The organism is Rathayibacter sp. AY2B5 (assembly GCF_002931645.1).
Taxonomy (GTDB): Bacteria; Actinomycetota; Actinomycetes; order Actinomycetales; family Microbacteriaceae; genus Rathayibacter.
Genome location: NZ_PSUE01000008.1, coordinates 1 through 110,709, shown reverse-complemented (window position 1 = coordinate 110,709; position 110,709 = coordinate 1). Strand labels below are relative to the sequence as shown.

The window sequence follows — 110,709 nt, the reverse complement described above, 5'->3', positions numbered from 1 at the left end:
TCGGGGACCCGGCCGAGCGGGCTCACGACCGGCCCCGAGGGCGGCGACCCGCGAGGAGGCCGGCCGTGATCCCGCTCGGCCGGGTCCCCGACGCGCACGCCTGCTCCCGAGCGGGCTGCCCGCGGACGGCGACGTTCGCGATCGCGTGGCGGAACCCGAGGATCCACGCGGAGGACCGTCGGAAGACCTGGCTGGCCTGCGGCGAGCACCTGGAGTTCCTGCGCGAGTTCCTCCTCGCCCGCGACTTCCCGCTCGAGGTGAAGCCGCTCTACACGGTCGATCGCGGAGCGGAACGATGAGCGGCGACGCGCCCCGTCCCTCCTGGCGCTTCGTCTTCTCGCGACGCTGGTTCGGCTACCTCGCTCTCGCGATCGTCTTCGCCGTCGCCTGCGTGCTGCTCTCGCGCTGGCAGGTCGCGCGGCTCGACCAGGCCGCCTCGACCAACCGGCTGGTCACCGCGAACTGGACCGCCGACCCGGTGGCGCTCGACGGGCTGCTCCCCGCCGACTCCACGTGGGACGACGCCCTCGAGTACCGCCCGGTCGAGATCACCGGCGTCTACGAGACGCAGGGGCAGACCCTCGTCCGCAACCGGCCCTACAACGGCAACCCCGGCTTCGAGATCCTGACGCCGCTGCGGCTCGACGACGGCAGCGTGTTCGTCGTCGACCGCGGCTGGGTCCCCGTCGGCTCGACCCAGGACTCCCCCGACGCGATCCCCGCGCCGCCCGAGGGAGAGGTGACCGTCGTCGCCCGCCTGAAGCCCGCGGAGGGACGGATCGACGGACGCTCCGCACCGGCCGGCCAGATCGCCACGATCCAGCTCGATGACCTGTCGACGCAGCTGGACGAGCCCCTGCGGACCTCGGCGTACGGCCTGCTGGTCGCCGAGGCGCCGGCGCCGGTCGACGCTCCCCCGCTGGCCGCGATCAAGCCAGTCTCCGACGAGGGCCTGCACATCAGCTACGCGATCCAGTGGGTGCTGTTCGCCGTCATGGGCTTCGGCGGGCTCGGCTGGGCGATCCGACACGAGTACCGCATCCGCAACGCCGACGACCCCGAGGTCGTGGCGGCCGAGGAGCGGCGCGAGGAGCGCCGCCGACGCCGCGGCCGCAGCGACTCCGAGGTCGAGGACGAGCTGCTCGACGCCCGCTAGGCGAGCGTGATCAGGTCGAGGTAGTCGGCCGCCCAGTGGTCCTCGGTGCCCTCCGGCATGATCAGGACGCGCTCGGGGTTCAGTGCCTCGACGGCTCCCTCGTCGTGGCTGACCAGGACGACCGCGCCCTCGTAGTGCGCGAGCGCGTCGAGGATCTCCTCGCGGCTCGCGGGATCGAGGTTGTTGGTGGGCTCGTCGAGCAGGAGAACGTTCGCGCCCGAGACCACGATCATCGCCAGGGCGAGACGGGTCTTCTCCCCGCCGGAGAGGACCCCGGCCGGCTTGTGCGAGTCGTCGCCGGTGAACAGGAACGAGCCCAGGACCCGGCGGGCCTCGGTCTCGGTGAGGTTCGGGCTGGAGGAGACCATGTTCTCGAGCACCGAGCGCTTGACGTCGATCGTCTCGTGCTCCTGCGCGTAGTAGCCGATCCGGAGGCCGTGCCCGGCCTCGATCACTCCGGTGTCGGGCTGGTCGACGCCGCCCAGGATGCGCAGGAGCGTCGTCTTGCCCGCTCCGTTGAGCCCCAGGATGACGACCTTGGAGCCGCGGTCGATCGCGAGGTCGACGGCGGTGAAGATCTCGAGCGAGCCGTAGCTCTTCGACAGGTTCTGAGCCTGCAGAGGGGTGCGACCGCAGGCGGACGGGGTCGGGAACCGGAGCTTCGCGACGCGGTCGACCGCACGGACCTCCTCGAGCCCGCTGAGCATGCGCTCGGCACGCGCGACCATCTGGTGCGCCGCTGCGGCCTTCGAGGCCTTCGCGCCGAACTTGGCGGCCTGCAGCTGGAGGGCGCCGGCCTTCTTCTCGACGTTGACCCGCTCCTTCTTGCGGCGCTCCTCGTCGGCGGCGCGCTGGCGCTGGTAGTTCTTCCAGTTCATGTTGTAGACGTCGATGACCTGGCGGTTGGCGTCGAGGTAGAAGACGCGGTTCACGGTCTCGCCGACCAGCTCGATGTCGTGGCTGATCACGATGAAGCCGCCGCGGTAGTTCTTGAGGAACTCGCGGAGCCAGACGACGGAGTCGGCGTCGAGGTGGTTCGTCGGCTCGTCGAGGATCAGCGTGCTCGCGTCGGAGAAGAGGATGCGCGCGAGCTCGATGCGGCGCCGCTGGCCACCGGAGAGCGTCTTGAGCGGCTGGTCGAGGATCCGGTCGGGGAGGTTGAGGTTGCTCGCGATCGACGCGGCCTCCGCCTCAGCCGCGTATCCGCCCAGGGAGAGGAAGCGATCCGTGAGGTTGCCGTACTTCTTCATGCCGGCCTCGCTCACGGAGGTGTCGCTGCTCGACATCGCGACCGTCGCCTCCTGCATGCCGAGCACCAGCTGCCCCAGCCCGCGGGCGTCGAGGATGCGGGTGCGCGCGAGCTCCTCCGGGTCGCCGGAGCGCGGGTCCTGAGGGAGGTAGCCGATCTCGCCGCCGCGGTCGACCGTGCCCTTCGAGGCGATGAGGTCGCCCGCGAGGACCTTGGTCAGCGTCGTCTTCCCCGCCCCGTTGCGGCCGACGAGGCCGACCTTGTCGCCGTCGCCCACCCGGAAGGAGACGTTCTCCATCAGGAGTCGGGCGCCGACTCGGAGTTCGAGGTCGTGCACGCTGAGCACAGTGCTGTCCGTTCCCGCCAAGAAATGGCGTTCGGTTCGGGAGGAGTGGGGCAAGGGGCCGCGATGCGGCAGCCCCCTAGTATATTTCCTGAGCCGCGGGGCGGATCCACGTCCGCTCACCGCGGACGCGCTCGCTCCTCGCTCTCGGGCGACCAGGACTCTCGGAGATCACCCATGTCCCCTTCCTCTTCCGCCCTCCCGCGCCCGGTCCTCGCCGACCGGCTCGTCACCCGCTCCGTCGCGACCGACGCCCTGCTGGTGCTCGCGGGTGCGGGTCTCACCGCGGCGATGGCGCAGCTGTTCATCCCGATGTGGCCGGTCCCCTTCACGGGCCAGACCTTCGCGGTCCTTCTGGTCGGCACGACGCTCGGCGCACTCCGCGGCGCGCTCTCCATGCTCGTGTACGCGCTCGTCGGCGCTCTCGGCGCCCCGGTCTTCACCGAGGGCTCGCACGGCTGGGCGGTCCTCGCGGGTCCCACCGGCGGCTACATCGTCGGCTTCGTCCTCGCGTCGATCGTCACCGGGTGGCTCGCCCAGCGGCAGTGGGACCGTCGCGTCCTCGGCACGCTGGTGACCTTCCTCGCCGGCACCGCCACCATTTACCTCGTCGGCCTGCCCTGGCTGGCCGCCGCCCTCGCCTCGCTGGGGCTGCCAGCCGACCTCGGCTCCGTCCTCTCCGCGGGACTCGTGCCCTTCCTGGTCGGCGACGCGCTCAAGGCGCTGGTCGCCGCCGCGCTGCTCCCCACCACCTGGGCGATGCTCTCGCGACGCTCGCGCTGAGCGGTCGCACGGACGCCGAAGGGCCGGGAGGACGATTCCTCCCGGCCCTTCGGGCGTCCGGCAGAGGTCGAGCCGCCCGGTCCTCCTGCTCGACCTCGGTGGGCACCTCCACCGACTCGACCGGCGGGGACGACGACGGCCCCGGACTCCGGAGCCGTCCCGCCCGGCCGTTCCGACTCCACGACGGACTGCGACAGGCTGAAGACGACAGGAACGCCGAAGGGCCGGGAGGACGACTCCTCCCGGCCCTTCGGCGTCGGTGTGCAGCGGCTAGATCGAGAAGCCGAGTGCGCGCATCATGTCGCGCCCGTCCTCGGTGATCCGGTCGGGACCCCACGGCGGCATCCAGACCCAGTTGATCCGGAACGCCTCGACGATGCCGTCGAGCGACTCGGCGGTCTGCTCCTCGAGCACGTCGGTCAGCGGGCAGCCCGCCGAGGTGAGGGTCATGTGGATGACGAGGGCGTCGTTCTCGTCGTCCCAGCCCAGGTCGTAGATGAGTCCCAGGTCGACCACGTTGACCCCGAGCTCGGGGTCCATGACGTCCTTGAGGGCCTCCTCGACCTGGTCGAAGAGCTTCGGCTCGAGAGTGGTGACCGCCATGATCAGACCGTCGCCGAGGTCAGGAAGCGGTCGTAGCCCTCGTCCTCGAGCCGGGTGGCGAGCTCCTTGCCGCCCTGCTCGGCGACGCGGCCGGCGACGAAGACGTGGACGAAGTCGGGCTGGATGTAGCGGAGGATCCGCGTGTAGTGCGTGATCAGCAGCACGCCGAGACCGGTGCTCTGGTGGGCGCGGTTGACGCCCTCCGACACGATCTTGAGCGCGTCGACGTCGAGGCCGGAGTCGGTCTCGTCGAGGACGGCGAACTGCGGGGCGAGCAGCTCGAGCTGGAGGATCTCGTTGCGCTTCTTCTCGCCGCCCGAGAAGCCCTCGTTGACGTTGCGCGCCGCGAAGGACGAGTCCATGCGGAGGTTCGCCATCGCCGACTTGACGTCCTTCGTCCACGTGCGGATGGCGGGCGCCTCGCCGGCGATCGCGGTCTTGGCGGTGCGGAGGAAGTTGGTGTTGGTCACACCGGGGATCTCGACCGGGTACTGCATGGCGAGGAAGAGGCCCGCGCGGGCGCGCTCGTCGACGGACATGTCGAGGACCTCGACGCCGTCGAGGGTGATCGAGCCGCCGTCGACGTGGTACTTGGGGTGTCCCGCGATCGTGTACGCGAGGGTGGACTTGCCGGACCCGTTGGGGCCCATGATCGCGTGGATCTCACCCTGGTTGATGGTGAGATCGACACCGCGGAGGATCTGCTTGGTCCCCTGCTCGGTCTCGACACTGACGTGGAGATCGCTGATCTGGAGAACGGACATTCAGACTTCCTTCGTGACGGTCGGGTCGATGTAGACGTCGCCGTCGATGATCTCGACGACGAAGACGGGGACCGGCTCGTAGGCCGGGAGGTTCAGCGGGGTGCCGGTGCGGAGGGAGAACTGGGAGCCGTGCGCCCAGCACTCGAGGCTGTCGCCCTCGACGAAGCCCTCGGAGAGCGAGATCTCGCCGTGGGTGCAGGTGTCGCCGATGGCGTGGATCTCGCCGGCGGAGTCCTGCACGACCGCGATCGCGACTCCGTCGACCTCGACCCGCATGGCCTGGTTGGGGATCAGCTCGGAGACCGAGCAGATCATCGCGGCGTTGCTCATGCGGGGACCGCCGCTCCGCGGGAGGAGCCGGTCTGGCCGGCGCTGCCGGCGAGCTCCGCCTCGATCGCGAGCTGCAGGCGGTCCTCGAGCTCGGCGACCTTGATCTGCTGCACGATCTCGCTGAGGAACCCGCGCACGACCAGGCGTCGCGCCTCGTCCTCGCGGATCCCGCGGGACTGCAGGTAGAAGAGCTGCTCGTCGTCGAAGCGGCCGGTCGCCGAGGCGTGCCCCGCTCCGGCGATGTCACCGGTCTCGATCTCGAGGTTCGGGATGGAGTCGGCGCGCGTGCCGTCCGAGAGGACGAGGTTGCGGTTCTGCTCGTAGCTGTCGGTGCCGGTGGCGCTGTTGCGGATCAGGACGTCGCCGATCCAGACGGTGCGCGCGCCCTCGCCCTGCAGCGCGCCCTTGTAGGTCACGCGGCTGCGGGTGTCGGGGGCGTCGTGGTCGACGTACACCTGCTGCTCGAGGTGCTGGCCGCCGTCGGCGAAGTACAGGCCGAAGAGCTCGCCGTCCGCTCCACGCTCGACGAGGTGCGCCGAGGGGTTCACCCGGACGATGGAGCCGCCGAGGGTGACCACGATGTGCTTCACCTTCGCGTCGCGTCCGACCCGCACGAAGTGGTTGGCCAGGTGCCGGGCGTCGTCCGCCCACTCCTGCACGGTGACGACGGTGAGCTGCGCGCCCTCGCCGACGAGGATCTCCACGTTCTCCGCGAGGGAGGCCTCCCCCTCGTTCTGCAGCACGACGACGGCGCGGGCGTAGGGCGCCGCCTCGATGATCGTGTGCGCGGCGCGGGGTGCGGAGCCGAGGCCCGAGCGGACGAGGGTGGCGACCTTCTCGTCCTCTCCCGTCACGCGGACGGCGAGAGCCTTCTCGAAGCTCGACCAGGCGTTCGCGGCGGCACGGTCCTCGGGGAGGCCGGCAGTGCCGATCCGCTGGTCGTCGCGGCCGACCCACGAGACGTCCACACCGTCCACCGCCGCGTGCTCGAGGGGGACGGGCGAGCCGTCGAGCGCGCCGTCGATGAGATCGCCGAGGCGGGCGACGGGGGTCAGCTTCCAGGCGATCTCGCGGCCGGTGACGGCCTCGAAGGCCTCGACGTCGGCCGACGCGAAGCGCTCGGAGCGCGTCTGCACGGGCGTGAACGCCCCGTCGGAGTGGGCGCTGATGCCCAGGCGCTCAGCGGTGGCCGCGCCGTCGATCTCGGGGGTCGCGGCGCTCGTGGGGACCGTCATCTGGCGGTGGTTCCTTTCGATGGGTGCGGGGCGCCCCGTCCGGGCGCCCCTTCGAGGGGGGAGGCGGGCGTCAACCGACGCTGCCCTCCATCCCCATCTCGATGAGCTTGTTCAGCTCGAGGGCGTACTCCATGGGCAGCTCGCGCGCGATCGGCTCGATGAAGCCGCGGACGATCATGGCCATCGCCTCGTCCTCCGGCAGGCCGCGCGACATCAGGTAGAAGAGCTGCTCCTCGCTGACCTTCGACACCGTCGCCTCGTGGCCGAGCTGCACGTCGTCGACACGGATGTCGATCGCCGGGTAGGTGTCGGAGCGCGAGATGGTGTCGACCAGGAGGGCGTCGCAGCGCACGGTGTTCGCTGAGTGGTGCGCGTTCGCGTCCACCCGGACCTCGCCGCGGTATCCGGCGCGACCGCCGCCGCGGGCGATCGACTTCGAGACGATCGACGACTGCGTGTACGGCGCCATGTGGACCATCTTCGCGCCGGCGTCCTGGTGCTGGCCGGGGCCCGCGAACGCAACGGAGAGGGTCTCGCCCTTGGCGTGCTCGCCGACCAGGAAGATCGACGGGTACTTCATCGTGACCTTGGAGCCGATGTTGCCGTCGATCCACTCCATCGTCGCGCCCTCGTGCGCGATCGCGCGCTTGGTGACGAGGTTGTAGACGTTGTTCGACCAGTTCTGGATCGTCGTGTAGCGCACGCGGGCGTTCTTCTTCACGATGATCTCGACCACGGCCGAGTGCAGCGAGTCCGACTTGTAGATCGGAGCCGTGCAGCCCTCGATGTAGTGGACGTAGCTGTCCTCGTCCGCGATGATCAGGGTCCGCTCGAACTGGCCCATGTTCTCGGTGTTGATCCGGAAGTAGGCCTGCAGCGGGATGTCCACGTGGACGCCCTTGGGGACGTACACGAAGGAGCCGCCGGACCAGACCGCGGTGTTCAGCGCCGCGAACTTGTTGTCGCCCGCGGGGATGACGGTGCCGAAGTACTCCTCGAAGATCTCGGGGTGCTCGCGCAGCGCCGTGTCGGTGTCCATGAAGATGACGCCCTGCTCCTCCAGGTCCTCGCGGATCTGGTGGTAGACGACCTCGGACTCGTACTGGGCCGCGACGCCGCCGACGAGGCGCTGGCGCTCCGCCTCCGGGATGCCGAGCTTCTCGTACGTGTTCTTGATGTCGTCCGGGAGGTCGTCCCAGGTCTGCGCCTGCTTCTCGGTGGAGCGGACGAAGTACTTGATGTTGTCGAAGTCGATGTCCGACAGGTCGGCGCCCCACGTCGGCATGGGCTTGCGCTCGAAGAGCTTCAGGGCCTTCATGCGGCGGTCGCGCATCCAGGCGGGCTCGTTCTTGAGCGCGGAGATGTCGGAGACGACCTCGGGCGAGATGCCGCGTCGCGCGGAGGCTCCGGCGGAGTCCGAGTCGGACCAGCCGAACTCGTAGACGCCCAGGCTCTCGAGCTCGGGGCGGTCGATCAGGATGTCTGACATGTGTACCTCGTTTCCTACCCACTGCTAACCGGTCGGGTCCCGGAGTCATTCCCCCGGGGGTGGCCCGCGGGTGCTCTCCGGCCGGTCGCGCGATCGATCTGATGCGCGGAGCGGATGATGTGCGTCCCTGGATTCCGGAGGTGTGCGTCGGCGCTCCATCGGGCCGTGTGCGGATCACGTGCGCAGGGTACGTCGAACCGTGACCAGCTTCTCATTCTACCGGCGTCCGCCGTTCAGCGGAACCTCCGCACCTGGGTGTCGGCCGGGCACCGGTGACGTGCCTCCAGACGCGCATGGCCATACCAGTGTCGGTGGTCCGTGATTCGGTTCCGCCATGACGAACGACGCATCGACCCCGATCCCCGCACGACTCGTGACCGCACTGGTGGGCGCCGGCCTGCCGACCGGACCCGCACGGGCGTTCGGCCCTCTCGCCCGCGCGATCGCGGCCGACCTCCCGCTGCGGGCGCTCCCCCGCGTGCTCCTGCGCCTCCGGCGGCACCTGCTCTCCGCCGAGCCGGAGCCCGCGGTCAGGCGGCGGGCTGGAGCTCCTGGGCGGCGTCCCGGCGCTGGGCGCGCACGGTGAACAGCCTCGGGTTGACGTCGAGCAGCACGCGGACCGCGCCGACCCAGATGAGCGCCGAGCCGAGCAGGTGCACCGCGACGAGCGTCTCGGGCAGCGCGGTGAGCGACTGCGCGACCCCGACCAGCGCCTGCAGCACGACGACCACGAGGAAGGCGACCACGCGCCGCCGGGCGAGCTCCGAGCCCGCCGCCCGCGACAGGCGCAGGAGCAGCGCGGCGCCCACGACGAGCACCGCCGTGCCGAGCACGCCGTGGACGACGGTCACGCTCGCCCAGTGGAACTGCATGCGGGGCACCTCCGCGGAGTCGCCGGCGTGCGGGCCGGTCCCCGTCACGAGGGTCCCCACGAGGATCACGAGGAGCGTCAGGCCGACGAGCCCGATGCTGAGCGCCCGCGTCGGGCGGTCAGGCTCGAAGGCCACGGACTGCGAGCGGTGGGCGCGGTGCCACGTCAGTGCGGTGGTGGTGAGGAGGGCGATGGCGAGAACGAAGTGCCCGGCCACGATGTACGGGTTGAGGCCCGAGTGGACGGTCGCGCCGCCCGCGAGGGCGTTCGCGACGACGAGCCAGAACTGCGACCAGGCGAGCCGGGTCATGGTGCGGTCGCGCGGCTTCTGCAGGCGCGCGGCCGTGATCGCCCAGCCCACCGCGACCACGAGGACGCCGGTGAACGCGCGGTTCGTGAACTCGATGAAGCCGTGGATCCCGAGCTCGGGTGTCGAGGTGAGCGAGCCCGGCTCGCACGCCGGCCAGGTGGGGCAGCCGAGGCCCGAGCCGGTCAGCCGGACGACGCCCCCGAAGAAGATGATCAGGATGCTCGCGACGAGCGCCGCGGTGGTCCCCCAGCGCAGTGCGCGCGGACCGAGGGTCACCCGCTCGGCGAGCAAGGAGAACGGCGTCACCATCAGAAGGGCAGCAGCGGGTCGATGCCGACGGCGAGGAAGAGCAGGGTGAGGTATCCGATGGACCCGTGGAACACCCGCATCGGCGAGACGTGCTCGTGACGGATCGCGAGGCTGTAGAGGCGGTGCGTCTCGGCGATGAACCAGACTCCGCTGCCGAGCGCGACCACCGTGTAGAGCACCCCCATGCTGGCGACGGGGATCAGCAGGAGCGAGCAGGCGACGGTGGCCCAGGCGTAGAGGATGACCTGGAGCCCGACGATCGTGCGTCCGCGCACGACGGCCAGCATCGGCACGCCGGCGGCCTGGTAGTCGTCCCGGTACTTCATCGACAGCGGCCAGTAGTGCGGCGGCGTCCAGAGGAAGATGACGGAGAAGAGGATGACGGGGGCCCAGTCGAGCGAGCCGGTGACCGCCGCCCAGCCGATCAGCACCGGCATGCAGCCCGCGATGCCGCCCCACACGATGTTCTGCGGCGTCCGGCGCTTGAGGAAGAGCGTGTAGAACACGACGTAGATCAGGATCGCGGCGAGCGAGAGGCCCGCGGAGAGCCAGTTGGCCGTGAGGCCGAGCCAGACGATCGACAGGACGCCGATCGTGGTCGCGAAGACGAGCGCGGACCGGTCCGAGATCTCCCCGGTCACGAGCGGCCGGTTCTTCGTCCGGTTCATGATCCGGTCGATGTCGCGGTCGAAGTAGCAGTTGAACGCGCCCGCCGAACCGGCGCTCAGGGCGCCGCCGATCAGGACGTTGAGGACCAGCAGCAGGTTCGGGATCCCGCCCTGCGCCAGGATCATCGTCGGAGCGGTCACCACGAGGAGCAGCTCGATCACGCGCGGCTTCGTCAGAGCGACGAAGGCCTTCACCTTGCGCGAGAGGGTCGTCGGCGACGCCCCGTCCCGCTCGACGGCGGTGGTCTCCACGACTGCGTCCATTGCTCCTCTAACGATTCGATGATCCCGAACGAGTGTAATGCGCCCGTCCGGGAGCCGGGCCCGGCGTGCACGCTTGTCCAATCGGACGCAGACATATGCGACCACGCAACCCCCGGTCAGCGGCGCACCCCCCTCCGTATACTCGGGACTGCTCGCCAGAGCGCCCGGCACGCACCCGAGCCCGCCCGACGATCGTCGGCACGGGGCCGAGAGGGCCGTCGCCGGAGCATCGTGTCGAAGTCGTCATGCGGCGTGCTCCACCATGCGAGAGGGCGGACGGTCCCCGTCTGCCCCACGTCTCGAGAAGGGTCAGTACCAAGTGTCAGAACTGCAATGGGAATCCATTGACGAGAAGGCAGTCGACACGGCGAGGGTTCTCGCCGCGGATGCGGTCGAGAAGGTCGGCAACGGCCATCCCGGAACCGCCATGAGCCTCGCGCCCGCCGCCTACCTCCTGTTCCAGAAGGTCATGCGCCGCGATCCGTCCGACGCGACCTGGATCGGCCGCGACCGGTTCATCCTGTCGGTCGGCCACTCGTCGCTGACCCAGTACGTCCAGTTCTACCTGGGCGGCTACGGACTCGAGCTCGACGACCTCAAGGCGCTGCGCACCTGGGGCTCGAAGACCCCGGGCCACCCGGAGTACGGCCACACCGACGGCGTCGAGATCACCACAGGGCCGCTCGGCCAGGGCCTCGCCTCCGCCGTGGGCTTCGCCTACGCCTCGCGCTTCGAGCGCGACCTGTTCGACCCGGAGGCCGCCGCGGGCACCTCCCCGTTCGACCACTTCGTCTACGTGATCGCCGGCGACGGCGACCTGCAGGAGGGCGTCACCAGCGAGGCCTCCTCGCTGGCCGGCCACCAGAAGCTCGGCAACCTGGTCGTCATCTACGACTCCAACCAGATCTCGATCGAGGACGACACCAACATCGCCTTCACCGAGGACGTCAAGGCGCGCTACGAGGCCTACGACTGGCAGGTCCAGGTCGTCGACTGGAAGAAGACGGGCGAGTACCACGAGGACGTCGCCGAGCTGCACGCCGCGATCGAGGCCGCGAAGGGCGAGACCGACAAGCCGTCGCTCATCATCCTGCGCACCATCATCGGCTGGCCGTCGCCGAAGAAGCAGAACACCGGCAAGATCCACGGCTCCGCCCTGGGCGCCGACGAGCTCCGCGGACTCAAGGAGGTGCTCGGCTTCGACCCCGAGAAGACCTTCGACGTCGCCGACGAGGTCATCGAGCACACCCGCAAGGCCGTCGAGCGCGGCCAGGCCCAGCACGCCGAGTGGGACGAGCAGCTCGCCGCCTGGGCGTCCGCGAACCCCGAGAAGAAGGAGCTGCTCGACCGGGTCCTCTCGGGCGAGCTGCCCGAGGGCGTCCAGGAGGCGCTCCCCGTCTTCGAGCCCGGCAAGGAGGTCTCGACCCGCGCTGCATCCGGCAAGGTCATCAACGCCCTCGCCGGCGTGATCCCCGAGCTGTGGGGCGGCTCCGCCGACCTCGCCGAGTCGAACAACACGACGATCGAGGGAGCCGGCTCCTTCGTCCCGACGGAGTTCTCGACCCACGAGTGGACCGGGAAGAAGGGCGGCCGCGTGCTGCACTTCGGCATCCGCGAGCACGCCATGGGCGCGATCCTCAACGGGATCGTCCTGCACGGCAACACCCGCCCCTTCGGCGGCACCTTCCTGATCTTCTCCGACTACATGCGCCCGGCGGTCCGTCTCGCCGCGCTCATGAAGGCGCCGGCCATCTACGTCTGGACCCACGACTCCGTGGCGCTCGGCGAGGACGGCCCGACGCACCAGCCGGTCGAGCAGCTGTCGACCCTCCGCGCGATCCCGGGCCTGGACATCGTCCGCCCCGGCGACGCGAACGAGGTCGCCTACGCCTGGAAGACCATCCTCGAGCGCCGCGAGGGCCCCGCCGGCCTCGCGCTCACCCGTCAGAACATCCCGGTGTTCGAGCGCGGCGAGGGCGACGCGGAGGGCGAGACCTTCGCCTCCGCCGCGAACGTCGCCCGTGGTGCCTACATCCTGGCCGAGGCGCCGGGCGGCACCCCGGACGTGATCTTCATCGCGACCGGCTCCGAGGTCCAGATCGCCGTCGAGGCGCGCGAGGCCCTGAGGAGCGAAGGCGTCAACGCCCGCGTCGTCTCGGCTCCGTCCCTCGAGTGGTTCGAGGAGCAGGACGCCGAGTACCGCGAGAAGGTCCTGCCCTCCTCGGTGAAGGCGCGCGTCTCGATCGAGGCCGGCCTGAGCCTGGGCTGGCAGAAGTACGTCGGCGACGCCGGCCGCTCCGTCTCGATCGAGCACTTCGGCGCCTCGGCCGACTACAAGACCCTGTTCCGCGAGTTCGGGATCACCACCGAGGCGGCACTGTCCGCCGCCAAGGAGTCGCTCGCAGCCTCCTGACCCGAAGGCCGCGTCCACCACGGACGCGGCCTTCGCCGTCGGAGCAGCGGCTCCCCCTCACACCACGCACCACCTACGCAGAAGAAGAAGAGACATGACCGAGAACACCCCCACCGCAGAGCTCTCCGCCGCCGGCGTCAGCATCTGGCTCGACGACCTCTCCCGCTCGCGCATCTCCACCGGAGGGCTGCAGAAGCTCATCGAGGAGAAGAACGTCGTCGGAGTCACCACGAACCCCACGATCTTCGCCGCGGCCCTGACCAACGGCGAGTCCTACGACGCCCAGGTGCGCGAGCTCGCCTCCGCCGGCACCTCGGTGACCGACGCCGTCTTCGAGATCACCACCGACGACGTCGCCGCGGCGTCCGACATCTTCCGCCCGATCTACGACGCGACCAACGGCTACGACGGCCGCGTGTCGATCGAGGTCGAGCCCGGCCTGGCGCACGACGCCCAGGGCACCATCGAGCAGGCCAAGGCCCTCTGGGCCAAGGTCGACCGCCCCAACGCGATGATCAAGATCCCCGCGACCGTCGAGGGCCTCGAGGCCATCACGGAGGTCATCGGCTCCGGCATCTCGGTGAACGTCACCCTGATCTTCTCGCTCGCCCGCTACCGCGCCGTCATCAACGCGTACCTGGCCGGCCTCGAGAAGGCCAAGGACGCCGGCATCGACCTGTCGACCATCCACTCCGTCGCCTCGTTCTTCGTCTCGCGCGTCGACACCGAGATCGACAAGCGCCTCGAGGCCGTCGGCACCGACGAGGCCCGCGCCCTCAAGAGCAAGTCCGGCGTCGCCAACGCGCAGCTGGCCTACGAGGTCTTCGTCGAGGCGTTCGCCACCGAGCGCGCCCTGCTGCTCCAGGAGTCCGGCGCCAACCGCCAGCGCCCCCTCTGGGCCTCGACCGGCGTCAAGTCGACCGACCTCCCCGACACCCTCTACGTGACCGAGCTCGTCGCGGCCGGCGTGGTCAACACGATGCCCGAGAAGACCCTCGAGGCGACCTTCGACCACGGCGTCATCACCGGCGACACCGTCACCGGCTCGTACGCCGACGCGAACGCCGTCCTCGACGCCGTCGCGGCGCAGGGCGTCTCGTACGCCGACGTCACCGAGCTGCTCGAGAAGGAGGGCGTGGAGAAGTTCATCGTCTCCTGGAACGAGCTGCTCGACACCGTCACCGCGGCGCTCGAGGGCGCGAAGGCGCAGGCCTGATCATGGCCATCCAGATCCACGTCAGCGGAGACGCCGAGAAGGCCGTCGACCGCGTCGTCCCGGAGCTCGTCGCCGACGAGGTCGCGTCCGGCATCACCGCCCAGGCCCCCACCCTGTGGGGCGCCGCGGCGGAGGAGGAGGCGGCCAAGCGCCTCGGGTGGACCGAGTCGACCACCGTCTCCCGCCCCCTGATCCCCCAGATCCTCGCCCTGCGCGAGGAGTTCCAGGCCAAGGGCGTCGACCACATCGTCCTCGGCGGCATGGGCGGCTCCTCGCTCGCGCCCGAGGTCATCACCCGCACCGCCGGCGTCGAGCTCACCGTGCTCGACTCGACGGCGCCCGGCCAGGTGCTCGCGGCCCTGAACGACCGGCTCGCGTCGACCGCGGTCGTCATCTCCTCGAAGTCCGGCTCGACCGTAGAGACCGCGAGCCAGAAGAAGGCCTACGAGAAGGCGTTCACGGAGGCGGGCATCGATCCGCTCGACCGCATCGTCATCGTGACCGACCCGGGCTCGCCCCTGGACACCTCCTCCCGCGAGGCCGGCTACCGCGTGTTCAACGCCGACCCGAACATCGGCGGGCGCTTCTCGGCGCTCTCCGCGTTCGGCCTCGTGCCGTCCGGGCTCGCCGGCGCCGACATCGAGGCCCTCCTCGACGAGGCGGCCGAGGCCTCCCTCGGGCTCGCCGTGGACTCCCCCGAGAACCCGGGCCTGATCCTCGGAGCGGCGATCGCCGCGACCAGCCCGCGCCGCGACAAGCTCGCGATCGTCGCCGACGGGACCGACATCGTCGGCTTCGCCGACTGGGCGGAGCAGCTCATCGCCGAGTCCACCGGCAAGGACGGCACGGGCATCCTCCCCGTCGTCCTCGGCACGCTGGCCCCCGAGCTCTCGGAGGACCTGCCCGACGTGCAGGTCGTCCGCCTGGTCGAGGACGCCACGGCGCTGCACCTGTTCCCGCGCGACCGCCACGAGGGCGAGATCCTCCTCTCCGGCTCGCTCGGCGCTCAGATGCTGACGTGGGAGTACGCCGTCGCCGTCGCGGGTCGCCTCCTGGGCATCAACCCGTTCGACCAGCCCGACGTCGAGTCGGCGAAGGTCGCGACCCGGGCCCTGCTCGAGAAGCGGCCCGAGCCCGAGGCGCCCGCGTTCACCGACGCGGGCATCGAGGTCACCGGCAGCAGCAGCGTCACCGAGGGCGTCTCGACCGTCGCCGCCGCTGTCGACCGCCTCCTCGCGCAGCTGGGCGACGGCGGCTACGTCTCGATCCAGGCGTACGTCGACCGCCTCGCGCTCCCGCAGCTCGAGGGCGTGCGCGACCTACTCGCCGCGCAGGCCCAGCGCCCCGTCACCTTCGGGTGGGGCCCGCGCTTCCTGCACTCGACCGGGCAGTACCACAAGGGAGGGGCGCCGACCGGCGTGTTCCTCCAGATCACCGAGCGCTCCGACGTGGACCTCGAGATCCCGGACAGCCCGTTCACCTTCGGCCAGCTCATCCTGGCGCAGGCCGCCGGCGACGCGAGCGTGCTCGCCGAGCACGGCCGGCCGGTGCTGACCCTCACGCTGACCGACCCCGAGGCCGACCTCGAGGCGCTCTTCGAGGCCCTCAACACCTGATCCGACGGGCACGCCGCCGCTGCGCTCTCGAGCGCGCGGCGGCGTGCCCGCGGTCGTCCCGCGACCACTTCCCGGGGCAGCAGCCGGGCCCGCCCGCTCCTCCCCCTCCCTCACCGATAGCAGTGCGCCGGTCCCACCGGCACACAGAAGGACACTGCACATGTCTGTGGACATCACCCCCGAGTTCAATCCGCTGAGGTTGAGCTTCGACCGCCGGTTGAACCGGATCGCCGGGCCCAGCGGCCTCGTCATCTTCGGCGTGACCGGCGACCTCTCCCGCAAGAAGCTCATGCCCGCGGTCTACGATCTCGCCAACCGCGGCCTCCTGCCTCCCGGCTTCGCCCTCGTCGGATTCGCCCGGCGCGACTGGGACGACCAGGACTTCGAGCAGGTCGTCCACGACTCCGTGAAGAAGCACGCCCGCACCGAGTTCCACGAGGAGGTCTGGGCGCAGCTCGCGCAGGGCATCCGGTTCGTGCAGGGCGAGTTCGACGACCCCGAGGCGTTCGCCCGCCTGAAGACGACCGTCGACGACCTCGACCGCGAGCGCGGCACGAACGGCAACTTCGCCTTCTACCTCTCGATCCCCCCGAAGTCCTTCCCGCAGGTCACCGAGCAGCTGCGCAGCTCCGGCCTCGCCGAGCAGAAGGACGGCCAGTGGCGCCGCGTCGTCATCGAGAAGCCGTTCGGCAGCGACCTGAAGACGGCTCGCGAGCTGAACGACGTCGTCGAGTCGGTCTTCCCGCCCGACTCCGTCTTCCGGATCGACCACTACCTCGGCAAGGAGACGGTCCAGAACATCCTGGCCCTCCGCTTCGCCAACATGATGTACGAGCCGCTCTGGAACTCGAACTACGTCGACCACGTGCAGATCACCATGGCCGAGGACATCGGCGTGGGCGGGCGCGCGGGCTACTACGACGGCATCGGAGCGGCGCGCGACGTCATCCAGAACCACCTGCTGCAGCTGCTCGCCCTGACCGCCATGGAGGAGCCGATCTCGTTCGACGCGGCCGACCTCCGTGCGGAGAAGGAGAAGGTCCTCGCGGCCGTCCGCCTCCCCGCCGACCTCTCCACCGCGACCGCCCGCGGGCAGTACGCCGGCGGCTGGCAGGGCGGCGAGAAGGTGCTCGGCTTCCTCGAGGAGGACGGCATGAGCCCCACCTCGACCACCGAGACCTACGCCGCCATGCGCCTGGACATCGGCACCCGACGCTGGGCCGGCGTGCCGTTCTACCTGCGGGCCGGCAAGCGCCTCGGCCGCCGCGTCACCGAGATCGCGGTCGTGTTCAAGCGGGCACCGAAGCAGCTCTTCGCCGAGAGCCAGACCACGTCGCTGGGCCAGAACGCGCTCGTCATCCGGGTCCAGCCCGACGAGGGCGTCACCATGCGCTTCGGCTCGAAGGTGCCCGGCGCCGGCATGCAGGTGCGCGACGTGACGATGGACTTCGGCTACGGCCACGCGTTCACCGAGGCGAGTCCCGAGGCCTACGAGCGTCTCATCCTCGACGTCCTCCTGGGCGAGCCGCCGCTCTTCCCCCGGCACGAGGAGGTCGAGCTGTCCTGGAAGATCCTCGACCCGATCGAGGAGTTCTGGGCCACGCAGGGCCAGCCCGAGCAGTACCGCCCCGGAACCTGGGGCCCCGATTCCGCCGACGAGCTCCTCGCCCGCGACGGCCGCACCTGGAGGCGTCCATGATCGTCGATCTGCCCGACACCACGACGAGCGAGGTCTCGAAGACCCTCGTCAAGATCCGCGAGGAGGGCGGCGCCGTCGCCCTCGGCCGCGTCCTCACCCTCATCATCGCGACCTCCCGGGGTCACGAGGAGGAGGCCATCGAAGCCGCGAACGACGCGTCCCGCGAGCACCCGATGCGCGTCATCGTGGTCTCGAAAGACGACGGCACCACCACGGTCCCGGTCGACGCGACGGCGCGGGTCGACGCGCAGATCCGGGTCGGAGGCGACGCCGGCGCGAGCGAGGTCGTCGTGCTCCGTCCCTACGGGGACGCGGCCGAGGACGAGGAGAGCCTGGTCACGGGCCTGCTCCTCCCCGACGCCCCCGTCGTGGCCTGGTGGCCGAACAGCGCTCCGGACAACGCCTCCGCGTCCCCGATCGGCCGGATCGCCACCCGGCGGATCACCGACGCGTCGGCCCAGTCGAACCCGGCGGAGGCGCTGCACCACCTCGCCTCCACCTATGCCCCCGGCGACACCGACTTCGCCTGGACCCGCCTCACCCTCTGGCGCGCGCAGCTCGCAGCCGTGCTCGACCAGCCGCCCTACGAGCCGATCACGGCCGTCGAGGTCTCGGGCGCGCCCGACTCCCCCTCGACGATCCTGCTCGCCGCCTGGCTGCAGCTCGAGCTCGACATCCCCGTCGACCACGAGCTCACGATCAGCGCCACCGGGTCCAGCGGGATCCACGGCGTGCGGCTCATCCGCGACTCCGGAGTGATCGAGCTCGAGCGCTCGGTGCCCAACGTCGCGACGCTCACGCAGCCCGATCAGCCGGTCCACGACATCTCGCTCCCCCGCCGCAGCCTCCGGGACTGCCTGGCGGAGGAGCTGCGCCGGCTCGACCCGGATGACCTGTACGGTGAAGTGATCTCGCGCGGGGTCGACATGCTCACTGAGAAGGCCGAGGCCCGCAGCGCCTCCTGAGGCGTGGGCGCCCGTCCAGGGCGCCCACGCCTCAGAGCTTCCCGACACGGAGCCGAACCCCGCCGATCGGCACCCGAACCCGAAGGAGTCCCCTGAGATGACCACCGAACGCCGCGTGCTGGTCCACCGCGACAAGCAGACCCTCGCCGGCTCGGTCGCCGCCCGGTTCCTCACCAAGACGATCGACGTCCTCGACGACCTGGGTTCGGCGAACGTCGTGCTCACCGGAGGGACGATGGGAGCCGCCACGCTCAAGGAGATCGGCTCCTCCTCCGCCGCCGGCAACGTGGACTGGTCGCGCGTGCACTTCTGGTGGGGCGACGAGCGCTGGGTGCCCCGCGGCCACGAGGACCGCAACGACGTCCAGGCCGGGGACCTCTTCAGCGTCCTCGATGTGCCGGCGGCGAACGTGCACTCTTACCCGGCCTCGGACGAGGGTCTGGACCTCGACGGCGCCGCCGCTGCCTACGACGCGGAGCTGCGCGAGCACGCCTCCGAGGGGCGCGACTACCCGCGCTTCGACATCACCTTCCTCGGTGTCGGGCCGGACGGGCACATCGCGTCGCTGTTCCCCGAGCGCTCCGCGATCCGCTCCACGACTCCCGGCGTCCTCGCCGTCCGCAACTCGCCGAAGCCGCCGCCGGAGCGCCTCACCCTCACGCTGCCGCTGATCAACCAGTCGGACCGCATCTGGATGGTGCTCGCCGGCGCCGACAAGGCCTCGGCCCTGGGCCTCGCGCTCGCGGGTGCCAGCACGAACGAGGTGCCCGCGTCGGGCGCGTTCGGTCGCAAGCGCACGGTGTTCTTCGTCGACCAGGAGGCAGCGGCCGAGGTCCCCGAGTCGCTCATCGCTCCGAGCTACTGAGCCCGGTCCGGAAACGACGGAAGGCCCGTCCCCCGAGGGGGCGGGCCTTCCGTCGTTCGTCGTCCGGTGAGGATCAGGACGGGGTCGCGGTGCCTCGTCGGGCGCGCAACTGCTGCAGCGCCTCCTCGAGGAGCTGAGCCGCCTCGGCCTCGGTGCGGCGCTCCTTCACGTAGGCGAGGTGCGTCTTGTAGGGCTCGGTCTTCGCGACCTGCGGCGGGTTCGCCCGGTCGCGGCCCGCGGGGAGACCGGACTGCGGCGAGTCGATCACCTCGGGGATCTCGTCCTCGGGGAGGGCCGCCGAGAAGTGGCGCACCGTCTCGTTGCCGAGAGCGTCCCAGTAGGAGACCGCGACGCGCTCCGCGTGGAAGCCCCGGTCCTGCTCGCCCATGGGTCCTGCGCCGACGCGCGAACCGCGGATTGCACTGCCGCCTGATGCCATTGCGAGTACCCCTATGCTCCGGTGGTGAACTTGGTGATGAGTCCGAGCACCACGATGCAGGCCAGCCAGACGACGCCCAGGATCACGGTGATGCGGTTCAGGTTGCGCTCGGCGACGCCCGACGCGCCGAGGTTGGAGGTGACTCCGCCCCCGAACATGTCGGACAGTCCGCCGCCGCGCCCCTTGTGGAGCAGGATCAGCATGGTGAGCAGGAGGCTCGTGATGCCCAGGATGACCTGGAGCACGACCTGGAGGATGTCCACGCGGTACCTTTCGAAGTTCTGGCGCGTTGCGCGCCCCGACGAGTATAACGGCGCCTGCGAATCCGCGAGGAATGCGTCGTCCCGTGTTCGGAGCGATGTATACGAGTGTCCGTCGAGGGGCGGAGCGGGTGGCCTCGTCGCGGCGCCCTCGACAACCTCTCCAGTCGCCGGACCGCGAGCCTGTGATCCACGTACTTTCGGATCGATCGAGCCGAACGCGCCACGCTCTCGGAGGGCACCCCGCGAGGAGCTGACGGCACCGGACCGGCCAACGCGTGATGCCAGTGTGGGATCTCCGAGGCGAACCGGCGATCCGCGTCCCAGCGGATCGACGTAGCCGGACGCATCCCGCTCTCGGAACCGCGCCCCGTCGCGAAGCCGACCGCGCCACGCCGCGCAGGGAGCGGCGTGGACGACGAGAGGGCGGGCCCGATGGGCCCGCCCTCTCGTCGCAGCAGCTCAGACCCCGACGTGGTTCCGGAATCGCGCGATCGCCGCGAACTCGTCGACCTGGAGGCTGGCCCCTCCGACGAGTGCTCCGTCGACGTCGGGCTCGCGCATGAAGCCGGCGATGTTGCCGGACTTCACGGAGCCGCCGTAGAGGATGCGGGTCTTCGCGGCGGTGCCGGCTCCGAGGACGTCGGCGACGACTCCGCGGAGCGCCTTGCAGACCTGCTGGGCCTGCTCGGGCGTCGCGGCCTGTCCGGAGCCGATGGCCCAGACCGGCTCGTAGGCGACGACGAGGTCGGCGTCCGCGGGGAGGCCGGTGAGGGCCTCCTTCAGCTGGGCCACCGGCACGGCCGACGGGCCGTGCTTCTCGAGGTCCTCCGCGGTCTCGCCGACGCAGATGATCGGAGCGACGCCGTGATTGACGGCCGCGGCCGACTTGGCGGCGATGTCCGCGTCCGTCTCGCCGTGGAGCGTGCGACGCTCCGAGTGGCCGACGATCACGTAGTCGCAGTCGAGCTGCTTCAGGAACTGGCCCGAAATCTCACCGGTGTAGGCGCCGCTGTCGAACTTCGAGACGTCCTGCGCGCCGTACTTGAGCGGCAGCTTGTCCGAGTCGACGAGGATCTGCACGGGCCGGAGGTCCGTGAAGGGCGGGAACACCGCGACCTCGACACCGTCGAAGTCGTGGTCGGCGTCCTTGAGGCTCCACGCCAGCTTCTGCACGAAGGCGATGGCCTGGAGGTGGTCCAGGTTCATCTTCCAGTTGCCGGCGATGAGCGGGGTGCGGGCGGCGGTGTCTACCATCCGAGGACCTCCAGTCCGGGGAGGCGCTTGCCCTCGAGGAATTCGAGGCTCGCTCCGCCTCCCGTCGAGATGTGGCCGAACTGGTCGTCGCGGAACCCGAGGGCGCGGACGGCCGCGGCGGAGTCGCCTCCGCCGACGACGCTGAGACCGTCGACCTCGGTGAGCGCCTGCGCGACGGTCTTGGTGCCCGCCGCGAACGGCTCGAGCTCGAAGACGCCCATGGGGCCGTTCCAGAACACCGTCTCGGACGCCGCGATGATCTCGGCGAAGTGCGCGGCGGTGTCCGGTCCGATGTCCAGGCCGAGGCCCTTCTCGCCGAAGGGCGTGCCCTCGATCGCGTCGGCCGAGGCGACCTGGTGCTCGGCGTCGGGGCCGAACTCCGACGCCACGACGACGTCCGTCGGCAGGACGATCTCCACGCCCAGCTCCTTCGCCTTCGCGAGGTAGCCGAGCACGGTGTCGACCTGGTCCGCCTCCAGCAGGCTGGCGCCGACCTCGTGGCCCTGGGCCTTGAGGAAGGTGAACAGCATTCCGCCGCCGATGAGGATCGAGTCGACCTTCGGCAGCAGGTGCTCGATCACGCCGAGCTTGTCCGAGACCTTCGAGCCGCCGAGGACGACCGCGTAGGGGCGCTCGGGCTTCTCGGTGAGCCGCTCCAGCACCTCGAGCTCGGCCGCGATCAGCGTGCCGGCGGCGCTGGGGAGAAGCTCGGCGAGCTCGTAAACGCTCGCCTGCTTGCGGTGCACGACGCCGAACCCGTCGGAGACGAAGGCGTCGCCGTAGGCGGCCAGCTTCTCGGCGAAGGTGCGGCGCTCGGCTTCGTCCTTGCTCGTCTCGCCGGCGTTGAACCGGAGGTTCTCGAGGACGACGACCTGGCCGTCCTCGAGGGCGTCGACGGCGGCCGAGGCCGCCTCCCCGACGGTGTCCTCGGCGAAGGCCACCGGAGCGTCGAGCAGCTCGCCGAGGCGGGCGGCGACGGGAGCGAGGCTGTACTTCGCCTCGGGCTTCCCCTCGGGGCGCCCGAGGTGGCTCACGACCACGACTCGGGCGCCCTCGGAGACCAGACGCTGGAGCGTGGGCACCGACGCGCGCACGCGGCCGTCGTCCGTGATCGTTCCGTCCTTCAGGGGGACGTTCAGATCGCAGCGGACGACGACGCGCTTGCCTGCGAGGGAGCCCAGTGAGTCCAGAGTGCGGAGCGTCACTGCGCGCAGCCCTTAGAGCTTGCCGGCGACGAACTCGGTGACGTCGACGAGGCGGTTGGAGTAGCCCCACTCGTTGTCGTACCAGGAGGCGACCTTGACCTGGCTGCCGATGACCTTCGTGAGGCCCGCGTCGAAGATCGACGAGTGCGGGTCGGTCACGATGTCGCTCGAGACGATCGGGTCCTCGGTGTACTTGAGGATGCCCTTGAGGTCTCCCTCGGAGGCCGCCTTGTACGCCGCGTTGATCTCCTCGACGGTGGCGGGCTTGGTCAGCTCGACGGTGAGGTCGGTGATCGAGCCGGTCGGGACCGGGACGCGGAGGGCGTAGCCGTCGAGCTTGCCGACGAGCTCCGGGATGACCAGGCCGAGCGCCTTGGCGGCACCGGTCGAGGTCGGGATGATGTTGACGGCGGCGGCGCGGGCGCGACGCAGGTCGCTGTGCGGGCCGTCCTGGAGGTTCTGGTCGGCGGTGTACGCGTGGACCGTGGTCATCAGGCCGCGCTCGATGCCGAAGTTGTCGAGCAGCACCTTGGCGAGCGGCGCGAGGCAGTTCGTGGTGCAGGACGCGTTCGAGATGATGTCGTGCGTCGCGGGGTCGTAGGTGTTCTCGTTCACGCCGAGGACCAGGGTCGCGACGTCGCTGCCGGTGGCGGGAGCGGAGACGATGACCTTCTTGGCACCCGCGGTGATGTGCTTGCGCGCGTCCTCCGACTTGGTGAAGCGGCCGGTCGACTCGATGACGACGTCGACTCCCAGCTCGCCCCAGGGGAGGTTCGCGGGGTCGCGCTCCTCGAGGACGATGATCGGCTTGCCGTTGACGACGATGCGGTCGCCGTCGAGCTCGACGGTCGCGTCGAGGCGGCCCGTGATGGAGTCGTACTTCAGGAGGTGCGCGAGGGCCTTGTTGTCGGTGAGGTCGTTGACCGCGACGATCTCGAGGTCGCTGCCCTTGGCGAGGGCTGCACGGAAGAAGTTACGGCCGATACGGCCGAAGCCGTTGATGCCGATCTTGACGGACACAGATATCTCCTGGTGAGGATAGGCACCTCGACGGTGCAGTGGAGGGGTGGAAGCCGACGACAGGGCGTCCCGGACGCGGGGCCCGGGACGCCGAGATCGCTACGACAGTAGCAGCAGGCCCGAAGTCTTCTCGCGGGCCTTCTCGAAGCGCGCGGAGACGTCGGCCCAGTTCACGATGTTCCAGAACGCCTTGACGTAGTCGGCCTTCACGTTGACGTAGTCGAGGTAGAAGGCGTGCTCCCACATGTCGAGGAGGAGGACCGGGACGGTCGCCGCGGCGAGGTTGCCCTGGTGGTCGTAGAGCTGCTCGATGATGAGCTTCTCGCCGAGAGAGTCCCAGGCGAGGATCGACCAGCCGGAGCCCTGGATGCCGAGGGCCGAGGCGGTGAAGTGGGCGCGGAACTTGTCGAACGACCCGAAGTTGTCGTCGATGGCCGCGGCGAGCTCGCCGACGGGCTTGTCGCCGCCGTCCGGCGAGAGGTTGTTCCAGAACACGGTGTGGTTCACGTGACCGGCGAGGTTGAAGGCGAGGTCCTTCTGGAGCTTGTTCACGTTCGCGAGGTTCTCGCTGTCGCGAGCCTCCTGCAGCGAGGCGAGGGCGGTGTTCGCCCCGGCCACGTACGTCGCGTGGTGCTTGTCGTGGTGGAGCTCCATGATCCGCCCACTGATGTTCGGCTCGAGGGCCGAGTAGTCGTAGGGCAGTTCGGCGAGCGTGTAGTCAGCCATGTGCGATCTCCTGTTCGTGGTCGTCGCTCCCGTGCGACCCGTCGGCGTCTCGGCGTCCTCCGCGAGGCGGAGGAGGAGGGCCGGGAGTGTCCTGAGCGACCCGATCAGTCTAGCGAGGGGGCCCCTCCGCGTTCGGAGGGCTTGCGTTGTTCGACCAGGAGACACTCAGCGTTCGCCGGGCGGGGCGCGCCGTGCGGCCGGGCCTACAGGTCCTGCAGCTCTGCCGGGAGGTTCGCGTCGGTGCCCGGGATGTCGAGGTCGGACGCGCGCTTGTCGGCCATCGCGAGGAGGCGGCGGATGCGGCCGGCGACGGCGTCCTTCGTCATCGGCGGATCGGCGTGGTGGCCGAGCTCGTCGAGACTCGCGTCGCGGTGCGCGAGGCGCAGGCGCCCGGCGTAGCGGAGGTGCTCCGGGATGTCGTCGCCCAGGATCTCCATCGCGCGCTCGACGCGGGCGCACGCCGCGACGGCGGCCTGGGCGGAGCGGCGGAGGTTCGCGTCGTCGAAGTTGACGAGGCGATTCGCGGTCGCCCGCACCTCGCGGCGCTGGCGCAGCTCCTCCCAGCTCGCGACGGTCGCGGTCGCGCCCATCAGGGTGAGCATCGCGCTGATGCTCTCGCCGTCGCGGATGACGACCCGGTGGACGCCGCGCACCTCGCGGGACTTGGCCTGGACTCCCAGTCGTCCGGCGGCTCCGACGATCGCCATGGCCGCCTCGTTGCCGGGGCAGACGATCTCGAGCGCCGCGGAGCGGCCCGGGTCGGTCAGCGAGCCCTGGGCGAGGAAGGCGCCGCGCCACAGGGCGGCGAGCTCCTCGCGGGAGCCGGTCGTGAGGCGGTTGGGCAAGCCGCGGACGGGCCGGCCCCGCTGGTCGAGGAGGCCGGTCTGCCGGGCGAGGGTGTCCCCGCCCTCGACGACGCGCACCAGCCAGCTCGTGGTCCTCCGGGATCCGCCGGCCGAGACGATGCTGCCCTCGCTGCGGACGCCGTACAGCTCGGCGAGGTCGCGGCGCACGCGGGTCGCGAGCGGGGCGGAGTCGAGCTCGACCTCGACCGCGAGGCGGTTGGAGATGATGTGCAGTCCTCCGGAGAAGCGGAGGATGGTCGCCAGTTCGGCGGCACGGACGGTGTTCTTGCGCGAGACGATCGCGACCAGTTCGCCCTTGACGTCTGCGGTGAGGGCCACGGAGTCTTCCTTACGTCGGGTGCGCGGCTGAGCGCGCGGGGATCATTCTCGGCCGAGGTCGCGGTGCGCCACGTTGACGGCGACGCCCGGCAGCTCGGCCAGACGGGCCGCGACACGGCCCGCGACCGCGACGGAGCGGTGCTTGCCTCCCGTGCAGCCGATCGCGATGGTCGCGTGGCGCTTGTTCTCGCGCTGGTAGCCGTCGAGCACGGGGCGCAGGGCCCGGGAGTAGGAGTCGATGAACTCCTCGGCGCCCTGCTGGGCCAGCACGTAGTCTCTCACCTCTTCGTCGAGACCCGTGTGCGGACGCAGCTCCGGGATCCAGTACGGGTTCGGCAGGAACCGCGCGTCGGCCACCATGTCGGCGTCCGTCGGCAGCCCGTACTTGAAGCCGAAGCTCATCACCGTGACCTGGAGGCCCGCGCGGCCGGCCTCGGCGAAGCGCTCGGTGATGCTGGTGGCCAGCTGGTGGATGTTGAGGTCCGAGGTGTCGATCACGATGTCGGCCGACTCCCGCAGCTGAGCGAGGCGCGTCCGCTCGGCGGAGATGCCGTCGAGGAGGGTCCCCCGGCCCTGCAGCGGGTGCGGACGGCGCACCTGCTCGAAGCGGCGGACGAGCGCGGCGTCGGTGGCCTCGAGGAACACCACTCGGAGGTCGACCCCGGCGCGCAGCTCGCGGACGATGTCGCCGAGGTCCTCGAAGAAGTCGCGTCCGCGGACGTCGACGACCGCCGCGATCTTCGGCAGCGTGTCCCCTGCACGCTGCGCCAGGTCGACCAGCGGGCGCAGCATCTGCGGCGGCAGGTTGTCGACGACGTACCAGCCGAGGTCCTCCAGCGCGTTCGCGGCCGTGGACCTGCCCGCTCCGGACATCCCCGTGACGATCAGCACGTCCTGCTGCTCGCTCTCCGTGCTCATGCGCTCTCCGTGCTCGTGTCTGCTCGTGTCCTCGGTGCCGGGCACCGGCCGCTCTCCCCCGGAGCGCGGGCCTCCAGCCTAGGGCGTGCCCCCGACGGCGGACCCGTCCGGATGCAGGTGCGCGTGGATCGCGCCCGCCAGCGTCGGGCCGATGCCCTTGACCTCGGCGATCTCGGCCTCGCCCGCCTCGCGGAGCCGGGCGACGGATCCGAAGTGCTTCAGCAGGTCGCGGACTCGCGTGCCTCCGAGCCCGGGCACCTCGGCCAGCTGCGACGAGATGTCGCGCTTGCGACGCGTCCTCTGGTGGGTGATCGCGAAGCGGTGCGCCTCGTCGCGGATGCGCTGGAAGAGGAAGAGCGCATCGCTGTTGCGCGGCAGGATGACGGGGAAGTCGGAGTCCGGCAGCCAGATCTCCTCGAGGCGCTTGGCGATCCCGCAGAGGGTGATGCCGGTCACCCCGGACTCGTCGAGCGCGCGCTGCGCGGCTGCGACCTGCGGCTGGCCGCCGTCGACGATCAGCAGCTGCGGGGGGTAGGAGAACTTGCGCCGCTTGGCCTCGCCGGTCTCGGGGTCGACCGCCGCGGGCTCGACCGGCTCGCGGAGGTAGGCGAGGCGGCGGGTGAGCACCTGGTGCAGCGACTCGGTGTCGTCCGTCGACTCCGCGATGGAGAACCGCCGGTACTGGTCCTTCCGCGCGAGCCCGTCCTCGAAGACCACCATCGAGGCGACGATGTTGGTGCCGCTGAGGTGGGAGACGTCGTAGCACTCCATCCGGAGCGGCGCCTCGCTCATCCCGAGGGCGTCGCGGATGTCCTCCAGGGCCTGCGTCCGAGCGGTGAAGTCGGCGGAGCGGCGGGTCTTGTAGAGCATCAGCGAGTGCTTCGCGTTCTGCGTCGCCGTCTCGAGGAGGGCGGCCTTGTCTCCGCGCTGGGCCGCTCGGAGGCGCACGTTCGTGCCGCGCAGTCCGCTCAGCCACTCCTCGAGCGCCTCGGTGTCCTCGGGCAGCTCCGGCACGACGACCTCCCGGGGCGGGACGTCGCCGGTCTCGTAGGCGGCCTGGAGTGCCGTGTCGACGAGCTCCGCCGTGCTCATGTCGAGCTCCTTGTCGACGACCCAGCCCCGCTCGCCGCGGATGCGCCCGCCGCGGACCCGGAACTGCTGCACGGAGGCGGCGAGCTCGTCGTGGACGATCGCGTAGAGGTCGACGTCCACGTTGTCCTTGAGCACGACCGCGCTCTTGGCGAGGACCGCGTCGAGGGCGGCGGCCTGATCGCGCAGCTTCCCCGCGCGCTCGTACTCCATCGCCGCGGCGGCCTCGCGCATCTCCTTCTCGAGCTCGCCGATCATCCGGCGGTCGTGGCTGCCCATGAAGGCGACGAAGCGGTCGACCATCTCGCGGTGCTCGGCGAAGGTGACACGGTGGGAGCAGGGCCCGCCGCAGCGGCCGATCTGCGACGCGAAGCAGGGCTTGCCGCTCTGCATGGCGCGCTTGTAGTTGGAGTCGTTGCAGGTCCTGATCGGGAACGCCTTGATCATCAGGTCGATCGTCTCGTGGATCGCCCAGATCTTCGGGTAGGGCCCGAAGTAGCGGGCCTTCCTGATCTTGGCGTTCCGCGTGACCATCACCCGCGGGGCCTCGTCGCCGAGCGTCACCGCCATGTAGGGGTAGGACTTGTCGTCGCGGAACTTGACGTTGAAGGGGGGATCGAACTCGTTGATCCAGGTGAACTCGAGCTGCAGGGCCTCGACGTCGGTGCCGACGACGGTCCACTCGACCCCGGAGGCCGAGGTGACCATCCGCCGGGTGCGCTCGTGCAGGCTCGGCAGCGGGGCGAAGTAATTGCTCAGCCGCGCGCGGAGGTTCTTGGCCTTGCCCACGTAGAGCACCCGCCCCCGGGCGTCCGTGAAGCGGTACACGCCGGGGAGGGTCGGGATCTCACCCGGCTTCGGCCGGAAGTCGACTGTCTGCGCCATGCCTCTCGCTCGCGTCAGCCGAGGATCTCGGCGAGGAACATGCCGGTGTGGCTGCCCTCGACCTTCGCCACGTGCTCGGGGGTGCCCACCGCGACCACCTGTCCGCCGCCGGCGCCGCCCTCGGGACCCATGTCGATCAGCCAGTCGGCGGACTTGATGACGTCGAGGTTGTGCTCGATGGTGATCACCGTGTTGCCCTTGTCGACCAGGCCGTTGAGGACGAGGAGGAGCTTGCGGACGTCCTCGAAGTGCAGGCCCGTCGTCGGCTCGTCGAGCACGTAGACGCTGCGGCCGTTGGAGCGGCGCTGGAGCTCGGTGGCCAGCTTGACGCGCTGCGCCTCGCCGCCGGAGAGCGTGGTCGCGCTCTGGCCGAGGCGGACGTAGCCGAGGCCCACCTCCACCAGCGTGCGGAGGAAGCGGTGGATCGCCGTGATGGGCTCGAAGAAGTCGGCCGCCTCGGCGATCGGCATGTCGAGCACCTCGGCGATGTTCTTGCCCTTGTAGTGCACGGTCAGTGTGTCGCGGTTGTAGCGCGCTCCCCCGCAGACCTCGCACGCCACGTAGACGTCGGGCAGGAAGTTCATCTCGATCTTGATGGTGCCGTCGCCCGAGCAGGCCTCGCAGCGGCCGCCCTTGACGTTGAAGCTGAAGCGTCCGGGCAGGTACCCCCGCGCCTTCGCCTCGGTGGTCTCGGCGAAGAGGTTGCGGATGCGGTCGAACACGCCCGTGTAGGTGGCGGGGTTCGAGCGCGGCGTGCGGCCGATCGGGTTCTGGTCGACGTGCACGACCTTGTCGAGGTTCTCGAGGCCGGTGACGCGCGTGTGCTTGCCCGGCACCTTGCGGGCGCCGTTGAGCTGGTTGGCGAGCACGCGGTAGAGGATGTCGTTCACGAGGGTGCTCTTGCCGGAGCCGGAGACCCCGGTGACCGCGACGAACGTGCCGAGCGGGAACTCCGCGTCGACCTTGCGGAGGTTGTTGGCGTTCGCCCCGACGACCTTGATCATCCGCTTGCGGTCGATCTTCCGCCGCTTCTTCGGGACCTCGATCGCCTTGCGGCCCGAGACGTAGTCGCCGGTCAGCGAGTGGGTGTTCTCGAGCAGCGACTCGTAGGAGCCGGAGTGCACGACCTTGCCGCCGTTGACCCCGGCGCCCGGGCCGATGTCGACGATCCAGTCGGCGGTGCGGATGGTGTCCTCGTCGTGCTCGACCACGATCAGCGTGTTGCCCAGGTCGCGCAGCTTGATGAGGGTGTCGATCAGGCGGCGGTTGTCGCGCTGGTGCAGGCCGATGCTCGGCTCGTCGAGCACGTAGAGCACGCCGGTCAGCCCGGAGCCGATCTGGGTCGCCAGGCGGATGCGCTGCGCCTCGCCGCCCGACAGGGAGGCGGCGGCGCGCGAGAGGTTGAGGTAGTTGAGCCCGACCTCGATGAGGAAGTCGATGCGCGCGCGGATCTCGCGCAGCACCTGCGCGGCGATGTGCGCCTCGCGGTCGGTCAGCTCGAGCCGGCTCATGAAGTCCTGGGCGTCGCCGAGGCTGAGGTCGGCCACGTCCGCGATGCTCGCCCCGTGCACGAGCACGGCGAGCACCTCGGGCTTGAGGCGGGAGCCCTTGCACACGGGGCAGGGCACCTCGCGGAGGAACTCGGACCAGCGGGTGCGCTGGACGTCGGTCTCGGCCTGGACGAACTGGCGCTCGATGTAGGGCACGACGCCCTCGAAGCCCGAGGTGTAGCTCATCTCGCGGCCGTAGCGGTTCTTCCACTTGACCTTGACCTCGAAGTTGTCGCCGTGGAGGACGGCCTGCTGCACCTCGGTGCTGAGGCGCTTCCACGGGGTGGTGAGCGTGAAGCCGAGGTCGCGGGAGAGGCCGTCGAGCAGCTTCTCGTAGTACTGGAACAAGCCCTTGCCCTGGGTGGTCCAGGGGATGATGACGCCCTCGGCGATGCTCAGGTCGGGGTCGCCGAGCAGCAGCTCGTCGTCGACCGACATGCGCGTGCCGAGGCCCGAGCACTCCGGGCAGGCGCCGAAGGGCGCGTTGAAGGAGAAGGTCCGCGGCTCGATCTCGGTCAGCGAGATCGGGTGGTTGTTGGGGCAGGACAGCTTCTCGGAGTAGGTGGTCCAGGCGCCGTCGCCCTCGCCGTCGACGTAGTTGATCTGCACGATGCCGTCGGTGAGCCGCAGGGCCGTCTCGAGCGAGTCGGTGAGGCGCCCGAGGATGTCGGGGCCGGCCACGAGCCGGTCGACCACGACGGAGATGTCGTGCTTGTACTGCTTCTTGAGCACCGGCGGCTCGCTCAGCTGGACGAGCTTCCCGTCCACCATGGCGCGGGAGTAGCCGCCCGCGGTCAGCTCCTTGAAGAGGTCGACGAACTCGCCCTTCTTCTGCGAGACGACGGGGCTGAGGATCTGGTAGCGGGTACCGGTCTCGAGCTCCATCAGCTGGTCGGCGATCTGCTGCACGGTCTGCGCGGAGATCCGCTCGCTGCAGATGGGGCAGTGCGGGACGCCGATGCGCGCCCAGAGCAGACGCATGTAGTCGAAGATCTCGGTGATCGTGCCGACGGTGGAGCGCGGGTTGCGGTTCGTCGACTTCTGGTCGATCGAGACCGCGGGGCTGAGGCCCTCGATGAAGTCGACGTCCGGCCGGTCCACCTGCCCGAGGAACTGGCGGGCGTACGCGGAGAGGGACTCGACGTAGCGCCGCTGGCCCTCCGCGAAGATCGTGTCGAAGGCCAGGGAGGACTTGCCCGAGCCCGAGAGACCGGTGAACACCACCATCGAGTCGCGCGGGATCTCGAGGTCGACGTTCTGCAGGTTGTGCACCCGCGCGCCGCTCACCACCAGCTTCGAGGACGACTCGTCGAGCGAGGAGACGAAGCGGTGGAAGGAGGGAGAGGGGGTGGAGGAGGGGTCCGTAACGGCGTTCAGGATCGACACTCCGAAAGTGTATGCGGAGCCACCGACATCGCCCGTGGCGTTCGCTGGGCGCTGATCCGCGGGCCCCTCCCCTTGCGGATCAGCGCCCCCGATCAGGACAGGTGCCCGGCCTTCTCCATCTGGCGGAGCTCGCGCTTGAGCTCCTGGACCTCGTCCCGCAGCCGGGCCGCGAGCTCGAACTTGAGCTCGCCCGCCGCCTGGAGCATCTGCCCGTTGAGGTCGGAGATGATCGCCTCGAGATCGTTGCCGCCGTTCGCGGCGAGACCCTGACGGCGCAGGTTCGGCGTCGGGCTCTTCTTCTTGGCGTCGCGCCCGGCGAGCAGCTTGGCGGTGTCGGCCCCCTCGCGGGCGAGGGCGTCGGTGATGTCGGCGATCTTCTTCCGCAGCGGCGTCGGGTCGATGCCGTGGTCGAGGTTGTAGGCGACCTGCTTCTCGCGTCGGCGGTCGGTCTCGTCGATCGCGAGCCGCATCGAGTCCGTCACCTTGTCGGCGTACATGTGGACCTCGCCCGAGACGTTGCGCGCCGCACGGCCGATCGTCTGGATGAGCGACGTGGACGAGCGGAGGAAGCCCTCCTTGTCGGCGTCGAGGATCGCCACGAGCGAGACCTCCGGCAGGTCGAGCCCCTCGCGCAGCAGGTTGATGCCGACCAGGACGTCGTACACGCCCGCTCGCAGCTCCGAGAGTAGCTCGACGCGCCGCAGGGTGTCGACGTCGGAGTGCAGGTAGCGGACCCGGACGCCGGCCTCCGTGAGGAAGTCGGTGAGCTCCTCGGCCATGCGCTTCGTCAGCGTCGTGACGAGCACGCGCTCGTCGCGCTCGGTGCGGCGCTTGATCTCCTCGAGCAGGTCGTCGATCTGGCCCTTCGTCGGCTTGACGACGATCTCGGGATCGATCAGGCCGGTCGGGCGGATGATCTGCTCGACGATGCCGTCGGCGATGCCCATCTCGTAGCGGCCCGGGGTCGCCGAGAGGTAGACGGTCTGGCCGACGCGCGACTTGAACTCCTCCCACTTCAGGGGCCGGTTGTCCATCGCCGAGGGCAGGCGGAAGCCGTGCTCGACCAGCGTGCGCTTGCGGGAGGCGTCGCCCTCGTACATCGCACCGATCTGCGGCACCGTCACGTGCGACTCGTCGATCACGACGAGGAAGTCGTCCGGGAAGTAGTCGAGCAGGCAGTGCGGGGCCTCTCCCGACTCGCGGCCGTCGATGTGCCGGGAGTAGTTCTCGATGCCGGAGCAGAATCCGATCTGCTGCATCATCTCGAGATCGAAGGTCGTGCGCATCCGCAGGCGCTGCGCCTCGAGGAGCTTGTTCTGCTTCTCGAGGTCGGCCAGGCGCACCTCGAGCTCCTGCTGGATGGTGTCGATCGCACGGTGCATGACGTCCTGGCTGGCGACGTAGTGCGAGCCGGGGAAGACCGACACGGAGTCGAGCTTCCGGACGATGTCGCCGGTGAGCGGGTGGAGCGTGTAGAGCGCCTCGATCTCGTCGCCGAACATCTCGATCCGGATCGCGAGCTCCTCGTACATCGGGATGATCTCGATCGTGTCGCCCCGCACCCGGAAGGTGCCGCGGGCGAAGTCGACGTCGTTGCGCGCGTACTGCATCGACACGAACTTGCGGATGAGGCGGTCCCGGTCGACCCGCTGGCCGACCTGGAGCGCCACCATCGCCTCGAGGTACTGCTCGGGCTGGCCGAGGCCGTAGATGCACGAGACGGTCGACACCACGATCACGTCGCGGCGGCTCAGGAGCGAGTTCGTGGTGGAGTGGCGCAGCCGCTCGACCTCAGCGTTGACCGAGCTGTCCTTCTCGATGAAGGTGTCGGTCTGCGGGACGTAGGCCTCGGGCTGGTAGTAGTCGTAGTACGAGACGAAGTACTCGACGGCGTTGTTGGGGAACAGCTCGCGGAACTCGTTGGCGAGCTGCGCGGCGAGGGTCTTGTTGTGCGCGAGCACGAGCGTGGGACGCTGCACGGCCTCGACGAGCCAGGCCGTGGTCGCGGACTTGCCGGTCCCGGTGGCGCCCAGCAGGACGACATCGGTCTCGCCGGCGTTGATGCGGGCGCTCAGATCGGCGATCGCGCCGGGCTGGTCACCGCTCGGCTTGTACTCGCTGATGACCTCGAACGGGTGCACGGCACGGGTTGGCTCCATGGTTCGAAGCGTAGCCGCGACCACCGACACCGGACGGCGCGTGCGCTGGCGGCGAACGGGGGTGCGCTCTCCGGCCGGGCCGCTCGGCCACGAGGGCGGGTGGCCGGGACGGACCGTCAGCGGGCGAGACGCTCCCACAGCGCGTCGGTCCGAGCGAGCGTCTCCTCCAGCGTGCCGGAGGAGTCGATCACGACGTCGGCGAGGGCGAGGCGCTCCTCGTCGCTCGCCTGCGACGAGACCCGCGCACGAGCCTCCTCCTCGGTCAGTGCCCGGAGGGCGACGAGACGCTCGATGCGGAGGGGCTGCGGCGCGTGCACGACGACCACCTCGTCGAACTCCCCCGCTCCACGGCCCTCGGCCAGGAGGGGGACGTCGTAGACGACCACCGCGTCCGGGTCCGCCTCGGCGGCCTCCGCGAACAGCCGCTGCGAGCGGAGCGTCACCGCCGGATGGGTGATCGCATTGAGGTCGGCGCGGGCCGCCGCGTCCGAGAAGACGATCGCGCCGAGCGCCGGGCGGTCCAGCGCGCCGTCCGCGCGGATCACGGACGGGCCGAAGCGCTCGGCGATCGCCGCCAGCGCCGGCTCCCCCGGCTCGACGACCTCGCGCGCGAGGACGTCGGCGTCGACCACCACCGCTCCGTGCTCGGCGAGACGGCGGGCGACAGTGGACTTGCCCGAGGCGATGCCTCCGGTGAGGGCGACGAGATGCACCCGGCCACCCTACCCAGCGCCGTCGCCCGGAACGCCGAACGGCCGGCCCCCGAGGGGACCGGCCGTTCGATGCGATGTGCTCGCGATCAGTTGTTCGAGGACAGCTTCTCGCGGAGCGCGGCGAGCGACTCGTCGTCGGCGAGGGTGCCGCCGGTGGTCGACTCGCTGGTGAAGCCGGCGCCGACCGAGACGCCCTCGGAGACGGTGGCCGCCTCCTCCTGCGACTTGGCCACCTGGGCCTTGTGGGCCTCCCAGCGCGCCTGAGCAGCGGCGTACTCCTGCTCCCAGGCCTCGCGCTGCGACTCGAAGCCCTCGCGCCACTCGTTGGTCTCGGGGTCGAAGCCCTCGGGGTACTTGTAGTTCCCCTGGTCGTCGTACTCCGTGGCCATGCCGTAGAGCGCCGGGTCGAACTCGGTGCCCTCGGGGTCGACGTTCTCGTTCGCCTGCTTGAGCGAGAGGGAGATACGGCGACGGTCGAGGTCGATGTCGATGACCTTGACGAACACCTCTTCGCCGACCGACACGACCTGCTCGGCGAGCTCGACGTGCTTGCCCGACAGCTCGGAGATGTGGACGAGGCCCTCGATGCCGTCCGCGACGCGGACGAAGGCACCGAACGGGACCAGCTTCGTGACCTTGCCCGGCGCGACCTGTCCGATCGCGTGGGTGCGGGCGAAGACCTGCCACGGGTCCTCCTGGGTCGCCTTGAGCGAGAGCGACACGCGCTCGCGGTCGAGGTCGACCTCGAGGATCTCGACGGTGACCTCCTGGCCCACCTCGACGACCTCGGAGGCGTGCTCGATGTGCTTCCAGGAGAGCTCGGAGACGTGGACGAGACCGTCGACGCCGCCGAGGTCGACGAACGCGCCGAAGTTGACGATCGACGACACGACGCCCTTGCGAACCTGACCCTTGTGCAGGTTGTTCAGGAACGTGGTGCGGCTCTCGGACTGGGTCTGCTCGAGGAGCGCGCGACGCGACAGGACCACGTTGTTGCGGTTCTTGTCGAGCTCGAGGATCTTCGCCTCGATCTCCTGGCCGAGGTACGGCGTGAGGTCGCGGACGCGGCGCAGCTCGATGAGCGAGGCCGGGAGGAAGCCGCGGAGGCCGATGTCGACGATGAGACCGCCCTTGACGACCTCGATGACCGAGCCGGTGACGACGCCGTCCGACTCCTTGATCTTCTCGACGTCGCCCCACGCGCGCTCGTACTGCGCACGCTTCTTGGACAGGATCAGGCGACCCTCCTTGTCCTCCTTCTGGAGGACGAGGGCCTCGACGCTGTCGCCCACGTTGACGACCTCGGAGGGGTCGACGTCGTGCTTGATGGAGAGCTCGCGCGAGGGGATGACGCCCTCGGTCTTGTAGCCGACGTCGAGGAGGACCTCGTCGCGGTCGATCTTCACGACGGTGCCTTCGATGAGGTCTCCGTCGTTGAAGAACTTCAGAGTCTTTTCGACCGCGGCAAGAAAGTCTTCAGCAGACCCGATGTCGTTGATCGCGACCTGCTTGGTTGCCTTGTCGGTCGTTGCGGTTGTCATTAAGGGATGCTCCAGGATGGATGGGTCTCGGGCGGTGGCCGCCTGCGGGCCTCGCGGCTCGGCGGAGTGGTGACCACTGCGGTGGTGAGGGATGTGCCTCCGGCCCGGGAGCCGCGCTCGGCCGGCCGGAGGACCGGCCTTCCTCGCGCGCCGCGGGCACGGCGGCGCCACAGATGTGACACCCCAGCTTAGACGCCCCGGGAGGCGCACGGCAATCTCGCCGCGCCCGTCCAGGCGCGGGTTCCGGAGTCAGCCGGCGAGGGAGGAGCGGAGGGTGTCGAGACCGACGCCGCCGAGGTCGAGCGCCCTCCGGTGGAAGGCCGCGAGCGAGAACGCGGCGCCCTCGCGCGCCTCCGCCTCGTCGCGCAGCTGCTCCCAGATCCGCTGCCCGATCTTGTAGGACGGAGCCTGCCCCGGCCAGCCGAGGTACCGGTTCACCTCGAAGCGCACGAACGCGTCGTCCATGTTCACGTTGGCCCGCATGAAGTCGAGGGCCGACTCGGCGGTCCAGACGGTGCCGGAGCCCGGCATCGGCTTCTGGAGGTGCACGCCGATGTCCAGCACGACGCGCGCCGCGCGCATCCGCTGGCCGTCGAGCATGCCCAGGCGGTCGGCCGGGTCGTCGAGGTAGCCGAAGCGCTCCATCAGCCGCTCCGCGTAGAGCGCCCAGCCCTCGGCGTGGCCGGAGGTCCCGGCGAGCTGACGGCGCCAGGTGTTGAGGCGGGCGCGGTTGTGGACGGCCTGGCCGATCTGCAGGTGATGGCCCGGGACGCCCTCGTGGTAGACCGTGGTCAGCTCCCGCCAGGTGGCGAACTCGGTGACTCCGGCCGGGACCGACCACCACATCCGCCCCGGGCGCGAGAAGTCGTCGCTCGGACCGGTGTAGTAGATGCCGCCCTCCTGGGTCGGCGCGATCCTGCACTCGAGGCGGCGCACCTCCTCCGGGATGTCGAAGGCGGTGCCGGCGAGCTCGCGGACGGAGCGGTCGCTGGTCTCCTGCATCCACGCCTGCAGAGCGTCGACGCCGTGCAGAGTGCGGGCCGGGTCCGCCTCGAGGTGGGCGATCGCCTCGGCGACGGAGGCGCCGGGCAGGATCTCGCGCGCGATCGCCTCCTGCTCGGACGTCATGCGGGCCAGCTCCTCGATCCCCCACTCGTAGGTCTCGTCGAGGTCGACGACAGCGCCGAGGAAGCGGCGGGAGTGCAGCGCGTACAGCTCCCGGCCGACGGCGTCCTGCTCGGTCGCGGCGGGGGCGAGCTCGCCCCGGAGGAACTGCGCGAGCGACCCGTAGGCGGCCGAGGCACGGCGGGCGCCGTCCTCCAGCCGCTGAGCGAGCGACGCGGGCAGGGATCCGGCGGCGGGAGCGGCCTCCGCGGCCAGCTCGGCGAAGAACCCGCGGGGAGCGGCGATCTTCCGCGCCTGCTCGGCGACGAGCTCGACCTGGCGGCGGGCGGGGACCACGCCGGTGCGGATCCCCTCGCGCAGGGTCTCCGCGTAGCCCTCGAGGGCGGCCGGCACGGCCAGCAGCCGCTCGGCGACCGCCTCCCAGTCGGCGACCTCGTCCGTCGGCATCAGGTCGAAGACGTCGCGCAGCTCCTGCGCCGGGGACGCGATCACGTTGAGGTCCCGCAGCGGCAGACCGGCGTCGTGCCCCTCCAGGGAGAGCCGGAGCTCGGCGCCGAGGTCGGCGGCCGTGACGCGGTCGACGTCGTCCACGGGGTCGGCGGCCTCGAGCTCGGCGAGGGCCGAGGCGGTCGCCGCCCGGGCCTGCTCGAGACCGGCCGGCGAGTAGTCGCCCAGACGGCCGTTCGCGCCGCTGTGTCCGATCGCGGTGCCGAGGGTGGGGTCGAGGTCGACGAGCGTGTCGACCCAGCGCTCGGCGACGGCGTCGACGGCGGTGGGCTCGCGGGGGGTGTCGGTGCTCATGCCTCCGAGCCTAGCCAGGCCCTGCGGCCGGCTCAGTGCGCGGCGACGTCCCAGTCGGACCCGTGGCCCACCTGCACCTCGAGCGGGACGCTCAGGTCGGCGGCACCCGCCATCCGGCCGCGGACGACCGCCTCGAGCGACTCCTCCTCGCCGGGGGCGACGTCGAAGATCAGCTCGTCGTGCACCTGGAGGAGCATCCGCGAGCCGAGCCCCTGCTCGTCGAGGTCGGCCTGCACGCCGATCATCGCGCGCTTCATGATGTCGGCGGCCGAGCCCTGGATCGGCGAGTTGAGCGCCGCCCGCTCGGCGTTGTCGCGGAGGACGCGGTTCGCGCTCTGCAGGTCGGGGAAGGGACGCCGGCGACCGAAGATCGTCTCGGTGTAGCCGGTCTCGCGGGCCTGCTCGACGACGCTGCGGAGGTAGTCGCGCACCGCGCCGAAGCGGACGAAGTAGTCGGTCATCAGCTGCTTGGCCTCGGCGCTCGAGATGCGCAGCTGCTTCGACAGGCCGAAGGCGCTCAGGCCGTAGGCGAGACCGTACGACATCGCCTTGACCTTGTTGCGCATGGCCGAGGTGACGTCGCCCGGATCGACGCCGAAGATCCGCGATCCGACGAAGCGGTGCAGGTCCTCGCCGGAGTGGAAGGCCTCGATCAGCCCGGCGTCCCCGGAGAGGTGCGCCATGATCCGCATCTCGATCTGCGAGTAGTCGGCGGTGAGGAGGGTGCTCGCCTCCGCTCCGTGGACGAAGGCGGTTCGGATGCGGCGGCCCACCTCGCTGCGGACGGGGATGTTCTGCAGGTTCGGGTCGTTGGAGGAGATCCGGCCGGTGGCCGTGCCGGTCTGGTCGTAGCTGGTGTGGATCCGGCCGTCGGCGGTGACCGACTTCTCGAGCGTCTCGATGATCTGCTTGAGCTTGGTCGCGTCGCGGTGCTCGAGGAGCAGCCCGAGGAACGGGTGCGGGTGGGACTCCTGCAGGTCTGCGAGGGCGGAGGCGTCGGTGGTGTAGCCCGTCTTCGTGGCCCGGGTGCGCGGCATGTCGAGCTCCTCGAAGAGGACCTGCTGCAGCTGCTTGGGCGAGCCGAGGTTCATCTCGTGGCCGATCTCGGCGAACGCGCGGCTCGCGAGGTCGGCGGCCGAGACGGTCAGCTCGGCGCGGAGGCGCGCCAGCACGTCGGCGTCGATCGCGACGCCGGTGAGCTCCATCGTCGCGAGGACCTGGACGATCGGCAGCTCGATGTCGACGAGCACCGAGAGCATCCCCTCGCCCAGCCGCTCGCGCAGCGGAGCGACGAGCCGGTACGCGTACCAGGCCTCGGTGGCGGGCCCCATCGGCTCGACGGTGGGGACCAGCGGGTTCGGGTCGCCCTGCGCCATGGTCTCGTCGAGGTGCTGCGCGACCTGCGCCGCGAGCGTGGCCGGGTGCCCGGTGGGCTGCACCAGCCAGGAGGCGACGCGGGTGTCGAACGTGAGCCCCGCGACGGGGAGTCCGGCCCTCCGCAGCGCCTTGATCTGGGGCTTCGCGTCGGCGAAGTACTTGGGGGCGGGCCCGGCCAGCCACTGCTCGAGCGCGGTGTAGTCGGGCCGCTCGGCGGCCCACGGGACGAACGCCGTCTCCTTCTCGACCGCGAGGCCCACACCCTCGAGCCCGCCAGCTCCGAGCAGGACCTGCACGGCGACGGGCGCGGTGCCCTTCGCCGACACGCGGTCGAGCCAGTGCGCGAGCTCCTCGTCGACCAGGGTGCGGACGGCGGGTGCGGAGGTCGTGACCACGTCGCCCGCCAGGGCTGCGGCAGCGCCGTCGACGCCCTCCTCCGCGGCGATCGTGAGGACCCGCTCCTGCAGGGTCTTGAACTCGAGGCGGCTGAAGATCTCGCGGACCGCGTCGGGATCGATCGGACGGCGCGTCAGATCGTGCGGCCCGAGGGGGAGCTCGACGTCCGTCACCAGCCGGTTGAGGCGGCGGTTGCGGAGCGCGTTCTCCTTCTGCTCGCGCAGCTTCTCGCCGACCACGCCCTTGATCTCGTCGGCGTGGGCGATGATGTCGGCGACCGTGCCGTACTGGTTGACCCACTTCGCGGCCGTCTTGGGGCCGACCTTGTCGACGCCGGGCAGGTTGTCGCTGGTCTCGCCGACGAGGGCGGCGATCTCGGGGTACTGGTGCGGCTCGACGCCGTACTTCTCGAACACCTTGTCGCGGTCGTAGCGGGTGAGCTGCGAGACGCCCTGGGTGGAGGGGTAGAGCAGGGTGACGTCCGGGGTCACCAGCTGGATGGTGTCGCGATCGCCCGAGACGACCAGCACGCGGAAGCCGGCCTCGGCCCCCTGGCGCGCGAGCGTCGCGAGGATGTCGTCGGCCTCGAAGTCCTCCTTCGAGACGGTCCGGATGTTCATGGCGTGCAGCGCCTCCTCGAGGAGGGGGACCTGGCCCTTGAACTCGGGCGGCGTCTCGCCGCGGGTGCCCTTGTACTCCGGGTACTCGCGCGTGCGGAACGAGTAGCGGGAGATGTCGAACGCGACGCCGAGGTGGGTCGGCTTCTCGTTCTTCAGCAGCAGGATCAGCATCGAGAGGAAGCCGTGGATGGCGTTCGTGTGCTGGCCCTCGCGGGTCTGGAAGCTGTCGACCGGGAGCGCGTAGAACGCCCGGAACGCCAGGGAATGGCCGTCGACGAGCAGGAGGGTAGGCTGTTCCGGATCTGACACAGGGCCAGACTACACAGCGCCTCCGACACCGGATCGGCCCGCTCGCGCCCGCCGGTCAGGGCCGCTCCGAGGCTCCAGCGCGAGGAGCGACGTGACCGAGCCGACCCCCACCATGACCGCCTGGATCCGCCCGCCCGCGCTCGACCTGGTCGCCGGGATCGGCCGCGGCATGGGCGAGCTCGCCGAGCGGATGGGGATCCTCTGGCACGAGCTCACCCCGCAGCACTCGGTGGCCTCGATGCCCGTCGAGGGCAACCGGCAGCCGGTCGGCATCCTGCACGGCGGCGCGCACGTCGTGCTCGCCGAGTCGATGGGCTCGATCGCGGCGAACGTGCACGCCGGCGCGGGCCGCCTGGCGATGGGCATCGAGCTGAACGCGAGCCACAGCCGGTCGGTCCACTCGGGCTTCGTGATCGCCACCTGCGACGCGATCCACCTGGGCTCCACCCTCACCACCCACGAGATCGTCGTGCGCGACCAGGAGGGGCGCCGCCTCTCCACCGTGCGGATCACCAACATCATCCGCGACGCCCGCTGACGGGAGCGGACGGGTCCCCCTCGCGGGAGCGGAGGGCGACGACCGCGCCCAGGACCGCGACCGCCGTCGGGACCGCCCGCGCCTGCGAGCGACGGGGGATCGACCGGTCGGCCGCGCCGCTCGGGGACCCGGCACCGCGGCGAGCGGCACTGTCAAGCGACGGCGCGCGACTGTGCCCGGTGGTGCCCGAAGGGCGACACTGAGCGGATGAGCCTTCGCCATCTCCTCAAGAGCCTCCCGTCCATGCCCTCCGAGCTGCCCTCGTTCGATGCGGAGGCGGCTCCGGCCGATCCTCTCGAGCTGTTCGCGCAGTGGCTCGAGGAGGCGAAGGACGCGGGCCAGCTCCTCCCCCACGGCGCCACGCTCTCCACCGCCTCCGACGACGGCACGGTCTCGGCGCGCGTGCTCGTGCTGCGCGAGATCGACGAGGCGGGCTGGGCGTTCTCCACCCATGCCACCAGCCCCAAGGGACGCGCCATGGAGGAGAACCCGCACGCCGCGCTGACCTTCTTCTGGCCGGTCCAGGGCCGTCAGGTCCGGGTCGAGGGCCGGGTCGAGCGCGCCTCCGCGCAGGAGTCGGCCGACGACTTCCGCCGCCGCTCCGAGGCCGCTCGCACCGCCCTGCTCGTCGGACGCCAGAGCGAGCCGATGCGCAGCGCGCAGGACTTCGGCCTCGTCACGCTCCAGACCAGCGTCGCCGTGGGCTGCTCGCCCGCGACGCTCGACCGGGAGTGGGCCGTCTACCGCGTCGTGCCCGAGCGCATCGAGTTCTGGCAGGGCTCGACCGCGCCGGAGCAGGATCACACCCGTCTCGAGTACCGCCCGGGAACGACGGAGGCGGGCGGCTCCCCGTGGGAGCGCACCCGCCTCTGGCCCTGAGGCCGTGGGCCCTCGGGCCAGGCCTCGCGCTAGGCCTTCTTCGTGCTCAGCTGCTCGATGATCGCCTGCGCGACGTCGTGCATGGTGAGCCGGCGGTCCATGGAGGCCTTCTGGATCCAGCGGAACGCCTCGGGCTCGGTGAGCCCCATCTTCTCGTTGAGCAGGCCCTTGGCGCGGTCGACGAGCTTGCGGGTCTCGAAGCGCTCGACCATGTCGGCGACCTCGGCCTCGAGGGTGAGGATCTGGGCGTACCGCGAGAGGGCGATCTCGATCGCGGGCAGCAGGTCGTTGGGCGTGAAGGGCTTCACGACGTAGGCGAGCGCTCCGGCCTCGCTGGCGCGCTCGACGAGCTCCTTCTGGCTGAAGGCGGTGAGCAGGACGACAGGCGCGATGTGCGCCTTCGAGAGGCGCTCGGCCGCCGAGATGCCGTCGAGCTGGGGCATCTTGACGTCCATGATGACGAGATCGGGGCGCAGCTCGGTGGCGAGGGCCACAGCGGTCTCTCCGTCGCCGGCCTCGCCGACGACCTCGAAGCCGTTGTCGCGGAGGATCTCCACGATGTCGAGGCGGATGAGGGATTCGTCTTCGGCGACGACGACCCGACGGGGTGCGGTCGACGAGGGTTCCTGGTCAGTCACGCCGATGAGCCTACGGTATTCTCGACGGGCTGGTGATGAGCCGGTGTGGCGGAATGGCAGACGCGGGGCACTCAAAATGCTCTGTCCGAGAGGGCTTGTGGGTTCGAGTCCCACCACCGGTACCCGCCTGGTCGCGCGGTGCGCGCCTCCGCTCGCTAGCGTCGTCGGATGAGCACCGACCCCTGGCCCCTGTTCTCGCTGGAGCTGCGCACGCCGCGGCTCGAGCTGCATCCGGTCCGCGACGCCGACCTCGGCCCTCTCGCCGAGGCAGCCCTCGCGGGCGTGCACGAGAGCGGCCGCTCGCCGTTCCCCTCCCCCTGGGCCGAGGCGCCGGCGGAGCGCCTGCCCGGCGAGCTCGCCCGCTTCCACTGGTCGCAGCGCGCGCAGACGACGCGGGAGTCGTGGCGCGTCGCGTTCGCCGTGGTCGAGGACGGCCGGGTCGTCGGCTGCCAGGACGTGGTCGCCGAGTCCTTCGCCGCCACCCGCACCCTGACCTCGGGCTCGTGGCTCACCCGCTCGGCGCAGGGCCGCGGCCTCGGGCAGGAGATGCGCGCCGCCGTCCTCCTCCTCGCCTTCGACCACCTCGGAGCCGAGGTCGCCGAGAGCGCCGCTCTCGCCTGGAACACCCGCTCGATCCGGGTCTCGGAGGCCCTCGGCTACCGGCCGAACGGGACGCACCGGATCGTCGGTCCGGACGGTATGTCGGTCGAGGAGCTGCGGTTCCGCGTCACACCGGAGACCCTGGTGCGGCCGGAATGGACGCTGGAGGCCTCGGGGATCGACGCAGCACGAGCGGTCCTCGTCCAGGACCCGCTCGGTCCGCCCTTCCCCGTCTGATTCACCAGAACATCGTGCCCGGCGAGCCCTTGAACGGACCGACCACGCGCGAGGTGATCCAGCCGCCGTAGAAGTCGCCCGGCTGCGGCTGGACCGCCTCGCCGTCGACCGTGCAGGAGTCCATCCGGCCGGGGTAGAGGGCGACGGTGTCGACGAGGGCCTCGAAGCCGGCCATCGGCTCGGGGTACGTCCAGCCCGCCGCCTCCGCGACCGCTCCTCCTCCCCCGCGCAGGGTCAGGTAGGAGGCCGCGCCCTTGAACTCGCAGATGCTGCGGCCGGGCGCGGGCTCGAGCGCCCCGGGCGCGAACGAGGACACGGGGAGGTAGTAGACGGGAGGGTGGCTCGTCTCGAGGACGCGGAGAGCGTCGCGGGTCTCGGCGACGACGACGCCGCCCAGCCGCACGACCACGTGCTCGGCGGTGGTCTCGACCCTCGGGGGTCGCGGGTAGTCCCAGACGGATTCCTGGCCCTCGGCGGGCGGCACGCGCTTCATCCCGCTCACGCTACGCGGCGGGGAGCGGTGCTCCGGCGCCTCCCAGAGGATGCCCGGGCGGACGCCGCGGCTCCGCAGATCCCCGCCGCCGGGACGCGCGGGGGCCCCGGTCGCGTAACGTCGTCCCTGCGGCGGAACCCCGAGCCCGCGCGCAGAAGGAATCCAGAGTGCCCACCGAATGCATCCACGGCCTCGACATCGCGCTCTGCGACGTCTGCACCCCGAAGAAGCTCCCCGAGCAGGTCGGCCGTGCCACCCGCGCCCCCGCGCGCGTGCCCGGGACCTCCCGTGCGGCCACCGCCCGCGCCGCCGCCCGCGGCACGGCGCGCGAGAAGCCCCTGCCGAAGGTCGACATCGCCGCGCAGCGGATCTACCACGTCACCCACCTCGACAACCTCGAGGCGATCGTCGCCGCCGGCGCGATCCTGGCGGACCAGCAGCTCCAGGAGCGCCCCGCGATCGACGTCAGCGCCGAGACCACCCGCGAGCACCGCCGTGCCGTGCAGGTGAAGGACGGCGTCAGCGTCGCCGGCTTCGTGCCCTTCTTCCTCTCCCCCGACGCCGCCCTCTGGGCCGACCTGCGCGGCGAGCGGGTCGCTCCGCACTGGTCGCCGAGCGCCCACGAGACCACCGCCTCGCAGTACGTCGTCCTGGTGGGCTCGCTCGCCTCCGCCCCGGTGCTGAGCGACGGCGACGCCTCCCACGTCCTCACGCGCTTCACCGAGGGCGACGCGCTCGTGCGCACCTTCGCGCGCCTCCTGGTCGACGAGCCGGCCCTGCGCAGCGCGGAGGCGCTCGTGCCCGAGCGCTTCCCGCTCGAGGACGTCGCGACGGTCGGCGTGGCGTCGGTCGCCGCCCGCAACCGCGTCAAGGCTCTCTTCGAGGGCATCGACGCCTCTCCCCGCGTCGCCGTCTATCCGCCGTGGTTCCACCCGGTGGCCGAGGAGGAGTGACCCGGCGCTAGTCGGCCTCGAGGAGGTCGAGGCGGTCGGCCAGGTACCGGCGCAGCGGCATCAGTCCCTGCTCGCCCAGACCGGGCGCCCAGCGCACGAGCACCTCGGAGCCGCGCAGGGCCAGCGGCTCCTGGCCCGACTCGAGCGCTGCGGCGTCCAGTGCGAGGCGCCGCCAGCCGTAGTTGACGATCTCGCCCTCCTGGAACGGACCGTCGAAGGCGGCGCGCCGGATCTCGCGGCGCGCCTCCTGCGACTCGGACTGGTTGTTGGCGTGCAGCGGAGCGACGGCACGAGTGACCGATCCCGTCGCGAGGAGCTCGCCCTCGCGTCCGAGGAGCACCACGCCGAGGCGCCACGCGCGGGTCACCGGCGCCATCACCGGCTTGCGGCGGAAGCCGAGGATCGCGCGCGGCGTCCGCAGCTCGGCGACGGCCTGGTCGGCGATGCCGCGGGCGTCGAGCTCGGCGGAGACCTCGCGCAGGAGCGCGGCCAGATCGGCGGCGGCCTGCTCGGCCCCGGGTGCTGCGGGCATCGCTCCTCCTCGGCTCGTCCCGCCAGCCTACGGGCGCGGTGTGCACCGGCCACCCCGCTCCGCACCGCTAGCATCGCCTGACGACACCGAGGAGGACGAGCGATGCGCGTCATCATGATGGGCCCGCCCGGCGTGGGCAAGGGCACCCAGGCGGCCGTGCTGTCGCGCGAGCTGGGGGTGCCGGCGATCTCCACCGGCGATCTGTTCCGCGCACACGTCGCCGACGGCACCGACCTCGGACGGCGTCTGCGGGCGCTCGTGGAGGCCGGCGAGTACGTGCCGGACGAGCTGACGAACGCCCTGGTCGCCGAGCGCATCGCCGAGGAGGACGCCCGGGACGGGTTCATCCTCGACGGCTACCCGCGCACGCTCGCCCAGGTGGACGCGCTGGCGGAGCTCCTCGAGGAGCGGGGCACGCCGCTCTCGTGCGTCGTGCTGCTGACGGCCGACGCGGACGTGGTCCTCGAGCGGCTGCACGTGCGGGCGCAGGAGCAGGACCGCGCCGACGACGACCCCGAGGTGGTGCGGAACCGGATCGAGGTCTACGAGCGCGAGACGGCTCCTCTGGCGGAGGTCTACGACGAGCGCGAGCTCCTGGTGCGGATCGACGGCTCCGCCTCGCAGGACGAGGTCGCCGCGAGGATCATCGCGGCGTGCCGGCCCGGGTGAGCCGACCCGCCGCGACGCGGGGTCAGATCGCCGAGGCGAGGACCTCGTCGAGCTTGGCCGAGGCCTCCTCGTCGGTGCCCTTCAGGGCGAGCGAGAGCTCCGACACGAGGATCTGACGCGCCTTGAGGAGCATCCGCTTCTCGCCGGCCGAGACGCCGCCCGCCTGCTCGCGGCGCCACAGGTCGCGGACGACCTCGCTGACGCGGTACACGCTGCCGCTGGCCATCTTCTCCTGGTTGGCCTTGAAGCGGCGGGACCAGTTGCTGGCCTCCTCCGCGACGTCGCTGCGCAGGACGTCGTAGACCGCCTGGACTCCGGCGTCGTCGATGATCTCGCGGACGCCGACGAGCTCGGCGTTCTCGACGGGGAGGGTGATGGTGAGCTCGCTGGTGTGCACGTTCATCGTCATGAACGTCTTCTCGACGCCCTTGACCGAGCGCTTCTCGAGCCCGGTGATCGTCACCGCTCCGTGGTGCGGGTAGACCAGGGTCTCGCCGACCTCGAATGTCATCATGTCGTGCCTTTCGTCGTGGGGCGTGGTGGGAGTGAGGAGTCCAGGGGGCGCAGCGGCGCCGCGGCGAGCCAGGCCGGGAGCAGCGCGACGAGGTGCTCGACCAGCTCCTCGTCGGTGCCGTCGAGGGAGCCGGCGAGCCAGGCGCCGACCACGGAGAGGACGCCGCCGGCCGCGAAGACCGCGGTGAGCTCGGGGTCGACCGCTGCGGGGACGTCGACCCGGGCGAGCACCTCGCGGTGCAGGGCGAGCGCCGTGTCGAGCACGGCGTCGTCGGAGGCGACCCGGGCGGAGGCCCGCGCGCGGAGCCGGGCATGGAAGGCGTGGCGGTCGACCAGCCGCTCGACGAGCCGCGAGTAGCCGCGCTGCAGGGCGTCGGCTCCGGAGCGGTCGGCGGGATCGCCCTCGGCGACGTCGGCGACCACGAGGTCCTGGCGGAGCAGCGCGGAGGCGACTCCCGCCGCGTCGTCGAAGTGGGCGTAGAACGAGCTGCGGCTGATCCCGGCCTCGCGCACGATGTCGCTCACCGCGATGCCCTCGGCCCTCTCGCCGTCGCTCTGCATGACGAGCCGCTCGACCGCGTCGAACACGCGGCGGCGGGTGCGCCGGGCTCGCGGATCGGCGGAGCCGAGCGCCGAGGGGGACTCCGCCGCGGGCACGGAGGCGAGGCGGGCGGGAATCATCGGTGTCAGTCTACCACTTCCCGGACAGGTGTACGGGAAGAGCGTCAGGCGCCGGTGCGAACCTGGTCGAGGCCGGCGATGCGGTCGATCGCGGCCTGCTCGCTCGGCGAGACCCGGCCGAGATACCGGCCCAGGAACACGAACAGCAGGCGGTTCGCCGTGATCGCGGGCCACCACGGGCGCCGGAGGCCTAGGAGCCTCCGCACCTCGGGGCTGAGCGAGGCGACCGCGCCGGCGAACAGCAGCGGGTAGACCACGCCCGCCTCGCCCGGCAGCCGGATGTCGCGGAGGAACCCGACCGCCTCGTGCACGCGTGCGTCGGGCTTGAGCTCGCCCGCGAATCCGGCGAGCTGCGCGCGGAGCTCCGCGACGCTCTCGGGCGGATCCTGCACTCCGAGCAGCCGGCCGGAGGCGGCCCACTCGCGCACGTAGGCGTCGGGGCCGCCGGGGATCCGTCCGCCCCAGATCTCGTGGGCGCCGAGGAACGCGTCGGTGAAGGCGTCGTGCACCCAGAGCAGCAGGCGGGGGTCCTGCGCCGAGTAGGAGCGCTCACGCCCGCCGGCGTCCTCGTAGGAGCCGACGATCCGCTCGTGCACGCCGGTCACCCAGCGCGCCGCTCCGCTCGCCGCGGCGGTGTCGCCGAAGCTGGTGGTCAGGACCCAGCGGACCGTGTTGTCGAGGCGGCCCATCGGGTCCTCGCGGTAGCGGGAGTGGTCGTGCACACCGGCCATCGCTCCGGCATGGAGGGTCTGCATGAGCAGAGCCCGCACTCCGGCGATCATCGTGGGCAGGCCGCCGTTGACCGCCCAGACCGCGCTGCCCGGTCCGAAGAGCCCGGCGTCGTCGCCCTTCTCGAGGGCGACGATCCAGTCGGCGCGGGGGCGGGGGCGGCGGCGTCTCATCCGCTCAGTGTGCGCTCGGATCCTGGGCCGCGGCTGGCCGTTCTGTCACCCTTCGTGGGGCCGTGGTCACTCGGCCAGCAGTTCGCGGACGTCGTCGGCCGACAGCGCCCGGGCGAAGAGCTCGCCCTCGTCGAGCACCGCCGTGCTGAGGCGGCCCTTGCGCTCCTGGAGGCGCACGATCTTCTCCTCGATCGTGTCCGTCGCCACCAGCCGGTACACGTTCACCCGCCGCTCCTGGCCGATGCGGTGCGCGCGGTCGACGGCCTGCGCCTCGGCCGCCGGGTTCCACCACGGGTCGAGGATGAAGACGTGGTCGGCCTCGGTGAGGGTGAGCCCGGTGCCGCCCGCCTTCAGGCTGATCAGGAAGACGGGCGCGGCTCCCGAGCGGAACTCCTCGATCACTCCCGCGCGGTCCCGCGTGGAGCCGTCGAGCTGCACGAACGGGATGCCGCGCCGACGCAGCCGCTCCCCCGCCCGCTCCAGGTACGAGGTGAAGGTGCTGAAGACGAGGGCCCGACGGCCTTCCGCGATCACGTCGTCGAGCTGCTCGACGAGCACGTCGAGCTTCGCGGACGGGACGTGCCGGTAGGCCGGGTCGACCAGGGACGCGTCGAGCGCGAGCAGGCGCAGGAGGGTGAGCGATCGGAACACCGTGAAGCGCTGCCGGTCGAGGTCGTCGACCAGGCCCAGGAGCTTCCGCCGCTCGCGCTGGAGGTAGCCGTCGTAGAGCACCCTGTGGGCGGGCGTCAGCGCGACCTCGATCGTCTGCTCCTGCTTCTCGGGGAGCTCCGGCGCCACCGCCTCCTTGGTGCGGCGGAGCAGGAACGGACGCAGTCGCCGGCGCAGTCTCTCGAGGCGGCGGCGCGCGCCCTCGGTGTGGCTGACGGTCCGTCCCTCGGACAGATCGGGCGAACCGATGCCGACGGGCGCCTCCGCGTGCAGGATCGGCCGGGTGTACTCCTCGCGGAAGCGGCGCAGCGGCGGCAGGAGCCCGGGCGCCACCAGGGCGAGGACCGCCCAGAGCTCGTCGAGCGAGTTCTCCAGCGGTGTGCCGGTGAGCGCGAGCGTGACGGGCGCGCCGACCCCGCGGGCGGCCCGGTGCGTCTGCGAGGCGGGGTTCTTGACGAACTGGGCCTCGTCGAGGATCAGCGCCGACCACGTCCTCGACGCCCAGCGCTCGCCGCCGAGGCGCAGGACCGCGTAGCTGGTGAGGACCACGTCCGCGTCGCCCGGGATCGCGTCGAGCGCGCCCTCCCGCGAGCTCGCGACGACGTGGACGCGCAGGGCGGGCGCGAAGCGCTCGGCCTCCGAGCGCCAGCCCGGCACGACCGAGGTGGGGGCGACCACGAGGAACGGCGCGCGGCGGATCCCGGCGCGGCCCGCCTCCTCGACCGCGTCGAGCATCATGGCCAGCGCCTGCAGGGTCTTGCCGAGGCCCATGTCGTCGGCCAGGATCCCGCCGAGCCCGTGACGGAGGCGGTGGACGAGCCAGGCGTAGCCCGCCCGCTGGTACGGGCGCAGCCGGGCGGTCAGTCCCTCCGGCGGCTCCACGTCCTCCGGCGACCCGGCGGCCAGCGCGGAGTCGAGCACGGCGCGCCACGCGTCGGAGGGGACGCTCTCGTCGGCGAGCTCCTCCAGCTCGTTCCACAGCCCGGTCTGGTGCCGGCCGAGCCGCGGTCCCGTCTCCCACTCCACGAGCTCGTCCGCCCGGGTCAGCAGCTCCCGGAGCCGGTCGAGGCCGGGGTGCGCGAGCGAGAGGTAGGAGTGGTCGACCAGGCGGATGCGGTCGCCGCCCGCGGCCAGAGCGCGGAAGAGGGGCAGGAACGGCACGGTCGCGTCGCCGATGGTCACGACGACGCCGAGGTCGAACCAGTCGGCGCTCTCGGTGTCGACCGCGGTGATGGTGAGCGTGAGCGGTCCGGTCAGCAGGCGGTAGTCCGGGGCCGCGCCCTCGCGCTCGATCCGGACCCCGCCGATCCCCTCCAGCTGCGGGAGCTGCTCCACCACGAACACCGCCGCCTCGGCCCCGCGCAGGACCGCACTCGTCCCCGGCTCCGGCACGAGAGCGGACCCGGCCTCGCCGAGCACCGAGCGCACCCGGCGGAGCACCGCGCGCTCGAGAGCGGCGTCGGCCGTGCCGTCGAGCTCGCCCGCGCGATCGGCCGAGCGGCGCCAGTGCCAGCCCACGCTGACGGCGCGCCGCGGCTCGAACGAGACCGTGCAGACCAGGCGCGGGGGCTCCGGATCGTCCAGGACGAGGTCGACGCCCTCCTCGCGCACCGCGACGCGGCCGCGGAGGGCGGGGAGGTGCTCGCCGACGAACTCGGGCACGTCCTCCGCCGGGACCTCCGTCTCCTCGGGGTGGTCGAGGAGCCGCAGCTCCTCGTCGTCGAAGGGCAGGGACGCGGGCGCGAGCAGGAGCGAGGACGGATCGCCGCCCTCGACCGCGTAGACGCCGTGCCGGGCGACCGGACGCGCCGACTCGGGTGCGTGCTCCGCGCCGTCGATCCGCAGGACGGGCCGCAGCCGCAGGCCTCCCGCCTCCGCCGAGACCGTCACCGCCACATGGGCGGGACCGGCGAGGCGGACCGCGCCCTTCTCCGGGGCGAGCAGCGGGATCCCGACGGCCTGCGCCTGCTCGAGCAGCCGCCAGAGCAGCGGGCTCTCGTAGTCGTCGAGGTGGATCCAGTCGGGGTCCTGCCCCAGGTGGACGGTACGCGTGGCGCGGTGCAGAGCCGCGAACTCGGCGAACCAGCGCTGGTGAGCGGGGTCGAGCGAGAGCCGGTGGGTCTGGAAGTTCAGCGACTTCCAGGTGAGGGTGGTGCGGTTCCAGGCGCCCCCGCGCCCACGGACGGCGGGGCGGGTGGCCAGACGGTGGTCGCGGCGCTCGTCGGGGTCGTAGGTCTTCGCCGTGACGCGCTCGCTCGCCGGCGCCCGCCACGGATCGTCGGCCCGGCGCACCAGCCGGCGCAGCTCGAACTGCAGCCCGATCGGAGTGAGGACGGTCGGCGACTCGGCCTCGGCGGATCCGCTGAGCTCGCCGACGCGGGCGCGCCAGGAGGAGGGGGTCGACTCGGGAGGCACCGCCCCATGCTGCCACGCGCCGCCGACACCCCCGCCCGCACCGCGTGACGGGCAGAATCGGAGGATGACCAGCAGCGACTCCCCCGCGCCCACCGTCCTCACCCTCGGCAGCGAGAGCCTGCGCCTCGCCCTGACGACCGCCGGGGCCGAGATGACGTCCCTCCGCGACGACAAGGGCCGCGAGTACCTGTGGCAGGCCGGCCCGGAGTGGCGCCGGCACGCTCCCGTCCTGTTCCCGATCATCGGGCGCCTCCCCGGCGACACGCTGCACCACGACGGCGCGGACCACCGGATGGGGCAGCACGGCTTCGCGCGGGACCGGGTCTTCGAGCTCGCGGGCGTCTCGGCGGACGAGGCGGTGTTCCGGCTCCGGAGCGACGACGCCACGCGCGCGGTGTTCCCCTTCGACTGGACGCTCCTCATCGCCTACGCCGTGACCGGCGCCTCGCTCCGGATCACCCAGACCGTCGAGAACAGGGGTCCCTCTCCGCTGGGCTTCTCGCTCGGCAACCACCCGGCCTTCGCGCTGCCGCTGCCCGAGGGCCGCGGCGAGCACCGCATCCGCTTCGCGCAGCCCGAGCCGGAGGGGTACCGCCGCGCTCCGGAGAACCTGCTGCTCGAGGCGCGCCACCCGGCGCCGCTCGAGGACGGGGTCCTGACAGTGGACGACGCGCACTTCGAGGAGGGCGTGATGATCTTCGACGAGCCGCGCCGGCGGACCCTCCGGCTCGAGGCCGACGGCGCCGCCCGCGCGATCGTCGTCGACACCGGGGACTTCGACGTGGTCGGCGTGTGGAAGCCCGTCGGGGCCCCGTTCGTCTGCCTCGAGCCCTGGCGGAGCGTCCCGACCCCCGAGGGCTGGGACGGCGACATCGTCGACAAGCCGCGCCAGATCGTCCTCGAGCCGGGCGGCCGGCGGTCGCTGTCCTACAGCATCGCGCTGAGCTGAACGTCCTCGCGCTGGATCTGCGCGTCGAGCAGCTCGAAGCGGCGGATGATCAGCCCCTCGCGGGTGGCCCAGGGGCAGATCACCAGCGTCTCGATGCCGAGGGCGTCCATGGCCGCCTCCGCGACGAGAGCGCCCGCGAGCAGCTGCGGAGCCCGCAGAGCGGAGACGCCGGGCAGCGCTGAGCGGTCGGCCGCGCTGATCGCGGCGAGGCGAGCGGACCACAGCCGGAGGTCGACCAGGTGCAGCTCCCGGCGCACCAGCGGACCGGCGGCGCTCGGAGCGGCGCCGGTGATCCGCGCCAGAGACCGGAAGGTCTTCGACGTGCCTGCGACCAGGTCGGGGCGCCCCAGGGCGAGGAAGCCGCGGACGGGCTCCGCGAGCACCTCGCGGGCGTGACGCCGGGCAGCCTTCACGCTCGTGGCCGAGGCGGGATCGCCGACCAGCAGGTCCCGCGTCACCCGCCCCGCTCCGAGCGGGACCGACACGGCGAGCTCGGGCACCTCGTCCACGCCCATCGAGAGCTCGAACGAGCCGCCGCCGATGTCGAGGTCCAGGATCGAGCCCGCGCCCCAGCCGAACCAGCGGCGCACGGCGAGGAAGGTGGCCGACGCCTCCGCCTCGCCGCCGAGCTCCTGGAGGTGCACGCCCGTCTCGGCGCGGACCCGGTCGAGGACCGCCGCGCCGTTGCCGGCCTCGCGGATCGCCGAGGTCGCGAACGCCAGCAGGTCCTCCGCGCGGTGCTCGCGGGCGACCTCGGCGGCCTCGGTCACGAACGCGATCAGCTCGCGCTGGCCACGCTCGGTGATCTCCCCCGCCTCGTCGAGGTGCGCCACGAGAGCGAGGCTCCGCTTGTGCGAGCGGTAGGGCACCGGGCGGGCGCCGGGGTGCGCGTCGACGAGGAGCAGGTGGACCGTGTTGGAGCCGATGTCGAGCACGCCGAGTCGCATGGGTCCACGGTATCCGCCCGCGGAGGCGCGTCCCGCCACGCGGACCGCCGGGGAACGCCGGAGGGCCCGGCCGCTCGCGCGACCGGGCCCTCCGGGGGTGCTGGACTCAGTGGTCCCAGTTCTCGGCCCTGTCGGCCGAGCTGGACGAGCCGACGATGTGCACCCGCATGTCGTTCGTCGTGCCGGCGCGCCCGGGGGGCGATCCGGAGACGACGACCACGGTCTCGCCCGCCTGGGCGAGGCCCTCGCGGAGCAGCACCGCGTCCACCTGCGCGAACATCGCGTCGGTGTGGTTGACGCGCGGCGTGACGAAGGACTGGACGCCCCAGTTCAGCGCCATGCGGCGCCGGACGGCGGGCTCGGGGGTGAAGCCGATGATCGGGATGCCGTGGCGCAGGCGCGTCATGCGGCGGACCGAGTCGCCCGACTCGGTGAACACGCAGAGGAACTTCGCCTCGACGAACTCGGCGACCTCGGCGGCGGCCAGCGTGACGGATCCGCCCTGGGTGCGGGGCTTGCTCCCCAGCGGGGGGATGCGCTCCAGGCCGTGCTCCTCGGTGGACTCGACGATGCGGGCCATGGTCTGCACGGTGACGACGGGCCAGGCTCCGACGCTGGTCTCGCCCGAGAGCATGACCGCGTCCGCGCCGTCGAGGATGGCGTTCGCGACGTCCGAGGCCTCGGCCCGCGTGGGGCGGGGGCTCTCGATCATCGACTCGAGCATCTGGGTCGCGACGATGACCGGCTTCGCCCAGCGGCGGGCGAGCTCGACGGCGTGCTTCTGCACGATCGGCACCGCCTCGAGGGGCAGCTCGACGCCTAGGTCGCCGCGGGCGACCATGATGCCGTCGAAGACGTCGATGATCTCCTGCAGGTTGTCGACCGCCTGAGGCTTCTCGATCTTGGCGATGACGGGAGCCTTGCGGCCCTCCTCCGCCATGATCTCGTGCACGCGCTCGATGTCGCTGGCGTTGCGCACGAAGGAGAGGGCGATGATGTCGGCGCCGAGGCGGATCGCCCAGCGGAGGTCGTCCTCGTCCTTCTGGGAGAGGGCGGGGACGTTGACCGCGACACCGGGCAGGTTGATGCCCTTGTTGTTCGAGACGTTGCCGGGGACGACGACCTCGGTGACGACCCGGGGGCCCTCGACGGCGGTGACGCGGACAGCGACCTTGCCGTCGTCGATGAGGAGCATGTCGCCCGGGTTCACGTCGTCCGGGAGGCCCTTGAACGTGGTGCCCGAGAGCTCGCGCGTGCCGAGGACGTCCTCGGTGGTGATGGTGAAGACGTCGCCCTCGGCGAGGGCGTACGGGCCGCCCTCGAACTTGCCGAGGCGGATCTTCGGACCCTGCAGGTCGACGAGGATCGCGACCGCGCGCCCGGCGTCGTCCGCGGCCTTCCGCACGATGCGGTAGATGCCTTCGTGGACGTCGTAGCTTCCGTGACTGAGGTTCATGCGGGCCACGTCCACGCCGGCGTCGATGATCGCACGAATGGTCTCGTACGACGACGTTGCCGGGCCGAGGGTGGCGACGATTTTCGCTCGTCTCATTGAGGGGGTGCTCCGTTGTTCTGCGCCCGGAGGCGCGTCGTTAGCGGGGAGGGTGAGCTGATTGCTGGCGGGCCGAGACTATCGCGTCCCGGGGACTAGAGCGTGAAGCCCCGGTCGTTGGGGCCGACCGGCGCCGGCAGCTGGGTCGTGCCCTCGAGGTAGCGGTCGACCTCGGCCGCGACGGAGCGGCCCTCCGCGATCGCCCAGACGATCAGGGACTGGCCGCGCCCGGCGTCGCCGGCCACGAAGACGCCGGGGACGGTGGTCTCGAAGGCGTCGCCGCGCGCGACGTTGCCGCGCTCGGTGAAGGGGACGTCGAGCTGGCGGCCGAGGTGGTCCGCCTCCGGGCCGGTGAAGCCGAGGGCGAGCAGGACCAGGTCGGCCTGGATCTCGCGCTCGGTGCCCGCCTTGGGGACGCGGCGCCCGTCGAGGTACTCGGTCTCGGCCACGCGCACCGCGCGGACCTCGCCGCCCTCGTTCGCGAGGAACTCCACGGTCGACGCGAGGAACATCCGCTCCCCGCCCTCCTCGTGGGCGCTCGAGACCTCGAACACGGTCGGGTCCATCGGCCAGGGCTGGCTGTCCGGGCGCTGCGACGGCGGCTGCTGCCCGATCGCCAGGTTCGTGACCGACGCGGCCTTCTGGCGGTGGGCGGTGCCGATGCAGTCCGCTCCGGTGTCGCCTCCGCCCAGGACGACGACGTGCTTGCCCTCGGCCGAGATCTGCTCGAAGACGCGGTCGCCCGCGATCGCGCGGTTCGACTGCACGAGGTACTCCATGGCGAAGTGCACGCCGTCGAGGTCGCGACCCGGGATCGGCAGGTCGCGCGGCACGAGAGCACCGGTGGCGACCACGACCGCGTCGTAGCGCGCCCGCAGGTCGTCCCAGGTGATGTCGGAGCCGATGTCGACGCCCGCGCGGAACCGGGTGCCCTCGGCCTTCATCTGGTTCAGGCGGAGCTCGAGGTGCTTCTTCTCCATCTTGAAGTCCGGGATCCCGTAGCGCAGGAGGCCGCCGATGCGGTCGTCGCGCTCGTAGACCGCGACGGTGTGCCCGGCGCGGGTGAGCTGCTGAGCGGCGGCGAGCCCCGCCGGGCCGGAGCCGACGACCGCGACGGTCTTGCCGGTCAGGCGCTCCGGCGGGTGCGGCTGCACCCAGTCGTTGCCGAAGGCCTGATCGATGATCGAGACCTCGATCTGCTTGATCGTGACGGCGGGCTGATTGATGCCGAGCACGCAGGACGACTCGCACGGCGCCGGGCAGAGCCGGCCCGTGAACTCCGGGAAGTTGTTCGTCGCGTGCAGGCGCTCGATCGCCTGGCGGCCCTCGCCGCGCCACATCAGGTCGTTCCACTCGGGGATCAGGTTCCCCAGCGGGCAGCCCTTGTGGCAGAACGGGATGCCGCAGTCCATGCAGCGGCCCGCCTGCCGGCGCAGCACGGCGGAGTCGCCCTGCTCGTAGACCTCTTTCCAGTCCATCAGGCGGACGGACACGGGACGCCGCTTGGGCAGCTCCCGGTCCTGCACCTTCAGGAACCCCTTGGGATCAGCCACCGGTCACCTCCAGAATCCGTCCCCAGACGACGTCGCCGTCGGGATCGAGCCCCTCCTCCACAGCGGATGCGCGCGTCGCGAGCACCGCGGCGAAGTCGCGGGGCAGTACCTTGACGAAACGCGAGACCGTTCCGTCGAAATCGTCGAGCATCCCCTGGGCCAGGGTCGACTCGGTCTCCGCGACGTGCCGCTCGAGCAGGTCGCGCAGGATCTCCACGTCGGCGCTGCCGAGCTCGGAGAGGGTCAGCTCGCCGGAGGCGATCGCGTCGCGGTTCACGAGCTCGCGGCGCAGGCCGTGGATGTAGGCCGTGCCGCCCGACATGCCGGCGCCGAGGTTCCGCCCGGTCTCGCCGAGGATCACCGCCAGGCCGCCGGTCATGTACTCGAGCGCGTGGTCGCCCACTCCCTCGACCACCGCGGTGGCGCCGGAGTTGCGGACCAGGAAGCGCTCGCCGACCATCCCGCGGATGAACATCGTGCCCTGGGTCGCCCCGTAGCCGATCACGTTGCCCGCGATCACGTTCGTCGAGGCGTCGAAGGTGCTGCGGCGGTCCGGCCGCACCACGATCTGGCCGCCCGAGAGGCCCTTGCCGACGTAGTCGTTGGAGTCTCCCTCGAGCCGCAGCGTGATGCCGGCGGGGAGGAACGCTCCGAGCGACTGCCCGGCCGAGCCGCGGAGCGACACGACGATGGAGTCGGCCGGCAGGCCGTTCTCGCCGAATCGGACGGTGACCTCGTGGCCCAGCATGGTGCCGACGGCGCGCTCGGTGTTCTTGATCTCGCGCTCGATCCGCACGGTGCCGCGGTGGTCGAGCACGTTCGCCGCGAGGCGGATCAGCTCGTTGTCGAAGTGGTGCTCGAGCTCGTGCTCCTGCGCGCGGCCGTGGCGGCGCGGCTCCTCCGCCGTGAAGACCGGTCCGACGAGGATCGGCGTCAGGTCGAGCCCGCTCGCCTTCCAGTGCTCGATCGCCTGGTCGACGTCGAGCAGCTCGCGGTGGCCGACGATCTCGTCGACGCTCCGGAAGCCGAGCTGCGCGAGGTACTCGCGCACCTCCTGGGCGATGAACTCGAAGAAGTTGACGACGAACTCCGGCTTTCCGGAGAACCGCTGGCGCAGCTCCGGGTTCTGCGTCGCGACGCCCACCGGGCAGGTGTCGAGGTGGCAGACGCGCATCATGATGCAGCCCTCGACGATCAGCGGGGCCGTCGCGAAGCCGAACTCCTCGGCCCCGAGCAGCGCGCCGATGACGACGTCGCGACCGGTCTTCATCTGGCCGTCGACCTGCACGACCACGCGATCGCGCATGCCGTTGAGCATCAGCGTCTGCTGGGTCTCGGCCAGGCCGAGCTCCCAGGGCGTGCCCGCGTGCTTGAGCGAGTTCACCGGGCTCGCGCCGGTGCCGCCGTCGTGACCCGAGACGAGGATCACGTCGGCGAGGGCCTTCGCGGTGCCGGCGGCGACCGCTCCGATGCCCGACTGGCTGACCAGCTTCGCGTGGATGCGCGCCGACGGGTTCGCCCGCTTGAGGTCGAAGATCAGCTGCTTCAGGTCCTCGATCGAGTAGATGTCGTGGTGCGGCGGCGGCGAGATCAGGCCGACACCGGCGGTCGCGTGCCGGGTGCGCGCGATCCACGGGTACACCTTCGTGGGCGGGAGCTGACCGCCCTCGCCGGGCTTGGCACCCTGGGCGAGCTTGATCTGGATGTCGTCGGCGTGGGTGAGGTACATGCTCGTGACGCCGAAGCGGCCCGAGGCGACCTGCTTGATCGCGGAGCGGCGCTCCGGGTCGAGCAGCCGCTCGGTGTCCTCGCCGCCCTCGCCGGTGTTCGACTTGGCGCCGAGGCGGTTCATCGCGATGGCGAGCGTCTCGTGCGCCTCCGGCGAGATGGAGCCGTAGCTCATCGCGCCCGTCGAGAAGCGCTTGACGATCGCCTCGACCGGCTCGACCTCGTCGATCGGGATCGGCGTGCGCCCCGCGGTGTCGAGCTTGAACATGCCGCGGAGGGTCATCAGCGAGCTCGCCTGGTCGTCGACCATCTTCGTGTACTCGCGGAAGACGTCGTAGCGGCGGTTGCGCGTCGAGTGCTGCAGGCGGAACACCGTGTCCGGGTTGAACAGGTGCGGGGCGCCGTCGCGGCGCCACTGGTACTCGCCGCCGACCGCCAGGCGCTCATGCGCGACGATCGCGCCGTCCTCGGGGTACGCGGCGCGGTGACGCGCGGCGTTCTCCTCGGCGACGACGTCGATGCCGATGCCGCCGAGCTTCGAGACGGTGCCGGTGAAGTACTGGTCGACGAACGCCTGGCTGAGGCCGACGGCCTCGAAGGTCTGCGCCCCGGCGTAGCTCGACACGGTGGAGATGCCCATCTTGGACATGATCTTCAGCACGCCCTTGCCGAGCGCCTTGATCACGTTCTTCACGGCCTTCTCCGGCGAGACGTCCGACAGCATGCCGCTGCGGACGAGGTCCTCGCAGGTCTCCATCGCCAGGTACGGGTTGACCGCGGAGGCGCCGTAGCCGATGAGCGTCGCCACGTGGTGCACCTCGCGGACGTCGCCCGCCTCGACCACGAGCCCCACTCGCATCCGGTTCTCGGTGCGGATGAGGTGGTGGTGCACGGCGGCGAGCATCAGCAGCGAGGGGATCGGCGCGAGGTCCTTGGTGGAGTCGCGGTCCGAGAGCACCAGGAACTGCGCTCCCGCGGCGATGGCCTCGTCGGCCTCGTCGCACATCTCGTCGATGCGGTCCTGCATCGCGCGGGGTCCCGCGTCGACGCGGTAGAGGCCGCGGATCGTCGTGGTGATGTGGCTCAGCGGGCGCGGCGCGATGTGCTGGATCTTCGCGAGCTCGTCGTTGTCGATGACCGGGAAGTCGAGGACGACCTGGCGCGCGTGCTCGGCACCGGCGGTCAGCAGGTTGCGCTCGGGGCCGAGGCCCAGGCGGAGCGAGGTCACGACCTCCTCGCGGATCGAGTCCAGCGGCGGGTTCGTCACCTGCGCGAAGGCCTGCGTGAAGTAGTCGAAGAGCAGGCGGGGGCGCTTGGACAGGACGGCCACGGGGGTGTCCGAGCCCATCGCTCCGAGCGGCTCCGCACCGGCGCGCGCCATCGGCAGCAGGAGGAGGCGGACCTCCTCCTCGGTGTAGCCGAAGGTGCGCTGGCGGCGGTTGACCGAGGCGGGCGTGTGCACGATGTGCTCGCGCTCGGGGAGGTCCTTGAGGTTGATGCGGCCCTTCTCGAGCCACTCCTCGAACGGACCGGAGGCGGCGAGCTGCCCCTTGATCTCCTCGTCCTCGACGATGCGGCCCTGCTCGGTGTCGACCAGGAACATGCGGCCGGGCTGCAGGCGTCCCTTGCGGACCACCTTCGCGGGGTCGATGTCGAGCACGCCGATCTCGCTGGCGAGCACCACGAGCCCGTCGTCGGTGACGACGTAGCGGCCGGGTCGGAGCCCGTTGCGGTCGAGGGTGGCGCCGACGAGCTCGCCGTCGGTGAAGACGATCGCGGCCGGGCCGTCCCACGGCTCCATGAGCATCGAGTGGTACTCGTAGAACGCGCGGCGCTTCGGGTCGAGCGCGCCGTCCTGGTTCTCCCAGGCCTCCGGCACCATCATCATGATCGCGTGCGGGAGCGACCGGCCGGCCAGATTGAGCAGCTCGACGGTCTCGTCGAACGAGGCGGAGTCGCTGCGGCCGGGCGAGACGATCGGGAACAGCGGGGCCAGGTCGCCCAGCTCGCGGCTCTTCAGCTGCGACTGGCGCGCGCGCATCCAGTTGCGGTTGCCCTGCACCGTGTTGATCTCGCCGTTGTGCGCGATCATCCGGAACGGCTGAGCGAGCGGCCACGAGGGGAAGGTGTTGGTGGAGTACCGGGAGTGCACCAGCGCGAGCTTCGACGCGAAGCGCTCGTCGGACAGGTCCGGGTAGAACGGCTCCAGCTGGAGCGTCGTCACCATGCCCTTGTAGACGAGCGTGCGGCTCGAGAGCGACATGAAGTAGACCTCGAGCTCGCGCTCGACGCGCTTGCGCAGGCGGAAGGTCAGGCGGTCGAGGCGCACGGAGGAGAGGGGCGTGCCGCTCTCGTCGGTCAGCTCGCTCCGGATGAACAGCTGCTCGATCGCCGGCATGGCGGCCCGGGCGAGCGTGCCGATCTCGTCGGGCTGCACGGGCACGGACCGCCAGCCGACCACGGCGAGGTTCTCCTCGCGGGCGATGTCGGCGATCGTCGACTTGACCCGCTCGCGCTCGAACACGTCCACCGGGAGGAAGGCGTTGCCCACCGCGTACTGGCCCAGCGGCGGGAGCTCGAAGGGAGCGACCGCGCGGAGGAACTCGTCCGGGATCTGCGTGATGATCCCCGCGCCGTCGCCCGTTCCCGCGTCGGAGCCGACGGCGCCGCGGTGCTCGAGGTTGCGCAGCGCGTTCAGCGCGGCGTCGATGATGTCGTGGCCGGCGGTGCCGCGCATGGTGGCGACCATCGCGAGACCGCACGCGTCCTTCTCGGCGGCCGGGTCGTACATCCCCTGCGCCGGCGGCATGCCCAGGAAGGGCACGGCGCGGGCCGGGGTCGAGGGCTGGGCGGAGGCCATGGGAACCGTCCTCACGGGGGTGATGGCTGATCGGGACGTCGCTGGCCCGCGGTGGTGGAGGAGGAGCGGCTCCCCGATCGGGAGGGCCGCAGGGTTCTGCCGTGGCGCGAGCGTCGCGCGCCGCCGGCGGTGCCTGCACGACGACCCGCCCGCGGCAGCGCTCGTGGCTGCGCCGCGATGGGGCGGTCGTGGAGGTGTCGGGCACCCGGGAGGCGGTCGCGGAGGCTCCGCGACCTCCGTCAGGTGCGGGAGACCGTCGGCTTCTCGGCGTCGGTGCCGGAAGCAGGGGTGGTGGTGTCGTCGGAGTCGGACTCGACGTCCTCGAATTCTACCGCAGCCGGGGCGGGCGTCCACTCGCGACCCGGCCGGTAGGCCGAGGGCTCGGCGCCCGGGTGCTCGCGCTTCTGGATCACCACGAGGACCAGGCCGATGACCACGGCGATGAGCGCGGCCCAGACGTTGGTGCGGATGCCCCAGAAGAACTCGCTCGGGTCGATCCGGATGGACTCGAACCAGACGCGGCCGATCCCGTACCAGATCAGGTAGGCGGCGAAGACGGTGCCCCACTGCAGCTTGAGACGGCGCTCGAGCAGGAGGATGACCGCGATGCCGACGACGTTCCAGAGGATCTCGTAGAGGAAGGTCGGGTGGAAGAGCGTGCCCGCCGGGAGGCCGACGGGGAAGGCCGGGTTGGTGGTCTCGATCTCGAGGCCCCAGGGCAGGGTCGTGGGCAGGCCGAAGAGCTCGTGGTTGAACCAGTTGCCCAGGCGCCCGAGCGCCTGAGCGGCGAGCATGCCGGGGGCGAGGGCGTCGGCGAAGGTCCAGAAGCGCACTCCTGTCCAGCGGCAGCCGATGAACGCGCCGACCGCGCCTCCGATGAGCCCGCCGAAGATGGCGTTGCCGCCGTTCCAGATGCGGACGACCTCCCACGGGTCGGCGCCGTCGTAGAAGTAGTCGCCGGGGTGGGTGAGCACGTGGTAGGCGCGGGCGCCGACGATGCCGAGCGGCACGGCCCAGATGATGATGTCGAGCACGACCCACGGCTCCGCGCCGCGGCGCTTGAGGCGCTGGTTCGTCATGATCGTCGCCACGATGATCCCCGCGAGGATGCAGAGCGCGTAGGTGTGGATCGCGAGCGTGAAGGTGCCGATCGTGAGGTCGTACTGACTCCACGCGTCGGGGGGGCTCGGAATGCTCAGCGGTACGGACACCGGTACTCGACCTTTCGAAGGAGGGGGTCCCCCGGGCACGGCTCGGCCGCGCCCCGGTGGGCATCCCGATTGTAGCGGGAGGGTGTCAGCGCGCGGAGCGCAGGCGGGTGCCCTCGGCGAGGCCGCGGGAGATCTCGGCGACCGCGTCGACCCCGCCGGACGCCAGCGCCCGCACCAGGGCGGATCCGACGATGGCGCCGTCCGCGTAGGCGAGGATCTCGGCGACCTGCTCGCCGGTCGAGATGCCCAGGCCGACGCACGCGCTCTCGGAGCCGGCGGCGCGGAGGCGGTCGACCAGGGTGCGAGCCGCGGAGTCGACATCGGTGCGCGCGCCGGTGATGCCCATCGTCGAGACCGCGTAGACGAATCCACGGCTCGAGTCGACGGCCTGGCGCAGGCGCGTGTCCGTCGAGGACGGCGCCGCGAGGAACACGCGGTCGAGTCCGAGCCGCTCGGAGACGGCGAGCCACTCGGCGCCCTCGTCCGGGATCAGGTCGGGCGTGATGAGGCCGGACCCGCCGGCCTCGGCCAGATCGGTGGCGAAGCGCTCGACCCCGTACTGCAGGACGGGGTTGTAGTAGGTCATCACCAGGACCGGCACGTCGACGCGCGCCCGGATCTCGCGGACGGCCTCGAAGCCGTGGCGGAGGCGGAAGCCGCCCGCGATGGCGGCCTGGGTCGCCTCCTGGATGACGGGTCCGTCCATCACCGGATCGGAGTAGGGCAGACCGAGCTCGATCGCGTCGACGCCGTTCTCGGCCATGGCCACGGCGGCGTCGATGCTGGTCGGCAGGTCGGGGAAGCCGACGGGGAGGTAGCCGATCAGGGCGCCCGCCGCCTCCTCGTTCCGGCGCCGGACGGTCTCGGCGACGCTCGGTCCGCGGCCGCTCACGACTGCACCGCGCCCTGGTCCATGAGGCCGAAGTAGTGCGCAGCGGTCGTCATGTCCTTGTCGCCGCGGCCCGAGAGGTTGACCAGGATGGTGGCCTCGGGGCCGAGCTCGCGCCCGAGCTCCAGCGTGCCGGCCAGCGCGTGCGCGGACTCGATCGCCGGGATTATCCCCTCGGTGCGGCTGAGCAGCATGAGCGCGTCCATCGCGGCCGAGTCGGTGACCGCGCGGTAGTCGGCGCGGCCGATGCTCGAGAGCCACGCATGCTCCGGGCCGATGCCCGGGTAGTCGAGGCCGGCCGAGATCGAGTGCGACTCGACGGTCTGGCCGTCCTCGTCCTGGAGGAGGAAGCTCCGGGCGCCGTGCAGGACTCCAGGGCGGCCCTTGCTGATGGTCGCCGCGTGGCGGGAGGTCTCGATCCCGTCGCCGCCGGCCTCGAAGCCGACGAGGCGGACCTCGGGGTCGTCGAGGAAGGCGTGGAAGATCCCCATCGCGTTGGAGCCGCCGCCGACGCAGGCGGTGACCGCGGTGGGAAGCGAGCCGGTCAGCTCGAGGACCTGCTCGCGCGCCTCCTCGCCGATGATCTTCTGGAAGTCGCGGACGAGGGCCGGGAACGGATGCGGGCCCGCGACGGTGCCGAAGATGTAGTTCGTGGTGCCGACGTTCGTCACCCAGTCGCGCATCGCGTCGTTGATCGCGTCCTTGAGGGTGCGCGAGCCGGTCGTCACGGGGATCACCTCGGCGCCGAGCAGGCGCATGCGGGCGACGTTGAGGGCCTGGCGCTCGGTGTCGACCTCGCCCATGTAGACCACGCAGTCGAGGCCGAACAGGGCGGCGGCCGTGGCGGTCGCGACGCCGTGCTGGCCCGCTCCCGTCTCGGCGATGACGCGGGTCTTGCCGATCCGCTTGGTGAGCAGCGCCTGGCCCAGCACGTTGTTGATCTTGTGCGAGCCGGTGTGGTTGAGGTCCTCGCGCTTGAGGATGATCCGTGCTCCGCCGGCGTGCTCGGCGAACCGCGGCACCTCGGTGATGATCGACGGACGGCCGGTGTAGCTGCGGTGCAGCTCCATCAGCTCGGCCGCGAACGCGGGATCGACCTTCGTGCGCTCGTACTCGGCGCTCAGCTCGTCGAGGGCCTCGACGAGGGACTCGGGGACGTAGCGTCCGCCGAACTCGCCGAAGTAGGGGCCGAGTTCATCCCGGAGTGCCATGGGGGTACCGCCTATCGGTGTGGTCAGTGCGCCAGGAAGCCGGCGAGGGTGGAGACGGGGTCGCCGCCGGTGACGAGAGCCTCGCCCACGAGGACGACGTCGGCTCCGGAGCCGCGGTAGTGCGCGACGTCGTCGGCGGTGAGGACGGCCGATTCGGCCACCTTCACCGCATCGTCGGGGAAGCGCTCGGAGAGGCGGCCGAAGAGGTCGCGGTCGAGCTGGAAGGTGGAGAGGTCGCGGGCGTTCACGCCGATGAGCCGCGCGCCGAGGTCGGCGGCCCGCTCGAGCTCGTCGGCCGAGTGCGTCTCGACGAGCGGGGTCATCCCCAGCTCGAGCACGAGGGCGTGCAGCTCGGCGAGCAGGGGCTGCTCGAGCGCGGCGACGATGAGGAGGACCAGGTCGGCTCCGGCCGCGCGGGCCTCGAGGACCTGGTACGGCTCGGCGACGAAGTCCTTGCGCAGGACGGGGATCGACACGCGCTCGCGGACCGCCTCGAGGTCCGCGAGGGACCCCTTGAAGCGGCGCTCCTCGGTGAGGACGCTGATCGCGCTCGCTCCCCCGAGCTCGTACTGCCCGGCCAGCTCGGCGGGGACGGGGATGTCGGCGAGGGCTCCGCGCGACGGGCTGGCGCGCTTCACCTCGGCTATGATCCTGACGCGCTCGGCGGGGGCCAGAGCGGCCAGGGCGTCGAGGGCGGGCGCCTGGGCGAGCGCGCGGCGCTCGACGGCTTCGAGCGGGGCGCTCTCGCGGCGCCGGGCCGCGTCGGCCAGGGCGCCGGCGGTGAGGTCGGCGAGCACCTAGGCGCGCGCCTTCGGGTTCGCCTTCGCGCCGTTGACGCCGTAGCCCGCCTTGGCCATGCCCATGCCCACGAGCAGACCCACCACGACCAGGCCGGCCGAGAGCCAGACCACCAGGGGCACGTCGAACCAGAACGCGATCGTGCCGATCGTGAATCCGACCAGCATGATGACGACGGCCGTCCACGCTGCGGGCGAGTGGCCGTGGTTGTCGTCGTCGTGCTCGGTGCTCATGGGTCTCCTCCTGGGGGTGCATCGGGACCAGAGCAGTCTAGCGTGAGGCGCCTGAGCGCCCGGCCCCGGACTCGCCTGCGCAGCCCCTGCAGGAGGCGGGGATGCCGGACCGCCGGACACGTCCCCGGCCGGTGTCAGCGGCCCGAGGTGGGGTCGTCGCCGCGCGAGAGCTCGTCCCACGAGACGACCGGGTCGATGTCGCCGTCGTCCGTCTGCACGGTCGACGCGCCGTGGCCGTAGCCGTCGGCGGGCTCGAAGCGGGACGCGCGCTTCCGCGCCGCTCCCGGCCAGCGGCGCGAGGTCGCGAGGACGCCGATCCCGAGCAGCGCGGTGAGCACGCCGCAGACCAGGGCGACGACGGGCCAGGCCGTCGCGGAGGACGAGGCCACGAGCGCGGCGACGGACTGCTCCCCCGCGATGGCGGTCGCCTCGGTGACCAGCGAAGCGCCGGCGCGCACGGGGTCGCCCAGTGCCGTCGCGGCCGTGAGCACCACCGAGGCGCCGAGGACGGCCTGCAGCAGACCGAGCACGATCCGGAAGACGGGGCCGGCGATGGCGAGGGCCGCGGCGAGAGCGAGGCCCGCGAGCGCCAGGGCGGAGAGCGCGGGCGCGGCGACGGTCCCGGCCACGTCGATCCGCTGGCCCTCCCCCTCGATCGCGGCCAGGGTCAGCGTGGACCAGGTCTGAGTGGAGGAGGTCAGCTCGAGCGCGGCGAGGAGCACGACCCCGAGGATCGCCGTGTACTTCAGCCGCCGTCCGCTCATGCTCACTCCGCCGGGCCGAGGCCGGTGAACGGCACGAGGGGGTCGACGTCGAAGCAGGCGTGCTCGCCCGTGTGGCAGGCTGCGCCGATCTGCTCGACCTGGACCAGCAGAGTGTCGGCGTCGCAGTCGAGGGCGGCACCCCGCACGTACTGCGCGTGCCCGGACGTGTCGCCCTTGCGCCAGTACTCCTGGCGCGAGCGCGACCAGAAGGTGACGCGGCCCTCGGTGAGGGTCCGCCGGAGCGCCTCGCGGTCCATCCAGCCCATCATGAGCACCTCGCGGGTGTCGTGCTGCTGGATGATCGCGGGCAGGAGCCCGGTCGGATCGAAGGCGGCGCGGTCCAGGACGGCGTCGAGCTCGGCGGGGGTCATCGGATCTCGATCCCGGAGGCCGCGAGCGAGCGCTTGACGTCGCCGATCGTCAGCTCGCGATTGTGGAAGACGGAGGCGGCGAGCACGGCGTCGGCCCCCGCGTCGACGGCCGGAGCGAAGTGCTCGACGGCGCCGGCGCCTCCAGAGGCGATGACGGGCACGGAGCTCAGCTCGCGCATCGCGGCGATCAGCTCGAGGTCGAAGCCCTGCTTGGTGCCGTCGGCGTCGATGGAGTTGACCAGCAGCTCCCCGGCGCCGCGCTCGACGGCCTCGGCCGCCCAGGCCAGGGCGTCGAGCTCGGTCTCGCGGCGTCCGCCGTGAGTGGTGACGACGAAGCCGGACGCCGTGGCGTCGCTCCGCTTGACGTCGAGCGAGAGCACGAGCACCTGCGCGCCGAAGACGTCGGCGATCTCGCCGAGGAGCTCGGGCCGGGCGATCGCGGCGGAGTTGACGCCCACCTTGTCGGCGCCGTGCGCGAGCAGTCGCGAGACGTCCTCGGCGCTGCGCACGCCTCCGCCGACCGTGAGCGGGATGAAGACCTGCTCGGCGGTCGCCCGCACCACGTCGTAGGTGGTCGAGCGGTCGTCGACCGTGGCGGTGACGTCGAGGAAGGTCAGCTCGTCGGCGCCCTGCTCGAAGTAGAGGCGGGCGAGCTCGACGGGGTCGCCCGCATCGCGCAGGTTCTGGAAGTTGACGCCCTTCACGACGCGGCCGGCGGCGACGTCGAGGCAGGGGATGACGCGGACGGCGAGACTCATCGGCTCCCCCTCTACAGGCGCGCGGCGTGGATGGAGGTGACCAGGATCGCGCGGGCGCCCAGGTCGTACAGGCGGTCCATCACCTGGTTCATGTCCGAGCGCGGCACCATCACGCGGACCGCCACCCACTCGGCGTCGTGCAGCGGCGAGACCGTCGGCGACTCGAAGCCCGGGGCGATCGCCGTGGCGCTCTCCAGGAGCGCGACGGGGCAGTCGTAGTCGAGCAGCACGTACTCGCGGGCGACCAGCACGCCCTGCAGGCGGCGCAGCAGCACCGGGATGCCCTCGGGCTCCCCCGCGGCGGAGACCAGGACGGCGGTCGAGTCCAGGATGACCGGCCCGAAGATCTCGAGGCCGGCCTTGCGGAGCGTGGTGCCGGTCTCGACGACATCGGCGATGACGTCGGCGACGCCGAGCTGGATCGCGGACTCGACCGCGCCGTCGAGGCGGATCAGCGTCACCTCGACGCCGTGCTCCCGGAGGAAGCGGCCCACGAGGCCCGGGTAGCTGGTCGCCACGCGGAGGCCGTCGATCTGCGCGAGCTCGTCGTAGCGGCCTGCGGGCCCGGCGAAGCGGAAGGTGGAGTTCGCGAAGCCGAGGCTCGCGATCTCGCGCGCCTCGGAGCCGGAGTCGATCAGGAGGTCGCGGCCGGTGACCCCGACGTCGAGAGCGCCGGAGCCGACGTAGGTGGCGATGTCGCGCGGGCGCAGGTAGAAGAACTCGACCCCGTTGCGCTCGTCGACGACGTGCAGCTCCTTCGGGTCGCGGCGGCCGGTGTAGCCGGCCTCCGCGAGCATCTGACCGGCGGTCTCCGAGAGGGAGCCCTTGTTGGGGACGGCGACGCGCAGGAGCGCCGGGGCGGGGGTGGTGGTCACGGGACGTCCTTCATGACTCGACGGCTGTTCAGGGGGCGGCACGGCTCCTCGGGGAGCGTGCGGGCGCGACGGCGCGGAGCGGAGGCGCACCCCGGCGAGCGGGGCGGGGCTCACAGATGCCGGTAGACGTCGGCCGTCGTCAGTCCCTTGGCGAGCATGAGCACCTGCAGGTGGTAGAGCAGCTGCGAGATCTCCTCGGCGGTGCGCTCGTCGCCCTCGTACTCGGCGGCCATCCACACCTCGGCTGCCTCCTCGACGATCTTCTTGCCGATGAAGTGCACGCCGGCGTCGAGCTCGCGGACGGTGCCCGAACCCTCGGGACGGGCGGCGGCCTTCTCGCCCAGCTCAGCGAAGAGGTCGTCGAAAGTTTTCACCGGGGAAGTCTATACGGCGGCCGGGCGCGGGACGCCTCAGTGCCGGTGCAGGTGAGCGGTCGCCGTCTCGCGCAGCGACGCGATCGCGGCCTCCGGGTCGTCCGCGCCGAAGACCGCGGAGCCCGCGACGAAGGTGTCGGCTCCCGCCTCCGCTGCGATCTCGATCGTGCCGGGTGCGATCCCGCCGTCGACCTGGAGCCAGACGTCGAGCCCGGTGCGGTCCACCACGTTCCGGAGCGTGCGCAGCTTGGGCATCGTCTCCTGCATGAAGGACTGGCCCCCGAAGCCGGGCTCGACCGTCATCACGAGGACCTGGTCGAACTCGGGCAGGAGGTCGAGGTAGTCGTCCACCATCGTGCCCGGCTTGAGCGCGATCCCCGCCCGCGAGCCGATCCCGCGCAGGCGCCGCGCCAGGGCCACGGCGTCGCGCGCGGCCTCGGCGTGGAAGGTCACGGAGAAGGCGCCGGTCTCGGCGTAGTCGGGGGCCCACCGGTCGGGGTCGTCGATCATCAGGTGCAGGTCGAGCGGGCGGGGCGAGACGTCCTGGAGGCGCTGGACCATGGTCAGCCCGAAGGTGAGGTTCGGCACGAAGTGGTTGTCCATGACGTCGACGTGCACGAGGTCGGCTCCGGCGATGCGCTGCAGCTCGGCCTCGAAGTTCACGAAGTCGGCGGAGAGGATGCTGGGGTTGATCCGTGCGGGCATGCGTCCAGCCTAGATCGGAGCGTCCTCGGCGTCCGCCCGGCTGAGCACGCTCCCGCTCCGGAGGGGTCAGGCGTCTCCGGACGCCGCCTCGAGGGGCCGGCGGCGGCGGAGGAGCTGGACGAACATGGCGTCGGTGCCGTGCCGGTGCGGCCAGAGCTGCACGTGGAGGGGGCCGTCCGGCAGCGGGAGCGGGTCCGCCGTCACCGCGCGCAGCACGGCCGGCGTGTCGACGAGCTCGAGCTCGTGCCGCTCCTGCGCGAGGGCGAGCACGCGCCGGGTCTCGCCGAGGTGCGGCGAGCAGGTCACGTAGGCCAGCAGCCCGTCGGGAGCGAGAGCCCGGACCGCGGAGTCGAGCAGCTCGCCCTGGAGGGCGGCCAGCGGCTCCACGTCGGCCGCGGACTTGCGCCAGCGCGCCTCGGGCCGACGCCGCAGCGCACCGAGACCGGTGCACGGCGCGTCGAGGAGGATGCGGTCGAACGAGCCCGGCTGCTCGTCGCCCAGGTCGCGCCCGTCGCCGGTGCGCACCTCGACCGACGGGTCGACGGCGGCCAGCGCCTGCCGCACCAGGCCCGCGCGGCCCGGGACCACCTCGTTGGCGAGCAGCGCCGCCCCGCCTGCGCGCGCCTCCGCCGCGAGCAGCGCCGCCTTGCCGCCGGGTCCCGCGCACAGGTCGAGCCAGCGCTCGCCCGGGCGGACCGGCCGTGCCCGGGAGAGCGCCAGAGCGGCGAGCTGGGAGCCCTCGTCCTGCACGCGCACGCGGCCCTCGTGCACCGCGGGGACTGCCTCCGGGTCGCCGCCGGTGCTGGTCATGCCGACCGGCGAGAAGCGGTCGGATTCGGCGCCGGCGATCTCGCCGGGAGACGCCAGGCCCGGCAGAGCCACCAGGTTCACCCGCGGAGCCGCGTTGTCGGCGGCGAGCAGCGCGTCGAGCTCGTCGGCCGCCCCCTCCGCCGCCAGCGCCCGTCGCAGGGCGCGCACGATCCACACGGGGTGGGAGCTCAGCGCGGCGATCCGGTCGTCGCCGGAGACCGCGGCCGCGGAGACCCGCTCGCGCCACTCGCCGGCGCCCGAGCGCGAGACCGCGCGCAGCACGGCGTTGGCGAAGGCCACCGCTCCCCGCGAGGAGCCGGCCGCGACGAGCGCGACGCTCTCGTTCACCGCGGCGTGCGGGGCCACGCGGGTCGCGAGCAGCTGGTGCACGCCCAGGCGCAGCGCGTCGAGCACCGGCGCATCGATGCTCTCGACGGACCGGCCGGCCGCGAGGGCGATCACGCGGTCGTAGTAGCCGGACATCCGCAGAGTGCCGTAGCAGAGCTCGGTGGCCAGTCCCGCGTCGGCGGGCGAGAGGCCGGCGGCGCTGATCCGCGCGGGCAGGACCAGGTTGGCGTAGGCGTCCGACCCGCTCACCGCGAGCAGGACGTCGTAGGCGACCCGCCGGGCGGGAGCGGCCTCGCGACGGGCGCTCACGCGAGCACCGTGCTCTCGCGCAGGCCGCGGGCCCAGGCGGCGCCGGCCATCGGGGTCCTGCCGGCGGGCTGGACGGTGACCAGCTCGACCGCTCCGTCCGCGGTGCCGACGAGGGCGCGCCCCGAGTCGAGGCGGACGACGCCGGGAGCGAGGTCCCCCTCGGCCGCGCGGACCGCGAGCACCTTGAGGCGCGCGTCCCCCACCGCGGTCGAGGCTCCGGGCTCGGGAGTCGTTCCGCGCACGAGCGCGAGGACCCGCGCGGTCGGGAGGCTCCAGTCGATCCGGCCGTCGGCGGCGTCGAGCTTGGGAGCGGGGGTCGCCTCTCCGGCCTGCGGAGTCGCGACGGCCGTGCCCTCCTCCAGCGCGTCGACCACGCCGAGGGTGAGGCCGGCGCCGCTCGCGGCCAGCTCCGTCAGCAGCTCGCCCGCGGTGCGCTCCCCCGCGTCGACGGCGAGCTCGGCGTACACGTCACCGGCGTCGAGCTCGGCGACCAGCTGGAAGACGCTCGCGCCGATCCGCGTGTCGCCCGCCATCAGCGCCCGCTGGACGGGAGCCGCCCCGCGCCAGCGCGGCAGCAGGGAGAAGTGCAGGTTGATCCAGCCCAGGCGCGGCACCGCCAGCAGGCGCTGCCGGACGAGGCCGCCGTAGGCCACGATCACGCCGAGGTCGGGGGCGAGCTCCGCGATCCGGTCGGTCACGTCCTCGTCGAGGCGGTTCGCCCGGATCACCGGGATCCCCAGCTCCTCGGCCACGACGGCGACCGGCGAGGGGGTGAGCACGCGCTTGCGTCCCACCGGGGCGTCCTCCCGGGTGACCACGGCCACGACCTCGTGCGCGGAGGCGGCGAGGTCGCGGAGGGTCGGAACGGCGGCGGCGGGCGTGCCGGCGAAGACGAGGCGCACGGGGGTCTCCTGGGGAGTCAGAGGATGTCGGGGTCGTCGAGACGGACCCGGAGCCGGGGGGCCGGCCGGAAGCGGCCGGGCGTGGTCGGCGGGCGACGACGGCGCGTGGCGTTGCGGATCACGGCGGAGCGGAGGCGCGCGGCCACATCCGCACCGCGAGCGTAGTCGAACCGGACGATCGCCCGGACGGAGCCGTCCTCGAGCCCGACAGGACCGAGGACCTCGTGCCGGTCGTCCTCGTCGAGCGCCTCGAGCGCCTCCTCCACCGCGTGCGCGTCGCCGCTCACCGTGGCCAGGCGCACCGCGGGCGGGAAGCGCAGAGCGCGCCGCTCCTGGAGCTCGGCCCGGAGGTACTCGGCCTGCCGCCAGGTCGCCAGGGCGGTCGCGAGCCGGCCGCCGACCCCGACCAGGAGGACCGGCGCGCCCGGGCGGGCCAGCGCCGCGGCGTTCGACCAGGTGCGGAGCGCGTCGTCGGCGACCCGCAGGCTCTCGCGGGCCAGCATCCGCTCGCCGTCCAGCAGCAGGACGGCGTGGTAGCCGCCGTCGGCCCGCGGCTCCGCCCCGCGCGTGGCCACGACGAGCGCGGGCTCGTCGGGGAGGGTGAGCACGGGGCGCTGCCCGTCGGCGACGATCACCTTGGCACCCGGGAAGGCGCGTCCGAGCTCCTCCGCGGTGCGGCCCGCGCCGAGGGAGACGAGGCGCAGAGCCGTCGCCTCGCAGACGGAGCAGGTCCAGTCGGCCGCGATCAGGCCGCACCAGCCGCAGCTCGGCCGCCCGCCCTCGGAGTGCACGCCGAGCGGACCCTGGCAGCGGTTGCAGCGTGCGACGGTCCGGCAGCGGGCGCAGGCGACCACCGGCGCGTAGCCGGGGCGCGCGACCTGGACGAGCACGGGACCGGAGTCGAGGGCCTTCCGCGCCTCCCGCCAGGCGGAGGAGGGGATGCGCGCTGCCGCGTCGTGCTCGTCGGCCGCCCACTGCTGGGCGGTCGGCACGACGTGCGGGCGGCGGCTCGGCCGCGGCTCCACCTCGGTCGCGAAGCCGATCTCGACGAGCCGCTCGACCTCGACCGTGCGCGTGTTGCCGAGCAGGACGAGGCCGGCGCCGCTCTGCTCCTGCCGCACCAGGGCGACGTCGCGCGCGTGCGCGTAGGGCGCGAGCGGCTCGGCGAAGAGTGGATCGCCGTCGTCCCAGAGCCCGATCAGGCCGAGGGCGGAGGAGGGCGCGTAGAGGACGGAGCGGTTGCCGACGACGACCCGCGGCCCGGGATCGAGGCAGCGGACGAAGGCGGAGTAGCGCTCGGCGCCCTTCTGCCGCGCATCGAGGCGCACCACCGCCTCCGCGGGGACGAGGGCGGCGAGGGCCAGCTCCAGCTGCTCCTGGTCGCGGTAGTCGGGGACGGCCAGGATCGCGTCGCGGCCCGCGGCGAGCGTGTCCCGGGCGAGCTCGGCGAGCGTGACGGCCCAGCCGCCGACCCACGCGCCCGAGTCGAGCCTCACGGGAGCCGGCACGGCGCCGACCGCCAGCCGGGCCCCCTCGGCGAGTCCCGCGAAGGAGGCGTCGGGGTAGCCCGTCACGCCGCCCGCCTCGACCGCGGGCGCCGCAGGAGCGGGACCCGCGGCGAGTCGCGCCTTCTCGACGCGGACGTGGCGGCGCGGCACGGCCAGGCGCAGCACGTCGCTCGCGCCTCCGGAGGCCCGGTCGGCCACCCGGCGGGCGAGGGCCCAGACCTCCGGGGTCAGCACGACGAGCGGCGAGACCAGCTCCTCGATGCCGCTGAGCGCTCCGGCGTGCTCGGTCCCCTCCCCCGTCTCGACGACGAACGCGTCGGCGATCCGGCCTCCGGTCCGCAACGGCACCCGCAAGCGCACGCCGGGGACCACCTCGCCGCGCAGCGCCTCCGGCACCGCGTAGTCCAGGAGCCGGTCGAGCTGCGGGAGGGGCGAGTCCAGGAGCACGCGCGCGACGGCTCCGCTCGTCGCCATCGCCGCCGCGCCCGCTACGAGAGGCCCGCGGCGGAGCGCAGGTCGTCGACCCGGTCGAGGCGCTCCCAGGTGAAGTCGGGGAGCTCCCGGCCGAAGTGGCCGTAAGCCGCGGTCTGCGCGTAGATCGGGCGGAGCAGGTCGAGTGCGTGGATGATCGCGGCCGGGCGCAGGTCGAAGACCGAGCGGATCGCCTCGGTGATCGTCTCGTCGGAGACGGTGCCGGTGCCGAAGGTCTCGACGTAGAGGCCGACCGGGGCCGCCTTGCCGATGGCGTAGGCGACCTGCACCTCCAGCCGCGAGGCGAGCCCCGCGGCGACCGCGTTCTTGGCGACCCACCGCATGGCGTAGGCGGCCGAGCGGTCCACCTTCGACGGGTCCTTGCCCGAGAACGCGCCGCCGCCGTGGCGGGACGCTCCGCCGTAGGTGTCGACGATGATCTTGCGGCCGGTGAGCCCGGCGTCGCCCTGAGGGCCGCCGATCTCGAAGCGGCCCGTCGGGTTGATCAGCAGGCGCACGGCGGAGGAGTCGAGGTCGACCGTCTCGAGGACGGGGCGGATGACGTGCGCCGCGATGTCCGCGTGGATCGTCTCGGTGCTGACGTGCTCGGCGTGCTGGGTGGACAGGACGACGGTGTCGATGGTGGACGGCGTCGTGCCGTCGTAGCCGATGGTGACCTGGGTCTTGCCGTCGGGTCGGAGGTAGTCGAGCTCGCCCGACTTGCGGACGGCGGCCAGGCGCTCGGCGAGGCGGTGCGAGAGCCAGCTCGGCAGCGGCATGTACTCGGGGGTCTCGTCGGTCGCGAAGCCGAACATCAGGCCCTGGTCGCCCGCGCCCTGGCGGTCGAAGGCGTCCTCGCCCGCCTCGGAGGAGCGGACCTCGAGCGCCGTGTCGACGCCCGCCGCGATCTCGGGCGACTGCTGGCCGATCGAGACCGAGACGCCGCAGGAGCGGCCGTCGAAGCCCTTCTCCGAGGAGTCGTAGCCGATCTCGACGATCGTGTCGCGCACGATCTTGGGGATCTCGACGTAGCCGCTCGTGGAGACCTCGCCCGCGACGTGCACGAGCCCCGTCGTGACCAGCGTCTCGACGGCGACCCGGCTGTGCGGGTCCTCGCGGAGCAGGGCGTCGAGGATGCGGTCCGAGATCTGGTCGCAGATCTTGTCCGGGTGGCCCTCGGTGACGGACTCGGAGGTGAACAGGCGGAGGGGACCGGAGGTCATGCTTCTCTTCTCGTCCCGGCTCGTGCGGACCGGGGTCGTTCGTACCGGGAGTGGCCTGGCGGGCGCGATGCCGGGCGGCAGGCGATCGGCGCCTGGGCGGGCGGACCGGCGGGGCTAGCGCACGACCGCGTCGAGGACGCGATCGGCCACCTCCGCCTTGCTGCCCGAGGCCTCGCCAACTATATCGCCGGCCCGATCGAGGACCACGACGGCGTTGCTGTCGCTCTGGAAACCCTCGGCCCAGCCCACCCTGTTGAGGACGAGCAGATCGCAGCCCTTGCGGGCGATCTTGGCGCGGCCGAGGGCGAGCATCGCGTCCCGGTCCGGCTCGGTCTCCGCGGCGAAGCCGACGACGATCTGCCCCTCCCGCCGGGAGGCGGAGATCTCGGCGAGGACGTCCGGGTTCTTGACGAGCTCGAGGACGAGACGGTCGCCCTGCTGCTCCTTCTTGATCTTCGCGTCGGCGACCGCGGCGGGCCGGTAGTCGGCGACGGCCGCGGCCATGATCACGACGTCCGCGCCGGTGGCCGCGGCGAGGGCGGCCTCGCGCAGCTCGAGCGCGGTGCCCACCGGGAGGACCGTGACGCCCTCCGGCGCCGGCACGTCGAGGTTCGCGGCGAGGAGGGTGACCTCCGCGCCCCGGGCCGCGGCGGCCAGCGCGAGCGCGACGCCCTGCCTGCCGCTGGAGCGGTTGCCGACGAAGCGCACCGGGTCGAGGGGCTCGCGGGTGCCGCCGGCGGTCACGAGGACGCGCACGCCCGCGAGGTCGCGGCGGGCGGAGGCGGAGCGGGCGTGGACGGCGAGGGCCTCCGCCACGATCGTCTCGGGCTCCTCCATGCGGCCGGGGCCCGAGTCGGCGCCGGTGAGGCGGCCGACCGCGGGGCCGACGACGTGCACGCCGCGGGAGCGGAGCACCGCCGTGTTCGCGACGGTGGCTGCGTTCGCCCACATCTCGGTGTGCATCGCGGGGGCGACCACGAGCGGGGCGGTGCTCGCGAGCACCGTGTTGCCGAGCAGGTCGTCGGCGAGGCCGGCAGCGAGCTTGGCGAGCGTGTGCGCCGTCGCGGGCGCGATCACGATGAGGTCGGCGGCCTGGCCGATGGCCACGTGCCGGACCTCGGCGACGCCCTCGTAGAGCTCGGTGTGCACCGGGTTCCGCGAGATGGCCTCGAGGGTGGGCTTCCCGACGAAGCGCAGCGCGGCCTCGGTCGCGACGACGTGCACGTCGTGCTCCGCGAGGACCAGCGCGCGGACGACTCCGACGGCCTTGTACGCGGCGATGCCGCCGGTGATGCCGACGACGACGTTGAGCCGTCGGCCGGCCTCGAGAGAGGAGCCCACCCGGAGGGGACTACTCGGCGAGGGGCTTGGCGACGAGCTTGTCCTCGTTGATCTCGTGCAGTGCGACCGAGAGGGGCTTGTCGTCGATGGTGGAGTCGACCAGCGGGCCGACGTTGTCGAACAGGCTGCCCTCGTGGAGGTCGGCGTAGTAGTCGTTGATCTGGCGGGCGCGCTTGGAGGCGAAGATCACCAGCGCGTACTTGGAGTCGACCTTCGAGAGGAGCTCGTCGATGGGCGGGTCGATGATGCCGAGGTTGTTGGCCATGGGTGTCTCCTTGCAGGCGCATCAGCGCCGATCTGCGGCTCCGGAGCAACACGGCGCGCGGGCTCCGAGGGGCGTGTGCCCGGTGGGACCCGGGGCGTCGGCCCGGAGGTGGTCGGTGGCCCGGTGTCAGCGGCCCGGGTCAGCGGGCGCGCCGTCGGCACGAGGCGACATCAATTCTACGACCTCGCGGGCCGCTTCGGGCACGGTGCTGTTGACGACGGCGAAATCGAACTCGTCCTGCGCGGCCAGCTCCACCTTCGCGGTGGCCAGGCGGCGCTCCTGCTCCTCCGCGCTCTCGGTGCCGCGGCCGACCAGCCGGCGGACCAGCTCGTCCCAGGTCGGCGGCAGGAGGAAGACCAGCCGCGCGTCCGGCATCCGCTCGCGCACCTGACGGGCACCCTGGATGTCGATCTCGAGCATCACCTGCCGGCCCTGCTCCAGCGCGGCGTCGATGGGGCCGCGGGGCGTGCCGTAGCGGTGAGCGTTGTGGACGACGGCGTACTCGAGGAACTCCCCCGCCGCGACCATCCGGTCGAACTCGGCGTCGTCGACGAAGTAGTAGCTGACGCCGTCCACCTCGCCCGGACGCGGGGCCCGGGTGGTGGCCGAGACCGAGAGCAGGACGTCCGGGTAGTTCTCGCGGATGTAGGTCGACACCGTGCCCTTGCCGACCGCGGTCGGACCGGCGAGGACGAGCAGGCGGTTGCGGCCGGGGCGGCGCTGCCGCGACTCCCGCTCCTCCAGGAACGACGCCAGGCCCTCGACCTGGCGCCGGCCGAGCCCGCCGAGGCGCTTCGACTCGGCGATCCGCAGCTGGTCCATCACCCGGGGCGTCTTGACCACGCCGAGCGCGGGCACGGCGCGGAGCAGCTCGCTGACGCGCATCCGCCCCTCGACTCCGAGCGGCTCGGCCTGGGCCGCCGCGAGCACGGCGGTCGCGGGGCGGCGTCCGGCGGCGACGGCCTTCTTGACGGCGGCGCGGGCACGGCGCGCCGCGATCGCGGCCTCGGAGGCGGCGCGCCGGTCCACCTCGGGCGGCGAGGGACGGCGCACGGCCTCCGGGCGCGAGGAGGCGCCGGGATCGGGGCTGACGGTTTCAGCGGACAAGGGTCTCCTGGATGTCGGTCGCGCGGCGGGTGATCTCGGCCGCGATCCCCGAGGGGCCGGCGCCGAGCACGCTGCGCGACTCGCTGATGATGGTGGCGGCGCTCAGCGCGCCGAACAGCCGCTGCGCGTCCGCGACGGCCGCGCCCTGGTGGCCGAAGCCGGGCGCGAGCACCGGAAGTGCGGGGTGCAGCGGCTCGTCGATGCCGATGCCGAAGTCGCCCAGGGCGACAGTGGCGCCGAGCACCACGCCGACCGAGCCGATCGACGCGCGAGCGTGAGCGTCGTTCCAGGATGCCACGTCCGCCACGACCGCGCGTGCCACGGTGGATCCCGCCCGGCCGCCGTCCTGCACGAGGGCGCGCTGCACGGGGCGGGCCTCGGGGTTGGAGGTGGCTGCGAGGACGAACACGCCCTTGCCCGCCTCCTCGGCGAGGGTCAGCATCCCCTCGAGGGAGCCGAGCCCCTGGTAGGCCGCCGCGGTCATGGCGTCCGCCTCGAGCGGCGAGCCGGGCCGGAGCCACGCCTCGGCGTAGGCGGTGACGCTCGTGCCGATGTCGCCGCGCTTGACGTCGGCGATCACCAGCAGTCCGGCCTCGCGGGCGTCGGCGAGCACGCGCTCGAGCGCGGCGTAGCCCGCCGAGCCGTGCCGCTCGAAGAACGCGATCTGCGGCTTCACCACGCCCGCACGGCCGGCCGCCGCCTCGACGACCGTGCGGCCGAAGCTCTCGAGCCCGGCCGCGTCGTCGGCGAGGCCCCACGCGTCGAGCAGGTACGCGTGCGGGTCGATCCCGACGCAGAGCCGGCCGTGCGCGGCGAACGCCGCCTCGAGGCGCGAGCCGAAGGAGGCGGTGCCCGCCGCGCCGCCGCTCACGCGGTGCGCTCCGCGCGGCGCAGGGCGTAGTCCTGCAGGCTCGTCACCTCGAAGGGCTCGTTCGCCGCGTCGAGCGAGGCGACCGCCGCCGCGAGCTGGGCGATCGTGGTGAACAGCGGCTTGTCCGCGGCGACCGCGGCGGCGCGGATCTCGTAGCCGTCGGCGCGGGTCGCTCCTCCGCTGGGCGTGTTGATCACCACGTCGACCTCGTCGCGGGCGATCAGCTCGACGATGGAGGGCGCGTCGCCCTCGGCGGTCTCGCTGTACTTGCGGACCACGCGGGCCTGGATCCCGTTGCGGTTCAGCACCTCGGCCGTGCCCTCGGTCGCGAGGATGTCGAAGCCGAGCTGACGCAGGCGCAGCGCGGGCAGGACGATCGAGCGCTTGTCGCGGTCGGCGACCGAGATGAAGACGGTCCCGCTCGCCGGCATGCCGCCGTACGCGGCGTCCTGGCTCTTCGCGAAGGCGCGCGGGAAGTCGCGGTCGATCCCCATGACCTCGCCGGTGGAGCGCATCTCGGGCCCGAGCAGCGAGTCGACGATCTGGCCCTCCTTGGTGCGGAAGCGCTTGAACGGCAGGACCGCCTCCTTCACCGCGATGGGAGAGTCCATCGGGACGTCGGAGCCGTCGCGCTCGGGCAGCAGGCCCTCGGCCTTCAGCGCGGCGATGGTCTCGCCCACCATCAGGCGCGACGCGGCCTTCGCGAGCGGGATGCCCAGCGCCTTCGACACGAACGGCACGGTGCGCGAGGCCCGGGGGTTCGCCTCGAGCACGTAGAGCACGCCCTGGCCGATCGCGAACTGGACGTTCAGCAGTCCTCGGACGCCGACGCCCTGCGCGATCGCGAGGGTCGCCTCCCGCACCTGGTCGATCTGGCGGCGGCCGAGCGTCACCGGCGGGAGCGTGCACGCCGAGTCGCCGGAGTGGATGCCGGCCTCCTCGATGTGCTCCATCACTCCTCCGATGTAGAGCTGCTCGCCGTCGAAGAGCGCGTCGACGTCGATCTCGATCGCGTCGTCGAGGAAGCGGTCCACCAGCAGCGGGTGCGCCTCGTCGATGATCCCCTCGCCGGCCATCCGCTCGAAGTAGTCCTCGAGCTGGGGCGTGCCGTAGACGATCTCCATGCCGCGCCCGCCGAGGACGAACGACGGACGGACGAGGACCGGGTAGCCGATCTCCACCGCGACCTCGCGGGCGCCGTCGAGGTCGGTCGCGGTGCCGTTGCGCGGAGCGAGAAGTCCCGCCTCGTCGAGGATCCGCGAGAACGCGCCGCGCTCCTCCGCGAGGTCGATGTTCGCGGGGGTGGTGCCGAGGATGGGCACGCCGGCCGCCTCGAGGCCCGCGGCGAGCCCGAGCGCCGTCTGGCCGCCCAGCTGCACGACGACGCCGACGAGCTCGCCGGACTGCGACTCCGCGTGGATGACCTCGAGCACGTCCTCGAGAGTCAGCGGCTCGAAGTAGAGGCGGTCCGAGGTGTCGTAGTCGGTCGAGACCGTCTCGGGGTTGCAGTTGATCATGATCGTCTCGAAGCCCGCGTCCGAGAGCGCGAACGAGGCGTGCACGCAGGAGTAGTCGAACTCGACCCCCTGGCCGATGCGGTTGGGGCCGGAGCCCAGGATGACGACCTTGCGGCGGTCGGCGGCGACGACCTCCGTCTCCTCGTCGTACGAGGAGTAGTGGTACGGCGTGAGCGCCGGGAACTCGCCCGCGCAGGTGTCGACGGTCTTGTAGACCGGGCGCACGTCCAGCGCGTAGCGGGTGCGGCGGAGCTCCGCCTCGTCGAGCCCGCGGAGCTCGGCGATCTGCGCGTCCGAGAAGCCGTGGTCCTTCGCCAGGCGGAGGAGTCCGGCGTCGAGGCCGTCGTGCTCGCGCACCAGGTCGGCGATCTCGTTGATCAGCACGATCTGGTCGAGGAACCAGGGGTCGATCTTCGTGGACTCGAACGCCTGCTCGACCGTGGCTCCCAGGCGCAGCGCCTGCTGCACGGTGACGATGCGGCCGTCGGTCGGGGTCCTCGCGATCTCGAGGAGCTCCTCGACCGAGCGCTCCTGCGCGCCCCAGTGGAACGACGAGCCGCGCTTCTCGAGCGAGCGGAGCGCCTTCTGCAGCGCCTGCGCGTAGTTGCGGCCGATCGCCATCGCCTCGCCCACCGACTTCATGGTCGTGGTCAGCGTCTTGTCGGCGGCCGGGAACTTCTCGAACGCGAACCGCGGGACCTTCACGACCACGTAGTCCAGCGTCGGCTCGAAGCTCGCCGGCGTCACCTTGGTGATGTCGTTCGGGATCTCGTCCAGGCGGTAGCCGATGGCGAGCTTCGCGGCGATCTTGGCGATCGGGAAGCCGGTCGCCTTGGAGGCGAGGGCGGAGGAGCGGGAGACGCGCGGGTTCATCTCGATCACGATGATCCGGCCGTCCGCCGGGTCGATCGCGAACTGGATGTTGCAGCCGCCGGTGTCCACGCCCACGTCGCGGATGATCCGGATGCCGATGTCGCGCAGCTTCTGGTACTCGCGGTCGGTGAGGGTCAGCGCCGGTGCGACGGTGATCGAGTCGCCCGTGTGCACGCCGACGGGGTCGACGTTCTCGATCGAGCAGACGACGACCGTGTTGTCGGCCGTGTCGCGCATCAGCTCGAGCTCGTACTCCTTCCAGCCGAGGATCGACTCCTCCAGGAGCACCTCGGTGGTGGGGCTCTGGTGCAGGCCGTCGCCGACCATCCGCACCAGCTCCTCGCGGGTGTAGGCGAAGCCGGAGCCCAGGCCGCCCATGGTGAACGACGGGCGGATGACGAGGGGATAGCCCAGGTCCTCGGCGTACTCGATCGCCTCGTCGACGGTGTGCGCGATGTAGGACTTCGCGACGTCGGCGCCCGCGTCCAGCACCAGCTGCTTGAAGATCTGCCGGTCCTCGCCGCGGTTGATCGCCTCGAAGCTCGCGCCGATGAGCTCGACGCCGTACTTCTCGAGGATCCCGAGGTCGTGCAGCTGGATGGCCGCGTTCAGGGCCGTCTGCCCGCCGAGGGTCGGCAGGATCGCGTCCGGCTTCTCCTTGGCGATGATCGCCTCGATCGCCTTGGGCGTGATCGGCTCCACGTAGGTGGCGTCGGCGAAGTCGGGATCGGTCATGATCGTCGCCGGGTTGGAGTTGACGAGGATCACGCGCACCCCCTCGGCGCGCAGCACGCGGCAGGCCTGGGTGCCGGAGTAGTCGAACTCGACGGCCTGTCCGATGACGATCGGGCCGGAGCCGATGACCAGGACGCTCTGGATGTCTTCCCTGCGCGGCATTACTTCTGCTCTCCGATGCTGCTGGTCGTGGGGATGTCGGTGGGCTCCGAGGCCCCGCGCCCGGCCGTGCGCTGCACGACCATCTCGCGGAAGCGGTCGAAGAGGTGGTTGGAGTCGTGCGGGCCGGCCGCCGCCTCCGGGTGGTACTGCACCGAGAAGGCGGGGATGTCGAGGCAGCGCAGGCCCTCCACGACCGAGTCGTTGAGGGAGTAGTGGCTGACCTCGACGCGGCCGAAGCCCTCGGGCGAGTCCAGCTCGCCCTCGATCGGCGCGTCCACGGCGAACCCGTGGTTCTGCGAGGTGATCTCCACGCGGCCGGTGAGCTTGTCGAGCACGGGCTGGTTGATCCCGCGGTGGCCGAACGGGAGCTTGTAGGTGCCGAAGCCGAGAGCGCGCCCCAGCAGCTGGTTGCCGAAGCAGATGCCGAAGAACGGCAGGTCGGCGCGCAGGGTGGTGCGCAGCAGCTCGACGTGGCGGTCCGAGGCCTCGGGGTCGCCGGGGCCGTTGGAGAAGAAGAGCGCGGACGGGTCGAGCGCGAGCACCTGCTCGGCGGTCACCGACTCGGGCAGCACGTGGACGTCGAAGCCGCGCTCCGCGAGGTAGTTGACCGTCGAGGTCTTCACCCCCAGGTCGATGACCGCGACCGAGCCGACGCGCTCGCCGCGGGCAGGCACCGTGTACTGCTCGTCGGTCGAGACCGAGGAGGAGAGGTTGAGCCCCTGCATCTGCCGGCCGCCGAGGACCAGCGCGAGCTGCTCCTCCTCGGGGAGGGCGAGGTCCTCGCCGGAGAACACGCCGGCGCGCATCGAGCCGGCCGAGCGGATGTGGCGGGTGATCGCCCGGGTGTCGACGCCGGAGATCCCGACGATGCCGTCGGTCTCCAGGTCGTCGCCGAGGGAGCGCTGCGCGCGGAAGTTGGAGACGACGCGGGAGGGGTCGCGGACGACGTAGCCGGCGACCCAGATGCGGCGCGACTCCATGTCCTCGTCGTTGGTCCCGGTGTTGCCGATGTGGGGCGCGGTCTGCACGACGATCTGGCCGGCGTAGCTCGGGTCGGTCAGCGTCTCCTGGTAGCCGGTCATGCCGGTGGCGAAGACGATCTCGCCCAGGGTGCGGCCTCGGGCGCCGTAGGCCTGTCCCCGGAATCGTCGTCCGTCCTCGAGGACGAGGACGGCGGTGGGTTCGGTGCTGAGGCGTGTCGTTGGCACGGACTAGGAGCCCTTCTGGGTCGTGTCGGGGCCGCCGTCGGCGGCTCCGGGGTGGGAGGGGGAGGAACGGGGGCCGGCGAGGCGCTGCAGCTCGGCGACCAGGTGCGCCCGGAGGGCGGGCTCGGCCACGCGGAGGTAGCTGTCGACGGTCTCGTCGCCGCGGGGCGACCAGGAGATCACGAGCAGGCCGCCCTCCTCGACGACGCGGTCGATCACGTAGCTGCCCTGGCCCGCTCCGCGCAGGAGGGAGGCCGGGATCACCGTCTCGCGCTCGCCGACGGGGGCGATCACGACGCCGCGCTCGTGGAGGCGCAGCACAGCGTTGCCGCGGAAGCCGAGCCCCGGCAGCACGACGCGCTCGAGCGGCTGCTCGAAGCGGGTCGTGGCCACGTACGGGAGGTCGACGCGCTCGACCTCGGCGCCCAGCGAGGACGCGGGCACGGGCTCCGGCGCGAGGGCGGCCGAGCGGCGGCGCCGCGCGCGCCAGGAGAGCAGCATGCCGACGAAGACGAGGACGACGACCGCGGCGATGACGATCGTGATCGCGGCCCTATCCACGGGAGGCCTTCGCGGAGGCGGCGACGACCGCCGCGTCGACGAGCTCGCCGTCCAGCACGGTCGGGAAGCCCCGGTGGAGGGTGGCGACGACGCGGCCCGGCAGCTCGCGACCGAGGTACGGGGAGTTGCCGCTGCGGCCTCGCAGGTCCTCGACGGAGAAGCGGCGTCGCGCCTCCGGGTCGTAGAGCACGACGTTCGCGGCGGCCCCGACGGCGAGGCCGCGGTCGTAGCCGTCGAGCCGGCCGATGCGGGCGGGGGCGGAGGAGAGCACGCGCGCGACGTCGGACCAGCTCATCCGCCCGTCCTCGACGACGGCGGCGTGCACCACGCTCAGCGCGCTCTCGAGGCCGACCATGCCGAACGCCGCGGCGTCCCACTCGCAGTCCTTCGCCTCGACCGGGTGCGGCGCGTGGTCGGTGGCGACGATGTCGATGGTGCCGTCGGCGAGGGCCTCGCGGAGGGCGAGCACGTCCTCGTCGCGGCGCAGCGGCGGGTTCACCTTGAAGCGGGCGTCGTAGCTCGGCCCGTCCTGGCCGGCGACGGCCTGCTCGGTGAGGAGCAGGTGGTGGGGGGTGACCTCGGCGGTCACGTCGATCCCCCGGGCCTTCGCCCAGCGGATGACGTCGACCGAGCCCGCGGTCGAGACGTGGCAGACGTGCAGGCGGGAGCCCACGTGCTCGGCGAGGAGCACGTCGCGGGCGATGATCGCCTCCTCGGCCACGGCGGGCCAGCCCTGCAGGCCGAGGGCGCTGGAGACGGCGCCCTCGTTCATCTGCGCGCCGACGGTGAGCCGCGGCTCCTGCGCGTGCTGGGCGACGACTCCGTCGAACGCCTTGACGTACTCGAGAGCGCGGCGCATCAGCAGCGCGTCCGAGACGCACTTCCCGTCGTCCGAGAAGACCCGCACGGCCGCGCGGCTGCGGGCCATCGCGCCGAGCTCGGCGAGCGACTCCCCCGCCAGACCCACGGTCACCGCGCCGATCGGGCGGACCGTCGCGTAGCCGGCGTCCTCGCCCAGGCTCTGCACCTGCTCGACCACGCCCGCGGTGTCCTGCACCGGCGAGGTGTTCGCCATCGCGAAGACGGCGGTGAAGCCTCCGGCGGCCGCAGCTCGCGTGCCGGTGAGGATCGTCTCGCTCTGCTCGAACCCCGGCTCGCGCAGGTGGGTGTGCAGGTCGACCAGGCCGGGCAGCGCCAGCAGGCCGTCGGCGTCGATCACGCGGGCCCCGCGCGAGTCGAGGTCGGCGCCGATCTCGACGATCACGCCCCCGTCGATCAGCAGGTCGGCGGTCGACTCGTCGGCGAGCGTCGCCCCCGAGATCAGGATCCGCTCCGGCGCCGTGCTCTGAAGCGGCTGGGCAGTGCTCATCAGTGGACCTCCCGTTCGCCGGACAGCAGCAGGTAGAGCGCGGCCATCCGGACGGACACTCCGTTCGTGACCTGTTCGAGCACCGTGGAGCGGCTCGAATCGGCGGCCGCCGAGGAGATCTCGACGCCCCTGTTCATGGGTCCGGGGTGCATGACGATGGTATCGGGACCCAGCCGGGCGAGCCGCTCGTCGTCGAGGCCCCAGATCCGCGCGTACTCCCGGCCGTTGGGGAAGAACCCGCTCGACATCCGCTCGAGCTGGATGCGCAGGAGCATCACGACGTCGGGGAGCCCGGTGTCGATCGCCTCGTCCAGATCGAAGCGGATGGTCGCGGGCCAGTTGCGCGTGTCGACCGGCACGAGGGTCGGCGGTGCGACCAGGGTCACCTCGGCGCCCAGCGCCGTCAGCAGCCAGACGTTCGAGCGCGCCACCCGCGAGTGCAGGACGTCGCCCACGATCGTGACCGCGACGCCGTCGAGGCTCTTGCCGCGGGACGCGGAGGCGCCGTGCAGGCGCCGGCGGATGGTGAACGCGTCCAGGAGCGCCTGGGTCGGGTGCTCGTGGGTCCCGTCGCCGGCGTTGAGGATCGAGGCGTCGATCCAGCCGCTCGCCGCCAGAACCGCAGGGGCTCCGGAGGCGCTGTGGCGGATGACCACTCCGTCGGCGCCCATCGCGGCGAGCGTCTGCGCGGTGTCCTTCAGGCTCTCGCCCTTGGAGACGCTGGAGCCCTTCGCGCTGAAGTTGATGACGTCGGCCGAGAGCCGCTTCGCCGCCGCCTCGAACGAGATCCGCGTGCGGGTGGAGTCCTCGAAGAAGAGATTGACCACGGTCTTCCCGCGCAGGGTCGGCAGCTTCTTGACCTCGCGGTTCTGCACGTCCGCCATGTCCTCGGCGATGTCGAGGAGTGCGATCGCGCTCGCGCGGTCGAGGTCCCGGGTCGAGAGCAGGTGCTTCACGGAGCCGTCTCCTCGCCGGTGGCCTGCGACTCGATCGCGACCAGGTCCTCACCGTCCGTCTCGACGAGCCGGACGTTGATCCGCTCGCTCAGGCTACTCGGCAGGTTCTTGCCGACGAAGTCCGCCCGGATCGGGAGCTCGCGGTGTCCGCGATCGACCAGCGCGGCCAGCCGCACGGCTCGCGGACGGCCGATGTCGCTGAGGGCGTCCAGGGCGGCGCGGATGGTGCGGCCCGAGAAGAGGACGTCGTCGACGAGGACCACGGTCCGGCCGTCGATGCTCGCGGGGACGGCGGTGCGCGCGGGGGTGCGGACCGGGTGCCGGGAGAGGTCGTCGCGGTACATCGTCACGTCGAGGGAGCCGGCGAAGACGGGGGGACCGTCCGGCTCGATCCGCGCGATCGTCTCGGCGATGCGCCTCGCGAGGGCGACGCCGCGCGTCGGGATGCCGAGGACGACCAGCGACTCGGGGCCGCGGTTCGACTCGAGGATCTCGTGGGCGATGCGCGTGAGCGCTCGCGTGATGTCAGCGCCGTTGAGCACGATTCGTGCCGTCACACCGACCTCCTTCCCCGCCTCACAGGACGGCTGTTAAAGGAAAAGCCGTGTCGAGTATAGGGGCCGTCGCGCGGCCCGCCGGACGGGCAGCCCGGGAACGACCTCGGCCCGCCCGATCACGGGGATCCGGCGGGCCGAGCATGTCTCCGGGGCGGGTCAGGCCGTCGTGCGGGACTCCGCGACGGAGGCGAGGAGCCCGTTGATGAAGCCCGCCGAGTCGTCGGTCGACAGCGACGTGGCGGCCTCGACGGCCTCCGAGATGGCGACGCCGTCGGGCACCGCGTCGTTGTGCAGGATCTCCCACACCCCGATCCGGAGGATCGCGCGGTCGACCAGCGGCATGCGCGAGAGTGTCCAGCCCTGGGCGAGCCGGGCGATCAGCTCGTCGATCTCGTCAGCGTGGTCGATGACCCCGTCGACGATCTCGCGGGCGTAGAGCCACGAGGCCTCACGGGCCGGCTCGTTCGCCGCTCGCTCGGCCTCGGCGCGCAGCGACTGGGCGAAGCTGATCTGCCGGACGTCGGCGTTGTAGAGGATGTCGAGGGCGCGCTTGCGCGCCTTCGTGCGAGCACTCACGGGAGGCCCGGCTCAGCTGACGCGGCCGAGGTAGTCGCCCGTGCGGGTGTCGACCTTGACCTTCGTGCCCTGCTCGAGGAAGAGCGGGACCTGGATCTGGTAGCCGGTCTCGACCGTCGCGGGCTTGGTGCCGCCGGTCGAGCGGTCGCCCTGGAGGCCCGGCTCCGTGTACGTGATCTCGAGGACGACCGAGGCGGGGAGGTCGATGTAGAGCGGGTCGCCGTCGTGCAGGGCGAGGGTCACGTTCTGGTTCTCGAGCATGAAGTTCGCCGCGTCGCCGACGACCGCCTCGGGGACGGTGATCTGGTCGTAGTCGCTGGTGTCCATGAACACGAAGTCCGCGCCGTCGCGGTAGAGGTACTGGAAGTCGCGGCGGTCGACGTTGGCCGTGTCGATCTTGGCGCCCGCGTTGAAGGTCTTGTCGGCGACCTTGCCCGTGAGGACGTTCTTCATCTTGGTGCGGACGAAGGCGCCGCCCTTGCCCGGCTTGACGTGCTGGAAGTCGATGACGTTCCAGAGCTGGCCGTCGATGCTGAGGACGGTGCCGTTCTTGATGTCGGTGGTAGAGGCCATGCGAAGGGGGATCCGTTTCGGTGGAAGTCTGCGCCGGCGAGCCCGGTACGCGGGCGCGGCGATATCGGCCGGTCCGGCTGACCCGTCGAGTGTAGTCGACGCGGCCCCGTCGGCAGAGGAGTCTGGACGCCGCATGCGAATCGCCCCAACGGCGCCGCCCGGGCTCAGCCGAGTCGGACCTACGATCCGATCTCCTGGTACGCCGCGAACAGCAGCGACGTCTCCGGCCCCTGCAGGATGCTCGGGCGGGCGATGTCGTCGAGGACCACGAAGCGGAGCATCCCCGCGCGGGTCTTCTTGTCGCGCTGCATCGCGGCGAGGAGCGTCTCCCATCGTCCGAGCGGGTAGCTCGTCGGCAGGGTCAGCGATTCGAGGACCCGGCGCTGGCGGTCCACCACCGCGTCGCTGAGCGATCCGGTCAGGCGCGAGAGCTCCGCCGCGAACATCATCCCGACGGAGACGGCCGCGCCGTGGCGCCACTGGTAGCGCTCGGCGTGCTCGACCGCGTGCCCGAGGGTGTGCCCGTAGTTCAGGATCTCGCGCAGGCCCTTCTCGGTGAAGTCCTCGCCGACGACCCGCGCCTTGATCCCGATCGACAGCTCGACCAGGCTGCGGAACTCCTCCGACGTCGGGTCGGTGGCCAGGTCGATGTCGGACTCGATGATGTCGAGGATGCGCGGCTCGGCGATCATCCCGTACTTCACGATCTCGCCGAAGCCGGCGAGGATCTCGTTGCGCGGGAGGCTGGTCAGCACGTCGAGGTCGGCGACGACCGCCCGCGGCGCGTGGAAGGCGCCGACGAGGTTCTTGCCCTCGGCCGTGTTGATGCCGGTCTTCCCGCCGACGGCCGCGTCGACCATCCCGAGCACGGTGGTCGGCACCTGCACCAGGTCGACCCCGCGGAGCCAGGTGGCGGCGACGAAGCCGGCCAGGTCGGTGATCGCGCCGCCGCCGAAGCCGACGACCACATCCGTGCGGGTGAAGTCCGACTGCCCCATCACCTGCCAGCAGAAGGCCGCCACCTCCACGCGCTTCGCGGCCTCGGCGTCCGGCACCTCGGCGAGCAGCACCTCGTAGCGCTCGAGCAGGCTCTCGCGGATCTCGGCGGCGAGGACCGCGAGGGTCGGCGGGTGCACGATGAGCACCTTCGCGGCCCGGGGGCCGATCGCGTCGGCGAGGCCGTCGAGGAGTCCGCGCCCGACGTGGATGTCGTAGCCGTTCTCTCCGGCGACGGGGATGGCGGTGGTGCCGTCGTTCATGACTGTCTTCCGCTCGGGCGGCTCGTGGCCGCCGGGTCCGATGGTGCAGGGGTGGCGGAGGGGCGCTGCGCGCGCACCCACTCCGCGATCTCGGCGGCGATCAGGGTGATCGGCCGCCGGGAGGTGTCGACCACGGTGTCCGCGAGGGACTCGTAGACCGGGCGCCGCTCGTCGAAGATGCGGACCCAGTCGCCGACCCCGCCGCGCACCAGCGGGCGGGAGCCGGAGCCGAGCCGGTCGCGGACGGCCTCGGCCGTGGTGGTGAGGAGCACGACGGGCACGTCCGCGAGGTCGGCGCGCGTCGCGGGATCGAGCACCGCTCCCCCGCCGAGGCTCAGCACCACGTCGCGACGGACGGCGCGCTCGACGACACGGCGCTCCTCCCGGCGGAAGGCCGGCTCGCCGTGGGCGTCGAAGTAGCGGGCGATCGGGCCGTGGGTGCGCACGAACTCCGCGTCGGAGTCGACGAACCCGGCGCTCAGCGCCTTCGCGACCCGCTTGCCGATCGTCGTCTTGCCGGCGCCCATCGGGCCGATCAGGACGAGGCGGGCGCGGGCCGCGCCGGTATCGTGACCCGCCATCAGCGGGCCGCCGAGGACGCGGCCATCAGGCGAGCCCGAGACCCGGGTCGCTCGCGGCGGCCGTGCGGAGCTCGTCGGGGATGGCGGCGAGGTAGCCCTGCAGGTTGCGGCGGGTCTCGGTGACGCTGTCGCCGCCGAACTTCTCGAGCACGGCGTTCGCGAGCACCAGGGCGACCATCGCCTCCGCGACGACACCGGACGCCGGCACCGCGCAGACGTCGGAGCGCTGGTGGTGAGCGCCGGCCGCCTCGCCGGTGGCGACGTCGACGGTGCGCAGCGCGTGCGGCACGGTCGCGATCGGCTTCATGCCGGCGCGGACCCGCAGCACGGTCCCCGTGCTCATCCCACCCTCGGTGCCGCCGGCCCGGTCGCTGGACCGGGAGATGCCGGCGGCGGACTGGAAGAGCTCGTCGTGCGCCTCCGAGCCGCGGCGGGTGGTGGTGAGGAAGCCGTCGCCGACCTCGACGCCCTTGATCGCCTGGATCCCCATCAGGGCCGCCGCGAGCTGGGAGTCGAGACGACGGTCCCAGTGCACGTAGGACCCGAGTCCGGGCGGGAGACCGTACGCGAGGACCTCGACCACGCCGCCGAGAGTGTCGCCGTCGTCGTGGGCGCGGTCCACCTCGGCGACCATGAGGGCGCTGGTCGCGGCATCGTGGCAGCGCAGCGGATCCGCGTCCAGGGCGGCGACGTCGGCCGGGCCGGGCAGCGGCGAGCCCTCGGGCACGCGGACCGGCCCGATGGCGAGGGTGTGGCTGACGAGCGAGACGCCGAGCTCGCCGAGGAAGCGGCGGGCGACGGCACCGAGGGCGACGCGGGCCGCGGTCTCGCGGGCGGAGGCGCGCTCGAGCACGTTGCGGGACTCGGGGAAGCCGTACTTCTGCATCCCGACGAGGTCGGCGTGGCCCGGGCGGGGCCGGGTGAGCGCGGCGCCGCGGCCCTTGGGCAGGCTCTCGGGGTCGCGGGGCTCCGCCGACATGACGTCGACCCAGCGCGGCCACTCCGTGTTGCCGATGCGCAGGGCGATGGGGCTGCCCATCGTCGCTCCGTGCCGGACGCCGGAGGAGATCGTCAGCTCGTCCTGCTCGAAGTTCATCCGGGCTCCGCGGCCGTAGCCGAGCTTCCGGCGCGCCAGATCGGCGCGGATGTCGTCGAGGGAGACGGGGACGCCCGCCGGCAGTCCTTCGAGGACGGCGACGAGTTCGGGACCGTGGGATTCCCCGGCCGTGAGCCAACGGAGCATCCTCCGATTCTGGCACACGAGGTCAGTGCGCCGGACCCGCCGAGACGGCTCGGCGCATCGCCGCGAGCACCTCGTCCTCGCGATCGAGAGGCAGGACCGGGTCGCCGCCGACGAAGATCCGCACCTGCACGAGTGCCTGGTGGAGCAGCATCCCGAGCCCGGAGACGACCGGGGAGCCGCCCTGCTCCCAGCGCCGGGCGAGCGCGCTCGGCCACGGGGAGTACGCCACGTCGAACAGGGTCGAGCCCGCGACCGCCGCGTCGGGCACGTCGAGGCCGTCCGCCGCCCCGCCGGGGAGCGTCGAGATCACCAGTGGCGCTCCGGTGGACCAGTCGGCGAAGGAGCGGACCGAGAGCGGGACGCCGAGCGACTCCGCGAGCGGAGCGAGCTCGACGGCCCTCGACGCCGTCCGCAGGACGAGGTCGACCCGCGCCGCGCCGAGCTCGGCGGCGGCGGCCAGGGCGGAGGCGGCGGTCGCTCCCCCGCCGAGCACCTGGACGCGCTCCGCCGAGACGATGCCCGCCTCGGCGAGGGCGCGCACGATGCCCGCGACGTCGGTGTTGAACCCGCGGAGGCGGGGTGCCGGGCCGGAGCGGTCGACCAGCACCGTGTTGACCGCGCCGGTGACCCGGGCGACCGCGTCCTCCTCCGCCAGCAGCGGGCGCACCGCGTGCTTGAGCGGCATGGTCAGCGACAGTCCGTGCCAGGGCTCACCGGACACGACCTCGGAGAGGGTCGCCTCCGTCGTCTCGACGGCGCGGTAGCTCCAGTCGAGTCCGAGCACCCGGTAGGCGGCCGCGTGCAGCGCGGGCGACTTCGAGTGCGCGATCGGCGCGCCGAGGACCGCGAGGCGGTACCCGGCGGCCGTCACTGGTACTCCGGGTGGTCCCGCATCCAGGCCTGCCACTGGTCGACGGCCGCGTTGTGCTCGGCGTCGGTGGTGGAGTAGACCGTCTCGCCCGTCTCGAGGTTCACCGTGACGAAGTACATCCAGGTGCCGTCCGCGGGGTGCATGACCGCGTCGATCGCCACGTCGCCCGGGTTCGAGATCGGCGCGGGCGGCAGGCCGTCGCGCTGGTAGGTGTTGTAGACGTTGCCGGCGTCGTTCCGCTCGGCGTCCGTGGTCGAGACGCGGTCGGTCGCGCCGGTGCCGTACGCCACGGTCGCGTCCGACTGCAGGCGCCACCCCTGGTCGAGGCGGTTCTGGAACACGCGCGCGACCTTCGGGAAGTCCTCGGCGACGCGGGCCTCGCGCTGCACGAGGGACGCGAACACCACGACGCGGTAGCGGTCGTCCACCGGGACACCGGCCTGGTCGAGCGACTGGTACATCCGGTCGACCAGCGTCTTCAGGATGTCGTGCGCCGGCGTCGACGGGTCGATGTCGTACGTCGCGGGGAACAGGAACCCCTCGAGGCTCGTCGCCCCGGCCGGGAGCCCGAACGAGCCCCAGTCGGCGGCGGCCGCCTCGAGGTCCGTCAGCGCGACCCCGGTGCCGTCCGCGATGAGAGGCAGCGCCTCCTTGAGCGCCGTCCCCTCGGGGATGACGAAGGTGTTCGCGAGGCGCGTCGACTCGGAGTCGAGCAGCGCCGACAGTGCGGCCTTGGCGCTCATCTCGGCCTTGAGCGAGTACGCGCCGGGCTGGAAGACGGGCTCCGGGCTCTGAGCGAGGAGCAGGTCGTAGAAGGGGTCGTACGACTTGATGACCCCGTCCGAGACGAGGTTGTTGGCGATGTCGCTGCCGCCGTCGCCCTGGTGGATCGTGAACAGCACCTCGCTCGAGCCGGTGCCGGTGAAGTCGGTCGGCTCGGGCTCGGCGAACAGGCCGCGCACGGGCTCGAGGAAGATCGTCACGGCGATGGCGACGAGCGCGGCGAAGACGCCGAAGGCCAGAAACCCGCCGATGAGCCCGCGGCGGCTGCGGCGCTTCTTCGCGCCGCCCGTCGCGGGAGCCGCGCGGCGCCGCTTCGGGCGCGCGTCCGGGTCGAACGCGGCCGCGTCGTCGCGGCCGCGGGGCTCGGGCACGTCGGGCCCGGTGAAGAGGCGGCCCAGCGGATCGTGCGCCTCAGTCGGCGCGGGCTGCTGCTCCGGAGTCGGGTCGGGCGGAGTCGGCTGCGCCTGCTCGGCGGCGCGGGCGTCGCGGCGGCTCGGGGGGACGTCGGTCACGGGGAGGTCCTTCGTTCGGTTCGAGCAAGACTCCGGCCGGGGTGCCGGCCGAGCGCTCGGAATCGATGGCGTGCTGCAGGATCACCACGGCGGCGACCTGGTCGATCACGGCTCGGGAGCCGCGGGTGGTGCGTCCGGAGCGGTGCAGGGCGCTCTGAGCGGTGACCGTCGACAGCCGCTCGTCGACGAGCCGCACCGGAGCGGTGGGCACCGCCTCGGCGAGCAGTCGAGCGAATCCGCGCGCGTCCTCCGTCGAGGCCGTCTCGGCCCCCGACAGCGACAACGGCAGTCCGACGATGATCGCCTGGGCATCGTACTCGGCGGCGAGGTGCGCGATCCGGGAGACGTCCGAGGATCCGCCGTCAGTGCCCGCCCGCGCGACCGTCTCGACGGGCACCGCGAGCAGGCCGTCGGCGTCGCAGCGGGCGACCCCGATGCGGGCGCGACCCACATCGATGCCGAGCCGGACGCCGAACCGGCCCATTCAGCTGGTCGCTTCCTGCACCACGGCCTCGAGCGCCGCGCCGATGGCGGAGACGTCGGAGCCGCCGCCCTGGGCGAGGTCGTCCTTGCCGCCTCCGCCGCCCCCGAGGATCCCGGCGGCGCGCCTGGCGAGCGCACCCGCGCGGCGGCCCTGGTCGCGGGCGGCCTGGTTGGTGGCGACGATCACCGCGGGCTTGCCCGAGACGTCGGCGGCCAGCGCGACGACGGCCGGCTCCTGACCGAGCCGCTCACGGACGGAGGTCACGAGGGAGCGGAGCTCGTCGGTCGATCCCGCGGTGCCGATGCTCTCGGCGACGACGGTCGTGCCGCCCACCGTGCGACGGGTCGCGGCGAGGGCGGGCACCCGGTCGGCGAGGGCCTTCGCCTCGAACGCGGCGATCCGCTTCTCAGCGGCCTTGAGGCTCGCGACGAGCTCGCCGATCCGCTCGGGCAGCTGCTCGCGCGGGGTCTTCAGCGAGGACGAGATCGTGCTGACGAGGGCGCGCTCGGCGGCGAGCTCCTGGAAGGCCTCGCGGCCCACGAGCGACTCGACGCGGCGGTTGGTCGATCCGACCGAGGACTCGCTGACCAGGCTGATCACGCCGACCTCGGACGAGCGCCCGACGTGGGTGCCCGCGCAGAGCTCACGCGACCAGGGCCCGCCGATGTCGACCACGCGGACGACGTCGCCGTACTTCTCGCCGAAGAGGGCCATCGCGCCGAGCGCCTTCGCCTCGTCGATCGGGAGCTCGCGCGTGACGACCTCGAGGTTGTCCCGGATCGCCGTGTTGGCGATCTCCTCGATCTCGCTGCGGGTCTCGAGCGAGAGGGCCTGGTTCCACGAGAAGTCCAGGCGCAGGTAGCCCGCCTTGTTGTAGGAGCCGGACTGGTGCGCCTGCGGGCCGAGCACCTGGCGCAGCGCGGCATGGATGAGGTGGGTGCCCGAGTGCGCCTGCGTGGCGCCCCGGCGCCAGTCGCGGTCGACGACGGAGGTGGCGGCGTCGCCCACTCCGACCTCGCCGCTGGCGACCTGGACCTTGTGGCTGATGAGCCCCTTGACGGGCTTCTGCACGTCGAGGACCTCGAGATCGAAGCCGGAGCCGACGATGCGGCCGGCGTCGGCCTCCTGGCCGCCCGACTCCGCGTAGAGGCTGGTCGCCTCGAGGATCACCTCGGCGATGTCGCCCGCGACCGCCTTCGTGACGGAGTGCCCGCCGACGATGAGGCCGAGGATGCGCGTCTCGGTGTCGAGCACGTCGTAGCCGGTGAACAGCGTCTCGCCGTGCGCGCGGAAGTCGGCGTAGACCGAGAGATCGGCCAGCGCCGACTTCTTCGACTTCGCGTCGGCCTTCGCACGCGTGCGCTGCGCGGTCATGAGGGAGTCGAACGCCTCGCGGTCGACCGTCAGACCCGACTCCTCGGCGATCTCGAGGGTGAGGTCGATCGGGAACCCGAAGGTGTCATGCAGGAGGAACGCGGTGTCGCCCGGCAGCGTCGGCGACTCGGCCTTCTTCGTCTTCAGGACCGCGAGGTCGAGGATCTCGGTGCCGGCCGCGAGGGTGCGGAGGAACGCCTCCTCCTCGCCGTAGGCGCTGGTCGAGAGGCGCTCGAACTCCGTGGACACCTCGGGGTATGCCGACGCCATCGCGTCGCGCGAGGCGGCGAAGAGCTCGGGGAACGTCGCGGTGTCCACTCCGAGCAGGCGCATGGCGCGCACCGTGCGGCGCATCAGGCGGCGGAGGATGTAGCCGCGCCCCTCGTTGGACGGCGTCACGCCGTCCGACAGCAGCATCAGCGAGGAGCGCACGTGGTCGGCGATGACGCGCATGCGGACGTCGTCCTCGTGGACGGCTCCGTAGCGGCGGCCCGAGAGCTCGGCGGCGCGATCGAGGACCGGACGGACCTGGTCGATCTCGTACATGTTCTCGACGCCCTGCTTGAGGAAGGCGACGCGCTCGAGGCCCATGCCGGTGTCGATGTTCTTGCGCGGCAGCTCGCCGAGGATGTCGAAGTCGACCTTGCTCGTGCCCTCGCCGCGGAGGTACTGCATGAAGACGAGGTTCCAGATCTCGACGTAGCGGTCGTCGTCCGTCGCCGGGCCGCCGTCGATCCCGTAGGCGGGTCCACGGTCGAAGAAGATCTCGGAGCAGGGGCCCGCGGGGCCGGGCTGGCCGGTCGACCAGTAGTTGGTGTCCTTGTCCAGGCGCTGGATGCGCTCGTCCGGCAGTCCCGCGATCGTCTTCCAGAGCGCGATCGCCTCGTCGTCGTCCTTGTAGACGGTGACCCAGAGGTCCTTCTCGTCGAAGCCCAGTCCCCCGTCGCTCTCGGCGCCGGTGAGCAGCTCCCAGGCGTAGCCGATCGCCCCCTCCTTGAAGTAGTCGCCGAAGGAGAAGTTGCCGTTCATCTGGAAGAAGGTGCCGTGACGAGGCGTCTTGCCGACCTCCTCGATGTCGTTGGTGCGGATGCACTTCTGCACGCTGGTGGCACGCGGGTAGGGCGCGGGGACCACTCCGGTGAGGTAGGGCACGAACGGCACCATGCCGGCGACGGTGAAGAGGAGGCTCGGGTCCTCGCTCACGAGGGAGGCGGAGGGGACCACGGTGTGGCCGCGGCTCCCGAAGAAGTCGAGCCAGCGGTTGCGGATGTCTGCGGTCTGCATGGGTTCCGTTACGGTTCGGTCGGTGACGACGCGGATGTCGGGCGGCGGGGCGTCAGCCCTCGCCGATGGCGGCCTTCAGTTCGGCCTCGCGCTGGTGGTAGCCCTCGGAGACGGCCTCGCCGAGCTCCTTCGCGGTGCGGTTGATGTCGGCGAAGAGCCGGGCGCCCGCCTCGGTGCGCGAGACCTGGTGGGCGACCGCGAATCCGAGGCCGATCCCGATGACGATCAGGAGGATGTTCTTCACGGGGTGTCCTTCCACAGCGGCGGGGCGGGCGCGACGGCGCGACGACCCGTTCGATTCTAGGGCGCGGGCGCGGCGCTACTTCGAGCGCGGGCGCTTCGTGCGCTTCGCGGCGGAGCGGCCGACCGCGGCTCCGGCCTTGTCGGCCGTCCGTCCGGCGACGAGCACGGCGCGGACTCCGGCGGTGAAGCCGGCGAGCTTGATGAGCGGACCGCCGACGGTCGCGGCCGTGAGAGCGACGAGCGCGTTGACGTTGCCGGTGACCTCGGCGACGTCCTTGGTGATCGTGTCCACCCGCGCGAGCTGGTGGTTGGCCTCGCGGAGGGTGGAGGCCGACTCGTCGAGGATCGGCGTCAGGCCGTCGCTGGCCTGCTTGATGGCCTCGCTCGTGCTGTCGAAGACGCGCCCGAGCTTCCAGAGCGGGACGGCGGTGATCGCCACCAGGATCGCGAACACCCCCGCGGCGATGAGCCCTGCGATGTCTCCACCGGTCACGGTGACCTCCGTTCGATGCCGCCCAGCGCGGCACTCCAGCCTACCGACGGCCCGCGAGAGGGTCGGACGCGGGGACGGGCGCTCGGCTCGGGCGCGACGGCCGGATCGGGCGCAGCGCGGGACTCTCGGAGCGCGGCGGGCACTCCGGATCGCGACCCCGGGAACGGGAAAGGCCCCGGTGCGCACACCGGGGCCTTTCTCTGCGGGGCTGGACTCAGCGGGCCGCGTAGTACTCGACGACGAGCTGCACTTCGCAGGTCACGGGGACCTCGGCGCGCTTCGGGCGGCGCAGGAGCGTCGCCTGCAGCTTGTCGATCTCGACCTCGAGGTAGCCCGGGGTCTTGGGGAGGACGTCGACGTGTCCACCGGCGGCGGCGACCTGGAAGGGCTCGGTGCCCTCGGAGCGGGTCTTGACGTGGATGACCTGGCCCGGCTTCACGCGGAAGGAGGGGCGGTCGACCGTCTTGCCGTCCACCATGATGTGGCGGTGGGTGACGAACTGGCGGGCCTGCGCGGTGGTACGGGCGAAGCCCGAGCGCAGGACGAGGGCGTCGAGGCGCATCTCGAGGAGCTCGACCAGGTTCTCACCGGTCAGGCCCTGGGTGCGGCGCGCCTCCTGGAAGGCGATGCGGAGCTGCTTCTCGCGGATGCCGTACTGGGCGCGCAGACGCTGCTTCTCACGCAGGCGGACCGCGTAGTCGGAGTCGGCCTTGCGCTTCGAGCGGCCGTGCTCACCGGGAGCGTAGGGACGCTTCTCGAGGTAGCGGGCGGCCTTCGGGGTCAGGGGGATGCCGAGGGCGCGCGAGAGGCGCGTCTTCGAGCGGGTACGGGACGTGGTCGACACAGTGGTCCTTCCAAGGTCTGAGAGGTTCGGTCGCAGCTCTCGACCGCCGGCTCCGGGAGGAGGGCGGACGCCGCGGTCGTGTCCTCCGCGGGTGCGGGGGAAGGGTGACCGCAGTGGCGGGCTGCGCGATTCAGAGGGATGCGCTGCTCCGCTCGGCTACAGAGCGGTGGGCAACCTCGCAAGACTATCAGGCCACGGCCTCCCGTGCGGGTCGCGCGAGCTCGCGGTCGGCGCGGTCAGCCCCGGTCGCCGCGGATGATGCGCAGGAGCTTCGCCAGTCGTGCGGAGACGTCGCGCTCGTTGCCGTGCTCGGTGGGCCGGTAGTACCGCGCGCCCTGGAGCGGGTCCGGGAGGTACTGCTGCTCGAGGACGCCGAGGTCGGCGTCGTGCGGATACCGGTAGCCCTTCCCGTGGCCGAGCTTCTTGGCGCCGGGGTAGTGCGCGTCGCGCAGGTGCGCCGGCACCCGACCCGCGCGGCCCGCGCGCACGTCCGCGATGGCCGCGTCGATGGCGGAGTAGGACGCGTTCGACTTCGGGGCGGTCGCCAGGTGCACGACCGCCTGGGCGAGCGGGATGCGCCCCTCCGGCATGCCGATGAACTGCACGGCGTCGGCCGCGGCGATCGCGACGACGAGCGCCTGCGGGTCGGCCATGCCGATGTCCTCGGACGCGGAGACGATGATGCGGCGGGCGATGAACCGCGGATCCTCCCCCGCCTCGATCATCCGGGCCAGGTAGTGCAGCGCCGCGTCGACGTCCGAGCCCCGGATGGACTTGATGAAGGCGCTGATGACGTCGTAGTGCTCGTCGCCGTTGCGGTCGTAGCGCAGCAGGGCGCGGTCGACGGCGCGCGCGACGACCTCGGTCGTGATCACGGGGAGCGCGGGCTCCTCGGCGGCGGCCTCGACGGGAGCGCCCTCGTCGTCCTCGTCCTCCTCGTCCGGGTCCTCCGCGGCGGCGGCGCGGGCGACCCGGTCGGCCTCGCGGGCCTCCGAGCGGGCGGAGGTGGCGGCGGCCTCGAGCGCGGTCAGCGCCCGCCGGGCGTCTCCGGAGGCGAGCCGCACGATGCTCGCCCGGGCCTCCTCCTCCAGCGTCACCGAGTCGCGCAGACCCCGCTCGTCGTGCAGGGCGCGGTCGACCAGGACGCCCAGGTCGTCGTCGCTGAGCGGCTCGAGGGTCAGCAGGAGCGAGCGCGAGAGCAGCGGCGCGATCACCGAGAACGAGGGGTTCTCGGTCGTGGCCGCGATGAGGATGACCCACCCGTTCTCGACCCCGGGCAGCAGTGCGTCCTGCTGCGCCTTGGTGAAGCGGTGGATCTCGTCGAGGAAGAGCACGGTGGACGTGCCGTAGAGGTCGCGGGTGGAGAGTGCCTCCTCCATCACCTGCCGCACGTCCTTCACGCCCGCCGTGACGGCGGAGAGCTCGACGAAGCGGCGGCCGCTGGAGTGGGCCACCGCCTGCGCGAGCGTGGTCTTGCCCGTGCCTGGAGGGCCCCAGAGGATCACGGACACCGCTCCCCGCTCCCCCGTCGTGTCGGCGGCGAGGGCGACCAGGGGCGAGCCGGGCGTCAGGAGGTGGCGCTGGCCGGCGACCTCCTCGAGGCTGCGCGGCCGCATCCGCACGGCGAGCGGAGTCGCCCCGGAGCGGAGTCCGGCCTGCTGCATGGTCATGCCCCCAGCGTAACGACGGCCTCCGACAGAGCCCCGGCCCGACTGCCCGGCGCGACGGAGCGGCGTTTGTCGCGCCTCCGGCGGTTCTCGTAGGCTCGACGCGGCCTGCGTGCGCGGGCCGCCGCGCCGAAGCCGCGCGGACGAGGACGTCGGAGGAACACGTGGCCCAGGGCAAGTCGAACGACCGCGAGGCGCGCACCCGGCTCCGGGCCTACCAGGCCCGTCAGAGCCTCCACCGCTCGAGGCAGAAGCGGCGCGTGCGCGACAACGTGATCGCGGCGATCGCCGCCGTCGTCGTGATCGGGCTCGCGGTCGTCGCCCAGATCCTCTACTTCTCCGGCGGCCCCGGCACCCCGGTCGCCGAGCCGACCTCCTCCTCCTCCGCGACCCCGACGCCCGAGGCGACGGGGTCGAACACCGGCGACGTCCCCTCCTCCGACATCGCCGAGGGCCGCGACTGGACGGGCACGCTCACGATCGGCGAGGACCCGCTGGGCATCACGCTCGCCGGCGCCGCTGCCCCGCAGGCGGTGTCCTCCTTCATCTCGCTGACGCAGTCCGGCTTCTACGACGGCGTCTCCTGCCACCGCCTCACCACGGAGGGCCTCTACGTCCTCCAGTGCGGCGACCCGAACGGCGACGGCACCGGCGGCCCCGGCTACAGCTACGGCCCCGTCGAGAACGCGCCCGAGGACGGCGTCTACCCGGCCGGGACCATCGCGATGGCCCGCCAGGGCGGCAACGGCTACAGCCAGGGCAGCCAGTTCTTCGTCGTCTACCAGGACACGACCCTGCCCGCCGACGCGGCCGGCGGGTACACCGTGCTCGGGCAGGTCACCTCGGGACTCGACGCGCTCGTCAGCGACGTCGTGTCGAAGGGCACGGCCGACGGATCGGGTGACGGCGCCCCCGCCGAGCCCGTGACCATCACCTCCGTCTCCGTCCAGTAGCCGCACCCGCGGCGTCGTCACGGTCCGCCCGCGCGGGGAGTGCAATAGGCTTGTCGTCACTGCCCGTTCGCGGCCGAGCGCGGTCTTCGGCCCTCCGGCCGTCGAGCCCCACCGGCCGACGACGCGACGGGCACCGAGAAGCACGACATCGAACAGCAAGGTGAGGCTCCGAGCGATGAGTGACCAGCAGCCGTGGGGACGGGTCGGCGACGACGGGACGGTCTACGTCCGCGTCGGCGACGGGGAGCGAGAGGTCGGCCAGTACCCCGATGCGACTCCCGAGGAGGCGCTCGCCTACTACGAGCGCAAGTACACGGAGCTCGCCGGGCAGGTCTCCCTGCTCGAGCAGCGCGCCAAGCGGGGCGCACCCGCCGGAGACGTCGCCCGCACGGTGCAGTCGCTGTCCGCGGCCATCGCGCAGGCGAACGCGGTCGGCGACCTCGAGTCGCTGCAGACCCGGGTCGACGCGCTGAGCGGCTCCGTCGAGGATCTGACCGAGCAGCAGGCGGCCGAGTCGAAGGCCGCGCTGTCCGAGGCACTCGCCTACCGCGAGGCCATCGTCGCTGAGGCCGAGGCCCTGGCGGCGGTCGACCCGGCGAAGACGCAGTGGAAGCAGGCCAGCGCCGCGATCGACGACCTCTTCGCCCGCTGGCAGAACCACCAGCAGCAGGGTCCGCGCCTGCCCAAGAACGACGCGAACGAGCTGTGGCGCCGGTTCCGCGGTGCGCGCACCACGATCGAGCAGAACCGCAAGGCGTTCTTCGCCGACCTCGACTCCGCGCACCGCGAGGCCAAGCAGGCCAAGCAGGCGCTCATCGACCAGGCCGAGGCGCTGGTGCCCCAGGGCGCCGACGCCATCCCGGACTACCGCGCGCTCCTGGAGCGCTGGCGGGTCGCGGGCCGCGCAGGCAAGCGGTTCGACGACGCGCTCTGGGCGCGCTTCAAGGCCGCCGGCGACGCGATCTACGGCGCCAAGGCCGAGATCGTCGCGCAGGAGAGCGTCGAGTACACCGAGAACCTCGACCTCAAGCTCGCCCTCCTCGAGGAGGCGGAGCCGCTCCTGCAGGAGCAGGACCGCGAGAAGGCTAAGCGGGTGCTGCTCTCGATCCAGGAGCGCTGGGACGCCGTCGGCCGCGTGCCGCGCGAGCAGGTGCGCACCGTCGAGGACCGCCTCCGCAAGGTCGAGGCGCACGTCCGCAAGCTCGACGAGGAGCACTGGAACCGCAGCAACCCGGAGCGCAAGGCCCGCTCCGAGGGTCTCGCCTCGCAGCTGACCGCCGCGATCCAGCAGCTCCAGGACGAGCTCGACGAGGCGAAGGCGCGCGGCGACCGCGACGCGATCGCCCAGGCTCAGGAGGCGCTCGACGCCCGCAAGGTCTGGCTCGACGCGATCGGCTAGACCCGCGCCGGCGGATCCCTCCACAGATCCGCTCGCGACGCTCCGGAGGGGAGGCGCATCGGCCAGCATGGCCGGATGCGCCTCCCCTCCGTGCTCCTCCCCGGGCACCTCCCTCTCGCGGAGCTGTGCGCCGCCCGCCTCGACGGCGAGCTGGTCGCGCTCGACGAGGGCTTCCTCGTCGCGGACCTGCCCCTGGGGGCGTCCGAGCGGGCCGCCTCCCTGCGCTCGTTGCTCCCCCGCGGCGCCGTCGCCGATCGTCTCTCCGCCGCATGGGTGCACGGGGCGACGCACGGCCCGCCGCCGGTGCACAGCGCCTCGATCGACCGGCGGAAGCGCCGACAGGCGCCGTCGAACCCCCGCCTGCGCTGCCACGAGGTCCTGCTCGACGAGGACGACGTCGTCCTCCTCGGCGGCGCGCCGGTCACGTCGCCTGCTCGCACGCTGATCGACCTCGCCCGGACGGAGGACGCGGGCGCGATCCTCCGGGCGCTCTCTCGGAGCACCCGGACCGGCCTCGACGCCGTCCTCGCGAGGCTGGAGGAGGGCAGCGCCGTCGCCGGACGGAGGATCGTCGGACGACGGCTGCGGGCGGCGCTCGGCGAGGCGCCGCCCGGGGATCAGCCCGCGTTCACCCGGTAGACGTCGTAGACGGCGTCGATCCGGCGCACGGCGTTCAGCACGCGGTCCAGGTGGGTGGTGTCGCCCATCTCGAAGACGAACCGGCTGATCGCCAGCCGGTCGCTCGAGGTGGAGACCGTCGCCGAGAGGATGTTGACGTGGTGCTCCGAGAGCACGCGCGTCACGTCGCTCAGCAGGCCCGAGCGGTCCAGCGCCTCGACCTGGATCTGCACGAGGAAGATGCTCTTGGAGGACGGCGCCCACTCGACGTCGACGATCCGCTCCGGCTCCTTCAGCAGCTCCTGCACGTTGTGGCAGTTCGCCTGGTGCACGGAGACGCCGGCTCCCCGCGTCACGAATCCGACGATCTGATCGCCCGGAACCGGAGTGCAGCACTTCGCGAGCTTCACGAGGATGTCCGGCGCGCCCTTCACGAGGACGCCCGACTCGCTGCTCCGGCTCCGCGGCCGGGGCGAGCGAGGGAGGGTGACCTCGTTCTCGTCCGACTCCGGATCGCCCTGGATGGAGGAGACGACCTTCTCGAGCACCGACTGGGTCGAGACGTGGCCCTCGCCGACGGCCGCGTAGAGCGCCTCGACGTCGTTGTAGCGCAGCTGGCTGGCCACCTCGGTGAAGGTGTCCTGGCTCATCAGCTTCTGCAGCGGCAGGTTCTGCTTCCGCATCGCCCGGGCGATGGAGTCCTTGCCCTGCTCGATCGCCTCGTCGCGCCGCTCCTTGGTGAACCACTGCCGGATCTTGTTGCGGGCCCGCGGGCTCTGCACGAAGTGGAGCCAGTCCTGGCTCGGTCCCGAGTCGGGGTTCTTCGAGGTGAAGACCTCGACCACGTCGCCCGTCGTCAGAGCCGACTCCAGCGGCACGAGGCGCCCGTTGACCTTGGCGCCCATCGTCCGGTGCCCGACCTCGGTGTGCACCGCGTAGGCGAAGTCGACCGGGGTCGCACCGGTCGGCAGGCCGATCACGCGTCCCTTCGGGGTGAAGACGTAGACCTCCTTGGCGCCGATCTCGAAGCGGAGGGAGTCGAGGAACTCGTTCGGGTCTGTGGTCTCCGACTGCCAGTCCGAGAGGTGCGCGAGCCAGGCGAGGTCGGTGTCGTTCGATCCGGAGGTGGGCACCTTGCCGGTGGCCATCTGCTCCTTGTACTTCCAGTGCGCCGCGATGCCGAACTCCGCGTGCTGGTGCATCTCGTTGGTGCGGATCTGGATCTCGACCGCACGCCCCTTCGGCCCGACGACCGTCGTGTGCAGCGACTGGTAGAGGTTGAACTTCGGAGTGGCGATGTAGTCCTTGAACCGGCCCGGCATCGGCGTCCAGCGGGCGTGGATCGAGCCGAGCACGGCGTAGCAGTCGCGCACCGAGTTCACGAGGACGCGGATGCCGACCAGGTCGTAGATCTCGTCGAACTCGCGACCGCGGACGACCATCTTCTGGTAGATCGAGTAGTACTGCTTCGGCCGGCCGACGACACGACCGCGGATCCGCCCGGCCCGCAGGTCCTCGCTGATCAGGTCGATGACGTTCTGCACGAACTCCTCGCGCTGCGGCGTCCGCCGCTTCACCAGGCTCTCGATCTCGTTGTAGATCTTGGGGTAGAGCACCGCGAAGGACAGGTCCTCGAGCTCCCACTTGATCGCCTGGATGCCGAGGCGGTGCGCCAGCGGCGCGTAGATCTCGAGAGTCTCGGTGGCCTTGCGGGCGGCGGATTCGGCGGGGACGAAGCCCCAGGTCCGCGCGTTGTGGAGGCGGTCGGCGAGCTTGATGATCAGGACGCGGATGTCCTTCGACATCGCCACGATCATCTTGCGGACGGTCTCGGCCTGCGCGCTGTCGCCGTACTTGACCTTGTCGAGCTTGGTGACGCCGTCGACGAGCATCGCGACCTCGTCGCCGAAGTCCGCGCGGAGCTCGTCGAGCTGGTAGTCGGTGTCCTCGACGGTGTCGTGCAGCAGCGCGGCGGCGATCGTCTTCGAGCCGATGCCGAGGTCGGCGAGGATCTGCGCGACGGCCAGCGGATGAGTGATGTAGGGCTCGCCGCTGCGGCGCTTCTGGTTCGCGTGCGCCCGCTCCGCGACCGAGTACGCGCGCTCGATCAGCGCGATGTCGCTCTTCGGATGGTGCATCCGGACGGTGCGGACGAGGGTGTCGACAGCACCGGAGGGCTGCGCGCGCGAGAAGATCCGCGGGACCAGTCTGCGCAGGGCAGCGGTCGAGGACGTCGTCGTCGTTTCCGTCACGCGAGGATCTCCATCGCCCCATTATCGCCCGTGCGGACGGCGCCGATGACCGTTCCGCCCGGGGCGGACGGCGCCGGCGTCAGCCGATGCGTCCCGGGCGCCCCTCGCCGTCGACCACGTCGCCGCCCGCCGCGGCCCAGGCGGTCATGCCGGCGTCGACGTTGGCGACCTCGTAGCCGGCGCCGTCGAGGGCCTGCGTCACCATCGCGGAGCGGACTCCGGAGTGGCAGACCACCAGGATCGCCGTGTCGGCCGGGAGCTCGTCCTGCCGGGCGCCGATCTCCCCCATCGGGATGTGGTGGGCGGCCGGAGCATGCCCCACCGCCCACTCGTGCGGCTCCCGGACGTCGAGCAGCCAAACCTCGTTGCGCTCGACGAGTCCGACGGCGTCGGCCGCCGTGACCTGTGCGTAGTCGGCCACGGCTCAGCCCTGCACGGCCGGCGCGGCCGGCGCGGTCGCCTTCGCCCGGGCCGACTCCACGCGCTTGTCGTGCTTGGAGATCTCGGGCTCCCGGCTGCGCAGCTGGGCGTACAGCGGCGCCGCGACGAAGATCGTCGAGTACGTGCCGACGATGATGCCGATCAGCAGGGCGAGCGAGATGTCGCGGAGCGTGCCCGCGCCGAGGACGAACGCACCGATCACGAGGATCGCGGCCACCGGGAGGGCGGCGACGATCGAGGTGTTGATGGAGCGCACGAGAGTCTGGTTCTCGGCCAGGTTCACCGTCTCGGAGAAGGTGCGGGTCGTGCTGCCGAGCGCCTCCACGGTGTTCTCGCGGATCTTGTCGAAGACCACGACCGTGTCGTAGAGCGAGTAGCCGAGGATCGTCAGCAGTCCGATCACCGCCGCCGGCGACACCTCGGTGCCGGTGATGCCGTAGACGCCCGCCACGATCACGAGGTCGTGCAGGAGCGCGACGATCGCCGCGAGCGACATCTTCCAGGTGCGGAAGTACGCCCACATGGCCAGGGCCGCGAGGACCACGAAGATCACCAGGCCGCGCAGGGCCTGCTGGGTCACGTCGTTGCCCCACGCCGCTCCGATGAAGGAGGAGGCGACCTGGTCGGTGGGCACGTCGTACGCCTCCGACAGGGCGTTCCGCACCGCGGTCGACTCGTCGGTCGAGAGCTGGCCGGTCTGTACGCGGATGGAGTCGTCGCCGACGATGGACACGCGCGGCACGGTCTCCGGAGCGACCGAGGTCACCGCGTCCGTCGCCGTCGCCTGCTCGAGGCTTGACGGCGAGGACACCGTGAACTGCGAGCCGCCGGTGAACTCGATGCCGAAGTTGAAGCCGCCGCGGGCGACCGTCCCGAGCAGCGTGATCAGGATCAGGGCGAGCGAGACGAGGTACCACGTGCGGCGCCGGCCGACGAAGTCGATCGATCGCGCACCGGTGTAGAGGTCGTTTCCGAACTGCGAGAAGCTGGCCATCACGCGTCCTTCCCGTTCGAGTCGTTGGAGTCGCGCAGGCCGGCCGCCTCGGCGGCCTTCCGCTCGGCGATGGTCTGGCGCTTGGCCGCCTCGCGGGACGCGGAGGCGCGCTTGCCGGCGACCACCTGGTCCTGCGGACGGAAGGCGGCACGGCCGCGGTAGACGGCCCCGAGCGCCCGGGGATCCAGGCCCGAGGCCTTGTGCCCCTCGGCGAAGAACGGTCTCGTGGCCATCAGCTGCAGGATCGGGTGGGTGAACAGCGCCACCACGATCAGGTCGATGATCGTCGTGATCCCGAGGGTGAGCGCGAAGCCGCGGACACTGCCGACGGCGAGGAGGAAGAGGACCACCGCGGCGAGCAGGTTCACCATGTCGGACGCGAAGATGGTGCGCAGCGCGCGCCGCCAGCCGGACTCGACGGCGGACTCGAGGCCGCGTCCGTCGCGGAGCTCGTCGCGGATGCGCTCGAAGTACACGATGAACGAGTCGGCCGTGATGCCGATCGCGACGATGAGACCCGCGACTCCTGCGAGCGAGAGGCGCAGTCCCTCCCGCCAGGACAGCAGCGTGACGACGAGGTAGGTGACGATCGCCGCGACGAGCAGCGAGGCGATCGTGACGGCTCCGAGAACGCGGTACTGCGCGATGGAGTAGACGATGACGAGGATCAGGCCGATGAGGCCGGCGAGCAGGCCGCTGGCGAGCTGGGCGGAGCCGAGCGTCGCCGAGATGCTGTCCGAGCTCTGGACCTGGAAGCCGATCGGCAGCGCGCCGTACTTGAGCTGGTCGGCGAGCGTCTTCGACGACTCCTGGGTGAAGGAGCCCGAGATCTGCGCGTTGCCGTCGGTGATGGCGGCGTTCGTCGACGGGGCCGAGATGACCCGGCCGTCGAGGACGATCGCGAACTGGTTCTGCGCACCCTGCAGCGCCACGAGGCGCGAGGTCACGTCGCCGAAGGCCTGCGTGCCCTGGTCGTCGAACGAGAGGTTGACGGCCCAGGTGCCGGTGCTGGCGCCGGAGGAGGTCGTCATCAGGCCGTTCGAGGCGTCCGAGATGTCCTCGCCGGTGATCTCCACCGGGCCGAGGACGTACTTCACCGTCCCGCTGTCGTCGCAGGTGATGAGCGGCTGGTCGGCCGGGGCGAGGTTCGGGTCCTGGCCGTTGAGGAACGCGCAGTCGAACGAGGTGTACTGGGCCTCGAGCGCCGGCGTGAGGTAGGCGAGGTCGCTCGCGTTCGTCGGCGAGGCGGTCGGCTCCGTCGAGAGCGACGGGTCGACGGGCGTCGGCGTGGGCGAGGACGTCGCGTCGCCGCCGACCGAGCTGTTGGTGGCCTGGCTCGCGACGAGGACTGGGCGGAAGTCGAGCTTCGCCGAGGCCTCGATGCGCTGGAGCGTCTCGTCGTCGGGCGTGCCCGGGATCGAGACGACGATGTTGCTCGAGCCCTGGGTCGTGATCTCGGCCTCGGAGACGCCGGACGCGTCGATGCGCTGGCGGATGATCGAGACGGCCTGCGTCAGCTGCTCCGACGAGACGGTGTCGCCGTCGTTCAGCTGCGGCTGCAGGACGATCTGCGTGCCGCCCTCGAGGTCGAGGGCGAGCTTCGGCGTCCAGGAGCCGCCGCCCCAGAGGACGGCCGCCGTATTGAGTCCGACGAGAGCGAGGATCAGGACACCGAGCCAGCTCAGGGAGCGGCGGGCCTTCCGGACGGGGGTTGATGCGGCCACCCAGGGCTCAGCTTTCTCTTCGGTCGACGGTGATCGGCCCGGGGACGCCCGGGCGTGGAGAAGGGCGGGCGGGCGCCGATGCGCCCGGCCCGCCCAGGAGACTACTGCGCGTCGGGGCGGCGGTCGCGCTCGACCGGGTCCACCAGCGGGTCGCGGTGCGCGGAGTCGCGCTCGCCGAACTCGGGCGAGCCGGTCGCGGTCAGCGGGTCGGCCTCGTCCTCGGTCTCGACGACGACGGCGTTCTCGCTAGGGTCGATGAGCCGGGCGATCGCCTGACGGTGGATGGTCAGCAGCGTGCCGGGGGTCGACTCGATGACGATCTTGTTCGCCTCGTCGTCGATCGACACGACGGTGCCGAAGAGGCCGGAGCCGGTCATGAGCTCCACCCCCGGCTGGAGGTTGTTCTTCATGCTCTCCGCGTCGCGCTGGCGCTTCTTGTTGTTGCGGAACATGAAGATGATCATCACGGCGAGCAGCAGGACGAGCAGGATGATCGTCGGATCCATGGGTGGGCCTTCCGGAGTGGATGGGCGATCCGCCGCGCGGCCTCAGGTCGAGGCGGAGCGGATCGAGCGGCCCGTCGGGCCTAGAGAATCATAGATCATCGGGGAACAGGGGCGGCTGAGCCGCCGTCCCCCGGGGGTCGATGCCGAAGTGGCGGTAGGCGGCGGGGGTCGCCACGCGGCCGCGCGGCGTCCGGGTCAGCAATCCGATCCGCACGAGGAACGGCTCGACGACGGCCTCGACCGTCTCCGCCTCCTCCCCCACCGACACGGCGAGGGTGTTCAGGCCGACCGGCCCCCCGTCGAAGCGGGTCAGCACGATCTCCATCACCGCGCGGTCGAGCCGGTCGAGTCCGAGCGCGTCGACGTCGTAGAGCTCCAGCGCCGCGCGGACGGCGGTCACGTCGGCCCGTCCGCCGTGGACCAGGGCGAAGTCCCGCACCCGCCGGAGCAGGCGGTTGGCGATGCGCGGGGTGCCTCGGCAGCGGCCGGCGATCTCGGCGATCGCGTCCGCGTCGATGTCGAGCTCGAGCAGCCGTGCCGCCCGGGCGAGCACCTGCCGCAGCTCGTCCTCCGCGTAGAACTCGAGGTGCGCGGTGAAGCCGAAGCGGTCGCGGAGCGGATTGGGCAGCAGGCCGGAGCGGGTCGTGGCGCCGACGAGCGTGAACGGGGCGAGATCCAGCGGGACGGACGTCGCTCCCGCCCCCTTGCCGACCATGATGTCGATCCTGAAGTCCTCCATCGCGAGGTAGAGCATCTCCTCCGCGGAGCGCGCCATGCGGTGGATCTCGTCGATGAAGAGGATCTCGCCGGGCAGCAGCGAGGAGAGGACGGCGGCGAGGTCGCCCGCGTGCTGGATCGCGGGGCCGCTGGAGAGCCGCAGGGGCGAGGAGCTCTCCTCCGCCACGATCATCGCGAGGGTCGTCTTGCCGAGACCGGGCGGGCCCGCCAGCAGGATGTGGTCCGGGGTCCGGCCCTGCATGGCCGCGGCCTTGAGCAGCAGCTCGAGCTGGCCGCGCACCTTGCGCTGGCCGACGAACTCGCTGAGGTTCCTGGGCCGCAGGGCGCCCTCGAAGGCGACCTCGGCCTCCGATGCGACCTCGGCGCCCAGCACCTCGTCGCTCACGAGCGGGCCGCCGGACCGAGGCGGGCGAGGGCGAGCCGGAGCAGCGCCTGCACGTTCGCGGCGTCGGAGGCCTGCGCGTCGAGCAGGATCTCGTCGACCACATCGGCCGCGGTGCGCTCGGGCCAGCCCAGGCCGACGAGCGCCGCGAGCACGTTCTGCGCGGCGGTGGCGGCGGGACCGGAGCCGCGGGCGGCGCGCGGACGGACGGTCACCTTGCCGGCGAGCGACAGGATGATCAGCTTGGCCGTCTTCGGGCCGATGCCGCTGACCTTCCGGAACACCCCGTCGTCCTCGTCGGCGACCGCCTGCGCGATCCGGTCCGGCTCGACCGCGCCGAGCACGCCGAGGGCGGACTTCGGGCCGACGCCGGTCACGCCGATCAGCAGCTCGAAGATCTCGAGCTGCTCCTCGTCGGGGAAGCCGTAGAGGGTGAGCGAGTCCTCGCGGACGACGAGCACGGTACTGACCGTGGTCTCGTCGCCGACGCGCATCTCGAGCGCGTGCTGCGGGGTCACGTTCACCGCGTAGCCGACGCCGTGGACGTCGAGGACGGCGAGACTCCCGCGGGCGGAGAGGACGGTGCCGCGGAGGGAGGAGATCACCGCGTCAGTCTAGATGCTCGAACAGGCGTTCGACTCGCGGCCTCGGCGGCGCGCCACGCCCGCTGCGCTGCTGTGCCGCCCGCCGCTCCGTCGGCACCGGCTCCCGCCGACCCGGAGGACGGCGCGAGAGGGGCCCGCCAGGCGTGGCAGACGGCCAGGGCGAGGGCGTCGGCCGCGTCGGCCGGCCGCGGCGGGGCGTCGAGCCGGAGGACGCGCTGGATCATCGCGGTGACCTGGCGCTTGTCCGCGGCTCCGTAGCCGGTGACGGCGGCCTTCACCTCGCTCGGCGTGTGCATCCCGACCGGGAGCCCGCGCCGGGCCGCCGCGACGAGGGCTACGCCGCTGATCTGCGCGATGCCCATCACGGTGCTGACGTTGTTCTGCGCGAAGACCCGCTCGATCGCGACGGCGTCGGGGCGGTGCTCGTCGAGCAGCGCCTCGAGCCCGTCGCCCAGGGCCAGCAGGCGGCGCTCCAGCGCGTCGTCGGGCGGTGTCCGGAGGACCGTCACGTGCACGAGGGTCGCGCGGCGGTCGCGCGAGACGTCGACGATGCCGACGCCGCAGCGGGTGAGCCCGGGGTCGATCCCGAGGACGCGCATCAGGCCGCCCTCCAGGATCGGGCCGGGCTCACCGCGTCACTCCTCGTTCTCGAGCTCGGCGCGCACCTCGGCCGTGATGTCGAGGTTGGTGTAGACGTTCTGCACGTCGTCCGAGTCCTCGAGCGCGTCGATCAGGCGGAAGACCTTGCGGGCCGTCTCGGCGTCGGCCTCGACCTGGAGGGAGGCGACGAACTCGATGTCGGCGGAGTCGTAGTCGATGCCCGCCTCCTGCAGGGCCGAGCGGGCCGGGACGAGCTCGCTCGGCTCGACGCGGACCTCGAAGCTCTCGCCGTGGTCGAGCACGTCGTCGACACCGAAGTCGAGGACCGCGCCGAGCACGTCGTCCTCGGTGACGCTCTCTCCGTGGGGCACGGAGATGACGCCCTTGCGCGCGAAGTTGTACGCGACGCTGCCCGGGTCGGCCATGGTGCCGCCGTTGCGGGTCATCGCGGTGCGGACGTCCGCCGCGGCGCGGTTCTTGTTGTCGGTGAGGCACTCGACGAGCAGGGCGATGCCGTTGGGGCCGTAGGCCTCGTACATGATCGTCGTGTAGTCGATGACCTCGCCGGTGAGGCCGGCACCGCGCTTGATCGCGCGGTCGATGTTGTCGTTCGGCACCGAGGTCTTCTTCGCCTTCTGCACGGCGTCGACGAGCGTCGGGTTGCCGGAGAGGTCGGCGCCGCCGATCTTGGCGGCCACCTCGATGTTCTTGATCAGCTTGGCGAAGGACTTCGCGCGGCGCGAGTCCTTGATCGCCTTCTGGTGCTTGGTCGTGGCCCACTTGGAATGCCCGGACACGGTGCTCCCTCGGAAATCTCGTTGCGTGCGGCCCCCGAGGGCGCCGCTGATGGCAGGGGCCAGTCTATTCGAGAGCCGGTCCGCGCCCGTCTCGGCCCGAGCACCGAGCCTTCCGCGCCCGTCTCGCCGGCGACGAGCCGCCCTCCCGGCGCGCCCCCGCACCGCCGAACGCACGATCCGCGTCCCAGCGGATCCCGCTAGGCGGACGCGACACGCCC

At 71.9% G+C, this 110,709-nt stretch carries 97 protein-coding genes, 1 tRNA gene and 2 pseudogenes; 19 read left to right on the top strand and 81 right to left on the bottom strand.

Annotated elements, in window-relative coordinates:
* Positions 1-65: 65 nt before the first annotated feature.
* Both C5C30_RS07820 and C5C30_RS07815 read left to right on the top strand, forming a co-directional pair.
* Entirely contained in the window at positions 66-299 is a 234-nt protein-coding gene (locus tag C5C30_RS07820; protein ID WP_104260748.1) for a hypothetical protein, read from the top strand.
* On the top strand, positions 296-1,156 hold the full coding sequence (locus C5C30_RS07815; RefSeq protein WP_104297635.1) for an SURF1 family protein: 861 nt from the start codon (positions 296-298) through the stop codon (positions 1,154-1,156). Before C5C30_RS07820 ends, C5C30_RS07815 begins: the two co-directional genes overlap by 4 nt.
* Here C5C30_RS07815 and C5C30_RS07810 read toward each other — a convergent pair.
* Entirely contained in the window at positions 1,153-2,751 is a 1,599-nt protein-coding gene (locus C5C30_RS07810; RefSeq protein ID WP_104221943.1) for an ABC-F family ATP-binding cassette domain-containing protein, read from the bottom strand. The two genes, C5C30_RS07815 and C5C30_RS07810, sit on opposite strands and share 4 nt — an antisense overlap.
* Before the next feature lie 174 nt (positions 2,752-2,925).
* Between C5C30_RS07810 and C5C30_RS07805 the strand changes: the two genes are divergently transcribed.
* A complete protein-coding gene (locus tag C5C30_RS07805; RefSeq protein ID WP_104232632.1) occupies positions 2,926-3,531 on the top strand; it encodes a biotin transporter BioY in 606 nt (201 codons plus the stop codon).
* A 270-nt stretch (positions 3,532-3,801) separates the two neighbouring features.
* Here the strand turns inward: C5C30_RS07805 and C5C30_RS07800 are convergent, their stop codons facing one another.
* The 7 genes from C5C30_RS07800 to C5C30_RS07770 form a co-directional block, all read right to left on the bottom strand.
* The gene (locus tag C5C30_RS07800) at positions 3,802-4,134 is read right to left on the bottom strand and encodes a metal-sulfur cluster assembly factor (protein WP_104221939.1); all 333 of its coding nucleotides are present in this window, start codon (positions 4,132-4,134) and stop codon (positions 3,802-3,804) included.
* 2 nt (positions 4,135-4,136) lie between these two features.
* A complete protein-coding gene (gene sufC, locus C5C30_RS07795; protein ID WP_104221937.1) occupies positions 4,137-4,898 on the bottom strand; it encodes a Fe-S cluster assembly ATPase SufC in 762 nt (253 codons plus the stop codon).
* Positions 4,899-5,228 carry a non-heme iron oxygenase ferredoxin subunit gene (locus C5C30_RS07790; RefSeq protein WP_077222834.1) on the bottom strand — a complete coding sequence of 110 codons (330 nt, stop codon included), beginning with the start codon at positions 5,226-5,228 and terminating at the stop codon, positions 4,899-4,901. It abuts the gene before it with no gap.
* The gene (gene sufD / locus C5C30_RS07785) at positions 5,225-6,463 is read right to left on the bottom strand and encodes a Fe-S cluster assembly protein SufD (protein ID WP_104333473.1); all 1,239 of its coding nucleotides are present in this window, start codon (positions 6,461-6,463) and stop codon (positions 5,225-5,227) included. Before sufD ends, C5C30_RS07790 begins: the two co-directional genes overlap by 4 nt.
* Positions 6,464-6,533: 70 nt before the next feature.
* Positions 6,534-7,952 (bottom strand): Fe-S cluster assembly protein SufB, encoded by a 1,419-nt coding sequence (sufB, locus tag C5C30_RS07780; protein WP_104221933.1) that lies wholly within the window; start codon positions 7,950-7,952, stop codon positions 6,534-6,536.
* Positions 7,953-8,482: 530 nt separating this feature from the next.
* Positions 8,483-9,442 (bottom strand): heme A synthase, encoded by a 960-nt coding sequence (locus C5C30_RS07775; protein WP_104260742.1) that lies wholly within the window; start codon positions 9,440-9,442, stop codon positions 8,483-8,485.
* Positions 9,442-10,374, bottom strand: a complete 933-nt coding sequence (locus C5C30_RS07770; RefSeq protein ID WP_104333472.1) for a heme o synthase — start codon at positions 10,372-10,374, stop codon at positions 9,442-9,444. Before C5C30_RS07770 ends, C5C30_RS07775 begins: the two co-directional genes overlap by 1 nt.
* Before the next feature lie 319 nt (positions 10,375-10,693).
* Between C5C30_RS07770 and tkt the strand changes: the two genes are divergently transcribed.
* From tkt to pgl, 6 genes are all read left to right on the top strand, one after another.
* Positions 10,694-12,787: a transketolase gene (gene tkt / locus C5C30_RS07765; protein WP_104221926.1), complete on the top strand. Its 2,094-nt coding sequence runs from the start codon at positions 10,694-10,696 to the stop codon at positions 12,785-12,787.
* A gap of 94 nt (positions 12,788-12,881) precedes the next feature.
* Positions 12,882-14,003 (top strand): transaldolase, encoded by a 1,122-nt coding sequence (gene tal, locus C5C30_RS07760; RefSeq protein ID WP_104221924.1) that lies wholly within the window; start codon positions 12,882-12,884, stop codon positions 14,001-14,003.
* 2 nt (positions 14,004-14,005) lie between these two features.
* Entirely contained in the window at positions 14,006-15,619 is a 1,614-nt protein-coding gene (locus tag C5C30_RS07755; protein WP_104260739.1) for a glucose-6-phosphate isomerase, read from the top strand.
* Positions 15,620-15,779: 160 nt separating this feature from the next.
* A complete protein-coding gene (gene zwf, locus C5C30_RS07750; protein ID WP_104246802.1) occupies positions 15,780-17,318 on the top strand; it encodes a glucose-6-phosphate dehydrogenase in 1,539 nt (512 codons plus the stop codon).
* Positions 17,315-18,283 carry a glucose-6-phosphate dehydrogenase assembly protein OpcA gene (locus C5C30_RS07745; RefSeq protein WP_104232638.1) on the top strand — a complete coding sequence of 323 codons (969 nt, stop codon included), beginning with the start codon at positions 17,315-17,317 and terminating at the stop codon, positions 18,281-18,283. The genes zwf and C5C30_RS07745 overlap by 4 nt, the downstream gene beginning before the upstream one ends.
* 97 nt (positions 18,284-18,380) lie before the next feature.
* On the top strand, positions 18,381-19,148 hold the full coding sequence (gene pgl / locus C5C30_RS07740) for a 6-phosphogluconolactonase (RefSeq protein WP_104221917.1): 768 nt from the start codon (positions 18,381-18,383) through the stop codon (positions 19,146-19,148).
* 73 nt (positions 19,149-19,221) lie between these two features.
* Here the strand turns inward: pgl and C5C30_RS07735 are convergent, their stop codons facing one another.
* The 15 genes from C5C30_RS07735 to polA form a co-directional block, all read right to left on the bottom strand.
* Positions 19,222-19,587: an RNA polymerase-binding protein RbpA gene (locus tag C5C30_RS07735; protein WP_055791968.1), complete on the bottom strand. Its 366-nt coding sequence runs from the start codon at positions 19,585-19,587 to the stop codon at positions 19,222-19,224.
* 11 nt (positions 19,588-19,598) lie between these two features.
* Positions 19,599-19,850, bottom strand: coding sequence for a preprotein translocase subunit SecG (gene secG / locus C5C30_RS07730; protein WP_104221915.1), 252 nt, complete (start codon positions 19,848-19,850; stop codon positions 19,599-19,601).
* 459 nt (positions 19,851-20,309) lie between these two features.
* Positions 20,310-21,104 (bottom strand): triose-phosphate isomerase, encoded by a 795-nt coding sequence (tpiA, locus tag C5C30_RS07725; RefSeq protein ID WP_104333471.1) that lies wholly within the window; start codon positions 21,102-21,104, stop codon positions 20,310-20,312.
* The gene (locus C5C30_RS07720) at positions 21,098-22,309 is read right to left on the bottom strand and encodes a phosphoglycerate kinase (protein WP_104263177.1); all 1,212 of its coding nucleotides are present in this window, start codon (positions 22,307-22,309) and stop codon (positions 21,098-21,100) included. The genes tpiA and C5C30_RS07720 overlap by 7 nt, the downstream gene beginning before the upstream one ends.
* A 12-nt stretch (positions 22,310-22,321) precedes the next feature.
* Entirely contained in the window at positions 22,322-23,329 is a 1,008-nt protein-coding gene (gene gap, locus C5C30_RS07715) for a type I glyceraldehyde-3-phosphate dehydrogenase (RefSeq protein WP_104221909.1), read from the bottom strand.
* Between the two features lie 99 nt (positions 23,330-23,428).
* Positions 23,429-24,055 (bottom strand): superoxide dismutase, encoded by a 627-nt coding sequence (locus tag C5C30_RS07710; protein WP_104221907.1) that lies wholly within the window; start codon positions 24,053-24,055, stop codon positions 23,429-23,431.
* A 203-nt stretch (positions 24,056-24,258) separates the two neighbouring features.
* Positions 24,259-25,239, bottom strand: a complete 981-nt coding sequence (whiA, locus tag C5C30_RS07705) for a DNA-binding protein WhiA (protein WP_104237489.1) — start codon at positions 25,237-25,239, stop codon at positions 24,259-24,261.
* 42 nt (positions 25,240-25,281) lie between these two features.
* On the bottom strand, positions 25,282-26,157 hold the full coding sequence (gene rapZ, locus C5C30_RS07700; RefSeq protein ID WP_097166020.1) for an RNase adapter RapZ: 876 nt from the start codon (positions 26,155-26,157) through the stop codon (positions 25,282-25,284).
* Positions 26,158-26,235: 78 nt separating this feature from the next.
* A complete protein-coding gene (gene uvrC / locus C5C30_RS07695) occupies positions 26,236-28,131 on the bottom strand; it encodes an excinuclease ABC subunit UvrC (RefSeq protein WP_104268633.1) in 1,896 nt (631 codons plus the stop codon).
* A 14-nt stretch (positions 28,132-28,145) separates the two neighbouring features.
* A complete protein-coding gene (gene uvrA / locus C5C30_RS07690; protein ID WP_244229661.1) occupies positions 28,146-30,971 on the bottom strand; it encodes an excinuclease ABC subunit UvrA in 2,826 nt (941 codons plus the stop codon).
* 188 nt (positions 30,972-31,159) lie between these two features.
* Entirely contained in the window at positions 31,160-33,226 is a 2,067-nt protein-coding gene (gene uvrB / locus C5C30_RS07685; RefSeq protein WP_104221901.1) for an excinuclease ABC subunit UvrB, read from the bottom strand.
* A gap of 116 nt (positions 33,227-33,342) precedes the next feature.
* Positions 33,343-33,939 carry a dephospho-CoA kinase gene (gene coaE / locus C5C30_RS07680; protein ID WP_104324166.1) on the bottom strand — a complete coding sequence of 199 codons (597 nt, stop codon included), beginning with the start codon at positions 33,937-33,939 and terminating at the stop codon, positions 33,343-33,345.
* 86 nt (positions 33,940-34,025) lie between these two features.
* A complete protein-coding gene (gene rpsA, locus C5C30_RS07675; RefSeq protein ID WP_104221897.1) occupies positions 34,026-35,480 on the bottom strand; it encodes a 30S ribosomal protein S1 in 1,455 nt (484 codons plus the stop codon).
* 249 nt (positions 35,481-35,729) lie between these two features.
* A complete protein-coding gene (locus tag C5C30_RS07670; RefSeq protein WP_104333470.1) occupies positions 35,730-37,406 on the bottom strand; it encodes a DUF885 domain-containing protein in 1,677 nt (558 codons plus the stop codon).
* A gap of 32 nt (positions 37,407-37,438) precedes the next feature.
* Entirely contained in the window at positions 37,439-40,108 is a 2,670-nt protein-coding gene (gene polA / locus C5C30_RS07665) for a DNA polymerase I (RefSeq protein ID WP_104333469.1), read from the bottom strand.
* A gap of 112 nt (positions 40,109-40,220) precedes the next feature.
* Here polA and C5C30_RS07660 point away from each other — a divergent pair, with 112 nt between their 5' ends.
* Complete coding sequence (locus tag C5C30_RS07660) at positions 40,221-40,646, top strand: PaaI family thioesterase (protein ID WP_104333475.1); 426 nt, start codon at positions 40,221-40,223, stop codon at positions 40,644-40,646.
* Positions 40,647-40,853: 207 nt separating this feature from the next.
* On the top strand, positions 40,854-41,525 hold the full coding sequence (locus C5C30_RS07655; RefSeq protein ID WP_104232645.1) for a pyridoxal 5'-phosphate synthase: 672 nt from the start codon (positions 40,854-40,856) through the stop codon (positions 41,523-41,525).
* Between the two features lie 29 nt (positions 41,526-41,554).
* On the opposite strand, the gene C5C30_RS07650 is transcribed toward C5C30_RS07655, so the two are convergent.
* Complete coding sequence (locus tag C5C30_RS07650; RefSeq protein ID WP_104221889.1) at positions 41,555-42,163, bottom strand: ANTAR domain-containing response regulator; 609 nt, start codon at positions 42,161-42,163, stop codon at positions 41,555-41,557.
* Positions 42,164-42,202: 39 nt separating this feature from the next.
* On the opposite strand from C5C30_RS07650, the gene C5C30_RS07645 reads away from it, so the two are divergent.
* Together C5C30_RS07645 and C5C30_RS07640 are read left to right on the top strand one after the other, a co-directional pair.
* A tRNA-Leu gene (locus tag C5C30_RS07645) sits at positions 42,203-42,285 on the top strand.
* A gap of 46 nt (positions 42,286-42,331) precedes the next feature.
* On the top strand, positions 42,332-43,000 hold the full coding sequence (locus C5C30_RS07640) for a GNAT family N-acetyltransferase (protein WP_104333468.1): 669 nt from the start codon (positions 42,332-42,334) through the stop codon (positions 42,998-43,000).
* Between the two features lies 1 nt (position 43,001).
* Here C5C30_RS07640 and C5C30_RS07635 read toward each other — a convergent pair whose 3' ends face one another.
* Complete coding sequence (locus C5C30_RS07635; protein WP_104257829.1) at positions 43,002-43,493, bottom strand: DUF427 domain-containing protein; 492 nt, start codon at positions 43,491-43,493, stop codon at positions 43,002-43,004.
* Between the two features lie 167 nt (positions 43,494-43,660).
* Between C5C30_RS07635 and C5C30_RS07630 the strand changes: the two genes are divergently transcribed.
* Positions 43,661-44,446, top strand: coding sequence for a DarT ssDNA thymidine ADP-ribosyltransferase family protein (locus tag C5C30_RS07630; RefSeq protein ID WP_104333467.1), 786 nt, complete (start codon positions 43,661-43,663; stop codon positions 44,444-44,446).
* A gap of 7 nt (positions 44,447-44,453) precedes the next feature.
* Here C5C30_RS07630 and C5C30_RS07625 read toward each other — a convergent pair whose 3' ends face one another.
* The gene (locus C5C30_RS07625) at positions 44,454-44,978 is read right to left on the bottom strand and encodes a hypothetical protein (RefSeq protein WP_104232649.1); all 525 of its coding nucleotides are present in this window, start codon (positions 44,976-44,978) and stop codon (positions 44,454-44,456) included.
* A 102-nt stretch (positions 44,979-45,080) separates the two neighbouring features.
* Here C5C30_RS07625 and C5C30_RS07620 point away from each other — a divergent pair.
* Positions 45,081-45,675: pseudogene (locus C5C30_RS07620) on the top strand (adenylate kinase); the annotation flags it as partial.
* Here the strand turns inward: C5C30_RS07620 and C5C30_RS07615 are convergent.
* The 4 genes from C5C30_RS07615 to C5C30_RS07600 form a co-directional block, all read right to left on the bottom strand.
* On the bottom strand, positions 45,670-46,158 hold the full coding sequence (locus C5C30_RS07615) for a CarD family transcriptional regulator (protein WP_068257183.1): 489 nt from the start codon (positions 46,156-46,158) through the stop codon (positions 45,670-45,672). The pseudogene C5C30_RS07620 and the gene C5C30_RS07615 sit on opposite strands and share 6 nt — an antisense overlap.
* The gene (locus C5C30_RS07610) at positions 46,158-46,841 is read right to left on the bottom strand and encodes a TetR/AcrR family transcriptional regulator (RefSeq protein WP_104333465.1); all 684 of its coding nucleotides are present in this window, start codon (positions 46,839-46,841) and stop codon (positions 46,158-46,160) included. The genes C5C30_RS07615 and C5C30_RS07610 overlap by 1 nt, the downstream gene beginning before the upstream one ends.
* A 44-nt stretch (positions 46,842-46,885) precedes the next feature.
* Positions 46,886-47,743 carry an oxygenase MpaB family protein gene (locus C5C30_RS07605; RefSeq protein WP_104221875.1) on the bottom strand — a complete coding sequence of 286 codons (858 nt, stop codon included), beginning with the start codon at positions 47,741-47,743 and terminating at the stop codon, positions 46,886-46,888.
* 66 nt (positions 47,744-47,809) lie between these two features.
* Complete coding sequence (locus tag C5C30_RS07600; protein ID WP_104333474.1) at positions 47,810-50,827, bottom strand: DEAD/DEAH box helicase; 3,018 nt, start codon at positions 50,825-50,827, stop codon at positions 47,810-47,812.
* Positions 50,828-50,891: 64 nt separating this feature from the next.
* Between C5C30_RS07600 and C5C30_RS07595 the strand changes: the two genes are divergently transcribed.
* On the top strand, positions 50,892-51,776 hold the full coding sequence (locus C5C30_RS07595) for an aldose 1-epimerase family protein (RefSeq protein WP_104333464.1): 885 nt from the start codon (positions 50,892-50,894) through the stop codon (positions 51,774-51,776).
* Here C5C30_RS07595 and C5C30_RS07590 read toward each other — a convergent pair.
* The 42 genes and pseudogenes from C5C30_RS07590 to C5C30_RS07385 form a co-directional block, all read right to left on the bottom strand.
* Positions 51,755-52,723 (bottom strand): exopolyphosphatase, encoded by a 969-nt coding sequence (locus C5C30_RS07590; protein ID WP_104232654.1) that lies wholly within the window; start codon positions 52,721-52,723, stop codon positions 51,755-51,757. The two genes, C5C30_RS07595 and C5C30_RS07590, sit on opposite strands and share 22 nt — an antisense overlap.
* Positions 52,724-52,829: 106 nt before the next feature.
* A complete protein-coding gene (gene pyk, locus C5C30_RS07585; protein ID WP_104221869.1) occupies positions 52,830-54,275 on the bottom strand; it encodes a pyruvate kinase in 1,446 nt (481 codons plus the stop codon).
* 95 nt (positions 54,276-54,370) lie between these two features.
* On the bottom strand, positions 54,371-55,828 hold the full coding sequence (locus C5C30_RS07580) for a glutamate synthase subunit beta (RefSeq protein WP_104267306.1): 1,458 nt from the start codon (positions 55,826-55,828) through the stop codon (positions 54,371-54,373).
* Positions 55,821-60,416, bottom strand: coding sequence for a glutamate synthase large subunit (gene gltB, locus C5C30_RS07575; protein WP_104221865.1), 4,596 nt, complete (start codon positions 60,414-60,416; stop codon positions 55,821-55,823). Before gltB ends, C5C30_RS07580 begins: the two co-directional genes overlap by 8 nt.
* A gap of 239 nt (positions 60,417-60,655) precedes the next feature.
* Positions 60,656-61,627, bottom strand: a complete 972-nt coding sequence (lgt, locus tag C5C30_RS07570) for a prolipoprotein diacylglyceryl transferase (protein WP_258059820.1) — start codon at positions 61,625-61,627, stop codon at positions 60,656-60,658.
* Between the two features lie 85 nt (positions 61,628-61,712).
* Positions 61,713-62,519 carry a tryptophan synthase subunit alpha gene (gene trpA, locus C5C30_RS07565; RefSeq protein WP_104246788.1) on the bottom strand — a complete coding sequence of 269 codons (807 nt, stop codon included), beginning with the start codon at positions 62,517-62,519 and terminating at the stop codon, positions 61,713-61,715.
* On the bottom strand, positions 62,516-63,727 hold the full coding sequence (gene trpB, locus C5C30_RS07560) for a tryptophan synthase subunit beta (RefSeq protein WP_104333463.1): 1,212 nt from the start codon (positions 63,725-63,727) through the stop codon (positions 62,516-62,518). The genes trpA and trpB overlap by 4 nt, the downstream gene beginning before the upstream one ends.
* Positions 63,728-63,750: 23 nt before the next feature.
* On the bottom strand, positions 63,751-64,524 hold the full coding sequence (trpC, locus tag C5C30_RS07555) for an indole-3-glycerol phosphate synthase TrpC (RefSeq protein WP_104221862.1): 774 nt from the start codon (positions 64,522-64,524) through the stop codon (positions 63,751-63,753).
* The gene (locus tag C5C30_RS07550; protein WP_104221860.1) at positions 64,525-64,758 is read right to left on the bottom strand and encodes a DUF6704 family protein; all 234 of its coding nucleotides are present in this window, start codon (positions 64,756-64,758) and stop codon (positions 64,525-64,527) included.
* A 134-nt stretch (positions 64,759-64,892) separates the two neighbouring features.
* A complete protein-coding gene (locus C5C30_RS07545) occupies positions 64,893-65,522 on the bottom strand; it encodes a Trp biosynthesis-associated membrane protein (protein WP_104246787.1) in 630 nt (209 codons plus the stop codon).
* 2 nt (positions 65,523-65,524) lie between these two features.
* Positions 65,525-65,893, bottom strand: coding sequence for a phosphoribosyl-AMP cyclohydrolase (hisI, locus tag C5C30_RS07540; protein ID WP_104221855.1), 369 nt, complete (start codon positions 65,891-65,893; stop codon positions 65,525-65,527).
* Complete coding sequence (hisF, locus tag C5C30_RS07535; RefSeq protein ID WP_104246786.1) at positions 65,890-66,651, bottom strand: imidazole glycerol phosphate synthase subunit HisF; 762 nt, start codon at positions 66,649-66,651, stop codon at positions 65,890-65,892. Before hisF ends, hisI begins: the two co-directional genes overlap by 4 nt.
* 11 nt (positions 66,652-66,662) lie before the next feature.
* Complete coding sequence (gene hisG / locus C5C30_RS07530; RefSeq protein WP_104221851.1) at positions 66,663-67,526, bottom strand: ATP phosphoribosyltransferase; 864 nt, start codon at positions 67,524-67,526, stop codon at positions 66,663-66,665.
* Between the two features lie 110 nt (positions 67,527-67,636).
* Positions 67,637-67,900 carry a phosphoribosyl-ATP diphosphatase gene (locus C5C30_RS07525; protein ID WP_055791842.1) on the bottom strand — a complete coding sequence of 88 codons (264 nt, stop codon included), beginning with the start codon at positions 67,898-67,900 and terminating at the stop codon, positions 67,637-67,639.
* 36 nt (positions 67,901-67,936) lie between these two features.
* Positions 67,937-68,605, bottom strand: a complete 669-nt coding sequence (gene rpe / locus C5C30_RS07520; protein WP_104287920.1) for a ribulose-phosphate 3-epimerase — start codon at positions 68,603-68,605, stop codon at positions 67,937-67,939.
* 66 nt (positions 68,606-68,671) lie between these two features.
* The gene (locus C5C30_RS07515) at positions 68,672-70,072 is read right to left on the bottom strand and encodes an RsmB/NOP family class I SAM-dependent RNA methyltransferase (RefSeq protein ID WP_258065838.1); all 1,401 of its coding nucleotides are present in this window, start codon (positions 70,070-70,072) and stop codon (positions 68,672-68,674) included.
* Positions 70,069-70,974, bottom strand: coding sequence for a methionyl-tRNA formyltransferase (locus tag C5C30_RS17635; protein WP_181027104.1), 906 nt, complete (start codon positions 70,972-70,974; stop codon positions 70,069-70,071). Before C5C30_RS17635 ends, C5C30_RS07515 begins: the two co-directional genes overlap by 4 nt.
* 17 nt (positions 70,975-70,991) lie before the next feature.
* On the bottom strand, positions 70,992-72,956 hold the full coding sequence (locus C5C30_RS07505) for a hypothetical protein (protein ID WP_104333461.1): 1,965 nt from the start codon (positions 72,954-72,956) through the stop codon (positions 70,992-70,994).
* Between the two features lie 14 nt (positions 72,957-72,970).
* Positions 72,971-74,176 carry a methionine adenosyltransferase gene (gene metK / locus C5C30_RS07500; protein ID WP_104221839.1) on the bottom strand — a complete coding sequence of 402 codons (1,206 nt, stop codon included), beginning with the start codon at positions 74,174-74,176 and terminating at the stop codon, positions 72,971-72,973.
* A 114-nt stretch (positions 74,177-74,290) separates the two neighbouring features.
* A complete protein-coding gene (gene coaBC / locus C5C30_RS07495; protein WP_104292131.1) occupies positions 74,291-75,517 on the bottom strand; it encodes a bifunctional phosphopantothenoylcysteine decarboxylase/phosphopantothenate--cysteine ligase CoaBC in 1,227 nt (408 codons plus the stop codon).
* A 10-nt stretch (positions 75,518-75,527) separates the two neighbouring features.
* Positions 75,528-75,782: a DNA-directed RNA polymerase subunit omega gene (rpoZ, locus tag C5C30_RS07490; protein WP_104221835.1), complete on the bottom strand. Its 255-nt coding sequence runs from the start codon at positions 75,780-75,782 to the stop codon at positions 75,528-75,530.
* A 126-nt stretch (positions 75,783-75,908) separates the two neighbouring features.
* Positions 75,909-76,835, bottom strand: a complete 927-nt coding sequence (gene gmk / locus C5C30_RS07485; protein ID WP_104348685.1) for a guanylate kinase — start codon at positions 76,833-76,835, stop codon at positions 75,909-75,911.
* 43 nt (positions 76,836-76,878) lie between these two features.
* Complete coding sequence (gene pyrF / locus C5C30_RS07480; RefSeq protein ID WP_104333460.1) at positions 76,879-77,760, bottom strand: orotidine-5'-phosphate decarboxylase; 882 nt, start codon at positions 77,758-77,760, stop codon at positions 76,879-76,881.
* Positions 77,757-81,047 (bottom strand): carbamoyl-phosphate synthase large subunit, encoded by a 3,291-nt coding sequence (gene carB / locus C5C30_RS07475; protein WP_104333459.1) that lies wholly within the window; start codon positions 81,045-81,047, stop codon positions 77,757-77,759. Before carB ends, pyrF begins: the two co-directional genes overlap by 4 nt.
* A complete protein-coding gene (carA, locus tag C5C30_RS07470; RefSeq protein WP_104225321.1) occupies positions 81,047-82,255 on the bottom strand; it encodes a glutamine-hydrolyzing carbamoyl-phosphate synthase small subunit in 1,209 nt (402 codons plus the stop codon). The genes carB and carA overlap by 1 nt, the downstream gene beginning before the upstream one ends.
* A gap of 3 nt (positions 82,256-82,258) precedes the next feature.
* Positions 82,259-82,813 (bottom strand): hypothetical protein, encoded by a 555-nt coding sequence (locus C5C30_RS07465; protein ID WP_104255383.1) that lies wholly within the window; start codon positions 82,811-82,813, stop codon positions 82,259-82,261.
* The gene (locus tag C5C30_RS07460; protein WP_104224748.1) at positions 82,806-84,182 is read right to left on the bottom strand and encodes a dihydroorotase; all 1,377 of its coding nucleotides are present in this window, start codon (positions 84,180-84,182) and stop codon (positions 82,806-82,808) included. The genes C5C30_RS07465 and C5C30_RS07460 overlap by 8 nt, the downstream gene beginning before the upstream one ends.
* On the bottom strand, positions 84,182-85,138 hold the full coding sequence (locus C5C30_RS07455) for an aspartate carbamoyltransferase catalytic subunit (protein WP_104333458.1): 957 nt from the start codon (positions 85,136-85,138) through the stop codon (positions 84,182-84,184). The genes C5C30_RS07460 and C5C30_RS07455 overlap by 1 nt, the downstream gene beginning before the upstream one ends.
* The gene (gene pyrR, locus C5C30_RS07450) at positions 85,135-85,695 is read right to left on the bottom strand and encodes a bifunctional pyr operon transcriptional regulator/uracil phosphoribosyltransferase PyrR (protein ID WP_104224750.1); all 561 of its coding nucleotides are present in this window, start codon (positions 85,693-85,695) and stop codon (positions 85,135-85,137) included. Before pyrR ends, C5C30_RS07455 begins: the two co-directional genes overlap by 4 nt.
* 156 nt (positions 85,696-85,851) lie before the next feature.
* Positions 85,852-86,271 (bottom strand): transcription antitermination factor NusB, encoded by a 420-nt coding sequence (gene nusB, locus C5C30_RS07445; RefSeq protein WP_104224751.1) that lies wholly within the window; start codon positions 86,269-86,271, stop codon positions 85,852-85,854.
* Between the two features lie 12 nt (positions 86,272-86,283).
* Positions 86,284-86,844, bottom strand: a complete 561-nt coding sequence (efp, locus tag C5C30_RS07440; protein WP_104333457.1) for an elongation factor P — start codon at positions 86,842-86,844, stop codon at positions 86,284-86,286.
* A 179-nt stretch (positions 86,845-87,023) separates the two neighbouring features.
* On the bottom strand, positions 87,024-88,103 hold the full coding sequence (aroB, locus tag C5C30_RS07435; RefSeq protein ID WP_104224752.1) for a 3-dehydroquinate synthase: 1,080 nt from the start codon (positions 88,101-88,103) through the stop codon (positions 87,024-87,026).
* Positions 88,100-88,684: a shikimate kinase gene (locus C5C30_RS07430; protein WP_104333456.1), complete on the bottom strand. Its 585-nt coding sequence runs from the start codon at positions 88,682-88,684 to the stop codon at positions 88,100-88,102. Before C5C30_RS07430 ends, aroB begins: the two co-directional genes overlap by 4 nt.
* A gap of 25 nt (positions 88,685-88,709) precedes the next feature.
* A complete protein-coding gene (aroC, locus tag C5C30_RS07425; protein WP_104246778.1) occupies positions 88,710-89,927 on the bottom strand; it encodes a chorismate synthase in 1,218 nt (405 codons plus the stop codon).
* A 22-nt stretch (positions 89,928-89,949) separates the two neighbouring features.
* The gene (locus C5C30_RS07420; protein WP_258063458.1) at positions 89,950-90,798 is read right to left on the bottom strand and encodes a shikimate dehydrogenase; all 849 of its coding nucleotides are present in this window, start codon (positions 90,796-90,798) and stop codon (positions 89,950-89,952) included.
* The gene (mltG, locus tag C5C30_RS07415) at positions 90,795-92,093 is read right to left on the bottom strand and encodes an endolytic transglycosylase MltG (protein ID WP_181131498.1); all 1,299 of its coding nucleotides are present in this window, start codon (positions 92,091-92,093) and stop codon (positions 90,795-90,797) included. The genes C5C30_RS07420 and mltG overlap by 4 nt, the downstream gene beginning before the upstream one ends.
* Before the next feature lie 10 nt (positions 92,094-92,103).
* A pseudogene (ruvX, locus tag C5C30_RS07410) lies at positions 92,104-92,577 on the bottom strand (Holliday junction resolvase RuvX); the annotation flags it as partial.
* A complete protein-coding gene (gene alaS / locus C5C30_RS07405; RefSeq protein ID WP_104269497.1) occupies positions 92,578-95,235 on the bottom strand; it encodes an alanine--tRNA ligase in 2,658 nt (885 codons plus the stop codon).
* 52 nt (positions 95,236-95,287) lie between these two features.
* A complete protein-coding gene (locus tag C5C30_RS07400; RefSeq protein WP_104225329.1) occupies positions 95,288-95,479 on the bottom strand; it encodes a hypothetical protein in 192 nt (63 codons plus the stop codon).
* Positions 95,480-95,554: 75 nt separating this feature from the next.
* Positions 95,555-95,971, bottom strand: a complete 417-nt coding sequence (locus tag C5C30_RS07395) for a DUF948 domain-containing protein (RefSeq protein ID WP_104224759.1) — start codon at positions 95,969-95,971, stop codon at positions 95,555-95,557.
* A 214-nt stretch (positions 95,972-96,185) separates the two neighbouring features.
* Entirely contained in the window at positions 96,186-96,815 is a 630-nt protein-coding gene (gene rpsD / locus C5C30_RS07390; RefSeq protein ID WP_068210518.1) for a 30S ribosomal protein S4, read from the bottom strand.
* A 236-nt stretch (positions 96,816-97,051) separates the two neighbouring features.
* Positions 97,052-98,485 (bottom strand): replication-associated recombination protein A, encoded by a 1,434-nt coding sequence (locus tag C5C30_RS07385; protein WP_104225330.1) that lies wholly within the window; start codon positions 98,483-98,485, stop codon positions 97,052-97,054.
* Between the two features lie 161 nt (positions 98,486-98,646).
* On the opposite strand from C5C30_RS07385, the gene C5C30_RS07380 reads away from it, so the two are divergent.
* From C5C30_RS07380 to C5C30_RS07370, 3 genes are all read left to right on the top strand, one after another.
* Entirely contained in the window at positions 98,647-99,435 is a 789-nt protein-coding gene (locus C5C30_RS07380) for a peptidylprolyl isomerase (protein ID WP_104333455.1), read from the top strand.
* Positions 99,436-99,610: 175 nt separating this feature from the next.
* Positions 99,611-100,834 carry a DUF349 domain-containing protein gene (locus C5C30_RS07375; protein ID WP_104333454.1) on the top strand — a complete coding sequence of 408 codons (1,224 nt, stop codon included), beginning with the start codon at positions 99,611-99,613 and terminating at the stop codon, positions 100,832-100,834.
* Positions 100,835-100,909: 75 nt separating this feature from the next.
* Positions 100,910-101,473 (top strand): type IV toxin-antitoxin system AbiEi family antitoxin, encoded by a 564-nt coding sequence (locus C5C30_RS07370; RefSeq protein WP_104225333.1) that lies wholly within the window; start codon positions 100,910-100,912, stop codon positions 101,471-101,473.
* Here C5C30_RS07370 and C5C30_RS07365 read toward each other — a convergent pair.
* From C5C30_RS07365 to C5C30_RS07325, 9 genes are all read right to left on the bottom strand, one after another.
* Positions 101,452-103,704: a bifunctional (p)ppGpp synthetase/guanosine-3',5'-bis(diphosphate) 3'-pyrophosphohydrolase gene (locus C5C30_RS07365; protein ID WP_104225334.1), complete on the bottom strand. Its 2,253-nt coding sequence runs from the start codon at positions 103,702-103,704 to the stop codon at positions 101,452-101,454. The two genes, C5C30_RS07370 and C5C30_RS07365, sit on opposite strands and share 22 nt — an antisense overlap.
* A 79-nt stretch (positions 103,705-103,783) precedes the next feature.
* Positions 103,784-104,125, bottom strand: coding sequence for a rhodanese-like domain-containing protein (locus C5C30_RS07360; RefSeq protein ID WP_104333453.1), 342 nt, complete (start codon positions 104,123-104,125; stop codon positions 103,784-103,786).
* A 3-nt stretch (positions 104,126-104,128) separates the two neighbouring features.
* Positions 104,129-105,139 carry a protein translocase subunit SecF gene (secF, locus tag C5C30_RS07355; protein WP_104233316.1) on the bottom strand — a complete coding sequence of 337 codons (1,011 nt, stop codon included), beginning with the start codon at positions 105,137-105,139 and terminating at the stop codon, positions 104,129-104,131.
* On the bottom strand, positions 105,139-106,863 hold the full coding sequence (secD, locus tag C5C30_RS07350) for a protein translocase subunit SecD (protein WP_104261519.1): 1,725 nt from the start codon (positions 106,861-106,863) through the stop codon (positions 105,139-105,141). Before secD ends, secF begins: the two co-directional genes overlap by 1 nt.
* 101 nt (positions 106,864-106,964) lie before the next feature.
* Complete coding sequence (gene yajC, locus C5C30_RS07345) at positions 106,965-107,369, bottom strand: preprotein translocase subunit YajC (protein WP_104233318.1); 405 nt, start codon at positions 107,367-107,369, stop codon at positions 106,965-106,967.
* 88 nt (positions 107,370-107,457) lie between these two features.
* The gene (gene ruvB, locus C5C30_RS07340) at positions 107,458-108,492 is read right to left on the bottom strand and encodes a Holliday junction branch migration DNA helicase RuvB (protein ID WP_104224769.1); all 1,035 of its coding nucleotides are present in this window, start codon (positions 108,490-108,492) and stop codon (positions 107,458-107,460) included.
* Positions 108,489-109,094, bottom strand: a complete 606-nt coding sequence (ruvA, locus tag C5C30_RS07335; protein WP_104225337.1) for a Holliday junction branch migration protein RuvA — start codon at positions 109,092-109,094, stop codon at positions 108,489-108,491. Before ruvA ends, ruvB begins: the two co-directional genes overlap by 4 nt.
* Positions 109,091-109,693, bottom strand: a complete 603-nt coding sequence (ruvC, locus tag C5C30_RS07330; RefSeq protein ID WP_104225338.1) for a crossover junction endodeoxyribonuclease RuvC — start codon at positions 109,691-109,693, stop codon at positions 109,091-109,093. The genes ruvA and ruvC overlap by 4 nt, the downstream gene beginning before the upstream one ends.
* A 36-nt stretch (positions 109,694-109,729) precedes the next feature.
* The gene (locus C5C30_RS07325) at positions 109,730-110,491 is read right to left on the bottom strand and encodes a YebC/PmpR family DNA-binding transcriptional regulator (protein WP_104224772.1); all 762 of its coding nucleotides are present in this window, start codon (positions 110,489-110,491) and stop codon (positions 109,730-109,732) included.
* Positions 110,492-110,709: the final 218 nt, after the last annotated feature.

Bases quoted from the DNA above. Each gene is read 5' to 3' on its own strand.
- zwf (WP_104246802.1), top strand. From the start codon at position 15,780: ATGTCTGTGGACATCACCCCCGAGTTCAATCCGCTGAGGTTGAGCTTC.
- C5C30_RS07370 (WP_104225333.1), top strand. From the start codon at position 100,910: ATGCGCCTCCCCTCCGTGCTCCTCCCCGGGCACCTCCCTCTCGCGGAG.
- aroB (WP_104224752.1), bottom strand. From the start codon at position 88,103: ATGAACGACGGCACCACCGCCATCCCCGTCGCCGGAGAGAACGGCTAC.
- C5C30_RS07545 (WP_104246787.1), bottom strand. From the start codon at position 65,522: ATGAGCGGACGGCGGCTGAAGTACACGGCGATCCTCGGGGTCGTGCTC.
- C5C30_RS07615 (WP_068257183.1), bottom strand. From the start codon at position 46,158: ATGACATTCGAGGTCGGCGAGACCCTGGTCTACCCGCACCACGGAGCG.
- pgl (WP_104221917.1), top strand. From the start codon at position 18,381: ATGACCACCGAACGCCGCGTGCTGGTCCACCGCGACAAGCAGACCCTC.
- C5C30_RS07655 (WP_104232645.1), top strand. From the start codon at position 40,854: ATGAGCCTTCGCCATCTCCTCAAGAGCCTCCCGTCCATGCCCTCCGAG.
- sufD (WP_104333473.1), bottom strand. From the start codon at position 6,463: ATGACGGTCCCCACGAGCGCCGCGACCCCCGAGATCGACGGCGCGGCC.
- C5C30_RS07610 (WP_104333465.1), bottom strand. From the start codon at position 46,841: ATGATTCCCGCCCGCCTCGCCTCCGTGCCCGCGGCGGAGTCCCCCTCG.
- tpiA (WP_104333471.1), bottom strand. From the start codon at position 21,104: ATGGTAGACACCGCCGCCCGCACCCCGCTCATCGCCGGCAACTGGAAG.
- C5C30_RS07745 (WP_104232638.1), top strand. From the start codon at position 17,315: ATGATCGTCGATCTGCCCGACACCACGACGAGCGAGGTCTCGAAGACC.
- C5C30_RS07755 (WP_104260739.1), top strand. From the start codon at position 14,006: ATGGCCATCCAGATCCACGTCAGCGGAGACGCCGAGAAGGCCGTCGAC.
- C5C30_RS07800 (WP_104221939.1), bottom strand. From the start codon at position 4,134: ATGGCGGTCACCACTCTCGAGCCGAAGCTCTTCGACCAGGTCGAGGAG.
- secF (WP_104233316.1), bottom strand. From the start codon at position 105,139: ATGGCCAGCTTCTCGCAGTTCGGAAACGACCTCTACACCGGTGCGCGA.
- C5C30_RS07550 (WP_104221860.1), bottom strand. From the start codon at position 64,758: ATGAGCACCGAGCACGACGACGACAACCACGGCCACTCGCCCGCAGCG.
- rapZ (WP_097166020.1), bottom strand. From the start codon at position 26,157: ATGAGCACGGAGAGCGAGCAGCAGGACGTGCTGATCGTCACGGGGATG.
- sufC (WP_104221937.1), bottom strand. From the start codon at position 4,898: ATGTCCGTTCTCCAGATCAGCGATCTCCACGTCAGTGTCGAGACCGAG.
- C5C30_RS07775 (WP_104260742.1), bottom strand. From the start codon at position 9,442: ATGGTGACGCCGTTCTCCTTGCTCGCCGAGCGGGTGACCCTCGGTCCG.
- uvrB (WP_104221901.1), bottom strand. From the start codon at position 33,226: ATGGAGCCAACCCGTGCCGTGCACCCGTTCGAGGTCATCAGCGAGTAC.
- yajC (WP_104233318.1), bottom strand. From the start codon at position 107,369: ATGGATCCGACGATCATCCTGCTCGTCCTGCTGCTCGCCGTGATGATC.
- tal (WP_104221924.1), top strand. From the start codon at position 12,882: ATGACCGAGAACACCCCCACCGCAGAGCTCTCCGCCGCCGGCGTCAGC.
- C5C30_RS07605 (WP_104221875.1), bottom strand. From the start codon at position 47,743: ATGAGACGCCGCCGCCCCCGCCCCCGCGCCGACTGGATCGTCGCCCTC.
- rpoZ (WP_104221835.1), bottom strand. From the start codon at position 75,782: ATGGCCAACAACCTCGGCATCATCGACCCGCCCATCGACGAGCTCCTC.
- C5C30_RS07590 (WP_104232654.1), bottom strand. From the start codon at position 52,723: ATGCGACTCGGCGTGCTCGACATCGGCTCCAACACGGTCCACCTGCTC.
- C5C30_RS07375 (WP_104333454.1), top strand. From the start codon at position 99,611: ATGAGTGACCAGCAGCCGTGGGGACGGGTCGGCGACGACGGGACGGTC.
- alaS (WP_104269497.1), bottom strand. From the start codon at position 95,235: ATGCAGACCGCAGACATCCGCAACCGCTGGCTCGACTTCTTCGGGAGC.
- C5C30_RS07790 (WP_077222834.1), bottom strand. From the start codon at position 5,228: ATGAGCAACGCCGCGATGATCTGCTCGGTCTCCGAGCTGATCCCCAAC.
- C5C30_RS07640 (WP_104333468.1), top strand. From the start codon at position 42,332: ATGAGCACCGACCCCTGGCCCCTGTTCTCGCTGGAGCTGCGCACGCCG.
- C5C30_RS07625 (WP_104232649.1), bottom strand. From the start codon at position 44,978: ATGCCCGCAGCACCCGGGGCCGAGCAGGCCGCCGCCGATCTGGCCGCG.
- metK (WP_104221839.1), bottom strand. From the start codon at position 74,176: ATGACCTCCGGTCCCCTCCGCCTGTTCACCTCCGAGTCCGTCACCGAG.
- pyk (WP_104221869.1), bottom strand. From the start codon at position 54,275: ATGAGACGAGCGAAAATCGTCGCCACCCTCGGCCCGGCAACGTCGTCG.
- C5C30_RS07385 (WP_104225330.1), bottom strand. From the start codon at position 98,485: ATGACCATGCAGCAGGCCGGACTCCGCTCCGGGGCGACTCCGCTCGCC.
- uvrC (WP_104268633.1), bottom strand. From the start codon at position 28,131: ATGGCGCAGACAGTCGACTTCCGGCCGAAGCCGGGTGAGATCCCGACC.
- carB (WP_104333459.1), bottom strand. From the start codon at position 81,047: ATGCCGCGCAGGGAAGACATCCAGAGCGTCCTGGTCATCGGCTCCGGC.
- hisF (WP_104246786.1), bottom strand. From the start codon at position 66,651: ATGAGTCTCGCCGTCCGCGTCATCCCCTGCCTCGACGTCGCCGCCGGC.
- C5C30_RS07660 (WP_104333475.1), top strand. From the start codon at position 40,221: ATGACCGCCTGGATCCGCCCGCCCGCGCTCGACCTGGTCGCCGGGATC.
- trpB (WP_104333463.1), bottom strand. From the start codon at position 63,727: ATGGCACTCCGGGATGAACTCGGCCCCTACTTCGGCGAGTTCGGCGGA.
- C5C30_RS07770 (WP_104333472.1), bottom strand. From the start codon at position 10,374: ATGGACGCAGTCGTGGAGACCACCGCCGTCGAGCGGGACGGGGCGTCG.
- rpe (WP_104287920.1), bottom strand. From the start codon at position 68,605: ATGCCCGCACGGATCAACCCCAGCATCCTCTCCGCCGACTTCGTGAAC.
- C5C30_RS07460 (WP_104224748.1), bottom strand. From the start codon at position 84,182: ATGAGCACTGCCCAGCCGCTTCAGAGCACGGCGCCGGAGCGGATCCTG.
- C5C30_RS07430 (WP_104333456.1), bottom strand. From the start codon at position 88,684: ATGGCGGGTCACGATACCGGCGCGGCCCGCGCCCGCCTCGTCCTGATC.
- C5C30_RS07505 (WP_104333461.1), bottom strand. From the start codon at position 72,956: ATGGCGACGAGCGGAGCCGTCGCGCGCGTGCTCCTGGACTCGCCCCTC.
- C5C30_RS07595 (WP_104333464.1), top strand. From the start codon at position 50,892: ATGACCAGCAGCGACTCCCCCGCGCCCACCGTCCTCACCCTCGGCAGC.
- aroC (WP_104246778.1), bottom strand. From the start codon at position 89,927: ATGCTCCGTTGGCTCACGGCCGGGGAATCCCACGGTCCCGAACTCGTC.
- C5C30_RS07805 (WP_104232632.1), top strand. From the start codon at position 2,926: ATGTCCCCTTCCTCTTCCGCCCTCCCGCGCCCGGTCCTCGCCGACCGG.
- C5C30_RS07670 (WP_104333470.1), bottom strand. From the start codon at position 37,406: ATGAGCACCGACACCCCCCGCGAGCCCACCGCCGTCGACGCCGTCGCC.
- C5C30_RS07635 (WP_104257829.1), bottom strand. From the start codon at position 43,493: ATGAAGCGCGTGCCGCCCGCCGAGGGCCAGGAATCCGTCTGGGACTAC.
- C5C30_RS07710 (WP_104221907.1), bottom strand. From the start codon at position 24,055: ATGGCTGACTACACGCTCGCCGAACTGCCCTACGACTACTCGGCCCTC.
- sufB (WP_104221933.1), bottom strand. From the start codon at position 7,952: ATGTCAGACATCCTGATCGACCGCCCCGAGCTCGAGAGCCTGGGCGTC.
- efp (WP_104333457.1), bottom strand. From the start codon at position 86,844: ATGGCCTCTACCACCGACATCAAGAACGGCACCGTCCTCAGCATCGAC.
- ruvC (WP_104225338.1), bottom strand. From the start codon at position 109,693: ATGCGCGTCCTCGGGATCGACCCCGGGCTCACCCGCTGCGGCGTCGGC.
- rpsA (WP_104221897.1), bottom strand. From the start codon at position 35,480: ATGACAACCGCAACGACCGACAAGGCAACCAAGCAGGTCGCGATCAAC.
- gltB (WP_104221865.1), bottom strand. From the start codon at position 60,416: ATGGCCTCCGCCCAGCCCTCGACCCCGGCCCGCGCCGTGCCCTTCCTG.
- hisI (WP_104221855.1), bottom strand. From the start codon at position 65,893: ATGACCCCCGCCGAGCTCGACGCCGTCCTGGACCGCGCCGCCTTCGAT.
- C5C30_RS07815 (WP_104297635.1), top strand. From the start codon at position 296: ATGAGCGGCGACGCGCCCCGTCCCTCCTGGCGCTTCGTCTTCTCGCGA.
- C5C30_RS07735 (WP_055791968.1), bottom strand. From the start codon at position 19,587: ATGGCATCAGGCGGCAGTGCAATCCGCGGTTCGCGCGTCGGCGCAGGA.